This window comes from Clostridium puniceum (assembly GCF_002006345.1).
GTDB classification, from domain to species: Bacteria; Bacillota; Clostridia; order Clostridiales; family Clostridiaceae; genus Clostridium; species Clostridium puniceum.
The window spans coordinates 1-111,742 of sequence record NZ_LZZM01000245.1 but is presented as its reverse complement, the minus strand read 5'-3'; the positions used below and the strand labels follow the sequence as shown (position 1 = coordinate 111,742).

Sequence of the window (111,742 nt, the reverse complement as noted above, 5' to 3'; positions counted from 1 at the left end):
CACAGGCATCTTTTGCACTTCGTCCACGGCGGAATCCAAAGGAAATGGAATCGCCTTTTGTTTCTGCAATTGGCTCAAGTGCTAACGCATATAATGTTTGCATTGCTCTATCATACATTGTTGGTATACCTAATGGACGTTTCTGTTTTTTACCTTTCTTTTCGATGTATACTCGTCTTAAAGGTTTTGCTTTATAGTTTTTGTCAGTGAGCGAAAGCACCGCTTTCATCTTCGAAGCAGAGGTAGACCATAATTTCTTATCTACTCCTGACGTGTTCTTCCCTTTATTGGTTGTTACTTTTCTTACAGCATAAGCTTTAGCTGAAAAAGAGTGAGTTAATAGGTATTGTAATCTTTTGGTTTTATTGCTGTATCCTTTTACTGTTGCCTTAGCGATTCGGGTTTGTAGTCTATTAACATCGTATTCAACTTGTTTCCAGTCAAGAGTTTCCCATTGAAAGGCAAGTGATTTCGTGTCTTTTAGTTTCTCGGTTTTATCCGTCGTTGAATTGCTAAAATTCATAAATATATAATCCTTTCTTGCTAAGAAATACCATAGGATAAGTCTGCACCCTTTCGGGTTGGGGCAAAGTTTGAACCTTTATCTGCTTTCATTACAAAATCAGCTTTCGCTTTTTATCCTTTTCTTCTGCCCTCTATGTTGTTTCGCCCCTTACGGTTAGATACCTCTCGATTGAGGAACATATAGGGTTTACCAAGTTCCACGTAATACATAATTATAAATGCCTTAGGAGTCATCTTTAAACCGGGAGTTCTTTATCCATTCGCATTGGTTTAACAGTTGGCCTTTGCTTGACTCCTTACCATTTTGGTTAAAGCGTTTCAGCCTATTTCGCTTTCTTCAGCGTAACGATTCCTACAATGATTCACTTTACGTTCTCCATAGCATTTTTACTCTAGCAGTTGTTCCAGCCTAGGCTACTCGAACTTCCACATTGTCTCGTGAGCTTTCTAACCCAAACGTTACCATTCACGCTAGTCACGATAGAGTTACCCCGAATGGATGGGGCAGTCTAACGACAATGTATTACGCGACTTCTTGTCGCACTTGAAAACCTCGATCGCTATGAAATAGTAGCTTTGCATTCGGACTAGAAGCGATAGCTTTATCTAACGTAGTGAAAACTAAATTATTATTATTAGAAGAACCTAATACATAAGAAACAATGCTATTATCATACAAATCTAATATTGCACTTAAATAAGCTTTTTTACCATTTGTAAGCTTAAATTCTGTTACATCAGTTAACCATTTTTAATTTGGATTATCAGAATAAAATTCTCTATTTAAAACATTTTCAGCTATAATCTGAGGTGTACTCTTAGTATAGCTTTTTCTTTTCTTACGAATAACAGACTGAAGATTTATAGATTTCATAAGTCTATAAATACGCTTATGATTATATTTAGAATTAAGTCTTTTATTAATATTTAATGTTATCCGACGATATCCATAAATACCTTTAACTTCATTATAAATTTTAGAAATTTCATCTAAAATAGCAAGATTTTCTTTTTCTCTTGGATCTTTACTATAATTAAGCCACTTATAGTAGGACGAACGTGCAATATTTGCACATTTGCACAATTCAGAGATTGAATATCCAAGTTTATTTAATTCTTTTATGGCAAAATATCTATTTTTTTGTATTCTGTTTGATTTATCTACCTCCTTTCTATCTCTTCCAATTTTTTTAGGAAATCATTCTCACATTTTTAAACGTCTGTTTTCAGCTTCTAGAAGTTTTAATTGGGCTATATATCTTTCGGATTCATTTAAATCCTCAAGTGATTTATGTTTTCCTCGTCTATCGACTAGAGCGGAATACCATTTTCTTTGTACCTTTTTACCCATCCATAAATTTGTTGATATGAAACATTATATTTACTTGAAGTTAATTTATAATCGTTAGTGTTAGCAATACAAAATGAAACAATTTCAATTCTTTATTCATAAGTAGTTTTTCTTCCATTATTCATAATAGCAGCTCCTTTAGTATGATAAGATTCCAATATCTTATCACAATTATGTTGCTTTATCCATCGACGAAGAATACTATGTGATGAAATATTATAGCGGATACAAATTTCTCTCAAAGAACCTTGATTATTATGAAAATCAGTTATTGCTTGTCTTTTAATTTCAGAAGAATAACTTGCATTGCTATTTTCAGTTATTAATCCTTTGGATCCCAATAGTTTAAATTTACTTACCCAGTCTTGAACTGTACTATAGTTGATTTGTAATTCATATGCTATCTGAGCCATACTTTTTACGCCTGTTAAGTATTCTTCAACAACTTGTACTTTAACTTCAGATATTACTTTTGATTTTCTAGGCAAAATAAAATACCCCCTTTATAGAAACAGTTTTATTATTTTAACTGTCTACTATAAAGGGAGCATATCACTGTCATGGGTTTTAATTAGTATTTACTATTAGGTGAAATAAATACTATAACTATAAGGTTACTATCTATTCTTCTCTAGATTTTTCTTGATTCTTATATCTTCTGAATAAAACTTGCAAAGTTTAAATTCTCCAATCAATCTAGATGCAATTCTTTCACTATATTGTTTTGTTATACCTGGTAAAGTTAAATTAGTTGATATAAGCATTTTTTTATTAGCAAGAATTCTTTTATTAATTAAATTAAATAATTCAGTTATAGAAAATTCATTAAGATATTCAGCTCCTAAATCATCTATAATCAATAAATCGCAGTCTAATAGTAATGGTTCTAAGGTAGAATCATTGTTAAATCTTATATCTCTTAGATTTTTAATTAATTCATCAGAGGTTTTATATATTACCAAATATCCTTTATCTAATATAGCCTTAGATATGCAATAAGATAAATAAGTCTTTCCACTGCCAGGATTTCCATAAAACAATAAGTTTGTTGATATGTTCTGAAAATTTGGAATATAGTCTTTCAATATATATTCTAAGTTATTTTCCATGTTTTTTCTTGGAGAGAATTTCTCTTCTCCAAGCTTATGACTTGAAAATAAACTTAAGTCAAAATTATTGAAATTATTAGATTTTATTGCATTTTCCAATTCGGAATTTTTATAATATAATTTTATTAATTTTTGTTTATAGCAGATGCATTTAGTATTGCCTATGAAGCCAGTATCTTTACATTTGTTACAATTATAATGTAAGTTTAGATATTCTGGATCATATCCTCTTTCAACTAGCATCTCACATTTTTTAACCCTTAAATCTGTAATTTGATCTTTAAATTGATTTAATGTTTTTTCACTATCGCTAGATTTAATAACTGCTACAGCCATATCTAAAGATAGTTTTTGTATTTTATTATCTAACTCAATAATTTCAGGATATTTTCTAGAAATTTCATTTTTTCTAAGCTTTAAATTTCTAGTTTCATCGTCTCTAAGTTTATCATATATTTTTAAGATTTCAGTTTGGTAGCCTTTAATCATCATTATCCCACCCTAAAAGTTTTTTTTCTAATGAATCATAATCATATTCTCTTCCCTCAAAGTTATTAAACTTAAGAGTTGCTTTTTCATTATTAGTATTATAGTTTTTTGTATATTTAACATTTTTTGTATTTTTAGTATCTTTAAGAGCTATATCCTCTAAGGTTCTAATATCATTTTTATTCCAATTAGTTAATATACCATCAATGTACTTAAAATCTGCTCGATTTAGCCTTTCAAAACATACATCACAGGCTTTTAAGATAACTTCATTTGGAAATTTATATATAAGAAGCCATTTTTCTATTAAATCTTGTTGTGGCTTCATTATATCTGTATTAGTTATTCCAAGATAAGTTAATATTTTTCTTATGTTAACCCATTTGTCTTCAGTCTTTTTTATTAAATTTTGTGCTTGTTCAATAGTAGTTATTTTTAAATCATACCAAGATAAAGCAACTTTTTCGATATACCTTGAATCACTTTTACCTTTTGATATACAGTATTCCATTAAAATTAAAATTAATTCAGAAGAGAAACCAAATTCTTTTTGCCAATTTAAGTAAGTTGACATTTCATTTGGAGATAATGGTCTAGCTAGAAGTATTTCAATATCTTTTAACATGTCTTTAGTATTTGTACTATCTAAAGCTTCCAATAAATCAATTTGCCTTTTAGGTTTAATTGGTTCATCAATTAAATCTAAAAATTCTACATTGAAATTTCCCATCTTATCTATTTGAGTAAATTTTATAACGCCTTGATCATTCCAATAATTAAGAGCATTCATAATATCTGATTCTAATAAATTAAGTGAGGAAGCTAGTATTGATGAGCTAACTCCTAATTCGCCAGAAATATTATGCTTTAGCATCAATAAGTAAATCTTTATAAATTCACCTCTAGCTTGTGGCATGTATTTTTCTATAAATACATTATTAACAGGAGTGAATCCTATGGATTTACTCTTTAGCATAAATGTGCTCATTCTTATTACTACCTACCTTTCAAAATATTTTGTTAGTAATATATAATTTTTGCTAGGAAAATTAATGATGAATTAATTCTTTTATTATCATCAAAATACTTCGCATTATAATATATCTATGAAATAATTATAGCATATTATAAGTGCAATAGAGTTAAATATTAATTAACGTAAATTTTAAAATTAATAAAAAAGACAGAACTATATTATTCTTGAGATAGTTCTGTAGATTTCTTAAAGTAAAAATTAACGATATATAGCTTTACTATATTAAATTGAATCTGTTCTTTATATTGTTAATCTGTTATTTATTGAATAAATCATAATGGAAATCACTAAGACATAAGTTTACTGATATTTACAAATCCTTCACCTTGAATTGCTTTAGAGATATCTGAGACAGGTTCAGAAGCAACTTTTAATAATGAAACCATATCTTTAAATGTTATAGAAGGATTCTTTTCACATAATAAAGCGCATACACCACAAATGTAGGCAGCTGCTATTGACGTACCGGTAAAAGTTTTATAAGGTGTATCGAGCTTATTTGGATAAAGTTTAATGCCGTTTTTTTCAGAGATATAGTTAGTATTAGAATTAAGAGAAACAATATTGACACAGGCTGCAGATAATTCGGGTTTAGATATTTTGCTATAAGGTCCACTAGAAGAATATAAATAAGACCTTATAGGTGGAGTTGTGGTATCTAATCCGGCTACAGTTAAGCAATTGGGAAGAGTAGCAATTCCAATAATTGATGATGTTTTGTTATTCGAACTACTTCCACTAGGTACTATAGGAATTAATCCTTTAGATATGGCATAATCAAATACTGAACTGAAACAAGAAGTAATAAATGTATTATGAGTTAAAAGTTCAAAGGGGAGGCACAATATTTTTATGTTATTTTCTTTGGATATATTGGACAAGCTTTCTACAGCATAGAGTATGTCAGAAGCAAATCCTTTACCTAGTTTGTCAAATGCTTTATAGCAATATAGTTTACTTTTATTGCATATACCCTTGTGTACATAATTTGAAGATAACCCACTACTGCATAAGATTCCAGCAATAGATGTACCGTGACCATTATCATCATAAGGATAATGAAATTCATTAATTAAATCTTCAAATAACTCTATTTTATTACTAGGAGAAACTAAATCTGGATGCGGAAATATTCCACTGTCTATAAGTCCTATCCCAATACCTGCTCCAGATAAATTACTATTCTCAGAAAAATGAACTTTATTAGCAGCCGTAATATTTAAGCCACATAAAAATAAATATTCATCTAAATAGATATTACATATTTCAGGATATTCTGAAATTCTATTTATACCTCTAAAATTAAGTTCTGCACTTATAAGATGAGCAGATTCTATAATATGATAAACGGTTCCTTTATATGAATTTATTTTTTTTACAATTGAAGATTGGAAATCATTATATTGTATAAGCACTCTATAATTTTTGTAAGAATTGTTTGTTATATAGTACTTTAAATTATTATCTAATTTTCTTTTAGATGAAAACATATATATTCTCCTGAATATTATTACTTCAATATATTATATGAAAAACAATTTTATTGTTAATATAAATAAACTAAATTTATGAATGAAAACAGAAAAAAATAGAGATTATTTATTTACAGTTAAATTTAAAACTTTAATAAATAATCTCTAAATAATTATTAAAAAATATAAGTTTCTCCAATATCAATTATTTTTATCGAATCATCATTTAAACTCAATAAGGTTTCTTCAGTTTCTTCAAAATTTTCTAATGAAATTCTGAAGGTTTTATAATGTATAGGGATCATTGTAGGACAATTCATCATTTTAAACATTTCATAGCTTTGCTTTGGAGTACAATGCATGTATGAGAATCTATCTGGTTTATAACATCCAACAGGCATTAAGGCTACATCGCAAGTAATATCTTTAAAATTATTTGTAAGAGCAGTATCACCTGCAAAAAAAACTCTTCTATGATCTCTTTCAATTAAATAAGAAATGCTTTCATTATCATGACCTAAATAAAACCGTCTACCATCATGGTCTGCTTCATAAGCAGTAATTTTGACAAAATCATCTTCGTAAACATCACCAGGGTGTAGTAAAACTACCTTTTTAAACCCTAATAATTTAGCAATACGAAAGTATCCTTTTGGAACAATTATGACACTATCCTTATTCAATTTTCTAAGTGATGAAAAATTTAAATGATCCATATGACCATGAGATAATAATATGTAATCTACTGTTAAATTTTTTATATATGTTGGTTTTTTTACTGTTCTTTTAAAGTATCCTAAAAGACTAGAAAACACAGGGTCAGTTATAATAATTTTATTAGATAAATTAATAACAGTAGTAGCATGACCAAACCAATTAATAGAGTTTTCCGTAATTTCATCAGATTTAACTGGTTTACTCTCTTTAAAATATTCTGTTACATTGTTAAATGTTAAATGGGATAGAAATTTAATATTAGAAAAAAAATTCAAATTATATACGTCCCTTCTTAGGAATACCAGAAAAATAACAGTAAGTTAGTATATTTCGTATAATATCCCTTAATGATTACATTTAAATATTACAATGCCAATAATCATAATAACAATACCTAAAAAGTGATTTAATGAAAAACTAATCTTTTCATTTCCAAACAATCCGAAAGCATCAATTAGTGCAGCTGTAAGTAATTGAGCTATTAATATAATTCCAATACCCAAGGTAGGTCCCATTGAACCGACACTTTTAATAACTGTAAAAGTTATTACGACACCTAAAATTCCACCAAGTAAGTAAAGCTTATTAGCTTCTTTCAAATTTGCATAACTACCATTACCCCAAATTAGAAAGACTATAAGGCTTACAATAAGGGCAATTATTTGAACCAATAATGTAGTTTCCCAAACACCTATTTTTTCACCCAAGCGTGTATTAAAAACTCCTTGCACGCTCATAGCAATTCCTGAAATTATTGCACATATTATTCCAAACATAACAATATCACCTCAAGAGTAGTATTCCCTTAAGTTTACTAAATATTATATAAAATAAGCATGTTAGCGTGACAAACTATTTAATAAAAGCAAACTAGTGATATATATATTTAAACACTAAAGTACTTCTAAATTATCTAATTCTTTATTAAATGAATTTTGTATTTGATCTTCTGAAAAACCTAATGTTAAACCTAAACTTAATAAGTCTTCAAATAAAGTTAAGTAATGATCCATAGATGGGGAAGCAATTAAATCGTTGATATCAATATATAAATTTAAGAATTGATCACTTAGACAATAATCATTAGGATTCATAGATACTGCAATTAAATCAGTATATTTATGATCCATTCCCAATGCTAAAGCTAGAGAAAGGCAATTTATATATTTGTTAAAGACTGAAGTTAAATTAATAGGAGCAGATTTCTTCTTTAAATAATTAAAACAATTAGTTTCATTAGCTAAAGCACCAAGAGTTATTTCAAATTCTAAGTTTTTACGAACCTGCAATTTGTGAGAAGTTAGTTCATCATTTATTGGTAGACTATCATTGTATTTTTTTTGTACTTTAAATAGTGGTTGAATATTCATAACGAATCCTCCTACATTTTAAACTAATATTATTTTACAAAATCTTTAAAATAAATGAAAGTTCAGAAAACGAATACAAAAAAATAAATTTTTTTCTTATACAAAATTTAACTATATATCAAGCCATTATATGGAAAATATGCAAAAAAATAAGATTGTGTTAAATAATTTTTATTTAACACAATCTTAAAAATATAGTTATAAACTTATCAATATTCTACATAATCTAATACACATGTGGAAAGTTTTTATATAAAATTAACTTGCCATTAGAAATCTCTTAATATGTAAGACTTTAGTGGAACATTTTTCTTTACAGTTGGTAATTTCCATATTTCAATGCTTTTGATTCTTAATTTAATATAATTATCTTTAAAATATATTTCAGGAAAGTTTAATTTAACCTCTTGCTTTTTTGAATCTTTTGGAATATAGCTAACGTTAGCAAGAGAAATAAAATTATCTCCAAAGTTGTTAGCAGCAAAGCCACTAAGTTCCAATTGGTCTAAGAGGCAACGAGAAAGCCTTTTTATATAACCTTTGTCTTCTATTTTCAAATTAACACTTTTAGTAGGTTCAAAAAGATATACTGAATCACTAGCATTAATTCTAAAACTTTTATATGAATTTACAATTTTATCAACAACTGGATATAATTTATCCAAATTTGGTTTTTCTACAGTTGTTAATAATACAAAGGGCATTGGTGAATTTCTATTTGCTCTAAATTTTTTAGACATATTTCTTTGTATTGGTGATATTACTTGATAGGTTTCCTCATCAAATAATGCAACTATATAGTAATTCATGACAAACCTCACAATCTCAATTAGCATATTCTCAAAGTTTTAATAGTGAAACTTTTCAGATGAAATTTTACATTTCAAATGAAATACCCTCAAAGGGAACAATGTTCAGGACCGTGCAGCCGTTATTTAACACTTCTAGCTATTGGATAAATTATAACACAATAAATAAAATAAAAGAATAGAAGAATAATTAAATAATTGGTGCAAATAATAAATATGTAATAAAAAACATATTTTTACATATTTACTTATAAAAAATATAATAATATGGGTATTATGTAATTATATTCAATATAAAATTATTTAATTTTATGCTAATTACCATATAGATTGAAAAAAGTAGTGATAGACTGAAAAAATATATTTAAATAAATTTTGTTTATGATATAATAATTAAAGTAGATTTTAAAATAAAATAGGTTAATAATGCAAATTACTATAAATGAATTAATATAGATTTTATATAGATAGGGTGAATTCAATGGAGAGATTAGTTATAAACGGAGGAAACTTGCTAAAAGGCAGTGTTGATATCAACGGAGCTAAAAATGCAGCAGTAGCAATATTACCAGCAGCAATAATGGCAAGTGATGGAAAATGCATAATTGATAATATACCAGATATTGAAGATGTACACTGCTTAGAAAGAATACTTAAAAGCTTAGGATGTAAGATAAATAAGATAGATAATAATACTCTAGAGATAGATAGCACAGATGTAAATAATTTTGACGCATCTATAGATGATGTTAGGAGAATGAGGGCTTCATATTATTTTATAGGAGCTTTATTATCACGATTTAAGAAAGCGAGAGTAGTTCTTCCAGGTGGATGTCCAATAGGCGTAAGACCTATTGATCAACATATAAAAGGATTTGAAGCATTAGGAGCAGAGGTTTCTATAGAACATGGTGCAGTTAATGTGAAGGCAGATAAATTAGTAGGTGCTAATATATTTTTTGATGTAGTTTCAGTAGGTGCAACAATAAATGTAATGATAGCAGCAACTCTCGCAGAAGGGGTTACTTCATTAGAAAATGTTGCGAAGGAACCTCATGTTGTTGATGTAGCAAACTTTTTAAATTCAATGGGTGCTGATATAAGAGGTGCAGGTACAGACGTAATAAGAATTAAAGGTGTAAAAAGCTTAAAGGGCTGTTCATATAGTGTAATACCAGACCAAATTGAGGCTGGTACATTTATGATAGCAGCAGCAGCAACTGGTGGTGATGTTTATATTAGAAATGTTATACCAAAACATCTAGAATCGATTACTGCTAAGCTTACAGAAATGGGAGCTATAATTGAAGAGGGGGATGACTGCATTAGAGTTAGTGTAAATGCATCGCTTAAAGGTGTTAACATTAAAACAACTCCATACCCAGGATTTCCTACAGACATTCAACAACCAATGTCAACATTATTGAGTATTGTTCCAGGGAGAAGTTTAATTACTGAATCTATATGGGAAAATAGACATAAGCATATAGATGAATTAAAGAAAATGGGTGCAAGTATAAAGGTTGAAGGTAGAGTTGCTATTATAGACGGTTCACAAAAGTTAACAGGAGCTATAGTAAAGGCAACAGATTTAAGAGCAGGTGCAGCTATGGTCATAGCTGGATTAGTTGCAGAGGGAGTAACAGAAATAACTAGTATAGAGCATATAGACAGAGGATATCCTCACATAGAAAACAAATTTAAAGCTCTAGGTGCAGATATTAAAAGAATAAAAGTTGAAGAGTAATAAAAATTCAAAGGGGGAGTGGTTACAAGTGATATTTTGTTCTTTATATAGTGGTAGTAGTGGCAATAGCATGTTTATTGCTTCGGATAAAGCTAAGATATTAATTGATGCAGGGCTCCCAGGGAAAAAGATTGATATGGCATTGCAAGAAATTAATCAAGCGCCAAATGACTTAAATGGAATTTTTATAACTCATGAACATAGTGATCATATTAAAGGAATAGGGGTATTATCTAGAAAATATGATATTCCTATATATGCAAATGCTGATACTTGGTCTGCTATGGAAAATTCAATTGGAAAGATCAAAGATCATAATATAAAGGTAATTGATAAGAGATCAGTCACTGAAATAAATGATATGAGTATTAAAGCCTTTAATATTCCTCATGATGCAGCTGCGCCAATGGGATATACAGTATATTCTGGTGGAAAGAGTATAAGTGTAGCAACTGATTTTGGTACTTTTACTAGGGAAATTTTTAATAATATAAAAGATTCAGAGGTTATACTTCTTGAAAGTAACCACGATGTTAATATGCTTAAATTTGGGCCATATCCTTATCCACTAAAAAGGAGAATACTTAGTGAAATAGGGCATTTATCTAATGACGATTGTGGAACTGCGATTGTGGAATTGTCTAAATGTTCACTTAATAAAAAGATTATTTTAGGACATTTAAGTAATACAAATAATCAGCCTGATTTAGCATATCAAACAGTTTTAAATGTATTAAATGAAAATGGAATTAAGCAAAAAGAAGACATAATATTAACTATGGCGAATAGGCATAATCCTAGCAGCTATATAGAAATTTAATTAATTTAAGCTTACAATTTATAAATATTATAAATAAATGAAGATTTAAGGGAGGATTTAAAAAATGAGTTTATATACAGATTGGACAGAAATGGTTGTTGATTATGTAAAGACTAAAGGAGAAAATGCTTTCTGGGCAGAATATAGTAAATTAGAAAAAGCAATATACAAGGAATTATTAGCTAATAACAAAGAAGTTATAAAGACTACTATTAATGAATTAGCTAAAAAGTATAATTCTACAGTAGAATTTACTATGGGATTTATGGATGGAATTAATGATAGTTTAAAGAATCAATATGATCTTGAAACTATAGATGCTGATACTGAAGTAGTATTAGATTTAAATTTAGAAACTTTATACTTTAATATGTTAGATGCTAAAGCTGAATATTTATATACATTACCACAATGGGAAGGAATATTCTCAGAAGAAAAGAGAAATGAAATACAAAAGCAATATAGAGAATCTAAAATTGTAAGAAACTTAGATAAAGTTGGAAGAAATGATGAATGTCCATGTGGAAGTGGAAAGAAATATAAAAAATGTTGTGGAAAAGATAAATAATATTCTAATTATTATGTTGTAAAAGTAATCTTCAGTAAAGTAATTATTGTGATTTGCATTGTTGAAGTATTAAAAGTATAGCATCTATATCTAAGAAAATTAGAAAATGATTTAGTTTTTTACATACAAAAATATACAGATTAAGTTAGAAAGTTCTATTTTTTGATAGAACTTTTTCTTTTTTATCATTTTATGAAAAATAACAATTCACAAATACAGATATAGTTGGTATAATTAGGCTAAATTATACATAGAATGAGTAAAAATAGAATAAAAGAGCTATGGCAGCGCTAATAAAAGATTTTCGAAGAAATCTTTATTAGTGCTTTATTTTTTACAATTTCAAAATAAGAATGTAAGCAATATTTTGGGGGGAGGAATTAAATATGACTTTAAAACTTAAATATTTACTTAATAGAAATTTAAGAGAACATTCGGAAAAGGTTTTTGAAGGAATATCAAATGGAAGAAAAAAGGCATTGGAAAATTGGTTCAATGACAAATGGGCTCAATTAGACAACATTAAAAATTCACTTATGGCATTAGAGGATGATGACAATGTAATATATAATTACCTGATAGAAAATGTGAAAAAGCACGAAGACTTCTGTGAGATATTTGTCTTAGATGAAAATGGTGTAGTATCAGTCTCGTCATGTAAGCAGCATATAGGATTAAATATGAGTGATTTACCTAATTTCAAAGCGGGTTTAGAAGATAGACCACTAATGTATGGACCATACATAGATAAAAGGACCTTGGGCACAGATATAAGTGATAAAAAATTTGCTGATGATGTTACATTAATGTTTTCTAGTAGATGTAAGAATCATAACGAGCAAATTAGAATATTGTGTTGTAGAACATTAAATGATGATATGAGTAATATAATTCAAGATGAAGATACGCATATATATAAAGATTCTGGTGACAACTATTTATTTATGGTAAAGTCAAACAGGGGAATTAAACAAGGGACAGCAATATCTAGAAGTAGATTTGAAGATAATACTTTTACTTTAGGTGAAAATCTTAAAGATGGTATTAAGACTAAAAGCTGGGGGATGGTGCAAATTCAAGATCACACTGAATTTGAAATAATATTTACAGACCCAGCAACTAACCAATTACATCAAGGTGTAGGCAACGCTATTAAAAATGGAGAAAATCTTGATTGCTGGCCTGGTTATCCAGATTATAGACATATTATGGTTGGTGGTAAGGGAACATTGATAACACCTCCCAATTGTGATGAAGTTTGGGGAATGATGTGTGAAGGAGATATAGATGAAATATATAATTTCCAAAGCATAAACTTAAAGATACCAATGGCTGTATCAATCATGTCAGCACTGCTAATAGCAATAAACTTTGTTACAACAAAAGTTGCACCAAATATTAGTATATTTACATCTTTAGGAATGTGGATTATTTTATCTGCTTTTACACTAATAATTTCTAAAAAGATGGTCTCAGCACCTTTAAGCAGAACGATAAATATATTACAAGACATAGCAGAAGGAGAAGGAAATTTAACAAAAAGGGTTGAAAAAATGTCATCAGATGAAATTGGTGAATTATCAAGATGGTTTAATAAATTTATAAATAACCAAATGAGTATGCTATATAGAGTTAAAAAATCAGCAAGAACTACTAAAAAGTCAGTAAATATAGTTTCAAACATAACAAATGAAGTAAGAAAAGGCATGGGAGTAATTGAAAATACAGTAGTAAGTTTATTAGAAAGTTCTAAGGAACAAAATGTAGTCTTTCAAGATACAAAAAATAAGTTTTCAGAAATTACAGCATCAATTCAAGAAATGGATAGTCTTATTTTAGAAGTTTCAGGAATAATTGAAGGCACTAATGAGAATTCGTCAAAAGTACAAAATGCATCTAAGGAAGTTTTAAACAATATGCAGGATTTAGAAAGTACAATTAGCAGAACAGTAAATTCTGTTAGTACACTACAAGGATATTCAAATGAGATTAGTGAAGTTATTAATGTAATAAGTAATATAAGTAAACAAACTCAACTTCTAGCACTTAATGCATCAATTGAAGCTGCAAGAGCTGGTGATAGCGGAAGAGGATTTACTGTTGTTGCAGAGGAAATATCTAAGTTGGCGTTAGAAACAGAACAAGCAACTAAATCAATAAGTAATGTTATTAAACAAGTTCAAGAGCAAACACAAGCTACTTTTGAATATGCAGGAGAAATAAATAATAAGGTAAGCACTTCAACAGGAAGTGTAAAAAATTCTATTGATTCATTTGATCAAATTAATGACGATGTAAATATAATTGCTGAAGCTATGCAGTCAATTTCAAAAATAACTTCTTCTCAAAGTGAAAATGTTGGAAGAGTAATGAATAATGTAAGTACAATGGCTGATAAGGTAGAGCAATCTACTGAACATAGCTCAAATAAGAGTGAGGAATCATTATCAATGGTTAAAAAGATATTATCAGAAATAAGACAATTAAAACAAGCTACTGAAGTTTTAGAATATTCATCAGAGAATCTAAATGAAATGGTTGGATCATTTAAATTAAAATAAAAGATACACACATATAAAAAAAGTGCTTTAGCACAACTAAAAACATTTTCACATATAAAAAAAGTGCTTTAGCACAACTAATAACTTAAAAGAAATCCTGCAAGGATTTCATACATAATTGATGACAGACTACCTATAAGTGTATCTATTGTTACCTGTCAATTGTAAATTCAGAAAAGCGTGGCGAAGCCACCTTTTTTTCTTTACTATATAATGTTTGAAGGTAATTTAATATATATATATAAGTTCTAATTAAGAAAGTTCATAATTTAGTTGGTTGTCTTATCCAATCACTCTAATATAGAAATTAAATCTTAATGAACAAATTTTTTTAGAACATATATATATATTAAAAATTAAAAATGTTAATAAGATAGCTATGTTTAATTTGGAAAATAAACTTATCCATAGAATGAGGGAGTTTTGTGGATAAGTTTTGTTTTAAAAAGTATAGTTGTGGATTATATTTTAATGCTAGATGAATTATCCCATTATTTGTGCAAATAATAGAAATATATTATAATCTAATTTAGTTTACTTAGATGAGTGATTAAAATAAGAGGGGGATGATTATTTGAAAATTTTGATTTATGGAATCTAATCATCAAGTTATTAATTATACATTTGATAAGCATGAATTATTTACGATATACAGAAAGGATAAAACATATGGAGAATATGAACAATGAAATACATAAAAAAAGATGGGTAATATTACTTACTACAGTATTGTTAACATTTATGGCTACTCTTGATGGTAGTATAGTAAATGTTGCATTGCCTGTTATGGCACAGAAACTTTCAGTAAGTATGGCTTCTATAGAATGGGTGGTTACTAGTTACTTAATAGTAATTGTTGGAACAATTCTTATATTTGGGAGATTGGCAGATATTAAAGGGAAGACAACAGTTTTTAAATTGGGAATCACTATTTTTACAATAGGTTCTTTAACTTGTGGAATATCTAATTCATTAATAATGTTAGTTATTTCAAGAGCTCTCCAAGCTATAGGAGCAGCAGGAACTATGTCCACAAGTCATGGAATCATAACTCATGTATTCCCTAGCAATGAAAGAGGAAGAGCACTAGGACTAAATGGTACCTTTGTAGCTTTAGGCGCAATGATAGGGCCACCAATAGGAGGAATAATTGTTTCTGCATTAAGTTGGCAGTATATTTTTTTAATAAATGTGCCTATAGGTATATTAGCCCTCATTCTTGCAATAAAAACCTTACCTAAAAGTAATAATAACAATAATGAAAAACTAGATCTAAAGGGTGCAGTTCTATTTGGAATGACTATGATATTACTATTTGGAGGATTAACTTTTGGAAAAGAAATTGGGTTTAATAATAAAATTATTATTATGTGTTTAATAATCTCAGTTATATTATTTGTGATATTCATAAAGGTTGAAAAGCGAATTAATGAGCCATTATTAAACCTTAAAATATTTAATAATTCATTATTTTCCCTTAGTGTATTTTGTGCATTTATTTCATTTGTAGCAATAAGCTGTTCAAATATAATACTGCCATTTTATTTGCAATATGTAATGAAATTAACACCATCCTTTACAGGAGTATTAATGATGGTATCACCAATAATATTAGCAGTTGCGGCACCAATTAGTGGATATATGTCAGATAAAGTCGGCTCAGAGGCACTAACATTTATAGGTCTTGTAGGAACTAGTTTGGGACTATTTTTATTATCAACTTTAACACAGTACTCCTATCTTGTTTTTTTAATTGTATTTATAGCTATAATGACAATAGGAAATGCAATGTTCCAATCACCTAATAACTCATTAGTAATGTCTACTGTAGATAAAGATAAATTAGGTATTGCAGGAAGTATAAATGCTTTAGTAAGAAACTTAGGAATGGTTTTTGGAATATCATTATCTACAACACTTTTATATAGTTTTATGAGTCAAAAAATAGGCTACCATGTTACAGGATATATAGAAGGTAGAGATGATGTTTTCGTATATGGAATGCATTATGTTTATGTTGCAGCAGGTATTATATGTGGAATTGGAGCAATACTTACAGCCTATAGATTGTATAAAATGAGAAGAAAGAGAGAAGTTAAAAAAGCTTAAAATGAAATTTAATTTATGAAGGGAGTATCTATTAGAAGTATTTTTATAAGAGTAAGTTAATAAAGTAACCATAGTCATGGAAGGGTAATTATTAAAATTTAAAATTATTAAATACTTTTAATAGTAAAATAACAATGACTATTACTATAATTACAGTTGGAAAATTAAAAGAGAAATATTTGAAAGATGCAATAGATGAATACTCTAAAAGGTTAAGTAGATATTGCAAATTAGACATAATAGAATTACCAGATGAAAAGACACCGGATAATGCTTCAGAAAAAGAAGAACTGGCAATCAAGGAAAAAGAAGGGCAAGCGATATTGAACAAAATTAAAGATAATATGTTTGTAATAGCAATGGATTTAGGCGGCAAGCAATTAACTTCTGAAGAATTTGCAGGTTATATAGACAACTTAGGGGTAACAGGCAATTCTAATATAGCATTTATAATAGGAGGAAGCCTTGGTATTTCAAAAAGTGTTTTAGATAGGGCAAATTATAAATTATGTTTTTCAAAGATGACATTTCCTCATCAATTGTTTAGGGTTATGCTGTTGGAGCAGGTTTATCGGGGGTTTAGGATAATGAAGGGTGAACCATATCATAAGTGAGTGATAAATTTACTAAAATTGGATAATATAATAGAGTTATGAGGGAAAACACCCATTATGAAACTCACGATAAGTTATTATCGTGAGTTATTTATATTTATCAAGAAATTATAATATAATTTTATTTAACACAAGTATTTATTTAGTGAAAATAATATTATGCTACTGACTAGTTGTAATAGGGTTAGTGTTGATAAAGAGGATATATCAAAATCATTTAATTATAATAAAGAGAAACATCACTGAATGTTAAAATAGAGTAACCATATTATTTATTCTTAAAACTGCTTGGAGAACTTCCCATGTACTTCTTAAACTGTCGTGAAAAAGTAAAAGGGTCATTATATCCAAGCTCAGCAGCCACTATTTTGATAGGAACTCCTTCATAAAGCAATCTTTGTGCAAAATGAAATTTACTTTGCAGACGGTATTGAATAGGAGAAAGACCTACCTCTTGTTTAAATAGCTTCCGAAACTTTTCATAGCTAATGTGAAAAGAAACTGCAATTTCCGCTAGTGAAATATCTTCATTACATCTATAATACAGCATTTGTCTAGCACCTGTAATTATTGCATCTATATTTGACTCATAGCTCCTAATATCCTCTCTATGAAGATTAATTAATAGTTTTTGAGTAACAAATAGTACTTCTGGTAATTCAGCATTTCCTGTAGTTTTTAGCTGGTTAATAAGTTCTGAAAACCATTGTTCTAAATATGGCTTTAGATTAATCTGAAAAACTGGAGTAGCAATATGTAAAAGGTTAAGTGATGATAAGGCATCAAAAGTTGATTTCCCAATTTTAATATAAAATTCATACCATTTTGAATCAGGATCTATAATTATAGAATATTCTTTGCCAGGAAAGCATTGAAAAACTGAGTTTGGCATAATAGAATAAGTATTCCCATTAGAATCAATAAAGGAACCTTTTCCTTCTATTAATACAGAACAGGTATAATATTCATTTGCAGAGTTTAGCATAGAATCTGAATTTGATGATTTATAAAGATATCCGCAGGATAGTATACCATTAACAGCATCATCATTAAAAAAACGGTAACAATAATAAGATTTTTTTTGTATTTCTTTCATTATTTTATCCTTCCTGAAAAAACACCAATTTTTTATATCCACTTTAAGTATTTAAAAACACATTAAAAGTCAAGCAAAGATTTATTATATGAATAAATTAATGATATCACAAATTTAACAAAAGTTTAATATTTATGAAAACTGGTGCTAAAAGTGACGTTATTATAAGACGAGCTTCCAAAAGTAACATAAAAAATCAGAAATAAAAATAAAATAACTAAGTTAAATGGCAAGTATTAAATGATTAATACCAAAAACAACATGAAATATTGGGAATATGTAATGGAGATTATTGATAATTATTGATAACATAAAAACAAGGAAGTAAATAAAACATAAGGAGATAATTATTAATGAAAAAACAACATTTTTATTTAGACTGGAATTTTTCATATTCTACTGGCAATAGTTATCAAGATAAGAATGGAGGTACATTTAAAGAAAAAGTAAATTTACCGCATGATTTTTCTATTGGATTAGATAGAACTCCTCAAGCAGGAGCCAACGAAGCTGGTGGCTTCTTTCAAGGGGGAATAGGTACATATCAAAAAGAATTTTATGTATCAGAGGAACAAAAGGATAAAGAATTTCTTCTAGTAATAGAAGGCGCATATATGAATACAGAAGTTTATATTAATGGTAATTTAGCTATGCTTCACCCATATGGTTATACAGAATTTCATGTGAAACTTAATCATTGGCTTAAGTATGGGGAAAATAATAAATTGAAAATTGTAGTTAACAACAATGCAATGCCTAATTCTAGATGGTATTCCGGATCAGGATTATATCGCCATGTATGGTTAATGACTTCAGAAGCAGTTTATCTTGCGCCTTGGAGTATTTCTATTGCAACTCCTACAGTAGCAAAAGAGAAAGCATTGGTAAAGGTAGAAACTAATATAACCAATGACTTAGAGGAAGAGAAACAAGTAAGTCTTGTAACAACATTGTTTGATAAGAATGGCGAAGAAGTAACCTCTTATCTTTCTGAGGTTTTACTAGAAGGTAAAAAAGAAACTAAGTTAGTACAGGAGTTGTTTGTAACAAATCCGAAGCTTTGGTCTTTAGATTCTCCAACTTTATATGAAGCAGTGAGTCAGGTAAAGTTGGGAGACGTTCTATTAGATGAAACAAAAACCACATTTGGAATTAGAACAATTTCCTTTAGTGCAAAAGATGGGTTTAAGTTAAACGATGCCACAATAAAATTAAAAGGTGGATGTCTCCATCATGATAATGGACCTATAGGAGCTTGTGCATTTGATGTTGCAGAGGAAAGAAAAGTAAGAATTATGAAAGAAGTAGGCTACAATGCCATAAGAACAGCTCATAATCCACCATCGACAGCTCTTTTGGAGGCATGTGACAGACTTGGAATACTTGTAATGGATGAAGTTTTTGATTGTTGGCGTTTAAAGAAAAATACTTACGATTATCATTTGTATTTTGAGGATTGGTGGAAAAAAGATTTAGAAGCTATGATTTTAAGGGACAGAAATCATCCATCTGTAATCATGTGGTCAATTGGAAATGAAATTGGAGAAAGAGATGGCAGTTCTAATGGAGCGAAAATAGCAAAAGAGCTTGCTGATTATGCAAGAAGTTTAGATGATACAAGAGCTATAACTAATGGAGTATGTGCAATTTTCCTAGATGCAGGAGAATTTGGTGGAATACTTGCTAACATTTTTAATGGAAGTGCAGGAGATTTGAAAGATTTACCTCCAGAAGTACATGAATTATTAAAAGAATGTGACAGAGTTACTGCAGAGTGGGGCGAAATTACAGCAGATTACTGTAGTCCTTTAGATGTTGTAGGTTACAATTATTTAGATAATCGTTATGAGCAAGATGGAAAGGCATTTCCTGACAGGGTGATTTGTGGAACAGAATCTTATCCAAAGAAAATAGCAGCAGTTTGGGAAGAAGTTCTAAAGCATAATCACGTAATTGGTGATTTTTCTTGGACTAGTATGGATTACTTCGGAGAAGCTGGTATAGGACGATCTTTCTATGATGAAACAGGAAGTCTTTTTGCTGATTATTCTTGGCATATATCAAATTGTGGAGATATAGATATCTGCGGAGAAATAAAGCCACAAGGAGAATATCGTAAAGTAGTTTGGGGTGAAAGAAAAACGCCTTATATTGCAGTATTAAAACCAGAACATTATGGCAAGAAAGAGATAGTATCCTCATGGGGATGGTCTGATGTAGAAAGAAGCTGGAGTTTTCCAGAGGCAGAAGGAAAAAAGGTTCGAGTAGATGTTTATTCAAATGCGGAGGAAATTGCATTAATTATTAATGGAAAAGTTGTGGAACGAAAGGCAGTAGGAACAGAGGAAGCCTTTAAGGTAAGTTTTGACGTAGTATATGAAAAAGGAACTATAGAGGCAGTTGCATATACAAATAATGTTGAGACAGAAAGAGATAAGTTAGAGACAGTTGGCAAGCAAACTTCATTAATACTAAAGGCAGATATAAGTCAATTAACATCAGGATATCAAGGTCTTAGCTATGTAACTTGCGAAGTTGTAGATGATAGAGGAAGACTTGTCCCACATGCAAATAATGCAATTTCAATTGAAGTTACAGGAGAAGGAAATCTTCAAGGAATGGGTACAGGAAATCCTATATCAACAGAAGGATATGTCGGCCCAAGTAGAAATGCTTATAATGGTAAAGTTTTAGCAGTAGTTAGAAGTAAGGAAAAAGGTAAGATACTTGTAACTGCAAGAGCAGAAGGATTAGCAGAAACAATTTTAGAATTAGAAAGTATTTAAAATTTAGAGGGAAAATTTATGAAAAAACAAGCGTTAAACCCATATTTACCTAGTTATGAATATGTACCAGATGGTGAACCATATGTATTTGGGGATAGAGTTTATGTATACGGCAGCCATGATAAATTTAATGGCACAGAATATTGTCCAAATGATTATGTATGTTGGTCAGCAGATGTAAATGACTTAGAAAACTGGAAGTATGAAGGAGTTATTTATAAAAAAACACAAGATCCTATGTGTGATAATCCAGAAAAAAGACTATTATTTGCACCAGATGTACAGAAAGGGGCGGATGGAAGATATTATCTTTACTATGTTTTTGATTTTCTTGGAGTAATGGCAGTTGCAGTTTGCGATACGCCTGCTGGTGAATATGAATTTTATGGACATGTTCATTATGAAGATGGAACATTACTTGGATCAAAAGAAGGGGATCCGTTCCAATTTGATCCTGGTGTTTTAGTAGATGGTGATGGAAGTGTATATTTATATTCTGGGTTCTGTCCGGTGAATTTTCCATGGGGAATGTTTGACTTACCAGAAAGGCTGATAAAAGGTGGAATGGTTATCGAACTAGAAAAGGATATGGTAACAGTAAAGGAAGGTCCAAAAGTAATTATTCCAGATAAGGCACATGGAAAAGGGACAGACTTTGAAGGGCATGAATTCTTTGAAGCTCCATCAATAAGAAAGATTTGCGATACGTACTACTTTGTATATTCTTCATTTAATGGACACGAATTATGTTATGCTACATCAAAAAGCGCAGTTGGTGGATTTAAATATTGTGGAACGATAGTATCTAATGCTGATATTTTCTTAAATGGAATAACAGATAAAGATGCATTAAATTATTCAGCAAATAATCATGGAAGTATTGTTGAAATTAATGGACAATGGTATGTATTCTATCATAGACAAACTAATCGTCATCAATTTTCAATACAAGGGTGTGCAGAGCGTATAACTATAGAAAAGGATGGAAGTATCAAGCAGGTAGAAATGACTAGCAGCGGATTAAACAATGGACCACTTAAAGGGGTGGGGGAATACGAAGCTAGAATCGCTTGTAACCTTATGAGTAAAGAGGGCCCAAAGAGATATGAATTTGGTGAGGTAATAGAAAAATATCATCCATATTTCACTCAAGATGGAGAGGATAGAGAAGATAATCCAAATCAGCACATTGCTAATATAAATGAAGGCTCAGTTGCAGGATTTAAATACTTTATTTTTGATAAAGTAGAAGAAATTTCTGTAAAGGTTAGAGGAAATGGTAATGGTGTGTTCCTTATCAGTACTGAATTAGGCGGACAACCAATTTCAGAAGTAAAAGTTTCAGCACAAAGTGATTGGAGCACCTTTACAGCACCTATGAAGATAGAAGAAGGAATAAAGCCATTATATTTCACTTATAAAGGTGAAGGTTCAGTTGATTTTATGTCATTTATTATTAAATAGATAATAAGATATTCAAATCCTATTTTTATAAAATTAGTAAACTTAAGATTGTTTGAAAAAGTTATCAAATAAACCGTTTAGAAAAAGTTATAAGTAACAAATAAAATTTCAAATATATATTATGATTATGAGATTAATAAGAGGAGTACTTAGAGCAACGAGGCTTTAAGTATTCTTTTTTTATTTTGAGGAGGAATTAAATATGAAAAAAATTTACAAACTTGAACAGCTAGAAGCACTAAAAGAGGGATACACAAAAGAAGTAATGGAAAGCATAGAAGAAATAATAATAACAATAAATGAAAACTATGGAGCAGGCAGAGATGTAGATAAAGACCTTGGAGGATATGTTGTAATACTAGAATCAGAAGAAGATGTTGCAGAGATAAAAGTAAATGTACTTAAGGGAACAATTGAAGAATATACAGATAAAATAGATAGCAATAATGGTGAAACCTACTATGCATCATTGTTCATACTGAGTTCAGACTATATTGTGATGGCATACTCAAACAAAGAGCTTCATGAAATTCTAATAGAAAAGGAGTTGTAATAAAAAATGGCAAAGCAGACTGAAACTAAGATAATCAAAGAAACAAGCTATTGCAAAATCTATAATAAGGTAAGCATAGAAGAAGATGATTACTATAGTTGCATAGAGAGAATTGAGGTAAAATCAAAAAAGCGTGATGAGATAAGATTTTCACTTTATAAAGACACTATAAGAGGAGATAACAGATACATTCCAAGGTCACTAGACGTAACAGAAATACAGCTATTAGAGCTTATAAGGCTTGCAATAAAAGAGAAAGTGTTCTCAGATGAATTTATTGATATGCTAAAACAAGAATTGAATAATAACAAAAAATCCTAATTGCTAAATTAATAGTGATTAGGATTTTTCTATGTAGAGTTTATTGATAGGGTAAATTCTACAAAGTATATTTTACTATAAAACAATATTCAGATGTAATAGAAAGTTCATAATAATTTCTAAAAGCCCCATAAGAAAAAAATAACGGGGCGGAATCCCCCATCTGTAAAGCTAGTGATATCAACAATTGCCCTAGAAACCCCTAATCCCCTAATAAAAACAATAGTTTCTATAAGAGCTTTTTTGTAAGTCTAAGATAAGAGTAGCATGAAAATCCAGAGGGAAACAGGGAAAATCGGGGCAAATGAGTGATTGTAAGCATTTCCGAGTGGGGAATGTAAAAATACAAAAGGGGAAATTGGGAAAATCAATAAAATGTAAAGGATAAGAAAAAATGGACAAAAAAGAGCCAGCAAAGAGAATCAATGTAGTCTCAATAAAGATGGTAAAGGAATCAAGCATACTGTATGACATAAGAAGAATAGAAGCTCCTAAAGATGCTGTAGAGTTAGGAAAAAGATTTCTAGAAGAGTCAGACAGAGAGCAACTTCTGGTATGTTGCCTAGATGTAAAAAATCAGCCTACTGCAATAAATGTAGTATCAGTAGGAAACCTAAATACCTCGGTTGTACATCCAAGGGAAGTGTTCAAGCCTGCAATTCTAAGTAATTCAGCTTCAATAATACTATTCCATAACCATCCGTCAGGCGATCCAACTCCGTCAAAGGAAGGTACAAACATTACAGAAAGATTAAAAGAATGTGGAATTATACTAGGTATTAAGCTGATTGACCACATAATTATAGGAAATAATTCATATTACAGCCTAAAGGAAAAAGGGATAATCTAAAAAATATAATAAGTTAAATAAGAAATGGAGATGTATAAAAATGATTATGAATAATAATAATTTTTCATCAGTAATACAAAAATTCATGATGAATGAAATAAATTCGGTAATAAATAGATATAGCAATATAGAACCAAAGAAATTTGAGTATGTAGAAGCTCTAATATCAAAAGTAGATGGTGAATTCAAAGAGGAACTACTACAAGATTTTGATAAGGCATTGAAATTAGCAACAGAAATTGGGGAGAATGATGTGGATAACTTCAAAATAAATGTATTTCTGTGGATAAAAAACAATTCTAACTTGGAACTAAGCATAAGTGAAGTAATAAGATGCATTGAAGAAGTAGAGGAAGAAGGATATGTTTCGGTAGATGAAGGTATAATAATCTATAAGAAAGATAGTGATTTGACATTCCTAGCAAGAGAAAAACTTGAAAACATGCTAGAAGAAGAAAGATTTGTAGATAAGCTTTTAGATAAAGATTCACTAATAGAATACTGGATGAGTGGAACAAGCAAAGATGAGGTTATAACAGAGCTTGTAAATGGTATTGAGGTAGAAGAACTTCTAGACTTTGATTCAAAATTTATAGTAGAAAATGAACATCAAGAAAAATATATGTATGCAGAAATAGACTGTTAATAAGGCTACTTTTCATAGGAGAGATAGCCTTTTCCAATATACAAAAATAAATTAAAAGAGAGTGATAAAAAGTATTTATGTTATGAATTTCCACGTATAACCTTCTTAGCTTTAAGGTAATATAAAAGTTCCTGCTTATCTTCTAAGCTCCAAGAACTAAAATCATTAAGAAGTTCTAATACAGGAATAAATTCAACATCATTATTAGCAGTATTGTATAAGCTGTTTTCAGACTCTTCAAGAAAATATGATACTGGAATATCTAAAACACCTGCAATAAGTTTCAACTTTTCTAAAGATGGATTGCTACGTCCGTTTTCAATATCAGATAAAAAAGATACAGATATTTGATTATTAGTCTTTTCACATAATTGTTTAAGAGAAAGCTTTTTGGATTTTCTACAAGTCTTTAATTTATCACCAATCAAACTCATAATGACCTCCTATAAAATTCCGTAAATAACGTATATATCTATAGTATAAACAAAACTAAAGAGATTGTAAGATCATTATAGTATTGGCCATATATACCGTAAAAATGCTTATATTTTTACTTAAATAAAGTATAACAAAAATACGGAGGTGGAAATATTGGGTAATATAGGCGAAAAAATAAAGAAAAAGAGGAGTGAAAAGAAGTTAAAACAATATGAGCTTGCTAAACTTGCAGATATGTCAAATACGTTCCTATCTGATATTGAAACAGGAAGATCGGCACCTGTAATAAAAACACTAGAAAAGATTGCGAAGGCATTGGAAATAGATATCAAAGAATTTTTCTAAAAGGACAAAAGATGTCCAAGCTATCAAACTACAATAAAGATATCAATCAACTTTCAAAATAGAAAGTGTTTGAAATACAAAAAGATATTATGGAGGGATAATAGTAATGAAAAAATTAAACTTAAAAAAGATAATAGTAGTGGGACTAATAACAACAAGTATTTTAGGAGTAACTTCAATAGGAGCTAATGCTACTTACAAACTTTCTAAAAACTGGAAACATAACAGTACAGGCTGGTGGTATACAGAAGGAAATTCCTATGCTATAGGCTGGAGAAAAATAAATAATATTTGGTATTACTTCGATAACAATGGTTATATGAAAACAGGATGGTTACAAGATGGTGGTAATTGGTATTACTTTAATGCTAATGGAGAAATGGCAAATGGGAAAGCACTTGTAGGATATGATTTATGCGATTTTGATTCAAATGGTAAATGGAAAGGTTATATATTTGGCAACTCACAACAAACAACAAATGATTTCACATTTGAAAAAGCTGTTGAAATACTTAAGACTCTTGATAATGGTCAATTCTATAGTGAGAGTTATAGAACTAATATCGAATATACAAAAGGTGGCTATAATGGGTATCCTGTTGAAGATAAAGTATATACAATTAATAATGGAGAACGAGACCTTAAATATAGAATTGTAGGTGTAATTTATAAGACTACTGGAGAATATTATGGTGTTGTGAGAGTATTTGAAATAGGTTATGCTGAAGAATATCCAAGAGATACGTATGGTGTTTCAAATACTTTATATAATTCAGATGGTGTCACTATTGATGAAAGGACTTTTGATAAGAAAGGTGACTGGTTCATACATCAAAATCAAACACAACAACAAACTCAGTTAACTGACGCAGATCAAGAGGAGATGGATAGAATGAGTAATCCAGAATATAGTAAAAATCACATGGATGAATACAATAGATTGGTAGCTAAATATGCCAATAAATAAAAATACAATGTTATGGTTGGAGAATAGGCATGATTAACATATTAAAAAGTTAAAATTTTTAAAGAGGTGTGAATTTTGTCATGAAGAAATAGCAACTAGAAGAGTAACTAATTTATCAAGAAAAAAAGTATGGATATGTGAGAAATGTTTCAAAGTAATAAAATTCGATAGTGTAAAGTAAGTTATGAAAAAATAGAAGTGAAAAAGTAATCTATACTATTAAGTAAAAATGTTTAATTTTACAATTTATTATTTGATTTTAGGTACGACAAAAGACCTCCGTTGCCGAAGGGGAAAAATGTAAAAAGTATTAACTTTGTATTTATTTTAAGAGCATTGATTTTCTTGCATACGAAGTATAGTTTGTTGACCAAGGCTAATGAGTATTTGCCATTTAGGAGGCATGTTATCAGCTTGTTTTAATTGATCAATCTCATTTAGAGGCCTCCAGTAATTATAAGGATGTGGGCGTAGAAAGTTGTAATACGCAACCCAAAGTGAGACACCGTAAAGGGCACCGTCTTCACTCCCATAGCCACAAGTAACACGGTATGATGATTTAAAAGTACGATTCAAGCGTTCTACTACTTGCTTAACCCAACGGTATTCTTTAGAAACCGCATCATCATTTGTAAGTCCTATTACTTGAGTAAGGTCAAAGATCTTATTTTCTTCTAGTTCAAATTGTTGTCTAGCTAGAGGATAAGCACTATAACCATCAGCAATAAATTTTAGCATTTTACCAGGAAAGCGTTGAAACTTATCAAAAGCCATTCGCATAGCGAGTATGCATGGACCAACAGCTCTTGTGTCAGATACCTGATAGCCAAGAATAGACTTTTTACAAGCATCCATAACAATCCAAACATAATGCCTGATACCTTTTACTCTTATATAAGTTTCATCAGCAGAAAGGATATTAGAAGGCTTGTAATCAAAAGTATCTACAAATGGTTTAATTACAGTAGCTGCAGTTAATGCATAGTTAGCAACCATAGTATGTGATATTTTTATACCATGTATCTCCGCTAAAGCGCGAGCGGTTTCTCTAGTTGAAAGCTTAAAATTAACATGATAAGAGAGACTTAATCCCATAATATGAGGATTAAACTTTTGGAAATTAAAGTTGATAGCACGCTTAGAAAGTGCATGTAAATCCATCTTAAAGAAATCAACAGTAAATTCTCTGTAAATATAGTGGAGTTTATATTTATATTTCTCAGAAGGTTTTACATCACTAGGAAGTCTTTTAAGCCCATCTAAGTAGTATGAACACTTAGGGTTTGTACATTTGTGAATACGAAAATGCTTACGGTCTTTCTTCTGAGTAAGAGTATGACCACAATAAGGGCATACCAGTACTATAGGCTTAGTAATATAATTACTTCCGTTGAAATTTTGCCCACAAACTTTACATTGGAACTGACCTCGATTGCCGTTATTATCGTAGATATAATGGTGAGGTGCACTACACTTTGGGCAGATAGTTTCATTAGGAATAGACTTACCGTTCCGTCGTTGGACGGGTTTTACTACCTTGTTATATTTGTGCTTGTAATAAGCTAAAAGAAATTGATAGTCAACTTTTTCAAAACGAATAATTTTAGGAAGTTTGTCTACTTTAAATTTTGGCTATGTTTTAAATTAGTGTTGAAAATGGATATATATTAGAAAAATAGGTTATAATATAGAGAGAATAGTGTTTAGGAGGTAGAATTATGCCAAATGTGAAGTCTATATTAAATGATATTGAAAAGTTACCGTTACATCAGAAAGAACAAATACTATCAACTTTAGAAGAAATTCTTGTCTTAGGTTCGCAAGTAAGCGAAGTAGAACAAGAAGTTAAAGAATTTAGATTTTCTAAGGGGAAAGTATGCCCAATTTGTGGCTCTGAAACTATATCAAGAAATGGTAAGTATAATGGTAAACAAAGATATATCTGTAAATCTTGTAATAAAACTTTTACTGACTTCACTAATTCTGCAACTTATAAAAGTAAAAAAACATTGGATAAATGGCTTAAATACGCTAAGTGCATGATTAATGGCTACTCTATTAGGAAAAGTGATAAAATTGTAGAAATTAACATAGCAACAAGTTTCTTTTGGAGACATAAAATACTTGATTGTATAAGTACATTTTTAGGTAAGGGATACGTTGATGGTGTTATTGAAGCAGATGAAGTATTCTTTGCTGAAAGTTTTAAAGGGACAAAACCTTCTAACATGCCAAGACACTCTCGTAAAAGAGGTAAACAAGTTAAGAAAAGGGGTATCTCAAAGGAACAAGTCTGCATTGCAACTGCTATTGATAGACAAGGTAATTTAATTATGGAATTAGCATGTAAAGGTAGAATTACATCTAAGGAATTAGAAAAATTATATGATGGACATATAAGCAATGAATCTATACTTTGTACTGATAGTCATAAAAGTTATATACAATTTGCAAATGATTTATCGTTAGAACACAAACGTATAAAAAGAGGCAAACATAAAGAAGGATTGTATCATATTCAACATATTAATGCTCTACATAGCAATTTAAAGAAATGGATGAATAGGTTTAATGGCGTTGCAACAAAATATATCAACAATTATATTAAGTGGTTCAAATGGCTTCAAATATTTGATACAGATAAAGAAATAATAAAGACTAAAAACTTTATAGTTCAAAGTAATGTAGCACATTCATATGTCAAAATAAAAGACTTAAAAAACAGAGAGCCAATGTATGTATGACATGTGTGATATTTTGTAAATTATGTTATAATAAGTGTTATTAAAAACTATAGTTTAATAAACAATAGTAGATTATTGCAAAGGGTGGTGAAAACGATGGATATATTAGAAGATAGACTATAAATTTAAATATAGGAGGAATTTTTGATTGAAAAATAAGTTGTTTATAATAGAAGGATTACCTTGCACTGGTAAAAGTACAACAGGTAGATTTGTATCAGATTTTCTTTTAAAACAAGGACATGCTGTTTCACATTATGATGAGGGTACTTTAGAACATCCTGCTGACTATGAATTTCATTCATTTATGACAAGTAATGATTTGCAAATATTGAGTGATAACGAATTACAGCAAGTCAAGAACATTGGAGTTAAGGAAAATTTAGGTTTAGTTATACCACTTTCCAAGATAAATGGAGATTTATTTGATAAAATAATTCCTTTTAAAATATATGATTGTCTGCCATGGGAAAGAGAAAAAACAGCAATGCTAAATCATTGGGCAGAATTTGCGAAACAGGCATATACAGAAGATAGAATTTATGTTTTTAATTGTTGCTTTTTACAGAATCCATTATGTGAAATGATGATGAGATTTAATTACCCTTATGAGGATGTTCAAGAATATATAGTAAATATTTTTGAATATATCAAGACTTTAAATCCTGTTGTGATTTATTTACAAAATTCTAAAGTCAAAGAAAGAGTTTCTGAAATTGCTATAGAACGTGATGATGAATGGCTGAAAAGTGTTATTGATTATCATACTTTACAAGGTTATGGTAAAGCAAATTGTTTTGAGGGATTTGATGGATATATTTCATGTCTTGAAGAAAGACAAAAAATAGAATTAAAAATTTTAGAGCAACTCCCTATTGATAAAATTATTATTGATACACCTTTTGAAAATTGGAAAAGAACACATAATACAATTACAGATTTAATTAAATGGTTGGAGGTTTTATGATAGAAATTAAAATAAGTGAAGAAATACCATATTGTTTAAAAATGAGAATATGGTATTAATTCTTCACAACATTCTTTTATTGAGGATTATAGGTGGACAATCCCATCTATAATTTTTAAGGCTATATTTCAACATTATATTAAAACATAGCCTAAATTTTTGATATTCTGGGCTGTTAGAATCATCAAAAGCCCATTGATTTAAAGGAATATTCTTTGAAATAAACAAAACAAGTTTATAAATAGTTTTAACTAAATATTGATTATATAAAAGTAAATAAGTTATAATTAAATCCATAACAATGACCTTTCTTTTGATGTTGTTTTGGTGTTGCGGAACTCAATTATAACATGAAATTAGGGGGGCATTGTTTTTTTGTACAAAAAACGCTCGAACCCTTGATATATAAAGAAAAAATTAAGAAGAGTAGTGTAAATACTTTACACTAACATTAGTAAAATGGAGGAATAATAATGGATAAAGATTTAGTAAATGGAATAGCATTTGAAATTGACTAGAAAAAGAGAATTGGAACAATGAGAATAGATTGGAATGGAGCAATGAAAGCATATGCAACCAATGGAATCCAACAAAGCTTCTATTGGAGCTTAAAACAGCCTCGAAAATTGACATAGGAAAACTACAGCAGGAGCTGAACTTCGTTGAATTTGACCTTCTTTCGAGCTTTCAGAGGGTAGAAAAGAGGCTATGACAAAGAACAACTTTTTAGTATTTCATCAGATTATTATAATTACGGAATTAAACTAATACCAGTTAAGGATGCTTATAGCTATATATATGTATATATGTATATCTAAAATGATAAGCCTTTCACATAATATTGATTATAGCCTATTTATTATCTCTAATAGTCTTTTTAGCTTTCAAATAATAAAGCAATTCTTTCTTATCTTCTATGTTCCAATCTTTAAAATCTTTTAGTAATTCAATGATAGGAATAAAGTCTGTATCTTCAATAGCACTACTAAATACATTGCTTTCAGAATCATCAATGAAATATGAAACTGGTGTATTCAAAGTATTAGCAATAATTTTTAGATTGTCTATTGAAGGGTTACTTCTGCCATTTTCAATATCACTTAAAAAGGATACAGATACTTGTTCGTCAGTATCTTTTGATAGTTGCTTTAATGATAGTCCTTTAGCTTTTCTAATAGCTTTTAGCTTATCTCCTAAGTTCATAATAGCCTCCTTAAAATTCCGTAAATAATGTATTAGTATAAACAAAACTGGATAAATTGTAAAACCCTTTGTAATTTTGGTAAAATATTATACTAGTAGCGTGAAAATAATTGTATTATTACGTCAATATCGTATAATAAATTGTGTGTGGGTGTTAATTTTGGATAATATAGGTAAAAAATAAAATATGAAAGGCTTAAGAAGAGCTTAAAGCAATACGACCTAGCAGAAAAAGCAGGTATTTCAAATACCTACCTTTCAGATATAGAAGTAGCAAGGACAAAACCATCACTAAAAGTATTGGAAAAGATAGCGAAAGCATTAGAGGTTGATATAAAGATATTTTTCTAAAAGGACAATAAGTGTCCATGCTATTAAAGCATAATAGAGTTATCAAATCAATATAAATTAGCAGAACATGGTTTTTGGATATACGATTTTAAATACATTTAGAACCAAGTCTAGCGAGAAACTTTGTGAATATCTTAAAGTACGCCCTAAAAAACAGTTTACAATGCTTGACTGTCATGATGGAATACCAGTTAAGCCAGATATGGATACTCTTATAGATACTAAAGAAGCAAGAAAATTAATTGATGTATGCTTAGAAAGAGGTTCAAATCTTAGCCTTATTTTATCAGAAGAACATAAGTCAGAGGATGGATTTGATGTACATCAAATAAGATGTTCTTACTATTCAGTACTTAATTGTGATGATGATGCATACTTGGCAGCTAGAGCAATTCAATTTTTTACACCTGGAATACCACAAGTATATTATGTAGGTGCATTAGCAGGGGAAAATGATGTTGAAAATGTAATAAGAACTGGTGAGGGTAGAGAAATTAATCGTCATAACTTTAGTATTGAGGAAATAGAACAATCTTTAGAGAAAAAAGTAGTTCAAAGATTTTTAAAACTTATTAGATTTAGAAATGAATATGACGCTTTTAATGGAAAATTTAAAGTTTTAGATTGTGCTAAAGATGAAATTAAGCTTACTTGGGAAAAGGATTCTAAATTTTGTGAATTATTTATAGATCTTAAAACTAATGAGAGTGTGATAAGTTATATTGATGAATTAGGTAACTTGGTTAAATATAAGATATAAGATATGTGCTTATATATATTTGATAATGAAATTAGAAAATTTATATAATAATATGAAAAGCAAATAATTAATTGAAATTAAATACATTGATAAATAGTAATAACAGAGAATATAAATATATATTATAATCTTGAAATAATTAATAAGGAATACTTGAAGTAATATAAAGCTTTGAGTATTCCTTTTCTATTTTGAGAAGGAATTCAATATGAAAAAATTGTACAAACTTGAACAGCGAAAAGCACTAAAAACAAAATACTCAAATGAAATGCTAAAATAAGTAGAAGAAATAATAAGGTTGCGAGATGAAAACTATAGAGCTAATAGGGATGTAGAAAAAGAGCTTGGAGGATTCATTCTAATGGCTGAATCAAAAAAGGAGATTTTTGAATTGCAAGAAAATACTATAGAAGTACTACTTCCAGAGTATACAGATATTATAAAGAGTGATGATGGTATTGACTACTATTCATCACTTTTTATATTATCTGATGACTATTCCATTGTAGTGTTTTCAATTAAGGAGTTTCATGAAATTATAGTAGGAAAGGAAAAACGTAAAATAACTTCTGTAAATTGAATATTTGATACTTTATATAACTGGAAATTTCATTTCCAGTTATATTTTAGTGATTCCTTTAACATACTAAAATTGAATAGTATTACATTTTTAGTATGTGCAAAAAAAGACACTATATACGCAATTTAATAAAATGGACAAACTATACTGCTAGCGCAATTTCTTCTGTATCTGCCTTATAAACAAGTTTTAAATCTTTCATAAATTCTTTTCTGTTTTTATAAGAGATATATTTTATTGAATTTCTTATTTGATGTATTATACAATTTGGAATATACCTTTGGAAAAACGGATCTAATCGCGTCTGGTAAACCTCTTAAGTCATCTATACATGCAATTAAAAGTTTGTACCTAGTAAGTATTTGATTATTTTATCATCAAAGCGGAGTTCAATGGTATCTATTTTTTCTCTGTCTTTTATTGTTATTTGCTTGATTATTAGTTGAAGAAAAGATTTTTGTTATTCTGGGCTTATGCTGGTTGATAGATTATGAAAATCTGAAAGTACTGATTGCACAGCTGAAAGAGGATTTTCTTAGAGAATTATTTTTTATTCATTAGAATTAATCCAACTATACTTAAACATATTCCTAAAGCATTCATAGAGGATATTTTAGTTTTATAAATAAAAATACCAACTATAATTAACACTATTGTTGAAATTATACTTACAAAAAGAGGAGCAATGGCTATACTCCATCCACTTCTATAGACATATAAAAATCCTATTTCTAAACCTAATGCAGATAGCCCTAATACATAACTTGCCCAATTTAATTGTTTTAGAGAACTTATAATATTGCGATCTATCGGTAAAATAATTAATGCCAACACAGAAAATATTATAGCAGTAAAATATGTTATTATCATTGATATAAACGGATTTATTGATTGATTAATAGATTTTTGACTGATGTTATATACTACAGTTGCCAAAATTGTGATTATTATAGATATATAGTACATATAATAATATATCCTTTCTTTCTTATATATTTTGAAATAATAACCATTAAAATAAAAGCTTCTAATTCCTTTATTCTAATGATTATATATATTGTAATTACTTCACAATAGTGTTTTTTATTTGTAAGATTACTAATTTTTCATCTCCATTGTTTGTAAATCCATGGCTTTCTTCATGTGGAGATATGATTACATCATTTTCTTTGATTGAAATATTCATGCTATTTATAGTTATTATTCCCTTGCCACTAACTACATAGAATATTTCATCTAAATTTGAATGTTTATGAGGAGTCATTGTTTCACCAGGTTCATAGAATAAAATTCCTGAGTCCATTGTACCCTCTGTAAATAGTGCTTTCCTTTGTTTTTTTATTGTAACATCGTTAATATTTAAAATTTCCATAGTTATATATCTCCTTAATTTATAGTATTTATCCAAGTTAATTACTAAAGTTTTATTTACGGTAAAAACGCATTTAATTTTTTCATAACAATTTTCCTCCTATGTTTTCCTAACTTACAGTATTATAATATAATCGTTATTAATTTTTTACAAGAAGGCACTATTTTGTATTATACTAACTAAATAGTAAGTATCAATTTATATATGATAGGAGTGAATGCTAATGACATGTGGTAAGTTATGTCCAATTGAAGAGACTGTTAAACTTATTGGTCACAAGTGGAAGGTTCTTATTTTAAGAAATTTGCATGATGATGGAACACAAAGATTTAACCAACTTGAGAATGGAATTAATGGAATAAGTCAAAAAATGTTAACTCAGCAGCTTCGACAAATGGAAGCTGATGGATTAATTATTAGAAAGGTATACCCTGAAGTACCACCTAGAGTTGAATACTCACTTTCAGAACTAGGGAAGAGCTTAAAGCCAGTTTTAGATTCTATGAATATTTGGGGGGAAAATTATATAAAAGTAAATAAACACTTTCATAAAGATTAAATTGGAGTATATACATTTTTGTAATATGAGATAGGAGGCAATTCAAAAAACAAATAAAACACTATAAGTAAAAAGTTCGCTTTAAACCTAATATGGTGAACCATATAATAAGTTAATGGGAATTTTACTAAAACTGGATACAAAATCAGAATTGAGTGAATATATTAGTGGTGGAAGTAACTGACTTAGACAGTATATTGATTACTTTTGATTGTTCTGTTATTATTATGATGAAAATTAAATTAGAAATAAGAAGGTTGATTTTAATGAATGCTATTAAAGAACTGTTTTTAATGCAGCAAGCCTATGCAACATTATTTTCACTTACTAATAAAGTACAAATTGTAGGTGATAAATATCTTGAAGGACTAACATCAAGGCAGTACATGACAATGGTTGCACTAGCACATCTAGAAGAGGATGAGAGAACTATAAATAATATTGCTAGAAAGTTAGGAACCACAAAGCAAAGTGTAAAACAGCTCATAAATATAATGGAAGAAAAGGGATATATAAAAACTGTACCTAGTATTAAGGATAGAAGAGCTGTTAATGTTAGGATTACAGAAGAAGGAATTGATGTACTGATAAAGTGTGATGAACTTGGAATTTATTTATTGGCAGATATCTTTAAAAATTTATCATCAAGTGAAATAGAAACATTATGGATTCTACTAAAGAAGATTTATTGTTTTGATGGTGAAGAGCAGGATGGATTTGAAGCAGATGGAGTTTTAAGCTTAGACAAGGATTTAAGTAAATTGAGAGAAAGAGTATTTAAAGAATTTGAAAGAAGAAGAAATTTAAAGGAAGAGTCATAACGATGATTAGGGCTCTTTTTATATACATTCTAATAAATAAACTACATACACTTGGCTAACATTCATCTAAGGTACATGAGAGTTTAATGTATTAAATTAATTAGAACTTATATACTTTTTAAAATAATTTAGACATTATATTGACTATATATAGATAATTTAGTATTATGAATTTAGACATTATAATGTCTAAAATGCAAATTTAAAGAATTTAATAAACTGAAGTATAAAATTGCAAACTATTATAAATTGATAGTATGCAATTAAGTAAATATATTAGTAGACATTATAATGTCTATTTGAAAAATATTAATTAATAATATTATCAAAAAGATTAAAGAACTAAAAGCTATAGGAAGGGAGATTAATAATTGTGTTTGAAATCAGTGATAAAACATTACAATTAATTAAAAAGACTTGTAGAGGAAAAAATCATTTAAGGTTAACTGTTGGTTATTTAATAGATAATGACTCTGAAATAAAAATTTATAATGAAAATGGAGAAATTGATTCAGATAAACAATATTATTACGAGATTGGTTCAATTACAAAGACATTTACAGCATCTCTAATGTCAAAATATGTATTGGAGAATAAGATGTCATTAGACGATTCAATAGAAAAATATATTGAAAAACTTAGAGTAAATCATTATTATCCAACGTTACTCCGTCTTATTACTCACTCATCAGGATACTCAGAGATACTACCGTTAAATAAAATGGAATATTTCAAGATGTTTTTAGGTTTGATAAGTGGCGGTGGTGATATGAAAAAGAATAATCCATTAAATATGGATTTTAATAGAATGAAGATGATTATTGAAAAAGTTAAATTGAAAGATACAGATTATTCTTGGAAATATTCCAATTTTGGTATATCACTTATTGGATATGCATTAGGGATTGTGTCAGGTAAAGGATACTGGGAAGCAATGAATAATTTTATGAAAAATGAATTAGGATTAAAATATACACATTTAGGTACATTAAATAATAATTTACATGGATATGATAATAAAAATAATGATTGTGGAAATTGGCAATGGAATAAAAGTAATATTATATCATCTGCTGGTGCAATAAGTTCAACAGCTGAGGATATGCTTAAATATGCAAAAATGAATATTTACGAAGATAAACCCTATTTACTTCAATGTCAAAAAAAGCAAGGCAATGGAAAAGGTAAGTATGATATGGGTCTTGGATGGTGGATTTTAAAGAAAAATAATAATGTTATTTTGCATGGAGGGGGAACAGGATGCTTTAGTTCATTTTTGGGATTTGATAAAGATAAAAAAGTTGCAGCTGTAGTTTTAGCTAATTATAGGTTAGGTATGACTGATGACCAAAATATAGGATTTTCTTTATTAGAAAGCCTGCAGGAATGAAAAGATGTATAAGAATTTTAAAAAATTCTAATAGAAAAAAAGTTGTAATAAAAATGGAAAATCCTAATTTAAAGGTAAGATACAATGCACCAACTTTAATTGTGTATCTAAAAAAATAATAACTTAATAATGCATCTAAATAATAAAGGAGAACCAAACCCAGTATGGAAGAGTTTCTCCTTTTTTGTTGTTTCAAAAAAGAATAATGATGATAAATCCTGTCAATATAAAAATTTGTATATGTATATAATGAATTAAAAAATATATATTTATTGACAAGTGAATAATGTTAAAATTAACAGTGAAATAATATAAGTAAGCCATAAAAGTTTATATGTGAGGAGAAAAAAAGTGATAAAGAGTTCTACAAAAAATAGAAAATCAAATGAAGAAATAATTAAGATGGTACAAAAAGGGCTAGGAAATATTCTAGTGATAAAAATAGAAGAGTTGACAGAAGGTTTTTTTAATATTGCTTATCTTGTAGAATTGGAAAATGGGGTTAATGTTATTTTAAAAATAGCACCACCATCAAACTCATTAATTATGACACATGAGAATAATATAATGTATAGTGAAGTAACCTCAATGAAGATAGTTAAGGAAATAACAAATTGTCCTGTGGCAAAGATAATATATTATGATAATAGTCATACTGTTTGTGATTCTGATTATTTTATAATGGAGAAACTTGAAGGAAAAAGCTTTAATTCAATAATAGACACTCTATCTGAATCTAAAAAAGATAAAATATATTATGAAATTGGTATGTATAATAAACAATTAAATTCTATATATGGTAAAAAGTTTGGATATTTTGGGCAACCTACTAAACAAGGGGGAAGTTGGTTTGAAGTTTTTAAGAGTATAGTTCAGGATGCTATTGATGATAGTAAACAACTTAATATTGACTTGAAGATTTCAGGAGAATATATTATCAAACTTTTGAATAGAGATAAAGGGTATTTTGAAGATGTAAAGATTTCTAAGCTTGTTCATTGGGATTTATGGAATGGAAATGTTTTTGTTTTGAATGATAAGATTACAGGAATTATAGATTTTGAAAGATGCCTATGGGCAGATGAACTTATGGAAGTCGGTTTCCGAACTTACTCATATAATAGATATTTTTTTCAAGGATATGGTATTGAGGGCTTAGATGATAGGCAGAAAATAAGAGCAAAGTGGTATGATGTTTATTTGTTCTTAATTTGTTGTTTAGAAGGTAAATATAGAAATTATGAAACAATGGACACATATAATTTTGGAACAGATATGTTAAAAAAATGGATTACTGAATTTGAGGAAAGAATACAAACATAATTAAAAAAATATATATAAGTGCTATCATAAGTAAATGTTAACTTTACTAAAAATACATAATATATTATAAAAATAAGATTAAATGTATTAAAATATTTGATGAGAGTAAGGAAATGCTATTAGGAAATGCTGGTGCCAGAGAATATGGAGAAGAAGAATGAACTTATGAAAAAATATACAAAAGATTTATGCGTGATAATATCCTAGAGATAATTAAAAAACAAGGGAATGTACCAGTATAGGCACTCTATAAAGTCGACTAAATCTATTGATAGAATATTAGTTTTAATTTATTTGAATAGGTTTATTTTCTGCACTTAGTATTTTGTTCTTACTATAAGTATGTGTCGCTACTTATATTTTTGAGTTAGTGAAACTTTCATTACAATAAGAATAAAATATTAAACTTTTATTAATCAAGTTACACTAAATAGGACACTTTATATGATATATATTTAAATATAAATAAATTATAGGAAAATTTCAGAAAAAATAGAGAAAGTGTATAAGAAATAAATAATTAAAAGCTTTATAATAGTAATTGGGAACAAAAGATAGTTTCCTCTCATAAATACAATTTTTTAAATATCTAGTTTAATTCATGAGCTAGGTATTTTTTTGTTGTGGAAATTACTATTTAGCCTAACAAAGGAAATTATCGAAATTATCCCAAAAGTAAATGCTTACGGAAGTAAGTAAATTTAATATTAATTATTTAGGAGGAAAATTAAATGGGAACGATTGATTAAACAAGGAAAGAGTTTTGTAAACTATTTAAATGTAGGAAAGGGGGCAGAAGAATATGTATTAATGGATGGCTAGATTCACAGACTTAAATGAGACTTCAGCAGTTCAAGCAACAAGCAAGAAAATGAAAAAAACTTTATAAAATTCCAAAATCCAAAAATGAAAGAGAAAAAATTAATGCTTACAAGAAGCATTAATGAGAAGTTGGGATTCAAGTGTAATATTATAAAAGTCTCCGTGTTTTAGTCTGTGAGGATTAATGACAAGATATTCTTTAAATAAACTATGAAGGAAAAGGAGTGATAAAATGGAAAATTTGCTTGCCTACATTTTAAGCAAAAAATATGCTCAAAGCATATGCAATGGATCAGCTTTTAATTCAACGCCAACTGGAACAAATACTGGAATGACATTATCTTCTTTAATGCCGAATATGTGCACAAATACAAACTTAAGTAATATCGTAGAGCGATTGATTTTAGACGCAATTGGAAATTTATTATTTGATGGCAAAATGGTTATTGATATACCAAACATAAATTATAATAAAGAATTTACGATATACGCATCAGATTGGGTTCAAGATTCTATAGATAAAGAAAAATACACTTGGACAAAAGTGCATAATCTTAGCACAAAAAATATTGAATGTACGGCATATAATAGCTTAGATGAAGAAGTGATTGTTGGAGTAAGAACTCAAAATCTAAACACAATAATATTAACAAATAAAAAACCCTTTAGTGGTAGAATTGTGATTAATTATTCTATTGAAATATCTTCTAATGGAGGATCTACTACTGATTCAAATGGAACTGTAAAAATGACGTCTAACGACACTACTAGCAAATATTTAGCAGAATTAATAGATGGGTTGACAATTAAAAATATAAATGGAAATTTAGTAGCAACAACTTTAGATGGGTTAACTACTACAATAGCAGAACTAAACTCTCTACATGGTATTACTGGCAATATACAAGAGAAATTAAATTCATTAGCTGGAATAATATCATTAAAAGATAATCATAAAGCTACTTATGCAGATTTAAATATAACAACTGGAATGATACAAGGTGATTCATATATAGTTGATGCGGATGAAACACAAGGTGGAGAACAAACATGGTATACGTATAATAACAAAAAATGGGTTTGCTTGGGTGTAATAAGTGCGTCAACTAGAGATTTTTTAGTTAATCCACTTAATGTTATAACAGAATCAACAGGAATATATAAAGAACCTCGTATAGACCCATTAATTGCAAGAAAATCAGATATTCCAATTATACCTAATTTAAGTTTATTAGCTAATTATACTCAGACTGATACAGACTTAGCAGATGCAGTAGTAAAAAAACATGAGCATGCTAATAAAGCATTACTTGATATGTATACTCAAACTGATGTTGATTTGACAGAGGCGGTAAGTAAGAAACATGACCATGCCAATAAGTCTGTAATTGATAATTTCTCTGAGGGTAGTGATGGAAAGCCGCTATATAAAGGGAATCCAATTACAAGTAGCGGAAGTGGCAGCGGAATAAGTGATTTAAGCACTTTTAGTACTGCTGATCTAAAAGATACAACAAATTATAGATATGTAACTGATGCAGAAAAAGCTAACCTTAGAAATTTATCTACTGTAGTAGCGACACAAACTAATATAAACAATACTTTGTCTACTATAACTAATGAGATTTCATCTAGTGCATCAAATTCCAATAAATTAATCACTACTAATGAAGTTGAGACAAAGATAAATAATGTTAAGTTTGTTAATTTAGCTGATGTAGATCATAAAGTAAAACCAAGCTCATTTATAGTTACTAATAGTACAGGAACACAAATAACTTATCTAAACTCTATTGAATCAATGATAAAAATACAAAAGATTACAGATAAAGATGGAGTTGATTACTTTGATATTCCGAGTATAAAATTTAAAAATATGACGGGTGTACAAAATTCAGATGGAGATTTAGAATTAACTTTGCAAAATCTATTCACTACAGACTTGAAGGATATGCCAGCTGTTTATGATAATGGTAAGGTGCTAGTTGCTAATAGTAGTTTACAAGCATATGAATTGAAAGATATTGAAACATTAACTAATAGTAAAGAAAATTTTACCAAATTAATAATGCAAACTGACTGGGATCATGACTCAACTTTGGGAATATACGCATATTCAGTTCCTCATGGTTTAAATTCTAAAAATTTAATAATAGGAATGGTTGATGGATTTGACAATTCTATTAATAATGTCACTTGGCAAATTATAGATGGCAATACAGTTATGTTTAAATCAACTACTGGAGATGCTATAAGGGTAGTTATAAACTGCTCTCAGGGGTCTACTGGTAGTGGTACGGGAGGAACTGGTGGAGCTACAACTGTTAATTCTAGTGATTTTATTGATGATAATAGGGTTAGAACAGATAAAACTTACAGTTCATCTAAGATAATCACTACATTAAATAATTATGCGCCAAAGAGTACAGTTTACACAAAAATTGAATCTAATGCTTTGTATGCTAGTAAATTAAATGAACATATTCATACTAATATGTCCATTTTAAATAAAATAGCTGAAGATTCAAATGGAAATATGTACTTTGGTGATCAAAAGATTTTAACTAATCTTAAACCATACACATATCAAAAACATTGGGATAAAGAAAATTATATAACTTCTACGTTGCTTGTTGATGTTAATACAATCTTTAATACAAATAAATATAATGCAATTTTAAGTACAGAATTTACCATACAAAATAATATAGTTAGTGTAGATGAAAAAACTGATGCATTAGCTGAAAATCAAGTGCATTTAGTTGTAATTGATAATTCAATAGTTGTATTAGATGTATTAATTCCACCGACAAGTGTTCAAAAATACTTATTAGGAATATCACCTAATGTTCAAATAATGGTGCAAGGTCAATTTAGTAGCAACTATTATTTAACAGCTTATTAATTATAAATATAAAAGGAGGAAATAAATAATGGCGAAGATTTTAGATTCATCATCTATAAGTGGTAATATATCTAAAATGATAGAAACCCCAGATTACTTTTTTATAAATGGACAAGTGTATGACAAGAATACACTTTCTCCAGACCCTTTTGATTTTTGTCCAGTAACTTCAAGTGCATTAAATGAAATGTCTTTAGCTCAAACAGCATATGTTAATGGTAACTGGGAAAGACAAAAAACAACAAATGGCTATATGATTGATAGTACAGACCCATCTACTTGTTATGTGGTAACTCAAGGAACATTTGGAAGCTCACCAGCTGCAATTTATAAATTAACTAAAGATGCAAATGGAACTTGGATAAACATACCATATCCAGACTGGAGTACTAGCTATAGTCCATTTATGGACATGATAAGTCAAGATAGTCAAAAAATTTACTATACAATACACAGGATAGCAGGTGGTAGTTATGTTTATATTGGACAATTAAATAAAATTACAATGAAATCTGTTGTAACAAATCTGGGAAATGTCGGAACGGTAAGAATACTCAAAGATACTGATATGTATATTTATTTTACATGTAGTTCAGTAAATAATTCAATTATTAATGTTGGTAAATATGACAAAGTAGCCAATGCAGTAACATGGTTATTAGCTGATAAATTGACAGCTGGTAATAGCTATAATTTTGAAGCTTCAGATATGAACAATAGTGGAGTATTTTATTCTGTTAGAGATGGATTAGGAATGGGGATGAATGACCATTATGTAGGTATTAGAAAATTTGTACTGGATATCTCAAAAGATACGGTTCTTACATCAAATGTTAATTTAGATACATCATTATATCCTTTAGGCAAAATACCATTAGTTACTAGTGCTACTATGGGTGTAACACACACATTATTAAGGCATACTGATGCAAGCACTGGAAAGAACTACATGACACATATAATTTATAATGGTGGAAATGGTGGTAACTACACGAGTGTATCTGACTCAGCTCTATACACTTATGAGATAGTAGATGATAGTAATTGGAAGCTTGTATCTTATACAAGCTTTAATCCGGTTATTTATAGAACATTCTTACCAGTTCTAAATAATCAAACAATCATGCTTGCTTATGAAAGTGGATGTCATATATATACATGGGATTCTGGAACTGCATCTTATAAAAAGGTATCTTCTTTTAATTCTCCAATAGGTGCTGTAGGAATTGATAGTAATAATAATATCTATATTCAATATGCTGATACAAGTATAGAAATGATTTCTAATGTAATGCCAATTACAGTTTTTGCTGATTTTGAGGAAGATGTTTATAGCTACAATGGAACAGATATAACCACAAATATAATTGCATACGTTAAAAATTACCAAGGTAAATATTTGCCAGCAAGTATACAAATTAATCTTTATGGCAATTGTAAATTTGCAGATGATCATAAGAGAATCAAAACTGTTACTACAACTAATCTTGATAAATTAACAATACCAGTAACAATTTATGATACTGGCAATTTAAGGGTTTCAGTAAAAATATTATAGGATAATAAAATATAATTTTTATGATAAAGATAATTATAAAAAATAAAAAATAAATAATAGCCAATTAGAAGAAGTAATTAAATAATACTTCTTTTTATTATGTTAAATTTAAGGAGGAATAAATTATGGCAAAAATATTAGATTCTAATACAATAACAGGAGCAATTCAAAAAGTGGTGGAGACTCCAACAGGATATATTATAAATGGACACTTTTATGATAAGGTGCAGATGATTCCTAAACCATTTAAACTATTTCCAACACTTGGAGATGCTACTGACCTAAGTATGTCACGAAAATTACTATTAGGCAGCACAGTGGCTAATCACTTTAAAACACAAGGAGATACTATTGTTAGCGATAGATATGACTCAACAATATCTTATGTTTGGGTAATAGGTGCAAGAAATTCTACCGCACAAAGATTATTAAAAATAAAAGAAAATAATGGAGATGTTAGTTTAGTTACTTCAAACGTTTATACATCTGTACCAACTTCTAACCCATTAGTTAGAGCTTATTGTGGACAAGACTCTAATTATTTATATTATATAATTTCTTGTTCTCAAGCATACACAGAATTTTTTGTAAAAGTAGATAAAACAACCTTAGCTATGACTGTTATAGAAAATCTTTCAAACTACTCTTGGGGATCAGTAATAAAAGAAAATGCTACTCATATATACTATGGTAGAAAGCAAGGCTATGGTACTAACATTTTAAAGAGATATAATAAAACAACTAGCACAATAGATACATTTAGTATAACTGCAAAAACATCAAATATTTACTTTAGTACGTGTTTCTCACAAATAGTATCAAATAGTGATACTTCTTTCTACACTTATTCATTATCGCATAACTCATCAACTAATAAATTTGGAGTTGTAAGATATGCGTTTGATACCGCACAAACTACTTTAGATAAAGTTTGCACTGAAGCAGATATGAATATAACTTGGGGTTCTATCACACAATTTCCTGTATTTGCTTCAAATCCATCTGTTACTTATGAGCCATTTATAACTACTGCAAGTAATGGAGATAAGTATTTTAACGTTGCTGTATATGAAAATGCATGTGGTTCAACTTCTGTTAATATTCCAAGCTACGGAATATTAACATTTGCATTAGATAATTCATCAAACACATTAACATTTAAGAACTTTGTTCAAGTTACTGCTGATTATTTCAGAGGATTTATTGGAACTAAAAGCAATACATTCTTAGTTTGTGCTTCTTCAACAACTACTATATTTATGAGCTTTAATGAAGCAAATGAAAAATTCGTTATTACTGATACAATAAGCAATCAACCTTCACATATAGGAATAGACCAAGCTGAAAACATTTGGATAGTAAATGCACTTGGAGAAGTAGAATACTTAAATCCATTTGTGCCAACTAATATAAATGTAGCCTATGAAAAGTCAGCATACAAATATGAAGGAACAGATATGACTACTTTCTGTACTGTTAGTTGCCAAAACTATAGCGGAAACTATATTGCAGGTAAATTGCAATTAACATTGAAAGGAAACGCAGTATTTACTTCAAATAGCAGTAAGGTAATTACAGTAGATACATTATCTACTGATGTCTTAAAAGTTTCTATCAAAATTACTGGAGCTGGTAGCTTAACAGTATATCCACAATTAGTAATGTAGTAGCAAAAGGGGGTGAAATTCCCCCATTAATATAATTAGGAGGTGAAAGTAAACATGAGTTTTGGTGATGGTATAGCACAAAGTATTAGTAATGTTGGTTATAGTAAAATAATACCTATTGCTGATGGAATTGCAACAGTTAACAGTGATGTAGATGCGAATATTATTCAATTTCTTAGTCCTTCAAGAGACAAAGATGTACCATTTGAAAGAACTGTAATTGCAGATAATATAACAATAAATAATATAAGAATAAACTCGGATACTCAATTTGTTGTTTCTGGCGTAGATACACCTATTACATGTTATACATGCGATACTGAATGGCACAATGTACTGTCTACAGTAATTGACCAGTATTATCCTAACCCAGCAATACTTAAAGCAACTTGTCAAGTTATAGATAAGAATGATACTAATAAGTATATGATACAATATTTAACTATGGACTATACAAGAGTGTATTCTAAAATAATTCCTGTTATTTGTTATAAAACAAAATACTTAATAAATAAAAACAAGTATGTTTTAAGCAAAAATATGGAGCATGAGAAGCAATTGTATAACATTGATGTAGAAACAAAAGTAACTATTTGTGGTCAAGATGATTATAATATAGTTTGTGATTCAGCTGTTACATTTATAGAAAATAGAATTCCTTATACAAGGAATAGTATTACTTTAATTCAACCAGTTTCAATAAATGTAGAGGATTATAAGCCTCCAATTACATCTTCTACTTCTGGAAAAACTTTAAATAGCTTTAGAATAGTAGTTCAAAAATATTCTTATTTTGAACAATATTTATCATTCAAAATAGGGACAGTAGTAGATGTCAGTGGATTGCCTCAAGGCATGGTTTATGAACTTGGATACTTAAAGGGTTCGCCTTTAATTTCAGGAGAATACCCTATTTTCATTAAAATGGAGGATAAATCTGTTCTTAGTGGCTTGTTGATTGTAACACAAGTGCCACGTGAACTTTAAGAAAGGAGTGATTAATAACATGGTTAGATATCATTTTAATTCCGATACACAAATAGTTTTAACTAATGATTTAGATATAAATGTAGTTCAGTATATAAACCCAGTTACTCAAAAGTATTTTGCTAATAAAGATGAAGCAATAGTATGGGCAACAGAATATGTGAAGGATTTTGGTGAAACTCTAGTTAAATCAGATGAGAGAGTGGAACAACCAAATGAGCTTGAGACTATAAAAGAAGAATTGACTAATCATCAAACAAATGAGTGACACAATAAAAAAGTAAATTTTAAAATGAATTAATTAGGCATTTCAAACAAAATAAATTACAAGATATTAATATTTTAATGTCTTGTAATTTAATAATAACTATGCACAGGAGTAGAGGAATTGGTGGAAACAAAACAATAATACTCAAGCTTAAATCTTATTTTTACCCTTTTCATATCTAAATATAGGTTGACTGCCCCATTGACTACTATTGTATCGCCTAAAGTACCCCCATCATTTGTGACTCATCATAAGAGAGATTTCCATTCTTGTCAAAATAATAATCTTGTATAATTAAAGGAATATCATTCACTTCGTAATCCTTTGGTATATTTAAACTTTTGGATACTTCATCATATACATAAAGTAATTCTGCTAATCGCTTATATACCTGTTGACCAGTTTTATCATCTAGGCGTGAATGAAACCATAGAATTGAAGCTGATTAGGTAATCTTGATTGATGAGGCTTCAATTCCAACAATTATTTCTGAAATGTCCCTTGATGAAAAATTTCAAATGGTTTGTGGAATAGATGTAATTGCAACCTTTAATGAGAACTAGTAAATTATTTCAATTTGTAATAAATTGCAAATATATATATAAATTAGTATATAAAGTTTAAATCTTCATATATGGCACAAATTGAATAATCATTAGAACAATCGGAAATAATTTGACTTCAAATAAAAATACTGAGTTAAATTTTAGTCCTAAATTAGCACAATATTTGAAAACACAAGGGTAAAAAAGAAATAATAAATATGGATATTCAGTATATGAAATAATGCTAATAACTTTAAAATAAGAAAAATTAGAGCACAAGTGATTATAGTTAAAGATATTAGATTATGCTCCAGTTTTAGAAAAGCTTAAAAATTAATTAAGAGATATATGTAAGGTTATGAAAACAAATATTTAAAAATTGATTATTTATTCATACAGAATAACTATTTTGTATATTGTTAATTATAGAATAAATTTTTATAATTTTATAAGAAGTATTAAAAATATATTAAGGTAATTAAATGATAATGTATTTGCTTTTGATTATAACTAGGCTTATATAGATAAAAATCTGTATAGGTTTGGTCGTTGTTTTGATATCGTTATCAAATATATGTTTTCACATTATAATTATATAAAAAGTTAAAAATAAAATGGGGGTAGAGATGATATGGATAAATATAAAGTTATTGAAATAAAGCAAAGTGTTTTTCAAGATAATGATAGACAAGCAGATTTGCTTAGGGAAGAATTAAAAAAAGATAAGACTTTTTTATTGAATTTGATGTCATCACCAGGTTCAGGCAAAACAACTACTGTTTTAAGAACAATTGAAGCTTTGAAAGATGAAATGAGTATAGGAGTTTTAGAAGCTGATATTGATTCTGAGGTAGATGCTAATACTATTTCAAAGACAAGTGCAAAAGTAATTCAATTACATACGGGTGGAATGTGTCATTTAGATGCAGATATGACTAAACAAGGTCTATCTGGACTTGTAACAGAAAGAATTGATTTTGTAATTTTAGAGAATGTTGGGAATTTAGTGTGTCCAGCAGAATTCGATACTGGTGCATCAAAAAGTGCCATGATTTTAAGTGTCCCAGAGGGAGATGACAAGCCTTTAAAATATCCTTTGATGTTTTCAATTGTTGATGTTCTACTAATTAACAAGATAGATACAATAGCTAATTTTGATTTCGATTTTAAGGCTGTTAAAGAGCGTGTAAAGAAATTGAATCCTAATATTAAGGTTATTCAAATCTGTGCTAAAACAGGACAGGGAATTGAGGAATGGGCGGATTGGATACGTAGAGAAGTGAAAAATTGGAATGAAAAATAGAGTTTTATTGAGTTTTTAGACAATGTAAAATATGCTATAAAAATGGAGGGATAGAATATGGTAAAAGAAAGGGTATTAGATCTTGCTAATCATATTAATAGATCAAAACGTGGTTCGAAATCAGGCATCAAAGCAGATGATCCTGAATACATGATTTTAGAACCAGTTGTTTCAGAGAAAATGGCAGAAATAGGACTTTGTCTAGAGTTACGCAATCCTAAGAGTGCAGAAGAGATTGCTTCTTTATGTAGCAAATCTGTGGAAGAAACATCAAAATTATTATGGGATTTGGCTGTTGCTGGTGTTTGTTTTGTTAATGAAATTGATGGTGCTGACAAATACTGGCTTGAGACTTGGATTCCAGGTGTTATGGAAATGATGGTTAACAACAAACAAAATGTCAAAAAGTATCCACAAATTGCTGAAGCTTTTGAAGCATATGGAAGAATAAGAGGACCTAAGACAGTAGGTAATTTTCCTGTAGGAAAAGGCTTAATGCGTGTAATACCTATTGAACATGCAATTAAAGGGGAAACAAGAAGGGCATCTTATGAAGAAGTTTCAAAATACCTTAATGAAAATGAAAAATTCTCTGTATCGGATTGTTCTTGCCGTACAGCAAGAGAAGCTATGGGAGAAGGCTGCGGACACTTAAAGGAAGATATGTGTATTCAAATGGGACACGCTGCTGAATATTATATTCGAACAGGTAGAGGCAGAAAAATTAGCCGTGAAGAAGCTTTTGAAATTATAAAAAAAGCTGAGGCAAATGGATTGGTGCATCAGATACCTAATACAGATGGACCCGGAAAAACTCATGCCATTTGTAATTGTTGTGGATGTTCATGCTTGTCACTGAGAACTGCAGAAATGTTCTTAAATACTGATATGGTACGTTCCAATTATGTTTCTGAGGTGGATAAGGACAAATGCGTTGCTTGCGGGGAATGTGTTGAAAATTGCCAAGTTAATGCATTAAGATTAGGACAAAAAATCTGTACCAAAACACCAATACCTGAGAAAAAACGTTCTCTTCCATATGATACAGAATGGGGTTCCGATAAATGGAATTTTGATTATCGTACTAATAGAAAAGTTGTTGTAGATACTGGAACAAGTCCTTGTAAAGCAGAATGTCCTGCCCATATTGGGATTCAAGGCTATATAAAACTTGCGTCTCAGGGTAAATATACTGAAGCACTTGAGCTCATTAAGCATGAAAATCCATTCCCAGCAGTATGTGGACGCATTTGTCCAAGGAAATGTGAATCAGCTTGTACTAGGGGGGATGTTGATGATCCTATTGCTATTGATGATATAAAGAAATTTATTGCAGAACAAGATTTAAATAAAGATACTCGCTATGTACCTGAAATAAAAAATGAATATGGAAATAAAATTGCAGTTATCGGTGCAGGGCCTTCTGGACTTTCTTGTGCTTTTTATCTAGCTATTGATGGTTATAAGGTAACGGTATTTGAAAAGCAGAAATCACTTGGAGGTATGTTGACCCTTGGAATTCCATCCTTTAGGCTTGAAAAGAGTGTAGTTGATTCAGAAATAGATATTTTGAAGGACTTGGATATTGAGTTTAAGACAGGTATGGAAATCGGCAAAGATATAAGTCTTAATGATTTAAGAGGTCAAGGCTTCGAAGCTTTTTATATTGCAATAGGTGCCCAAACTGGTAGAAAGCTTGGAATTGAAGGGGAAGATGCTGAAGGTGTAACAACTGGTGTAGAATTTTTACGTAGAGTAAATCTAGGTGAAGATTTAAGAATTAAAGGAGAAACTATCGTAATTGGTGGTGGAAATGTTGCAATTGATGTTGCCAGAACTGCTACACGTATTGGTGCATTAAAAGTTAACATGTATTGCTTAGAGAGTAGAGAGCAAATGCCAGCTCTTGATGGGGAAATTGAAGAATCATTAGCAGAAGATATCAGTATCAATAACTCATGGGGTCCTAAAAAAATTCTCATAGAAAATGGTCATATTGCTGCTGTAGAGTTCAAAAAATGCATTTCTGTTTTTGATAAAAATAATATGTTCAATCCTAAATTTGATGAAAATCAAACTAAGATAGTTAAAGCTGAGAATGTCATAATTTCAGCAGGTCAAGGAATAGATTGGGGTGGATTATTAAAAGATTCAAAAATAGAATTGAATCTTAATAATACAATAAAAGCTGATCCAGTTACTCTGCAAACTGGTGAGCCAGATGTATTTGCAGGTGGAGATTCATTAACAGGTCCAAGGTTTGCTATTGATGCTATTGCTTTAGGTAAGGAGGGTGCTATTTCAATTCATCGTTATGTTCATCAGGGGCAAAGTTTAACTATTGGACGCATTAAAAGAGAATATCGTTCCTTTGATAAAGGAAATCTTGAACTTGAAGGATATGATCGTCTTCCAAGGCAAAAAGTAAACCACATTAAAGAAAGTAACTCAAAAGAAACTTTTAAGGATTTGCGAGGTATATTTACAGAAGAGCAAATGAAGAAGGAAACAGAACGTTGTCTTGGATGTGGTGCAACTGTTGTAGATCAATACTTATGTGTAGGTTGTGGGGTCTGTACTACGAAATGTAAATATGACGCAATCAAACTTGTAAAAAGATATGATGGTGTAGGTGTAGAGCTTCGTGAATTAAAGCCTGCAATAATAAAACATGCGTTAAAACGTAAAGTGAGAATTGCTGTTAAGAAACAAGTGAAATTATTGCAATCAATTTTTAATAGTGAAAAATAATGGTTAACAAGGTGCCTTAAAGGAAACCAATTGTACCTTATAAATTGTTAATTGAAAAAAGAGAGGTGAGTTTTGTTGCATGAACTAGGAGTTGTAATTGAAGTCATAAAAACAGTTGAAAATTTTGCAAGAAAAAATCAATTAACAAAAATTGATACATTAGTTCTCCAAATTGGTGAACTTTCATCTATGATTCCAAGATATATTCAAGTGTGTTACCCTGTAGCAGTGGATGGGACGTTACTACAAAATACAAAATTAGAAATTGAGATATTACCGGGAAATGCTATTTGTAAAGACTGTAATAAAGTTTTTAATCTTATTGAAAATAAGAACCAATGTCCAAATTGTGGAAGCAAGGACAGGGAGATATTATGCGGAAAAGAATTTATGATTAAGGAAATTATTGCTTGTGAATAAATAAAGAAATTTATGATTATAAAAATATTATAGAGAGTTGCAGTAAATAGAAAATAAAAGAATGACAATTGCTAACTATATTTTCAATAAGTGTTTATAACATTTATTGAAAATATAGTTAGTAAGTCATTCTTTTATTTTTTTGTAATTATAACATAAGAATAAAATGTCTATTTTAAGGAATAAAAAGAACATTTTTCATATAATTTCAAAAAATAGTATATATTTTACTTTTTATATCGATTTTTATACATTTAGAAGAAATGCTCTTTTATAAATTTAAATTAAAGTGCAAAATATATTCATTAATAATAAAGGAATAAACAATTATCATTTTAGAAAATTCAGATTTGAAACATAAGGAGAATTAATATGAGTAATATTAGAATTGCTGGAATTGGCGCATATTTACCATCCATGGTTGTTACAAACAAAAAAATAAGTGAATTTGTTGAAACAGATGATGAGTGGATAGTTGAAAGAACAGGAATTAAAGAAAGAAGAATTTCACAAGAAGAAGATACATCAGATGTTGCTGTTAAAGCAGCAAAACTTGCACTTGAAAGGAGTAATATTAAAGCAGAGGATATTGAGCTAATAATTGTGGCAACAGTTTCGCCAGACATGTTTATACCATCTGTAGCATGTATAGTACAAAATAAATTAAATGCAGATAAAGCAGCGTGTTTTGATATAAATGTTGCATGTTCTGGATTCTTATACGGTATAGAAATAGCAAAAAGTATGATGAAGTCTATGAATTATAAGAATTCACTAATAATTGGCGCAGAAGTGCTTTCAAAAGTCACAGATTGGACTGACAGGGAAACCTGTATTCTTTTTGGAGATGGTGGAGGTGCAATAGTTCTTACTAATGAAGAATCTGAAGAAAAAGGCATTATAAAATCATATTTAAGGTCTAATGGAAGAAAAGGAGATGCATTAACAATTGGAGCAGCAGATTTTAATAATCCATTTGTTAAAGGAGAAAAAGAAAGAAGACGTTTAATCAAGATGAATGGAAGGGAAGTGTTTAAATTTGCAACATCGGCTATAGTAGAAGCGATTTACGAATTATTAAAAGAAACAGATATTGTATTAGATGAAATTAAATACATAGTTTCGCATCAAGCGAATTATAGAATTATAAAATCAGCAGCCAATAAGTTAGATATAGATGAAAAGAAATTCTATATTAATTTAGATAGGTTTGGAAATACATCATCGGCATCAATACCAATAGTTTTAAATGAAATGCATGAAAAAAATTTAATTAAAAAAGGAGATAAATTCATTTTAGTAGCTTTTGGTGGAGGATTAACCTATGCATCAACATTAGTAGAATGGTAGCTCTTAAATTTGTAACAAAGGTACCATAAAAATTTAAGATAGCTAATTTATAAAATAATATTATTTAATGAGGTGATTATATATGTTATTTAAAGAAATAAGAGAAATAATTTGTGAACAATTAGGGATTGATAAGGATGAAGTAAGATTGGAAAGATCACTTGAAGAATTAGGTGCAGATTCCCTAGATTTGTTTCAAATAATAACTGAATTAGAAGAAAAATATAATATTGAAATTGAAGAAGCAGAGGATATAAAAACTATTCAAGATGCAGTAAATTTTGTAGAAAAAGAAATCAATAATAAAAATTCCCAATAAAGATTAAGTAAATCAATTAATAGAATTTACTAATGGTGTACATATGAAAGTTAAAAATACTAAAGTCATAACAGAATCTTATTAAGGGTTAATTAAGCTGTTTTTTTATTTTTATAATTTATAGGAGGAATTCACTATGGAAACAAATAGGTTATTGAAAATATTGGACATACAATATCCCATATTTCAAGGAGCAATGGCAAGAATTGCAGATGCTTCTTTAGCTTCAGCAGTAAGTGAAGCAGGAGGACTTGGAATAATAACAGGTGCAGCTCCGACAGAGTGGGTAAGGGTACAAATACAGAAAACTAAGAAACTAACAAATAAGCCCTTTGGAGTAAATATAATGTTAATGTCAGAAAATGCGGATGAGATAGCTGAATTGGTGTGTGAAGAAGGAGTCCAAGTTGTTACAACCGGTGCAGGAAGTCCTGGGAAGTATATAAAAAAATGGAAGGAATATGGAATAAAAGTTATACCAGTAGTAGCATCAGTAGCATTAGCTAAGAGGATGGAAAAATCAGGGGCAGATGCAATTATAGCCGAAGGAACTGAATCCGGAGGACATGTAGGTCAATTAACAACAATGGCATTAGTGCCACAAGTAGTTGACGCTGTTAGTATACCTGTAATTGCAGCAGGTGGTATAGGAGATGGTAGAGGATTAGCAGCTTCGTTTATGCTTGGTGCAGAAGCAATACAAGTTGGAACAAGATTTTTAGTAGCTAAAGAATGTATAATACATCAGAATTATAAAGACAAAATACTAAAAGCAAAGGATATAGATACAGAAGTTACAGGAAGATGCACAGGTCATCCAGTTAGAATTCTTAAAAATAAACTTGCAAGAACTTATCTTCAACTTGAAAAAGATGGAGCATCAATTGAAGAAATGGAAAAATTAGGCGCAGGTGCTTTAAGAAAAGCTGTTGAAGGTGATATTGAAAATGGATCATTAATGTCAGGACAAATAGCAGGACTTATTAATAAAGAGCAAACTTGTAAAGAAATAATAGAAGAATTATTTAAAGATGCAGAAGAATTGTTTATAAAATTTTCAGATAAAAATGTTTGCTAATTAAAGAATACTCCTTTTAGGTAAGATTCTAATCATTGAATATAGAAGAGATTAATCACTTAAGAGACTTGGTATAGTAAATGATGTAGCATAAGTTTTTGCTTTCTCTGAAAGAAAAAATTCAACTTATATTACGTCAGTTAATCCAAGCTGGCGATGGAGTGGCAATGTAACGGAGGAAAGTTAATTATGGAGAATAGAGTTGTGATTACTGGAATGGGAGCATTAACTCCAATAGGAAATGATGTTAATACATTTTGGCACAATATAAAAAGTGGCAAGTTAGGTATAGATTTTATTACTTTAGTTGATAAAGAGTCAATAGACATAAAAGTTGCAGCAGAAGTTAAAGATTTCAATCCAGAAACACTGATAGGAAAAAAAGAGTCTAAGAGATTAGATAGATTCTCACAGTTTTCACTAATTTCATCAGAAGAAGCCATAAAATCTTCAAAAATTGATTTAGAAGAAGTGAATCTAGAGAGAGTTGGTGTTATGTTCGGATCTGGAGTTGGTGGATATGAGACAATTGAGCAGGAATCTATGAAACTATATAGAGGTAAAACAAAAAAGATATCAGCTTTTTTTATACCTATGTCAATAATAAATTTAGGGGCAGGAAATATTGCAATTAAATATGGATTGAAAGGACCTTGTACTTCAATAGTAACAGCTTGTGCATCAGGAACTAACAATATAGGAGCTGCTTTTAGGGAAATAAAACATGGATATGCAGATGTAATGATTGCTGGTGGAGCAGAGGCATCAATAACTAGATTAGGGATTACAGGTTTCTCAAGTATGAAAGCCTTAAATACAAGTAATGATCCAAAGAGAGCATCTATTCCATTTGATAAAAATAGAAGTGGATTCGTTATGGGAGAAGGAACAGGGGCATTAATCCTTGAATCATTAGAACATGCTAAGACAAGGGGGGCAAATATTATAGCAGAAATTGTAGGATACGGTTCAACTTGTGATGCATACCACATTACGTCACCAGATTTAAACGGAGCTGGAGCAGCAAGAGCCATGGAAGATGCTATGAAAGAAGCTGGAATTAAAGCGGAAGAAGTTTCGTATATAAATGCACATGGAACTTCAACAGAATTAAATGACAAATTTGAAACTCTAGCTATAAAAAAAGCATTTGGTGATAGTGCTTATAAAGTAGCAATATCCTCAACAAAATCAATGACAGGACACTTACTAGGAGCAGCAGGGGCAATAGAAGCAATAATATGTGCAAAAGCTTTACAAGAAGGCTTTATACCACCGACAATTGGATATGAAGAAAAAGATGAAGAGTTGGATTTAGATTATGTACCAAATGTAGGAAGAAAACAGGAATTAGAGTATGTCATGACAAACTCATTAGGTTTTGGAGGGCATAACGCAACTTTACTTTTAAAGAAATGGAAATAATTCAAAGGAGGATGCTATGGATTTTGAGAAAATAAAAGAACTAATTAAATTAGTCGATTCTTCAACTTTAGCTTTTTTTGAGTTTCAAAATGAAAATGATTATATGAAAATGGATAAATCATTAGAGAGAAGAATAATTAAAAATAGAGTAGATGAAGCTAAAGCTTTAACTCCTATTTCTAATAGTGCAACTGAAAATGTAATAAGTCAAGTATTCAAGTCTTCTTGTGAAGAAAAGTTGGGAAGTATAGTTAATTCAGAAATTGAAAAGGAAATGTCTATAGACAATGAGATTCTAAAGGTTATAACTTCACCAATGGTAGGAACATTCTATTCAAAAGTTTCACCAGATAGTGAGCCCTTTATAAAAGTAGGAGACGAGACTACTATAGGAAAAATAATTTGCATAGTAGAAGCTATGAAGCTTATGAATGAAATAGAAAGTGACTATGCAGGAAAAATAGTTGAAATTTTAGTTAAAGATGGTCAAATGGTAGAGTATGGACAACCACTATTTAAAGTTAAGGGGGAATAGGGAATGTTAGCAATGGAAAAGCATAAAGAAAAAACACTATTATTTGCAGCAGCTAATAAAGTTAAATTAAAAAATGAGCTTTCACCTGGAGATAGGTTGAGCTTATGCTGTGAGATTATTGGAATTAAAGGATATTATATGGGAGTAGGAAAAGAAATAGAATCAGTTGATGGAAATATAGTTTGTGAAACAGAAATACTTTTTGCTATAGGATAGGTGAAAATAATGTTTAAGAAGGTACTAATCGCAAATAGAGGTGAAATCGCAGTTAGAATAATCAGAGCTTGTAGAGAAATGGGAATAAGTACAGTTGCTGTTTATTCAGAAGCGGATAAAGATGCAATTCATACTCAATTAGCAGATGAAGCTGTATGTATTGGTTCTGCGATGCCTAGAGATAGTTATTTAAATATAACAAATATTTTAAGTGCATGTGTTTTAACAGGGGCAGATGCTATTCATCCAGGTTTTGGTTTTTTGTCAGAGAATCCAAAGTTTATTAAAATATGTGAACAGTGTAACATAAAATTTATAGGACCAGATTATCAAACTGTTCAAATGATGGGAAATAAGTCAGAAGCGAGAAAGATAATGAAAATATCAGGAGTGCCTGTAGTTCCAGGGTACGAAGGTGAAATTAAAGATGAAAAACATACGTTAGAAATAGCAAATGAAATAGGTTATCCAATAATGATAAAAGCATCGGCAGGTGGAGGTGGAAAAGGTATAAGAATAGCTCAAAATGATGAAGAGTTATTAAGGGGATATAAAACCGCTAAGTCAGAAGCAAAGGCCTGCTTTGGAGATGACTCTCTATACATAGAAAAGTTTATTCAAGAGCCAAAGCATATTGAATTTCAAATACTAGCTGATGAATATGGAAATGTAATTCACTTAGCAGAAAGAGAATGTTCTATGCAGAGAAAAAATCAAAAAGTTTTAGAAGAAGCACCATCAAACGTACTTACAATAGAATTACGTGAAAAGATGGGTGAAATTGCAAAGAAGGCAGCCCTTGCAGTAGATTATAAAAATGCAGGTACTATAGAATTTTTATTTGATAAAGATAACAATTTCTACTTTATGGAAATGAACACAAGAATACAAGTGGAACATCCAATTACTGAGATAATTACGGGAATAGATTTAGTCAAGCAGCAGCTAAAAATAGCAGCCGGAGAAAAACTAGAATTTACTCAAGAAGACATAAAAATTAAAGGTCATGCAATAGAATGTCGAGTAAATGCAGAAGATCCAGAGCATGACTTTAGACCGTGTCCAGGAACTATAGAGGAGCTGTGTGTTCCAGGAGGAATGGGAGTAAGAATAGATTCAGCAATATATTGCGGATATAAAATACCACATTGCTATGATTCTATGATAGCTAAGTTAATAACCTTTGGAAAAGATAGAAATGAAGCCATTGTAAAGATGAATAGGGCATTATCAGAATTTGCAGTAGGTGGAGTCAAAACGAATATAAACTTTGAATTATCAATACTTGAAACTAAAGAATTTTTAGAAGGTGATTATAATACCTCATTTCTAGAAGAAAAGATGGTGAAGAAAGATGTCTCTTAAAGATTTATTTATAAAGAAGCAAAAATATGCAACTATCAAATCTTCACTAATTAAGAAAACTGAAAAAGAGAAACCCAATATTCCTTCAGGAATGTGGAGGAAATGTGATAAATGTAATACTATGATTTACTCAGAGGATCTAGAAAATTCAAAATACGTCTGCACTACTTGTGGTTATCACTTTAGATTAAATGCAAAGCAAAGAATAAATATATTCTTAGACAAAAATACCTTTAAAGAATTATGGAAGGAATTAAAAACAACCAATCCCCTAAAATTTGAAGGTTATGAGGAAAAATTGAAAAGTGGAAAAACAACTAGTACAGAAGCAGTTGTAACTGGCATAGGACAGTTAAAAGAAATAACTATTGCATGTGCGTTTATGGATAGCTTTTTCATGATGGGAAGTATGGGAACTGTAGTCGGAGAAAAGATTACAAGACTTATAGAATATGCTACAGAAAATAAACTTCCAATTATAATCTTCACTGCATCAGGAGGAGCTAGAATGCAAGAAGGTATTTTCTCACTTATGCAGATGGCTAAAGTAAGTGCAGCACTTGCAAGACATGATGAGGCAGGTCTTTTGTATATTTCAATACTTACAGACCCAACTACAGGCGGAGTTACAGCAAGTTTTGCTATGGAAGGTGACATTATATTAAGTGAACCTAATGCATTGATTGGATTTGCAGGCAGAAGAGTAATTAAAAATACAATTAAAGAAAACCTCCCAGACAATTTTCAAACAGCAGAGTTTTTACTTCCCAAAGGCTTTATAGATGCTATTGTTGAGAGAAAGAATATGAGAGCATGTATATATAGAATTCTTATTTTACATGGAGTGAAGAATAATGGATAAAGAGCTTATTAAAACAAATGTAACACCATGGGAAAGTGTTGAAATTGCAAGACACAAAGACAGATCAACAGGCCAATATTATGTAGAGACGATTTTTAAAGACTTTATAGAATTTCACGGTGACAGAAGCTTTGGAGATGATAAAGCTGTAATTGGAGGAATTGCAGCTCTTGATGATATAAGTGTTACGGTAGTTGCAATAACAAAAGGCTCAAATACCTCTGAAAATATAGAAAGAAATTTTGGAATGCCAAATCCAGAAGGTTATAGAAAAGCCTTAAGACTTATGAAACAGGCAGAGAAGTTTAAAAGACCAGTAATTTGTTTTATAGATACTCCTGGAGCATTTCCAGGGCTTGGAGCTGAGGAGAGAGGTCAAGGTCAGGCAATAGCCAATAACCTTTTTGAATTAAGTAGGCTAAAAACACCTATAATATCTGTATTAACAGGTGAAGGTGGTAGTGGGGGAGCTTTAGCTTTAGCAGTTGCAGATAAAGTTTATATGCTTGAGCATTCAATATACTCAATTCTTTCACCAGAAGGTTTTGCATCAATTTTATGGAAAGATGGGAGTCGAGCAAAAGAAGCAGCAAAGGTTATGAAAATAACGGCTCAAGATTTAAAAGATTTTAATATAATAGACAACATAATAAAAGAACCAAAAGGAGGCGCTCATAAGAATCCAGCTAAAACAGCAGAAGAAATCAAAAAAATACTCCTAGCTACGCTTAAGGAATTGCGAGTTAAAGACTTAAACACTTTAATTGAAGATAGATATAACAAATTTAGAAAAGTAGGAAGTTATAAACTATAAGTTCAGTACAGGGGGATTTAATAGGTTCACATTTATAATAAGCCTAGTGTAGTTATATAAATTGAATATATATTTTTGTGAAAAATTCAATAAAAGATAATTATTAAATAAGCAAATTTTTATTAAGTTAATGTAAATAAAAGGGGGAATATAAATGCATGTTAATCAAATAAATTTAACTGATATTAAAGCAGAGGTGTACGAATTAATATCAAATATAACAGGTCATAAAGTGGTAGATCTTGATTGCGAAATGTTTCTTGAAAGTGATTTAGGAATCGATTCAATAAAAATGGTTACACTAATGAATCAACTAATGAAGCTTATACCACCTGAAGAAATAGATAATTTTATTGCTGTTTACCCTATGACACATTTAATGTCATTACAAACAATAGGGGAAATTGTATCTATGTTTGAGGAATTCTTCTGTACAGAATTACAAACTGATGAACATGAAAAAACAAATGAAATTGATGTTAAAAAACAAGTATATGAAATTATATCAAATATAACAGGTCATAAAGTAGAAGACTTTGATGGTGAAATGTTTTTGGAAAGTGATTTAGGAATTGATTCAATAAAAATGGTTACATTAATGAATCAATTAATGAAAATTATACCACCTGAAAAAATAGATGGTTTCACTAATAATTATCCTATGACATATTTAATGTCATTACAAACTATAGAGGAGATTACTTCTATGTTTGAGGAATTTTTTAATACAAGATCATCTGTCTCAGAGAAATTAAATAAAGGTGAAACAAAAGATTTATCAATTTTAAATTCACAGTATCCATTTTTAGTATCATACTGGTCTGTAGGAACTTTAACTATTTGCTCTGGAATAAAGATTGAAGGAATATTAAATTTAAAGCTTTTACAAGAAAGTTGGCTAGAATTAATTAAAAGACATCCTAGCTTATGTTCTGAATTTGTGTCAAAGGAAGGTGCAAAGAATTTCAAAGACTATAAACTTAAAGTTTATGAACATCCAATAATACCTCAAATTGACTTGAATGACATACGAAATTTATCGGAAGAAAATCAAAATCAAATAATTAAACAAACTATTGAAGATATTATAAATACGACTTTTGATATTTTTAAATTCCCTCTTCATAAATTCATGGTTATCCAAATAAGCAATTCACAATATGAATTAATACTAGCCAATAATCATTTAGTTTCTGATGGATTAGGAAATCAACAAATTCTTAGGGAAATGATTGAAATATATTCATCAAAGATTAATGATAGCACTGATAATTTATTAGAAGCAATGTCAATATCAGATTATAATAACGTTGTTTGCGAAATAAATGATTGGAGTAGTTTTGAAGAAAAAAAGAATTTAGAAAAATATGTACAGGCTTATGGAAAGAAAAAATATAAGTTTAATCCATTTAATGAGAATAATAATAAAAATGATTTTGCCGTGGTTAAAACAAAAAAATATTGGTTAAGTAAAGAGACTACTAATCTTCTATTAGAAAAAGCAAAGTCTTGGAGAGTTTCTTTATTCACTTTATTAGTAAGTTCATATTTAAAAACTATAGAATATATGGATAAAGAAAATAATCAAATAATTATAAATTTACCTACTGGTGGTAAGGTATATCCCAATGTTGATGCTACTGATGTTATAGGGTGTTTCGCACAAAATATGGCATTAAGCTTTGATTTGAAAGATAGTAACGAGAATTGGTTAAAAATAGTTACAGAAGTTGATGAAGAAATAAAGCGAAGAATATTACAAGGAATAGATAGAGCTCAAACATATAGTGCAGCAAAAATGGCAAAGGAACAAGATATGCTTGAAGATGGTAAAATGTCAAAAACAACAGCAGCTATTGTGCGTTCTAGCTTGAAATCAAATTTATATCTTTCATTTGTTGGTGATACTAATATTAAAAAAAGTTATGGTGCACTTAAAGTCGTTGATTATGAAGCATATACATCAACTAATGCAGGAGCTATTGATAACCTTATTGAGATATTTAATAATCGTATTATTATTACATCCAATTATGATAGTTTCTGTTTTAAGGAAGATAATATTAACTTATTACTAAAAGAATTTATAAATAATATTAACTCTCTTGCAAATTATGAAAGAGAAGAAGATAATTCAGTAATTTTTGAAGTGTCTAAAGATAATAATTTAATTTCAGAGCTAATTAAAATAGGCTCTGAAATATGCTGTACAAATATTTCAAGAGATGATATTTATAAGGATTTAAGTTCAGATTTTAGAGTTGATTCACTACAGCTTATTAGAATAATATCTAGAATTGCTAAGCTTTATAAAGGAATTGATAAAGAATATTTATTTAAATGCAGAACTTTAAATGAAATGGCTTTAACGATTGAAAAAAGTATTTATAAAGATGAAAAACATTTAAGGGAATATGAAAACTTAGAAGATAGAGAAGAAATTCCTTATATGAAGATTGTAAAACAATGTAAACTTACACCTGATTCAATAGCTATAATGCATAAAGATGAAATAATAACATACAGTGAATTAGATAAGAGAACAAATCAAATTGCAAATTATTTGAGAAATCAAGGCATTAAAAGAAATTCCCTTGTTGGGATAATGGTATACCCAGGATCTATGATGTTAATAGGAATGATTGGTATACTGAAAGCAGGTGCTGCATATGTTCCAGTTGATCCAGCTTATCCAACTGATCGTATTCAGTACATAATGAATAGTGCAGGGATAGAAATTTTACTTACTGAGCATGAATTAGAAAAAGAGTTAAGTAATTTAATAACCGCAGAATGTCCAATAAAAAATGTTGTATATTTGGATTTTGGAGATAGAACTATACATGAAAACAAATATAGACAGGTGTTAATAGAAGAATTGATGGAAGTGTCTGATAAGGATCCAGAATACATAAATGTATCTGATGACTTAATGACAATACTATATACTTCAGGTTCAACAGGAAATCCTAAGGGAGTTATGCTCGCACATTTAGGATATATGAATAGGTTAAAATGGCATCAGGATACTTTTAAACTTAAATTAGGAGAACGTGTAGCACAGAAAACATCTTGTTGCTTTGATATTTCTGTTTGGGAACTTTTTTGGCCGTTAATGTATGGTGGTATAGTATGCCCAATTAGAAATGAAATAGTCAAAAATCCGTGGGCATTAGCAAGATGGTTAATAGATACAAAGATAAATATAATGCATTTTGTACCATCTTTATTTGGTGAATTTGTAAACTCTTTAGAGGATGATGACTATACATTTAAAGATTTGAGATGGCTAATTTTTAGTGGAGAAGCACTTCCTATGCCAACAATTCAAAAATGGATAGATAAACATGGCTTAAATACAGGACTTGCCAATCTTTATGGACCTACAGAAGCATCTATTGATGTTACATGTCATATTATTGATAAGAGACCAGGTGAAAATGGAGAGAATACAATTCCAATAGGAAAGCCGATTACTAATGTGTTTATTAAAAATTTAGATGAAAACATGAATGAACTTTCAGAGGGGCAAATAGGTGAGCTTTGGATTGGTGGTATTCAACTTGCAAAAGGATATAAAAATAATAAAGAAAAAACTGAAGAAGCATTTAAACGTAATCCATTCAAGGAAATTCCAGGAGAGTATTTATATAGAACAGGAGATTTAACTACAAAGCTGTCAGATGGAAGTTATGAATATTTGGGACGAATAGACAATCAGATAAAGATAAGAGGTTTTAGAGTTGAGCTTGGGGAAATTGAAGCTATACTTGGAGCACACCCAGATGTAAATGAAGTTGCTGTAATTGCAGTTGATTATACGGATGGACAAAAGCAATTAATTGCTTGTATTTCGGGAAATGAAGTAAAGGATAATGAATTAAAAGAATTTATATCAAAAAAACTTGCTTATTATATGATTCCACATCGTTTTGAGTGGATGTCTATATTGCCTAAAACACCTAATGGTAAGCTTGATAGAAAAGCGTTAAATAAAATATATGAAGACAATGTTGGTATAGAAAATACTGATAAATTGGAATCAAGAAATCTTAAGAAAAACAAATTTGAGACAAATGAAATTCCTTTATCACCAGCACAAAGCTTTTTAATAAATTATTTTGATTATCCATATCAATGGACTGGATATACAAGATTTTTATATAAACAGCCTTTAGATTTTGATTTATTTAACAAAGCTTTGACTATTGTAACCAATAGCACTGATGCTCTAAGAAGTGTATTAGAAAAGCAAGAAAATAAGTGGATTCAAAGATTTGTATCTGATGATCAAAAGATTGAAGCAGATTGTTATGATGGTTCTCATATTGATGAAGAAGAAAGAGATGTAGCCGTTAAAGAGGTAATTAATAAAATTATTACAGAGTTACAGGTAGATAGATGGCCTCTTTGGAAGGTTGTGATTATAAAAGTAAATGATTCTGTTTATGATATTTCTGTAATAGGTCATCATCTTATTTCAGATCTTATATCAAATCAGATATTATTTAAGAAAATATGGGAAATTTATGGTCAGCTTATATCAGGAATTAAAGATATTAATATAATAGAAGAGAAATCATATAGGGAATTTGTTTTAAAAATTAATAAAGAAAAAAATAATAATTCTTTAGAGTTTATAAATTATTACAAAAATCAATTTCCTTCAGAAGCTTACTCTTTCAGGATTAATAAGGATTTTGATTTAGGAGCTAATACTGAGGAATCTGCTGAACTAAAAACATTTGTTTTAAGTAAATCAGAAACTTCAAGTTTACAAACTAAGGCAAAAAAACATTTTAGAACAAATTTATATTATATTATACTGGCACCATTATATAGGATGCTAGAAAAGAAATACAAAAAGTCATGGATTGTAATAAGTCATAGAATGAATGGAAGAGAATTTGGTAATGAGGCTTATTTTGAAACAGTTGGAAATTTTGCCGTAAACTATCCATTAGGAATTAATATTAATCATAATGAGGAATGGTTAGAAACTATTGAAAAGATTGTTGGTGGAATGAATGATATTCCATTGAAAGGTATAAGTTATGATTTAGTATCAGATGAATTACCTTCATATATATATCCAGATTTAAATTTAACTTCTATAAGAGCAAATTATCTAGGTAATAGAGATATTGCCCAATATGATGTGTTTGAATTTGCAAAAGACGGACTTGATAGAAGATATTCACATCCTAGACAAAAAAGAATTTCAGAAATTGAATTTTTCTTTTCAATAGTAAACGGTGAATTAGTATTAGAAATAGAACATTCAAGAAATATGTATAAAGATGAAACTATAAAACAGCTTGGAGAAGAATACATGAAAGCTGTTAAGGAGATGATTAGATACATTGAAAATAAAGAAAATGTATCTCAAAGTAAAAGTTTAAAACCTATTTTGTCGATAGTAGAAAATACAAGAAAAGGTAGTCTATCAAATAAAGTTGTAGTTATAACCGGTGGAGGAAGAGGAATTGGAAAATCCATAGCAATTGAAATGGCTAAAGAGGATGCTAATATTGCAATTATATCTAGAACAGGTCAGGAACTAGAAGAAACTAAGAGTGAGATTGAAAAAATAGGCGGAAAAGTTATTTCTATAATAAGTGATATAAGTGATTATAAAGCAGTTGAGGAAGCAGTAAATAAGATCATTTCAATATTTGGAAAAATAGATATCCTTGTAAATAATGCAGGTATAACTAAATTAGAAGGTTTTACTGAGACTGAGGCTGATGAATGGAAAAATATAGTCGAAGTTAATTTGTTCGGTACCTATAATATGTGCAAGCTCGTTGTTCCTCACTTGATTAAACAAAAATCAGGAAAGATTATTAATTTAGGATCTGATTCATCTTTTATAGGTTATCCTTTAATGAGCGCATATTCAGCATCTAAACATGCATTATTAGGTCTTACAAAATCTTTAGCGGAAGAATTAAAATTAAGTAATATTCAGGTGAATGCGATTTGTCCATCTTTTGTTGAAACTAACATGGCTCCTGGTGGTCTAAGAAAAAATGCTATGCCAACTGAAAAAGTGGCTAATTTAGCTATATTTTTAGCATCTGATAAATCAGATTATATAACTGGTGAAGCAATTAAGATATTTGGAAAGCAAGACATGTATTGGTTTGGATCACAACAGATACCAGTTCTTAAAGCTGCTCTTAATAAAAAATAAAGGAGTTTTAATCAATTATGTATATTCAGTACTTAAAACCAAAAATACAGTTAGTATTTTCAAAAAAAAAATGGGTGGTTTATATTATAGGGTTACTTATTGGTATTGCAATGGGGATAATTAATCCCCTTGCATCAACACATTTAAAAGAAAAAAACATCGGAAGTTTATGGATTGGAATAGTATCTTCTTCATTCTTTTTATTTATGTCAATAGGTTCTATTTATATTGATAAGAGTTGCAGGAATAAGAGTATTAAAAAAAACATGTTACTTGGTAGTATTATGGCAGCTATTGCAGTAATTATATTCCCGTTTATTCCCAATTTATTTGTTTTACTTTTCTTAATGATGCTAATAGGTTTTGGGATAAGCTTAAATATGGTTGGAATACAAACTATACTTCAAGGATTAGCACTTGAGGATATAAGGGGAACAATTAATGGTATGTATTCATTATGTTTTGCTATAGGATTTGTATTTAGTTCTGTTATAGGACCTATACTTTATGAATATAAAATGTGGATTCCATTTATGTTTTCAGCTGGTGCACTTACAATATCTCAACTTATAGTAAGTCTAAAGTTTAAGGAAAAATTATTTTTTTCAGATAAGCCGAAAACAAAGGTACTTAAAAAAGTATCTAGCGGGCTTCAGGGAGCATTTTTATATGGATTTACAGAAACTACATTAACGACTCTATACCCAATATTTCTGATACATCAAAAGTATAATTTATCCGATATTGGATATGCTTTGGGAATATTTGTAGTTGGCAGTATTATAGGAACTATACCAATAACTTATTTCGCTGATAAATTAGGTCGTGAGAGAATTTTAAAAATAAGCATTTTTATTTCTATATTTACAGTCTTGGGAATAGTAGTTATTAATAATATTACTTTAAGATTAGTATTCTCATTTTTGTCAGGTCTTATTATTGGACCTATATATCCAATAGCTTTGGCAAGTTCAGTTCAAAACCTTAAGAAAGAAGAACTAGCTTCTGGTACATCTTTATTCACTTCTTTTTATGGAATGGGTTCTACTATTGGGCCTCTTATATCATCTATAACTATGAGCTTGCTTGGTGATGACCATATTTTTAGTGTATGTTTAGTTCTTTTTACTACATTTATTGTTATAGCATATTCTAAGCAGTTCAAAAAAGCATCCAAGATCACATGTTAAGTTTATGCAGTTTTTGAATGTGAATTTAACGATTCAAAGTAATATTTAATTATTGAAGTAGGAGATGAAAAAATGGAAGAAAAAAATAATGAAAAAATATCAATTTCTTGTGGAAAAGCTATATCAGATGAATACTGCAATAAAAAGAATATTGCCAATTTATTAATAGAATCTGCACAGAAATCAAAAGATAAGGGTATAACATTTATTCAAAATGATAATACAGAAATTTTCTTTAGTTATGAAGAAATACTTGAAAAAGCTTTGTATTGTTTAGGAGAACTAGAAAAAAGTGAATTAAAGCAAGATAACTTTGTAATGATATCATTTCAAGATAATATTGATTTTGTTGTAGCTTTCTGGGCATGTGTACTTGGAGGATTTGTACCAGTACCAATTTCGCCGCCATCAGCCTTTAAAGGGAAAAATGCATCTCTAGAAAAACTTATAAATGTCTGGAATACACTCAAAAAACCTGTAATGGTTAGTGATATATCAATGATTACTAATATGAAAAATAATGATTTTTATCCAGAATGTCAACAAATAAAAATGTTAGACATATCAATCCTAAGACAGAGTAAGACAAAAGGTTCAATTAATTTATCTTTAACTGAAAAGCCTGCATTTATACAATTCAGCTCAGGAAGTACTAATTCACCAAAAGGAGTAATTCTAACACATAAAAATTTGTTAACTAATTTAGCAGGAATAATTGAAAGTGCTGAGTTAAAAGCAGAGGATAGAGTTCTTTCTTGGATGCCATATTATCATGACATGGGTTTGATTGGCTTCCATTTAACAATGGTTGCATTAGGTCTATTTCAGATAAATATGAGTCCTATGAAGTTTGTAAAAAGACCTACACTCTGGTTTGATTTAATTTCAAAATATAAGATTACACTAACTTCTAGCCCTAATTTTGGATACAGGTTATTGCTAAAAAAAATTACTGATAAACATCTTGAAAGTTGGGATTTAAGTAGTTTAAGATTAATCTTTAATGGTGCAGAGCCTATTTCAGTACCTTTGGTTAGGGAATTTATGGAGAAGTTATCTGTATGTAATTTATCAGAAACAAGTATGTATATGGTGTATGGAATGGCTGAGGCATGTTTAGCTGTTGCATTTCCTAAAGCAGGTACTAAACCAGAAAGTCATTTTATTAGTAGAAATAGTCTTATAAATAAGTCACTAGCAGAAGAGGTTTCTGAAAATGACATTGATTCATTACAAGTAGCTAATGAAGGATATGCTATTTCTGGAATGCAGGTGCGTATTGTAAATGATGAAGGAAAAATAGTTCCTGAAAAACAATTAGGAGAAATACAAATTAAGGGTGAAAATGTTACAGCTGGTTATATCAATAATCCTGAAGCAACTAATAAATCGTTCCAAGATGGATGGCTCAAAACAGGAGATACTGGTTTTATGATTGATGGAAAACTATGCGTAACAGGACGAATTAAAGATATAATTTTTGTTAATGGGCAAAATTTTTTTTCTTATGATATTGAGTTTAAGATAGAAGAAACGGATGGAGTAGAGCCTGGAAAAGTCGTAATAGGTGGTTGGCATGATGAGAAAGAAGGAAGAGAAAAAACAGCAATATTTTCAGCACTTCGTATAAAGAAGGATGAGATGAAAGAATTTTATGGAAATATGCTTAAAAAGATAAATGAGGCTTTTGGTATATCTGTTGATTATGTTGTTTTAGTTAAAGCTATTCCTAAAACTACCAGTGGTAAAGTAAGACGTTTTATGATGGTACAATCATTGCTAAATAACGAGTATGAAGATACAACTTTTACTTCAGATGAGTTACTATTTAATGAAGAAGAAAATAGAATAGAGAAAAAATCAGAAAGAATAGAGCAAGTAAAGCATTTAGTGTTAGATAAAAATGCTAATAAGATACGAGAAATATGGGCTACAGTATTAGATAAGCCGGCAGAAAGTATAGGATATAATCAGTCATTCTTATCGTTAGGGGGAAGCTCAATAAAAGCAGTTCAAGTTTTAGGATTACTTGAAGATGAATTTAATTTAGAATTAGGTCACGATATACTTATTAATTGTAAAACAATAAATGAAATGGATGAATATCTTATAAAGCTATCAAAAGAGAATATATCAGAAGCTAATATTACAAGAAGAATCTCTAAGGGTATAAATGAAGAGGATGATATAGCGGTAATAGAAATGTCTTGTCGTTTCCCAGAAGCAAAAAATCCAGAAGAATTTTGGAATAATATTGTAAGTGGAAAATGCAGTATTAGTGAAGTGCCAGAAGATAGATGGGACATAAATCAATATTATAGTAAAAATAGTGATCCTACAAAAACAAATTGTCGTACAGGTGCTTTCATAAATGATGCTTTTGATTTCGATGCAAAATTGTTTAATATATCTGATGAGGAAGCAGCAGTTATGGATCCTCAGCAAAGAATTATTTTAGAATTGGTATTTGAAATATTAGAGAGAGCAGGATATTCTAGAAAAACAGTAGGTGGTAAGCGATTAGCATTATATATTGGCGCCGGTACTAATACATATCAAGAATATCATTTAAATACTTTAAATATGTCAAATCTTAGGAATTTTGATAGCTTTAATTCACTTACAAAAGACGTACAAGAGTCAATACTAAAAGAGTGGAAAAATAAACTTGGTGTAACTGAGTTTCATTCCAATTTACTTGTGGACAACATTATAAATATGATTGCTGCAAGAACTTCTCAAGAATTTGATTTAAAAGGTCCTAGTATTACGGTAGATACAGCATGCTCATCTTCATTAGTAACAATTCATTTAGCGTGTGAATCTCTACGCAAAGGTGAATGTGAATTAGCTATAGCAGGTGGGATTAATCTTTTGCTTACTCCTACGCCATATATTTATCTTAGCAATGCGGGAGCACTATCAACAAGTGGAGTATCAAGGGTTTTCGACGCTAAAGCTGATGGTCTTGTTCCAGGGGAAGGTGCGGGGATAGTTTTACTAAAGCCACTTAAAAAAGCTTTAGAAGATGGAGATAAAGTTCTCGCAGTTATCAAAGCAAGCTCAATAAATAATGATGGACATTCTATAGGCGTTATGGCTCCTAATCCTAATGGTCAACGTGAAGTAATTGAATCTTTATATTTAAATAATGGTATTGATCCAAATGAAATACAATACGTTGAAGCTCATGGCACTGGTACAAAAATTGGAGATCCAAGTGAAATAAGAGCTTTAACAAGTGCATTTAAGAGATGGAATCCTAAAAATAATTCAATAGCTATAGGTTCAATTAAGGCAAATATCGGTCATCTTCTTAATGGTGCAGGGATAGCAAGTTTTATTAAAGTAGTGCTAGCTATGAATAATAAAATTATACCTCCTAATATAAACTTAAATGAACTTAATCCATCAATTAAATTTGATAAAACTCCATTTTATACTATGTTGGAAGCAAAGAATTGGGATGCTAATGAAGGATCATTGAGAAGAGCAGCTGTTAATTCATTTGGATTTGGTGGAACTAATTGTCACATGGTTATTGAGGAAGCACCAAAGCTGGTTGAAGAAGAAACTGCAAGACAATATGAAAGAAAGAGGCATATTTTAGCTATTTCAGCTAATGCAGAAAAATCTCTGAAGCTAAAAATTAATAACCTTACAGGATATATTAAAGCAAATAAGGAAAATAGGTTAAGCGATATATGCTATACAGAGAATACATCTAAGACATTTTTCAAATATCGCTACAGCGTTGTGTGCGAATCGGTTGAAGATTTATTAAGTAAGCTTGAAGATATTAAATTGAAGAATACAAGCTATGAAATTCAGCATAAAATAGCGCTAATGTTTACAGGACAAGGTTCCCAATATGTTGGAATGGGAAGAATGCTATATGAGAAACTGCCTATTTTCCAAAAATATATTGATGAGTGTTCAGAAGCATTTTATCCATATCTTAATGAAAAGATAACTAATTTAATTTATAGTGATCAAGCAGATGAAAAAATTCTTGAGCAAACGAATATTACACAACCTGTAGTATTTGCTATGGATTATGCATTTGGAAAACTTTTTCTAGACCTAGGTGTTAAACCGGCTTACATGCTCGGACATAGTGTTGGAGAATGGTCAGCAGCCTGCCTTTCGGGTGTAATAAGTTTACAGGAAGCTGCTAAAATAGTAACTGCTAGAGGAACGCTGATGAATGAATTGCAATCGGAAGGAAGCATGTGTGCGGTATTTACTTCTGGAGATAAACTTGAATTATTACTTAAAAATTTTGATGGAAATGTGTGGATTGCTGCATATAATGGAACTCACCAAGTTATATCAGGAGAAAGAAAGGATATAGATAAATTTTGCATAGTATTGCTAAAAGAAGGAATAGGAATGAAGAAGCTTAAGGTTTCTCAAGCCTTTCATTCACCACTTATGAATCCAATGCTGGATGCATTTAGAGAAGTTCTTAGTAAGGTCACATTTAATACCCCTAAAATACCTATAGTATCAAATGTGACTGGACAAATAATGAAGGAACCGTTTGACACTGAATACTGGGTAGAACATATTTTATCATCTGTAAAGTTTGAACAAAGTATAAAGTATTTAGTAGACAAATCTGTAGATATTTTTATTGAATGTGGTCCGGACAGAGTATTATCGAGGATGGCAAGTGGTATACAAACTAATAATAATACAACGATTTTATTATCATCAGACCGTAGAGAAGATTCTTTGGATATAGTTTTAAAAACAATATCTTCACTTTTTGACCTAGGAATAGATATAAATTTTGAAAAACTTGAAAGTGGAATTTACTATAAAAGAATTAAATTACCTTCATATCCATTTGATAGAAAGGAGTACAAACCAGATTTTGGAATAGGAAACATCAAAGTTCCTGATAACTGGTTCTATAATTGGAAATGGGTGCCTGATAAATTACGAGAACATTTAAATTCTTTACCTTCAGGAAATATAGTAATTTTTGATGATGGAAGCGGTATTCAAGAAGAACTTGTTTCAATGTTTGATGAGGAAAAAAATAAAGTTTATGTTGTTAAAGTAGGTGAAGAATATAGTTATGACGGTAATCGAGAATTTCTAATTAATCCAATATTAGAAAATGACTACGTTGAATTATTTAAAAACATTCAAGGTGATATAGCGGCTGTAATACATCTTTGGAATCTAAAAGAAGAAATTTCTAAATTAGAAGCTGTATTTAATGATAAAGTAATACATGGAGATATTTATAGTATATTATACATTGGAAAAGCTTTATTAAAATTTAATATAGAAAATGTAAAAGTATTGTTAGCAACAAATAGTGCAGTTCCTATAGATGAGGAACATAAAATATCTGCTCCACATCAATCTATTGCCGTAACTCTAGCTATTGCATTAGATCAAGAAAATAGTTTTGTAAATTCACATTGTGTTGATATAGATAAAAATGAGTATAAATCTGATAGAGAAATTGCTCAAACTTTATTTAATGAAATTATAAGTGAAGCTAATAGTGAAGGTATAACCGTTATTAGAAATGGAATAAAATATAGTAGGGATTTAGTTAATATAGTTGAATTAAATAAATCTTCAAAGATTAAATTTAATGATGGTGAAACTTATTTAATTACAGGCGGTTTGAGTGCTGTAGGTGGTGAAATTGCTAAAGAAGTTGCAAAGAAAGCTAAAATTAACTTGATCTTAACAGGGCGTAAAGAATTGCCTTTAAGAGAAAAATGGGATAAGGAAATGCTTAACAATACCAAATCAGCTAAAAAGATTAATTTAATTTTGAAGCTTGAAGAACTTGGAGTAAATGTGTCCTATGAGAGTGTAGATGTAACAAAAATGAATGATATGAAAGCTCTTATAATCAGAATAAATAATAAATATGGATCTATTCATGGGGTAATTCATGCAGCAGGTACACTTGATTCATCTACATTTAAGCTTTTAAATAAAGAAATCAAAGTAGTAAATAGTGTTATAGAACCTAAATTGCAAGGTGGAGTAATAACTGATTTAGTTACAAGAAAAGAGCCATTAAAATTTTTTGTTATGATTTCTTCAGTATCTTGCTCTAAAAAGATTTGGTCAGCAGGACTTGGAGATTATTCAGCAGCAAATTCATTTTTATCTGCCTATAGTTTCTATAGAGAAGCTGATGGTGCTCCAGGAAAAACTATTGCATTAAACTATTCATTATGGGCAAGTATTGGAATGGGATCCGATTTGGGAGAGAGTACTGATTTAGCATTAAAAGCACAAGGTTTAAACCCTCTTGCCCCCAAAAAAGCTGTGGAAGCATTTATGAGAGTTTTATCAGATGGAAATCAAAGAGTAACACATATAATAGATAAAGTTGAAATTTTAAATGAAAAGAAAACTTTCCAAACTAAAGTTACTAAATTAAACTTAAAGAAAATATATAATATTAAAGAAATTGTTTATAATGTTATTTCTAAGCAATTGCATATTAAGCAGGATGAGCTTGATATTGGCCAAAATTTCCTTGAATTAGGGTTGGATTCACTTGGTGCGGTAAAGGTTATGGAAATGTTAGGAACCAATCTTGGGATGGAATTATACCCTACATTAATATTTGAATACCAAACTCCAGAGTCATTAGCAGAATATATTGAGAAGGCTTATGTTCAAGACTTTGATGAGATAGCATTAGATAAGACAGATACTTTAGAAGAAGATAATTTTAAAGTTGAAAAAATAAAAGATATTGCAATAATTAGTGCAAGTCTTAGAATACCAGGAGCAAATTCATTAGATGAATATTGGAAGATCTTAGAGGAAGGGAAATGCGTAATAAAGGAAATTCCTTCAGAAAGATGGGCATCAAAAGGTTGGTTTAGTACAGATTCCAACTCTACCCATACAATATATTCTAAATATGGCGGCTTTATAGATAATCCGTATGGATTCGATCCACTATTTTTTGGTATGTCACCAAGTGAAGCTAATGTTACGGACCCACAACAGAGAATTTTCCTAGAGATTGCATGGGAAGCGCTGCAACAGGCGGGTTACGGTGGCAGATATAACACAAATAATATAGGAGTGTTTGTTGGCTGTGAACAAAATAATTATGCAGAGCATTTTACAAATTATAGAACTTACATGGAATTAAAAGATAATTTATCACAAAGTCAAATATTTAATAATATGAGTACTGGTGAGAAAAATGAAATAATGAATAGCATCATTAATGTATTACAGCCAGCAATGATGGTATCTGATGCAGTTGCAGGAAATAGTATAAATGAAGTTGCAGCAAGAGTAAGTCATTGCCTAAATCTTACTGGGCCAAGTTTAACAGTTAATTCAGCTTGTTCATCCTCACTTTCAGCATTGCATCTAGCATGTGAAAGCATTAGGTCAGGGGAAAGTAAAATGGCTATAGCCGGAGGTGTAAATTTAAATATCACACCTACAACATTTGTCGGATTAAGTAGAGTTCAAGCACTATCTAAAACAGGAGTTTGTTATCCATTTGATAGCAGGTCAGATGGTATGGTACTTTCAGAAGGTGCAAGTGCAGTATTATTAAAACCACTAGAAGACGCTATAAGGGATAAAGATAATATCATGGCTGTAATTAAAGGTTCTAGCATTAATAATGATGGGCATTCTCAAGGTATAACAGCACCTAGACCACAAGGACAAGCAGAAGCAATAAGAAAGGCATATTTAAGAGCAAATATTGATCCAGCAACTGTATCTTATGTTGAAACTCATGGAACGGGAACACCTTTAGGAGATCCGATTGAAGTTGAAGGGATGACTAAAGCCTTTCGATCATTTACAGCAGAAAAACAATTCTGTGCTATTGGATCAGTTAAATCTTCAATAGGTCATATGTTATCAGCGTCAGGAATAACTAGTTTGATTAAGGTTCTTCTTGCATTAAAAAATAAGAAGATACCACATACTGTAAATTATGATGAAGCAACAACTAATTCTAATATAGATTTTGCAAATTCGCCATTCTATGTTGCTAGTAAAGAAGCTAAGGAATGGAGAGGAAACGGTCAAATTCCGCTAAGAGCAGGAGTGAATGGTTTTGGATTTGGAGGAACCAATGTTCACGTAATTTTGGAAGAAGCTCAAAAAGAAAGTAATTGTGAATGTGAAGATGAAAAATCACCATATTTATTACAATTAACTGGCAGAAATCAAAATGTAATTAAAACTATAGCTGCAAATTTAAAGACAAATCTAGAACAACAAGAAGAATTAGCTGTTTCTTCAATTTGCTACACTATAAATAACAGTCAAAAGGAGTTTAGCGCTAAAATTTCAGCAATGGTAAAATCTAAGAAACACTTATTAGAGATACTTACTCAAATAGAAAATGATAACATTACAGAAAAAATTTACGAGGGAAGGTCTAATCCAAATCGTCAGACGGAAGCTTACCTTGTTTTAGATGGTAATATAAAGCATATCAAAGAAGATTTATCAGTACGGTTTGTTGCTTTTAATGATGCATATAAAGAATGTATGGATAGATGTGAAAGATTTAAAAATATTACTAAAGAAGAAATGGCAAGTTTTGAAACTTTTGCATCACAATATGCACTGGGTGTTTTATTTAGTAAATTTGAAGTTAAGCTTTATGGAATAATTGCAGAAAGAATAGGCATCGTGGCAGCATCTGTTTTAACTGGAATAATAAGTTTAGATCAAGCTTTAGAACATATTTTTAGCAGCAGCATCATAATAGATGAGGAGCGCAATAAAATTTATGAAAATAAAATATATGTAAGCTGCCCTATATTAACACCATCAGGAGTTATAGAAAGTGAATTTAATATTTTCTCACATGATGAAAAATGTATCAAGAGCTTAAACGGGTTTGTAAATAAAAATCAAGTAGTTATATATCTAGGTAGCTATGATGAAATTAAAACTAAAGATTTTTACGACGAAAAATTGATTAATTGGGTTGAAATTGATATAAATAATAGCCCTGTGGAATCTATTATTAAAGCATTTGCGAAGCTTTATACTCTTGGCGTAAGGTATAATCCAAATAAATTCTTTAATTACAATATAAAGAAAGTAACATTGTCTACTTATCCTTTTGAAAATGAAAATTATAAGATTTCTGTTCAAAAAGAGCCAGTTTATGCAGAATCAGATCAATTAAAAAAAATAGAGCCAAAAGGATTATTAAAAATAGAAAAGAATCATACACTTTCTGATATTCAAAAACAAGATATTTGTAAGCAGTTAATTAATGATATAAAAATGTAGCAATTAATATAACACTTTAATAATTGTAATTAAAAAATTAATATAAAGAGCATATAAAAGAAGTAATAATCTGAACATTATATAAAAAAGAAAAAGACATTAAGTATTCTTTTATATGCTTAACTTTATTAAAAGTAAAGGTAGGAAAAGATATGCTAAGAATGAAAAGGATAGTATTTATAGTGATTATTATTGCAGTTATAGGTGCAGGAACCTTTGGAATAAAATATTTAATAGATGTACAAAATTACAAAAAGACAATCAGTAATTTAAAAATTGATACTATAGATATATCAAATATTCCTGATGGGAAGTATACAGGCGTTTGTGATACTAAATTTGTTGGTTCAGAAGTATTAGTTACTGTTAAGGATAAAAAGATTACAGATATAAAATTAGTAAATCATAAAAATGAAAGAGGAAAGCCAGCAGAAGTTATTCTGGAAAATGTAATTAAGGCACAAAGCTTAAAAGTAGATACTATTTCAGGAGCAACTAATAGTAGCAAAGTAATTCTTAAATCTATTGAAAATGCATTGGATACTGTAAAATAATAGAATTTAATAATAAATATTAATTACGTATGTATTAAATAATAAGACTTGTTAAATGGGTTGTTATAGTATATAGAATAAAAGATAAACTTATAATATTGAAATAACTTTTAGTATTTCGATTTATAAGTTTATTTTTTAGATTTCATATCTATATTTAGAAATAAATATGTATTAAATTAAAGTTTAGCTGTAATAGTGTTATTTATTATATCTGCAATTTCAGAAGTATATTCCTTTATGAAAAAATGATCGCCAGAAAATTGTATAAAGTTACATTTACCGAATGTATGATATTGCCATTCTTCAATTCTATTAAGTGTCAAAATGTCATCTTGTCCGTGTAGAATTGTAAAATCACAAGAAAAATTCAACATAGGCTTTAAGTAGTGGTATTTTTCTACAGCCTTAAAATCAGCTCTTAATATAGGTATGAAAAGCTTTGTCCAATCATTGTTATCTAAGGTTTCTTTAGTTATTCCACCTAATTTTAGGAGTTGTTTTTTAAACTCAACATTGACTAAATTATGTATAGGGGGAAATTCACTTTCTATGTGAGGTGCTAATTTTCCAGAAAAAAATATATGAACAGGATTATCATAATTTAATTCAGATAATTTATGCATAATTTCATAAGCGACTATACTTCCCATACTATGCCCAAAGAATGAGTAAGAGGTGTTTGTATCGATATGTTTAATCACGTAATTAAAGGCATCATTTACTAAGTCATCGATATTGTCTAAAAGAGGTTCCGTGAAACGAATACCTCTACCAGGATATTCTATGTTGATTAATTCAATGGAAGGTGATAAAAGCTCTTTCCATTTTTCATATATATTTGACGAGCCACCTGCATAAGGAAAGCAAAAAAGTTTGACTTTTTTCATAAATATCATCTCCAAATAATTTTTTAGTTAGATTGTTAAGTTTAAGGAATCTAAAGATTTGAAAATAATTTTTTCTGTAAAATGATTTTGCAATATCAAAATCAATATTTTCTATTTTTTCTATATCTACTTCGTAATTATTTATAACACATACAATTCAGTTTCCAGAATGAGAGATATTAAAATGGATTGATTCATTTTTACGATCTCCAGTATTAGTAAGTACACTTTATTTTATCATAAATTAAGGAAGAAATTCATCAATATAAATTAATAAACTTTTAATTTTTAATAATTAAGGAAGAATTATATATTATGTAAAGAATTTGTTAAATATGTGATATGGTGTAAAGTTTAATGATGATATGTTATAATATATATAAAAAAATTTGTTTAAATTTAAAAGAATGCAGTAAAATATGTTATATTTTGCAAGTGTATGAAACAGAGGTGATATTTATGTATTCAATTATTTTAGTAGAAGATGATTTTATGCAAAGAAAAGTTTTAAAAAAAATGATTTTGACTATGAATAATTTTTGTGAGATCTATGAAGCTGAGAGTGAGCAATTAGCATTGGAGATAATTGGGAAATACGATATAAATATGTTTTTAATAGATATAAATTTAAAAGAATCATCTGGATTAGATTTAGCATTAAAGATTAGGAAAATTCCAAAGTACGAATTTAGGCAAATTATTTTTCTAACAACCCATATGGAATATATAACTCAAGCTTTCAAACAAACTCATTGCTATGATTATATATTAAAGCCATATAACCAAGAAGAAGTACAAACTATTATAAATAAAATTATTCTTAATGAGACTAACAATGAAAATGAAGATAAAGAAATAGTTGTAACATTAAAAAATGGTATATATGTTGGGATAAAAATAAATGATATTTTATTTATAGAAGTTAAAGGGAAAAACTGTGAAGTAAATACTGTTAATGGTATGTACATTGCTAATAATACAACTTTGAAAAAAATGATTGAATTAATTAATTGCTCATACATAATTCAAAGTCATAGAGCTTTTGCAATAAATAAAAAATATATATCTAAAATAGAAAAATTAGATTTTAAATTAAGCGTAGTATATTTCGACAAATCTTTTAAGACAGCACTTTTAGGATATAAATTTAAAGCTAATATTATGTCTGAGTTTAAAAAAGGAAAAATAGTAATATGTTAATTCAATTTATACTAAATGCTATGGAGACATTTAGTATAACATACTTGTGGATAATATTATCTAAAAAAGAGGATAGCATAATTAAAATATTACTTAGTGTATTTATCCTATCTGTTTTTTGTACTATAATTGAGCTATTAGATTTGAGTTTTATATCTATTTATATAGTATATATTATTGGAATTAAAATTATATATAAGAATGATCTAAAGGATGTTATAGTTGGATACTTGTTAACATTGCTTATAATTATAATTTTAGAGTTGCTTCCCATGTTAGTTATTAATAAATTTACTGATAACTATATAATTCAAGGCTTTATTGTAGAATCAATAATAATGATTGGTGTAATCATCTTTTCAAGAGTAAAGTTATTAAATCAGTATATCTCATTGAAATATGCTACCTTTAAAAAGGTAAACAGCAATATTCTAATTCACTTTATTTTAACATATGGTACATATATTATAGTTTTTAAATTTGCTTGGAATTATTATAATGATATAATTCAAACGAATGTATTTATTACTATAGTAATAATAAGTGCACTTATTATATGTCAAATTTTAATATATTCATATATTGTTGAGGTAATAAAAGAAAAAGAAAAATTAAAAATTGATGATCAGTATGCTCCTGTTATTGATGAAATAGTTCAAGAAATAAAACAAAGGCAGCATGATTTTGTTAACTACAAGAATACAATAAAAGGAATAATAAATGTTGTAGAGGAAAAGGATGTAAAGGAAGCAATTAATAAGTACATTAACGATGAAGATATATATGATGATAAAATAAATTCACTTATATATATAGAGAATGTAGTTATAAGATCAATAATATATAGAAATATGAATAAATTTAAAAAATATTATATTAATTTTGAATATGAGATTGAGAATAATGTTTTAGAGAATATTTTAGGCTATAACGAAATATCTAATGTACTTAATAATCTGCTAAACAATGCTTTTGAAGAAGTAATAAAGAAGCAGTGTACTAAAAAAAATATCAAAGTTAAAATTTTTAACGAAAATAAAACATCACATCTAATTATTAAGAACAAAGCTGTGAATCCTCAAGATATTAATTTAAATGAGATTTTTACAAGTGGTTATTCAACTAAAGAAATAGGCACAAGAGGTTATGGTTTACACAATGTACAAACTATAATTAATTCCCATAAAGGGCATATAAAGATAAATATTGAATCAGAAGAAATTATTTTTGATATTTATTTTAATAATTCATAAATAGTTATGTTGATTAAAAAAACAACATAACTTTATTTTAATATTCAAATATATTTACAAAATTATAAAGTTTCTACTTTTCATATTTTATGTACAAGCGTAAGATATAATTTAAAGTAATGTTTTTTTAGTAAATAAAGGTTTGTATTTAAGATAGAAAAAATTAGATTTTAATCTAAAGATATAAAGTTTTGTTTAATATCCTAGATTGGTGTTTCTAAAATTTAAATTCAAATATATATATTAAAAAGGGGATAGTAGTAATATGCTAATTAAGCTTATGATGAATAGTATGCATATATTTAATATAGTCTATCTGTGGATAATTTTAGAAAATAAGAACAGCAGTATATTAAAATTATTATCTACTGTAGTTATTCTCTCCACTTTGATGACAATTATGGAAGCAATAGGGTTAAACTTTATTGTTGCATACATAATAGGTATTATTATTATTATTAAAATTATATATAAGTATGATTTTAAAGAAAGTATATTTGGATTAGTGCTACTAATGTCCATAAATATTCTTTTGCAATTAATTATCAATATAATCATTAATAAATTTGTTAATAACTATATAATTGAAAGATTTATCATAGAATTAATAATTACTATTAGTATAATTATTTTTTCAAAAGTAAAGTCATTAAATAAATATATTACATTAAAATATTCTACAGTTCAAAAGACGCAGAACAATGTTTTAACTTATTTTATTTCAACATTTAGTATATACGTTTTAGTTTTTAAACTTATTTGGAATTATAGTAATGGTATAATCCAAAATAATTTATTTAGTATAATAGCAGTATTTGGAGGATTAATCTTAACTCAATTATTTACATATTCTTATATTGCTAAAGTAATAAAAGAAAAAGAGAAATTAAAAATTTCGAATGAATATAATTCTGTTATTAATGAAATAGTTAAGGAAATAAAACAAAGACAACATGATTTTGCAAATTATAAAAATACAATAAAGGGAATAGTTAATGTTGTAGATAAAAAAGAGGTAAAGGAAGCAATTGATAATTATATTAAAGATGAAGATATATATGATAATAAGATAAATGAGCTAATATATATTGACAATGTAGTTATAAAATCAATAATATATACAAATATGTGTAAATTTAAAAAATATAATATTAATTTTGAATATGAAATTGAGAATAATGTGTTAGATGATATTTTAGGTTATAATGAAATATCTAATGTATTAAATAATCTATTAAATAATGCTTTTGAGGAAGTAATAAAGGATGAATGTGTTGAAAAAAATATTCAAATTAAGATTTTTAACGAAAATAAAACATCTCATTTAATTATTAAGAATCGTGCTGCTAGTCCCAATAATATTAATTTAAATGAGATGTTCATAAGAGGTTATTCAACTAAAAATACTGGGACAAGAGGTTATGGTTTATACAATGTACAAACCATAATTAATTCCCATAAAGGTAATATTAAAATAAATGTAGATTGTGAAGAAATTATTTTTGATATTTACTTTAATAATTCTTTAGGATAATCAGGTTCTCCCCATGTTAAAGGGCAGCTTGTCTTTGATACTAACTTAAATAAGTTAAGTAGCATGACTGAAAAAAAACTTATAGATTTTTGCATTAGAAACAACTCCTTTCATATTAAAAATTATTAATTGTAGGATTTGAAGAAATAAACTTCCAAATATGCAGTTGCATATTTGAAGGTTTGTAAATTTAAAAAATAATATCATCCAAAAAGTAAGAGATAGTAAAGAGAGAGTTTTTAGCCTCTCTTTGTTTTTTATTGGTCGTTTTGTGTTAGGACAAGGAGCATATCTCAAAATTATGATAAATGATATTATAAAGAAAATTACATAAAAATAAAGACTAAATTTAGGAGATAATATACTAAATATCAATACTAGAGTAAAGTATATTATACTGACTATAAAACATTCAGTAAAAGTTTTACAATGAAGGCCTCCACCTAAAGGTCTTGTGGAAATTAAAATAGTAAAAGATAAAAAAAATAGGGGTAATTGCTTCAAGCATAAAAATATTAGAAATATTGTTGTGAGTTTAATTGAATCTCCGAAAATTACTTGTAAAGAGTAATTTATTTTTAGTAAGTCAGTCTCAGTTAAAGAAGAATTATTTTTACCTAAATACTCAGTTATAAAATTTGAAACATCTTTTATCATTGTTAACCTCTTGATTACTTTGATATATATTTTCATTTAATTTACATCAAAGAGAATACAATTACAATATTATTAGAATAAAAAGTATATTTTTGGGAATAAAAAGAAGTTTATGGCAAAATCAAACAAGTGATATATTTGATTTCAATATTGAATTAATCATAAAAGCGTGTATAATCACTACAAGTTTTAATGATATTAAAGATGAATTAACAACAGAACCTATAACTACGGAAATGGGATATTCTTTATAACATTTTTCAAGAAGATTTAATCAAGTTTAACTATACAGAAATAAATATAAAAATATTAATTCAATTAAAGAAGGAGACTGAATCCAAAGGATGAAGGTGCTCTTTTTTTTGTTAACAATTTAACAAAATATTCTTTATGACCATAAAATGTTTTTAAAGTTTAAAATATTTTAAACTTTAAATGTTAATGTTATTATCTACACATAGGAAACGATTACAAAAAACTTATATAAAATATGAAGGGACGGTATTAAAAATGAATTATTTTGAAGAAAGTCTAAAATTACATGAAGAAAGACAAGGAAAAATTTCAATAACATCTAAGGTTAAAGTTGAAACAAGAGATGATTTAAGCCTTGCATATACGCCAGGAGTTGCAGAACCTTGCAGAAAAATTCATGAGGATAATGAAAACGTATATAAGTATACATCAAAAGGAAATTTAGTAGCAGTAGTTACAGATGGGACAGCGGTACTAGGACTTGGAGATATAGGGCCAATGGCAGGAATGCCTGTAATGGAAGGTAAGGCAATCTTATTTAAGGAATTTGCAGATGTTGATGCGTTTCCTATATTAGTGGATTCTAAGGATGTAGATGAAATAGTTAATGCGGTTAGATTAATAGCTCCAACATTTGGAGGAATAAATTTAGAAGACATTGGGGCACCAAGATGCTTTGAAGTTGAAGAAAAACTTAAAAAATTAGTTGATATCCCAGTATTTCATGATGACCAACATGGAACTGCAATAGTAGTTCTTGCAGGAGTTATAAATGCACTTAAGGTAGTTGATAAGAAGCTTGAAGATATAAAAGTAGTAATAAATGGAGCAGGAGCAGCTGGAACTGCAATATCTAAGCTTTTATTAGTAGCAGGAGTAAAAAATTTAATTGCTTGTGATAAAGTAGGAATCTTATATAGAGGAATGGAAAAAATTGATGATGCGAAGGAAGCTTTAGCAGAAATAACAAATCCAGATAATATAAAAGGTAACCTTGCAGATGCATTAGTAGGTGCAGATGTATTTATAGGAGTTTCAGCTCCGGGAATAGTAAGTCAAGATATGGTAAGAAGCATGAATAAGGATTCTATACTATTTGCTATGGCAAATCCAACTCCAGAAATAATGCCAGATGAGGCAAAAGCAGCTGGAGCAAGAGTTATGGGGACTGGACGTTCGGATTTTCCAAATCAAATAAACAATGTTTTAGCATTCCCAGGAATATTTAGAGGAGCTTTAGATGTTAGAGCTAAGGAAATAAATGAAGAAATGAAGCTTGCTGCAGCATATGCAATAGCTGACTATATAAAAGCAGAAGATTTAAATGAAAATAACGTAATTCCAAGTGCTTTAGATAAAAATGTTGCTACAAAGGTAGCAGAAGCAATTGCAAAAGCTGCTAGAGACAGTGGAGTTGCAAGAAAATAAATTAATTAATAATAGAAATATTATCAATAGGATTTAGAGTTTATATATGTTATTAAATAACCAGTATGACGATAACTAGGACATGTATAAACTCAAATAAAATAGAAAGAAAATTCTGCTACAAAATAATAAATTAGATGAGTAAGGGAAATTCCACAAAATTATAGATAAGCGATGAAATTACAAATTTTAAAAATATACATATTTAACACAATTTAAAATGTAATATTTTAGGAGGTATCATTATGCAAATTCCAATTAAGAAAACTCTTGATAAAATTCCAGGCGGTATGATGGTTGTTCCACTTTTTTTAGGAGTATTAGTTAACACATTTTGTCCACAATTTTTGAAGATAGGTGGTTTTACAACAGCATTATTTAGCTCAACGGCATCATCAACAATTTTGGCTTGTTTTATGTTTTTAATTGGTTCACAAATTAATTTCAAATTAGCGCCAAAGGCAATAAAAAAAGGTGCACTATTAATAACAGGTAAATTTATAGTAGGTGCTGGTATTGGTATATTTGTAGGTAAAGTTTTTGGACCTGCTGGAGTATTAGGTTTATCACCACTTGCTATCCTTGCAGCATTAACGAATTGTAATGGTGGATTATATGCTTCTCTTGCTTCGCAATATGGTGATGAAACTGATGTAGGTGCTTATGCTTTATTATCTTTAAAGGATGGTCCATTCTTTACACTAGTTGCACTAGGTGCATCAGGACTTGCTCAAGTTCCATTTATGGCACTTGTAGCGGTAATGGTGCCAATAGTAATAGGTATGATTTTAGGAAATATTGATCCAGATATGAGAAAATTCCTTGGAAGCAGCAAAATGTTATTAATTCCATTCTTCTCGTTCCCATTAGGTGCAGGGATGAACCTTTCAACTATCATAACAGCTGGAGGTCCTGGTATACTATTAGGAGTAATAGCTGCATTTACTGGAATAGGAGCATATATACTTCTTAAAATATTTAAAGAGGAGCCAATTATCGGTTTAGGAACAGGGTCAACAGCAGGAAATGCTGTAGCGACACCAGCAGCTGTTGCAGCTGCAGATCCATCATTAGCTGTCATAGCAACAGTAGCTACAGCACAAGTTGCAGCAGCATGTGTAGTATCTGCTATACTTTGTCCATTTATTGTTTCTTATGCATTCAAATTACTTAATAAGAAAAAGGCAGAAAAATTAAATAACGAAGTCACTGCATAATAGATGGTAATTATTAAAGCTTAAATACAATAAGAATAATTATTGAATATATATTAAATTAAACACGGAAAAATGGAAGACAATAATGAAAGAAGTGCTATATAATAGGATTAAAGTATATATTCCTATATTAAACCTTCTATCTGTAAATATAGTCTTCCATGCTTTCGTGTTTTAAAGATTTTTAATTACAAAGATTAAATTTGCATTAAGGGTAGGTGATGAATATGAGAAAAGTAATGAAGCTGCAAACAAAGATTACCTTATTGATTATAGCGGTAGTTTTTATTTCTATATCGATAATAATTTCATTTGTTGTTTCATGGATGACTGGAAATATAGAAAATAAAGCAAGAACTAATATTATGAATGTAGCTGAGATGATGGCTCATTCTAGAGAGATAGTAGATGAATTGAAATCTAAAGATCCAAATAAAAAAATTGGTCCTTATGTTGATATGCAGCTTAAAAACTTGGAGCAAATTGAATATATAATTGTAGCAGACAGTGAAGGAACTAGATATTCTCATCCAAATCCAGAAATGATAGGTAAAAAGTTTGCAGGAGGAGATGAGTATAAAGTAGTTGAAAATGGAGAAACATATATTTCTGAGGCGACAGGAACTCTTGGAAAAGCCTTGAGAGCTTTCGCACCAATATATGATTCGGAAAGTAAAAAAGAGATAGGATTTGTATCTGTAGGAACACTTACTGAAAGTATTGAAACAGCTAAGCATACAGCTATTTTGTATATAATTTTGATTGGTCTTGGAGGTCTTTCAGTGGGAGTGATAGGAGCATTTCTATTGGCTAATAACATAAAGAATACTTTGCTAGGGCTTGAGCCTGATGAAATAGCAAAGCTTTATAATGAAAAGATGGGTATGCTGGATGCTATTCATGAAGGGTTAGTAGCTGTTGATGATGAAGCTAGAATTACTCTTATAAATGATTCTGCATTAAATATACTGCACTTTGAAAATAGTATTAATAAGGAGCATATTATAGGGCAGAATGTAGAAATGGTTATTCCAAATTCACGCTTGATTAATGTCTTAGAGACAGGAAGATCAGAATTTGAAGAAGAGCAGAGGATAAATAATACTATAATAATGACTAATAGAGTTCCTATAATAAGTAGAGAAAAGATTGTAGGTGCTATTGCTAGTTTTAGAGATAAAACAGAGGTGACTAGAATGGCAGAAGAGCTTACAGGAGTCAAAAAAATGGCATGGTCCTTAAGAGCTCAAAATCATGAATTTATGAATAAACTCCATACTATTTCTGGGCTTATACAATTGGAAGAGTATGGTGAGGCTTTGCAATTTATTTCTGATGTAGCAAAGGTAAGAAGTAATATAAGCAATATTTTAACTGAGAATATAAAAGATGCTTCTATATCGGCTTTATTACTATCAAAGTATAATAAAGCTGAAGAATCTAGAGTCAAATTAAAAATAGATGAATATTCAAGGCTTGTAAAATTACCAGAGTATATGACTTCGGAAGAGATTGTATCAATTATTGGGAATTTGATAGAAAATTCTTTAGATGAAGTTAAAAATGATGGAACTGGATTTGTATATATAAAAATAGTTCAAAATGAAAACTTTTTAAATATAGTAATTAAAGATAATGGTGGTGGAATTCCTGTAGAACACAGAGAAAAAATTTATGAACAAGGTTTCTCAACGAAGGATGGACAGCGCGGATATGGAATGTATATAGTAAAGAAAATAATTGAAGAATCAAATGGTACAATAAATTTTGATATAGATGAAGGAGTTCTTTGGGATATAACTATACCTATGAAAAGGAGTGACGAGCTTGATTCAAGTAATGATAGTTGAAGATGATCCTATGGTTAGAGAAATAAATTCTAAATTTTTAAAAAGAGTAGAAGGATTTATTTTATACAAAGCTGTTTCTAATCTTGATGATGCAAAAAAATTTATATTGATTAAAAAGCCAGATTTAATATTACTTGATGTATATCTTCCTAAAGAAAATGGAATTGATTTTTTAAAGTGGATAAGAGCACAGGAAATAGATATCGACATTATTTTAATTACAGCTGACAAGTCTATTGAAAGAATACAAGAAGCTTTTAGATATGGAGTTGTAGATTATCTTATAAAGCCTTTCAGTTTTGAAAGATTTAAAGAATCACTTAACCAATTTAAAGGAAGGTATTATCAATTTAAAGAAAATGATGTTATTGAACAAAAGGATTTAGACAAGTTAATATCTAGTGCTAATATTTCTCAAAATGAAGATGATTTTGCTAAGGGCCTTAATAAATATACTTATAAAACAATATGGGAAGAGATTGAAAAAAATAATTATGAAGATTTTACAGCAGAGGATTTAGCAGAAAAATTAAGAGTAGCAAGAGTAACGGTTAGAAGATATCTTGAATATATGGAAAAAGAAAGTAAAGTAGATAAATCAGTAGAGTATGGCAAAATAGGAAGACCACAGCATAAATATCATAAGATTTAATATTATAAAAATCTATTTACAATCTTTATTTGCCGAAATTCTTAGTGATTTTTTGTTATTAATTAAACTTAACCATAATTACTTAGAAGTAAAGCTAATTGGCATTATAAAACTTAAATTTTATAATGCCAATTATATTTATAACTTTGCATAAAATATGAATTTTATTTCTAGAGGTTCATTTCACCTCTTCTACTTTCAATGATCATTTCTAATTCATTGGCAGCTTTAATTACATCTTCTTCAACTATAAGTTTGCCACCTGTTAAAATTACCAAATCTTCTTTTAAAACTTTAGTTACAATTTCACTTCCATCTATAAATGGAGATATAGCAACATGTAGAGGTAATCCTAAAGTTAATCCGAAGGCAGCATCAGCTAATGCTTGTTCTTCAAGCCATTGTGGTGCTGACAATACCAGTGGAAGCTGAGGTATATCTAGACCTAAATTTTCAGCGAGTTCAGTTGCTACCATTTCTAACCTTCCAATGGCAAGGCATGGACCAAAGTTTAATACTGGTGGTATGCCTAGTGATTTACACACTTCTTTTAAGCTATCTCCAGCAAGTTCAGCAGCACCTGGTGACATAAGCCCAACATTTTCAAGACCTCCTGAAGAACAGCCAGCTGAAAGCACTAAAATATCTCTTTTTATTAATTCCTTAGTTAACTCTACAGTAAATACATCATGACCTTTAGCTGTTAGATTAGAACAGCCTACAACTCCAGCTATTCCTTTAATTTTACCTTTTGCAATTAAATCAATAAGTCCATCCCAGTTTCCACCTAAAAATTCTTTTAATGAACCTTCACTAACACCTGTGATTACATCATCATGACCATGATCTTTTGGAATATCAATTTTAACAGTACTTCTTCTATTTTTATAGCTTTCTAATGCAGCATTTATAATTTTTTCGCTTATTTCTTCTGCATCACTCATGTCAAAAGGTATGTAATCAGCATTTTTTTTCTTAGCCACATCATCTATACAAATAGTTTTTACATTAAATTTTTCAGCGATAGGCTCAATACCTGGAATTGTACAGTTAAATTCGGATACAATTAAATCTATACCGCCTGTTGCAAGGACTGCTTCACTTGTATAGTTATTTCCAGCATGACCAGAGAAGACTTCTGTGCAATGTTCACCTCTTAACTGAAGATCTTGTCCTACGCATGTACATCCAACTAATCTAAATCCTTTTGCTCCTAATTCAATTGCTTTTTTCTTAACATCTTCTTCAATTAATTTATCTTGAAGATGTGCAATATCAGAATGTTGATGTCCTGTAACCATTATGTTTATATAATTTTCATCAATGACTCTAAAGCCTACTTTGGCTTGTCTTATTTTTGGGGTACCGAGCATAACATCATTCAATAAATTTGTTAATACTAAACCATATATTCCTGTAGCAATTCCAAGACTTAATGCATTAAGCAGCATATCAACAGGGTCACTATTTAAATTTGTTGAAGTTTTTACTATAGCATCAAAAACCTCTGATTTAGCACCACCAGGAAGTATATTTAATTCTTCCCACTTTTTATATCTTGGAACATAAGCTAATTTTTTTACTAATTCCATTTTTTCAAATCTTGGTTTATATAAATCCTTTAAAACTTCATCTGCCACCATAACAGCTTTTTTATTTACGTCTATTTCTGCAATACCAAAAATTTCTGCAAGGTTATCTAAAGTTTCTGGACTTTTTATCTTAAGGTTGCTTTTTCCTTCTCCAATGGTTTTTAAATTTCTTGCTGTGTTTTCAACTACATGAAGATAACAAGCGGAACCAGCACTTATAGCTCTTAAGAAATTTCTTGCAACTATAGTGTCTGCATCTGCACCACAAACTCCTTTTGGAGAATTAGGTGTTATCTTACAAGGTCCATTTGAACAAAGTTTACAGCATACGCCTGTCTTTCCGAATTTACATTTTGATTTTTGTTTTTCAACTCTATTGAAAGACGTTTCAATCTCTTCTTTTGATGATAAAAATTCACACAATTTACAATCTGCTGACTTACACACTGACATAGTTATTCGTCTCCTTATATTTACAATTATATATTAAATCTTTTAACTATACCTAATTGGTATACTTTCGAGCGAATATAAAAGGCTTTCGCCTTCTATAAGTATTTATCAAATTTAAAATTACCAAGGATTATTTTTTAGATCTTCAAATGTTACTTTGGTTAACTCATTTATCATTGTATTTTGAATATTACATAAAGCTTTATGTATGGAACAATGACTGCCTTTATTGGCACTGCAGGCTTTTTTATCATAAGTACATCTGTTTATTATAATTGGACCTTGTATAGCCTCAACTACATCTTTTAAAGTTATATCTTTAGGTTCTCTTGTTATAGCATAACCACCATTAACTCCCCTATAAGATCTAACTATTCCTACTTGAGTTAGCTTTCTAGTTAATTTTAATAAAAATCTAAGCGGAATACTTCCTTTTTCTGATAAAAATTTAGCATCTAATTTATTGTCTACTCCTTCTTTAGATAGCATGAGTACTATTCTAAAGGCGTAATCAGATTCTTGATTTATATTCATACATCTTACTCCTTAAAGTACACCTTGTTGGTATACTTTATATTAGTACAATTTCTTATAATTGTCAATATGTAGTTTATTTTATATATTCATCAAATTATAAGTGCATATATTGAATTAAAAATATCTCTTAAAAAGCAAAATAATATATTTATCATATATTATTTACGTTTTAAAAGATAATTTTTGTTGTAGATTTTATAACAAAGAACGGTAATAAAAGACATAATATATTTGATTTATTTTAAATCTTAAGAACATCGTTAAGTGCTATCAAATTAGAAATTTCATAAGTTGGAGTTATTCCAGTTACGTTTTGAGTTTCACTTGGATTATACCAGCAGGTATCTATACCAAAGTTTATTCCACCTTGTATATCAGATGTTAAACTATCACCTACCATTAATACTTTACTTTTATCAGTATGATTCATATTTTTTAAAGCATATTCGAATATTTTTGGATTTGGTTTTGATATCTTAACTTCTTCTGATATGACTATAGCATCAAAGTATTTTGCTATAATAGATTTTCTTATTCTATTGTCTTGAACATTCTTGAGACCATTAGTAACTATAGCAAGTTTATAGTCTTTATGAAGCTTTTTTACAAGGTTTAAACTATTTTCATATAAAAATGAACCATTGGCCAAATGTTTCATATAAGACTTTGAAAATCTATACTCATCAAAGTCAATCTTTAATTTATCTGATAATCTTTTAAATCTTTCAATCTTTAATTTTTCCTGGGTAATAAACCCTTCCTCGAACTCTTTCCATATAAGAGTATTTATATCCTGATATATTTTTAGATGGTAATTTTCATCATATTCAATATTAAACTCAAGCATAGCATTTTTAAATGCATCTCTTTCAGATTTTTTAAAATCAAATAAAGTTTCATCAGCATCAAATATTATAATTTCATATTTCATAAAATTCCTCCTTGCTTTACAATTCATTATAAATAAAATACTATATTTATAAAAGTATAAAAATGACATATGTCATGTTAAGGAGGAGTTATGAAAAAAATTTTGGATAATAACCTCTTAAATAATTATATAGTTAAGTATAGTATCGAAAATATATTTGATAAAACTTTACTTAATCATATGCAGCTTTATTTTTATAAAAAAGATGAGTCTATATTAAAAGCGGAAACTAATTTAGAATATTATTATCTACTTGTAGATGGAAAAATTAAAATTTCATATCTTTTTGAAAATGGGAAATCAATGCTACTAAAATTTTATAAAGATTTTAACACTATAGGAGATTTGGAGCTTTTGAAAAACTTACCTGTATATTGCGATATTGATGCAATAGAAGATACCTATCTAATAGCAATATCTTCAGATTTACTTAGAAAAGAATATTTAGATAATTCTAAGTTTTTACTTCATCTAGCAGAGTCCTTAAGTGATAAACTTTATACTACTATTAATAATACATCTTACAACTTTGTATATCCTCTTATAAATAGATTATCTAGCTATTTAGTCGAATATTTAACAGATGAAAACTATATAGTTCTAAATTCTTCTTTTCTAGAAATTGCTCAATTTTTAGGAACAACCTATAGGCATTTAAATAGAACATTAAAAGAGCTTGAAGAAGAATCAATTATAAAGTGTAGAAATAAAACAATATATATATTAGATAAGGAGAGACTTCGAGAATTATCAAAAAACTCTTATTTAAAATCGTTATGATTTGTAGAATTAATTATCAGCTTATTTTAAAAATTTATTTGTTAGTATCTAATAGTTTAGAGATTAATTTTTCAGTAGTTTTGGCAGATATATAGTCATCATCTTTTTTTATTAATACTTTAGAACGGCATTTTGAGCAGTTTTTTATACAATCTTTTGTCTTAAATTCAATATTGTTTTTCTTTAAAGCTTTAACTAATTTATCACAATCACATGTGTGTTTACACACTTTATATTTAGACATATACATTCCCCCTCCAGTTTTGTTTTATAATACTTGTATATAAATTATAAGCCTAAACCTGTAATCAATCTATGAAAATATTTGTTCATAATAAAATTATAGTTAATACTAAAAAACATATTTATCCCAGTCAAAAGCTTAGCTATTATCAAATAAAGTTTTTTAACATAATGATTAGATAAGGAATATTATATAAACAAACAATTTATTTGAGGTGAGGATTTATGACTGGAGCTTTAATAACTATGCTTGCTGGAATCGGAATAATAAAGGGAATAGGTAATGAGGTAGTTAATAAATTAAAGGGTAATCCTATAGAGAAAGGAATAGAAATTGCTGGGTATGGTTATGATTCAGAACAGGATATATTTTATAGTAATATGAATGCATGGCAAAGAAATATGGGATATAGTCGTCTGTATGATGAAGGATCAGCACCTTTTGGAATGATTTTAGATTGTGAACCAATTTATTTTAAATATGAGAAAAAGATTTGGCTTATTGAATTGTGGAAGGGGCAGTATGATTTAAATACTGGATGTGAAGTTGGAGTATATACAAGAGAAGAGCCTATGTTAAGCATTCCTAAAATGTATAAATATATGTTTTATAACTGTGTAAGTAATGAAGACAGATTAACAATATCTTTTTCTTTATACAAGAATGGCGTATTGCTTTTTTCAAGAGATGATAAGCACTGGTGGTTAGCAGGTTTTAAACTTGGAGAGTATTCAGAACCTTCAGAGTTAACTATGGAAATAAATATCACTTTAAAAAGCTCAGTTATGTGTGCTGCGTTTGTAGAGGGGTTAAAAGAGACAGGATATACTGATGAGGAAATTACCGTAAATGGTAATAACGTTGGTATAACTTTTGATATTCCCCACACACCACAGCCAATTACGCGAACACCAGAAACTGATAGAATTATACAACTAAAAAACAAGTTATTATGTGAGAAATATAATGATATTGTTAAAGTCTACGATAATTTTTCAGATAAGATAAATGCAATTCAAAAGTATGCACCTGAAATATATGAAGAAATAATTGATAAAGCAAAGCTTAGAAATTATTTAAGAAGTGTGAAAAACCCAGAATCTATTTAAGTATTTTGATAGGATAATTTCCTGCCTTTATTAACTTCACTTAATTTAAAAAAATGTTAAGAGTGTCTGGAAATATTCCATAAAAAATATAGAAAGATATTCAAAATACTTCAAGGATATTTAATAATATTTTAGAAATAGTATATGTTATTACCAGGGAAATACAAGAGATTTCAAACTTTAAAAGATGCAATAGAAAATATTCAAATTTATTAGTACAAGCTAAAATTGACACGAAAATTAATTTGTGATAATGTTATCTTAATAAATAAAACATTAAATTTTGGATTGTTACTGGTTAAGCAGGCTATACCTAAGTTACTATAAATGAAAATTCATTTGCAGTGACTTGGGTTTTTTTATTAATAAACGATTAGATATGTTTTAGGAAATAGGAAATAATTTAAAATATTGTTTTTTGAACGTATCTGATATAACAGATTAAAATATGAAGGGAGAAATGACAATGGCAAAGAATTTTCCAGATGGATTTTTATGGGGAGGAGCAGTAGCTGCAAACCAATGTGAAGGAGCTTATAATGAGGATGGTAAAGGTTTATCAACACAGGATATTGCACCAAGAGGAATTATGGGACCAATTACAGAAGAACCAACAGAAGATAATATGAAATTAATAGGTATTGATTTTTATCACAGATATAAAGAAGATGTTAAGTTATTTGCAGAAATGGGATTTAAGACTTTTAGAACATCTATTGCATGGTCTAGAATATTCCCAAATGGTGATGATAAGGAACCAAATGAAAAAGGCCTACAATTTTATGATGATTTATTTGATGAATGTTTAAAATATGGAATAGAACCGTTAGTTACAATTTCACATTATGAAACACCACTAGCTCTAGCAAAGAATTATGATGGTTGGGTAAATCGTAAGCTTATAGGATTCTTTGAGAATTATGTAACAATAATCTTTAACAGATATAAAGATAAGGTAAAGTATTGGCTTACATTTAATGAAATAAATTCAGTATTACATGCACCTTATATGAGTGGTGGTATTTTTACTGATAAAGAAAAATTATCAAAACAAGATTTATATCAAGCAATTCATCATGAATTAGTAGCAAGTGCTAAGGCGGTTAAAATTGCACATGAGATAAATCCAGAATTTAAAGTTGGTTGTATGATTCTTGGAGTACCAAACTATCCACTTACTTCTCATCCAAGTGATGTACTTGAAGCAGTTAAGCAAGATAGAGAAAATTTATATTTTGCAGATGTTCATGTAAGAGGAGCATATCCTAAATATATGGATAGATATTTTAAAGCGAATAACATAAAAATTCAAATGGAACCTGGTGATGAAGAAATTCTTAAAAATACAGTAGATTTCATTTCATTTAGTTATTACATGAGTTCTTGTGCAACAGCAGATGAAGAAAAGAAAAAGACTGGTGCAGGTAACATTATTTCAGGTGTTCCAAATCCATATCTTGAAGCTTCTGAATGGGGTTGGCAAATAGATCCTCAAGGATTACGTTATATGCTTAATCTTTTATATGATCGTTATCAAAAACCTTTATTTATTGTTGAAAATGGATTAGGTGCAAAAGATGAGTTAATAGTAGATGAAAAAGGTAATAAAACTGTAATTGATGATTACCGAATTAAGTATTTAAATGACCATTTAGTTCAAGTTGGTGAAGCAATAGAAGATGGAGTAGAGGTAATGGGTTATACTACTTGGGGATGTATTGATCTTGTAAGTGCTTCAACTGCTGAACTTAGAAAGCGTTATGGATTTATTTATGTAGATCGTAATGATGATGGAACTGGAACTTTAGAAAGATATAAGAAAAAGAGCTTTGATTGGTACAAAGAAGTAATTGCGACTAATGGAAAAAGCTTAGTTGAGTAAAAAATTAGATATATATGTTGAAACTAGAAAGTTACATAAATATACAGGCGTGAATTTTATAAAAGAATCATTTTGCAGCATGTATAGTATAAAAATAATATATTAAAAATACCCTATAGAGTAAACAAAAAATTTACTCTATAGGGTATTTCAATATTTTGAAGGGACAGTAGATAGTTTTGTGTAAAAGCAAAACTATCTACTGTCCCATTTTGAAGAATAATTTTTAACTAAATAGTGCTACAAAAACTAAAGTTAATGTACTTACAAGCTTTATAAGCACATGGAGTGATGGTCCAGCAGTATCCTTAAATGGATCACCAACTGTATCACCAACTACACTAGCCTTGTGAGCTTCAGAATTTTTACCACCATGTTCTCCTAGTTCTATAAGTTTTTTAGAATTATCCCATGCACCTCCACCATTATTTAGGAATAGAGCCATAATAACACCAGTAATAGTGGTTATCATTAGAAAACCAGCAGCAGCTTCTTTTCCAAGAACTACTCCAACTATTATAGGAGCAGAGATTACCAATATTCCAGGAAGTATCATTTCTTTTAAAGCTCCCTTAGTAACAATATCAACACAACTAGCATAATCTGGCTTTGCTCTTTCTTCCATTATTCCAGGAATTTCTTTAAATTGTCTTCTAACTTCTAATATTACATATTGAGCAGCCCTACCAACAGCTTTTATTGCAGTAGAACTAAATAAGAATACAATCATAGCACCTATAAAACCACCAATAAATACTTCAGGTTTTCCTATATCAACTGCAAACCAAGAGTCTAAAGGTATACCAAGTATCCTTTTAACTTCATCTAAGTAAGCAGAAAATAATAAGAAGGTTGCAAGAGCTGCTGAGCCTACTGCATAACCTTTTGTTAATGCTTTTGTAGTATTGCCACAAGCATCTAATCTGTCAGTTATTGTTCTGATTTCTTCAGGGGCACCAGACATTTCTGTAATTCCACCAGCATTATCAGTTATTGGACCAAAGGTATCCATAGCAAGGATATATGTGCAAGTTGAAAGCATTCCCATAGTAGCAATTGCAGTACCATATAAACCTGCATTTGACACTCCAGGTAAAGCTAGAGCGGCTAATTTATAAGAAACAAATATGCACAAGGATATAAATATTACTGGTAAAGCAGTAGATTCCATACCTACAGATAGGCCAGTTATTATGTTAGTTCCAGCGCCAGTTTCACAAGAATCAGCTATATCTTTAACAGGTTTATGAGTTATTGAAGTATAATAATCAGTAATAATTACAAATATATAACTTAGGAATATTCCAGCAATGGCACAGCCATATAAATAGAGATAATTCACTTTTGTTCCATTCTCAAGAGTGCCACTTAACATATTTTGAACTACAAAGAATAGGAGTACTACATTTATTAAAGAGGTTACAACAAATCCACCTTTCAATGCTTTCATAGGATCATCATTGTTATTTTTGACTTTAACAAGAAATATTCCTACTATTGAAGCTAAAATACCAAAGGCACGTGATACAAGTGGAAATAATATTCCCTTCCATCCAAAGACAGGATAAAGGGCAACGCCTAGAATCATAGCTCCAACATTTTCAGCGGCTGTGGATTCGAAAAGATCTGCACCTCTACCGGCACAGTCACCAACATTGTCACCAACAAGGTCTGCAATAACAGCAGGATTTCTAGGATCATCTTCTGGAATACCAGCTTCAACCTTACCAACAAGATCTGCACCAACATCAGCAGCCTTAGTATATATACCACCTCCAAGTTGTGCAAAAAGTGCGACAAAGGAGGCACCAAAGCCAAAGCCAACTATGAGAGAAGGGGCTTCCTTTATAAGTGCATCATTACCTGAAATACCTCCATATATAAGGAAAAGTGAAGCAACTCCTAAAAGGGAGAGAGAAGTAACAGCTAGTCCAGTAACAGCACCACCTTTAAGTGCTATTTGAAGAGCATTATTCAACCCTTTTTTTGCACCAGCAGCAGCTCTTACATTTGAATTAACTGCCATATACATTCCGATATAACCAGATAAAGCAGAACAAAATGCACCTGCTATGAATGCTATACCTGTTCTAAAAGATATCAATATAGCAATCCCAGAGCCTTTAGAAGAATTACCGATATAATTACATAATGTAATTAAGAATAAAGTTAGAATAGATAAAATAAAGATTGTCTTGTACTGCCTTTTGATAAAAGCCATAGCACCTTCTTTAATGTAATTTGATATTTCTTGCATTTTATCAGTTCCGGTGTCTTGAGAAAAGGTATACTTAACTAGATAAACGATTACGAAGAGTGAAACAATTATAACCCCATAAATAAGAATAAAATAGGACATCATTTAGACCATCTCCTTTAGTTTAAAAATATAAGTATTGTATACTTATATTATACATCAATATGTTGAGAAAATTACAAAATATTATATTTATTTCCACAATACAGAATAATTATTTTTGAAAATTGATAAACGGAGATTGTTTTAAAAATTTTAAATAGTCTAGGTTTATTTAAAAGGAGTAGAGTAAAAAATAGTATAATGATAAGAATTAAAATTCGTATCAATAAAAATATATTGTTTATCAATAAAAAGATATTGAAATACATAAAGAAAGTTACTATAATAAGAAAGAGGTGAAAAATTATGAAATTAAAGACAGATTCGTTAAGTAAAATTTTATATGTAATTATTGTATTTGGACTTGTTGCATTAACAGGCGTTATTATTGGACTACCTTGGATAATGCCGATTGTATTTAAAGAGAGTGCTTTCTATTCTATAGTAAACCACAATACAATACTTGCATTACTTTATGTAACAGGTATACCAACTTGGATAATTTTATGGATGACTAAAAGGTTGGCTAAAAATATTATAAAACGTGAACCATTTTCAGAAAGTAGTATTTTTAGTTTAAAAGGAATAAGTATTTGTGCAATTATTGTTTTTGTGTGCTATTTATATGCATGTTTATTTTTAATTGCAACTCTTGGAACTATAGTTATTACAATTGGAGCATTTATGGTTTCACTTATTTCAACTATTATTTATAAGCTTGTTCAAGTAGCAATAGAAATACAAACAGAAAATGAGCTAACTATATAGATATTAAAAAGAAATAGTGTCCTCAAATTAAATGAATAGAATAATAAAGCTTGGGATTAAAATTTATTTACGGAGATTAGAAGAGGTGATATAGATGTCTATAATAGTTAACTTGGATGTTATGTTGGCAAAAAGAAAAATGAGTATGAATGAACTCTCAGAAAAAGTTGGAATTACACTTGCAAATTTATCTATATTAAAAAATAACAAAGGAAAAGCTATTAGATTTTCAACATTAGATGCAATATGTGAGGTATTAGAGTGTCAGCCAGGTGATTTATTTGAATATGTGAAGGAAGACTAAAAAATTTTTATTAAAGCAGATTTCTGTAGTATAAGTTAACAGAACAATCAATATAAGTAGAATGAAGGAGTAATTGGATGAAAGAACAAGATGTGAAATCAATTATTGGAATAGCCATTGGAGCTATTCTATTTATGGAACTTTTAATCTTTGGAGGATGGGGGATTGCTGTACCTATTGCGGTAATTATTTATTATATTTTAATGTTATGGCAAAGTAAAATATTGGGTATTAAGCAAAACATTAAAAATAATATACTTTTAGTACCCATAGGCTTGACAGCTTTGTGTTTTGCATTCTTTGATAATATGTTACTGAAATTTCTCAATGTATTGTTTTTGTATGGGTTAATTATTCTAAATACAAGTCAACAATTTGGAGTTAATCCTTATGAAAATTTATCGTTTAAAGGGTTTTTAGAGATAGTTCCTTTAGGAATATTAAATCCAATAAAGAACATGGGAAAACCTATTAATATAATTAAAGAACGAATAAATAATGGAACTAAGGATTCTAATAGTGTAGTTTTAAAAGTTTTCATAGGATTTTTAATTGGACTACCTATAATATTTATAACTACAATACTTTTAATGAATACTGATGTAGCATTTAATAGCATAATATTATTGATAATAGAAAAATTTAATTTTGATTTAGGATGGATATTAAGAAGAGTAGTCGTCTTTATAATTATATTTTTTCCATTGTATAGCTTTTTTTATGGAATTAGAAATAAAAAGGAGAAGATAGATGAGCAAAAAGAAAAAAATAGAACACAAATATTTGATTTTACTATAGTTATTACAGTCACTAGCTCTCTTTGCATTGTGTATATTATTTATTGCTTATCGCAAATTACTTATTTTATATCAGCATTTAAAGGAATCTTACCAGCAGATTATACTTTTGCAGGATATGCTAGAAAAGGATTTTTTGAATGTATTCCTTTAGGAATTATAAATTTGCTTTTAATTATAATATTAACGTTATTTACTAAAGTTGAAGGGAATAAGAAGAAGGGCAATGCTATTAAAGGGGGCACTTATTACCTTGTAGCATTTACTTTATTTTTAGTGATTTCAGCACTTTCAAAAATGTGGCTTTACATTAGTGCATATGGAATTACGATTATGCGTGTTTATGTATCTTGGTTTTTAATTGTTAGGTGTATAATTTTATTGCTCATTGGGATAAAAACATATTATAGTAAGTTTAAACTTACTAAGAATATATTTATTGGTTTTACAATTATGTTTTTAGGGTTAAATTATGCAAATATTGATTATAAAATAGCAGAATATGATGCAGAACTTTATATAGTAGACCAGGTGGATACACTAAGTGCATTTTATCAATTAAGTGATTCAGCTTTGGGATCTCTTATAAAGATAGAGACTGATGCCATTAAACCAATATTAAAGAAATATGAAACTAGAATATATAGAAAAACAAAGTGGCAAGAGTGGAATCTGCCAAATTATAATGGAAAGAAGATACTTGAGAATAAGGAATGAATCAAAAAAATACCTATAGAAGGACTTTTAATTGTCTATTCTATAGGATATTTTTGTTGTAGTATATTTTTTTAGATACAGATGTGTTTGTGAAATTAATATTTATTGGAGTCTAGAATTTTGGATTTATTTCTTCACTTTGAATTCTTTTTAAATCCTTTAATCTTAAATGAGTTTTTTCCATAATAACATCAAAAGACTCACCATCAATTATCATCTTTTTAGCTATATCATGTACTGAATTATTTTCTTTATTTTCCATAAATTTAGACCTCCTTAATATTTTTAGAGATACTTATTTTGTCCTATATAAAAAAATGTATACCTATTGTAAGTATATCTATGGATTTTACATCAATTTTACATCAATTTTACATGAATAGAACAATAGTTTAACTTCATAAGTCTACTATTATAAATAGTAAAAAAGATAATATATTTCAATTTTATCTAGAGAGTGTGGAAGAATGGCTTTGAATGTATCTATTAGATAACTTTAGGTAATTATTTAGAAAGGATGTGTAGTATAGGACGTGGAACTTTTAAAAGATAATTTATATACGGAAAATTATAAGGATTATGAATTTGAAGAGTTTTATAACATAATTAAGACTACTAATATAAAGTCGCTTTTTCAACCTATTATTTCGCTTACAGATGGTACTGTAATGGGATATGAGGCGTTAAGCAGAGGTCCACAAAATTCCTATATGCAAAATCCAGAGGTGCTTTTAAAGATTGCAAAGAAATGCAATAAGTTATGGGAATTGGAGGAGTTATTTAGATCAAAAGCATTAGAAAACATTTGTAAGAAAAAATTAGATATTAAAATATTTCTAAATATTAATCCACAAATAATTAATAGTTTAAAATTTAAAGATTCCTTTACGAGAGAATATTTAAAAAAATATAATCTAGATTGTGAAAATATAATTTTTGAAATAACAGAAAGAGATGAAGTTACAACCATAAGTAGCTTTATAGAAACTATTGAATATTGCAAGAATCAAAATTATCAGATAGCTATTGATGATGTAGGTTCAGGACATTCAGGGCTTAATAGAATATGTCATGTTAAGCCACACTATATAAAGTTAGATATGGAACTTGTTCGTGATGTAGACAAAGATTCAACTAAACAGGCTATAATTAAGAGCATGTATGAGTTTTCAAAACTAACAGAGGCTAATTTGATTGCAGAAGGAATAGAAACAGAAGCAGAACTTGAGACACTTATAGATATTGGAGTTCAATATGGACAAGGATATTTTATTCAAAGACCTCAAGAAACTATAATTCCAATTAAAGATGAGATTATCCATACAATAAAGACAATGAATATAAAGGAAAATGATCAATATGGATATAATATAGCCAATGTTTATATTAGTAGTATATCAAAGAAGACAGAATCACTAAAGTCAGAAGTATTAGTATCTAATGTTGATTCTAAATTTAAAAAAAATCAAGAGTTATTAGGAATTTGCATAGTAGATGATGGTGAAGTAAAAGGTGTTGTTACAAGAAATTCATTTTACAGCAAATTAGGGTCACAATATGGATATAGTTTATATTCATCTAAAGCTATATCTAATATAATGAATACAAGCTTTTTAAGCGTTGATTATAAGGTTCCAATTGATATGGTTATAAAACTTGCAATGGCAAGAACAAAAGATACCTTATATGATTTTGTGACAGTAACTAAAGACTCTAAATATTATGGAATAGTAACAATAAAAGATTTGATTGAAAAGACAATTGAAATAGAGGTAGATAATGCTAGGCATTCAAATCCATTAACAGGGCTTCCTGGCAATGTAATAATTGAACAAACACTTGAAACGTGTATTTCTTCAAATGAAAAATATTGTGTATTATATTTTGACATTGATAATTTTAAACCTTATAACGACGTATATGGGTTTGAAAATGGAGATAAAATAATAAAATTTTTAGCAAAAGCAATAAATTCTAATATTTCGTCAAGTGATTTTATTGGGCATATCGGTGGTGATGATTTTATTGCAGTAGTTTGCTCCTGGGACGTAGAAAAAGTATGTGAAAGAATAATAAGGGATTTTAAGTTACTTGCATTAGAATGTTATGAGGAAAGAGATTTAAATAATGGATATATAACAGCTCAAAATAGGCACGGTATAGTTGAAAAATTTCCCTTAGTTTCAGTATCTATTGCTGGTATAACCAATAAGAGAAGAGAATTTGCAAGCATTTATGCCTTAGCCAAAGAATCAAGTAAGTTAAAGAAGAAATGTAAACAAAATAGTGGAAGCTGCTATATAATATTGTAGCTGATTTAAAATATAGTAACTAATATCTAAAGCATAAAGAAATAAGTTGCAAATCTAATTTTTTAGCAAAATCAAGTTATTCTAACTTGACCTTGAAATATATTATTTTTGAATATAGATTATGTAAATAAGACTTATTAGAGAAATGATGAATTTAAATTTCACAAATAAAAACCATGAATACAATAAAGAATTTTGTATTCATGGTTCTATTTTTAATATAATTTTTCTATGTGCTTGGCATAACATATTTACTTACAATAAAATAGTATAAATATTTAATTGAAAAATAAACTAAATATTATTCACCAAGATAAGCACTCTTAATACTTTCATCATTAAGAAGAACTTGTGCATCACCAGATTTAACTATATTACCAGTTTCAAGGACATAAGCTCTATGTGCAATAGCAAGTGCCATATTAGCATTTTGTTCAACTAGTAGTATAGTTGTGCCTGACTTATTGATTTCAACGATTGTATCAAAGATATCTTTAACAACAAGAGGTGCAAGTCCCATTGAAGGTTCATCTAGTATAAGCATTTCTGGTCTGTTCATTAATGCTCTTCCTATTGCAAGCATTTGCTGTTCACCACCAGAAAGTGTACCTGCATGCTGTTTTATTCTTTCTTTTAATCTTGGAAATTTAGAAAATACCATTTCCATATCTTCCTTAATTCCAGCTTTATCTTTTCTTAAATAAGCACCTAATTCTAGATTTTCTAAAACTGATAATTGAGGAAAAACTCTTCTTCCTTCTGGAACATGTGAAAGACCTAGGGAAACTATTTTATTAGCAGGAATTTTATTTAATTCTGAATTCTTGAAAGTAACTGTACCTGATTTTAATGGTTGTAATCCTGATATAGCTCTAAGTGTTGAAGTTTTACCAGCTCCATTAGCACCTATTAAAGTTACTATTTCACCTTGATTTACTTCAAGGGAAATATCTTTTAATGCATGAATTACGCCATAATATAGATTAATGTTATCTACTTTTAGCATTTTTTAAGCCCCCTCTCCAAGATAAGCTTCGATTACCTTAGGGTTATTTTTAATTTCTTCTGGAGTACCTTCAGCAATTTTCTTTCCATAGTCAAGAACAGCTATTTTATCGCAAATTCCCATAACTAGCTTCATATCATGCTCTATTAAAAGAATTGATATATGAAATTTATCTTTAATCCAATTTATAAGCTCCATAAGCTCTACTGTTTCCTGAGGATTCATACCAGCAGCAGGCTCATCTAATAATAATAAAGATGGTTCCGCTGCAAGAGCTCTTACGATTTCGAGCTTTCTTTGTTCTCCATAAGGAAGATTACTAGCTAATTCATCTTTTTTTGTATCAAGAGAAAAGACTTTTAAGAGTTCAACACTTTTCTCTATAATCTCAGCTTCTGTTTTTGTAAACTTAGGAGTTCTAAATATAGAATCAAAAAGAGAATAATTTATTCTATAGTTAAAACTAACTTTAACATTATCGAGAACAGTAAGGTTAGAAAATAGACGAATATTTTGGAAAGTTCTAGCTATCTTCTTTTTTGTAATATTATAAGGCTTAAGTCCTTGAATTTTCTCACCAAGATAAGATATAGTACCTTCAGTTGGAGTATAAACACCAGTTAGCATGTTAAATACTGTAGTTTTACCAGCCCCATTAGGTCCTATAAGTCCAACAATTTCTTTTTCGTTTATTGTAAGATTAAAATCTGAAACTGCTTTTAATCCACCAAAGACAATTGATAAGTTTTGAACATCTAACATTAAATTAAGCCTCCTTTCTGTCCTTTGATTTTTTATTAGGGAATATATTTTTTATTATATTAAGAGATACTTCCTTATCTCCAAATAATCCTTCAGGTCTAAATATCATAAGTAATATTAATGCCAATGGATATATAATCATTCTAAAATCGCCCATGCTTCTTAAAAGTTCTGGTAAGAAAGTTAATACTGTAGCAGCAATAACTGAACCAGATAATGATCCCATACCACCAAATACAACAAAAGTTAAATAATCTATTGATTTGTTAAAATCGAAAGAATCAGGTTTTATATATCCAGCATAGTGAGCATAAAGTCCGCCAGCAAGTCCAGCGAAAAATGCAGCTATAATAAATGCCATCATTTTATATTTAAATGCATTGATGCCCATAGATTCAGCAGCTATTTCATTTTCACGAACAGAAAGCATTGCTCTACCCTGAGATGAATTAATAATATTTTTTATTACAATAATGCTAAGTACCATGAATATAAAAGCAACTGTAAAGGTAGTTTTTATTGGTATTCCTGTAAATCCACGAGCACCTCCAACCACATTGATATTCATAATGATTATTCTAATGATTTCGCCAAAAGCTAAGGTAGTTATTGCAAAATAGTCTCCTGTAAGCTTTAATGTAGGATATCCTATTAAAGCCGCAAATATACAAGCAATCATTGCACCAATAAATATTGAAGCAACAAATGGCATACCCGCTTTTTGACTCATTAATGCTGAGATATAAGCTCCTATAGACATAAATCCAGCATGACCTAAACACAATTGACCTGTAAATCCAACTATTAAGTTTAATGATACAGCCAATATAATATTAATTAAGGAAAAAGTAATAATTCCTTTATAATATGAGTTAATAACATTTGCACTAATTAAGCCAAATAGAACTGCGTATGTAATCAGAACTCCTAAGATGATAGTAATGGTCTTCTTATTAAAAAAATTCTTCATAATTAACACCTACACTTTCACACTGATCTTTTTACCTAATAGACCAGCAGGCTTAATTAAAAGTATTACAATTAAAATTGCAAAAACAATTGCATCTGAAAAGTTTGTTGATATATAAGCTTTAGAAAAAGTTTCAAGTAATCCAATAGCAATTCCACCAACAAGAGCTCCAGGTATACTTCCAATTCCACCAAGTACTGCGGCAACAAATGCTTTAAGTCCAGGCATAGCTCCCATATAAGGAGTAATGCTAGGGTAAGATATTGCAACTAAAACTCCAGCTATACCAGCTAAAGCAGAGCCTATAGCAAATGTAAGAGAGATAGTGTTATTAACATTTATACCCATGAGAGAAGCGGCTTCCATATCTTGAGAAGATGCTCTCATAGCCTTTCCCACTTTTGTTTTGTAAACAATAAATTGAAGCAAAATAACAAGAAGTGCAGAAACTCCAAACATTAATATTGTTTTAACTTCAATTTGAATAGATCCTATATTAATACTCCCAGCATTAATTAAATCAGGAAATGGCTTTGGATTAGATCCAACTAATAATCTCATAGCGTTTTGCAAGAATAAAGAAACTCCAATTGCTGTAATAAGTAAAGCAATTCTTGGAGAATTTCGTAAAGGTTTATAAGCAACCTTTTCTATAATTATTCCTGATAAGGCTGAAACTGCCATTGCAACCAATAATGTCGGTATTAATGGTAATTTTAGTGTTGAAGCAGAATAGAAGCCTGCGAAGGCTCCTATCATATATATTTCACCATGAGCAAAATTTATTAATTGTATTATTCCATATACCATTGTATATCCTAATGCTAAGAGGGCATATACACTGCCTAAAGCTAAACCGTTAATAAGTTGTTGTAAAAATTCCATAGTATATCCTCCTCCATGTTAAAATATTAAGAGTTAACTTTATCAGCTAAAGCTTTTTTATTTCCATCAACTTTTATAATAGCAGCACTTTTTATAGCACTTCTATCACTACCAAATTTGATGTTACCAGTAACGCTGTTCATTTCCATTCCGGCTAAAGCATCTTTAATAGCAGCACCATCTGTTTTGCCAGCTTTTTCGATTGCTTTAACTAAAATTTTAGAAGTATCATATGAAAGAGCAGCAAAAGCATCTGGTTCTTTATTGTATTCTTTCTTGTAAGAATCAACAAATGTTTTTACAGCGGCATCTTGGTCACCAGAGTAATAGTGATTGATGTATAGTGCTCCATTTACAGAATCGCCACCAATCTTTGTTAATTCTTCTGATTCCCAACCATCTCCGCCAAGAAACTGTGATGTTATTCCCATGTCTCTAGCTTGCTTAGCAATAAGACCAACAACATTGTAGTAATCAGGTAACACTATCACATCTGGATTTAAAGTCTTAATTTTAGTTAATTGAGCTTTAAAATCAGTATCTTTATCATTGTAAGTAAGGAATTCACCAACTGTTCCACCAGCACCTTCAAATTTTACTTTAAAGCTATCAGCTATTCCTTTTGAGTAATCTGAACCAGAATTGTATAATACAGCAGCTGTTTTATACTTCAATGTTTCACTAGCATATTTACCAAGAACGTCACCTTGGAAAGAATCAACAAAACAACCTCTGAACATATAATCACCACCAACTTTTGTTATTGTTGGTTCTGTAGCAGTTGGAGTAATCATTGGTATTTGTTTTGATGTTGCATTTGGAGCAACTGCAAGTGTTGCACCTGATGTAACAGGTCCTAATATTGCAGATACCTTTTCAGAATCAACTAATTTATTAAAAGCTTGCATTGATGAATTTGGATCAGCTTGATCATCTTCAAAAATAAATTCAATTTTTTTACCGTTAATGCCCCCTGCGCTGTTAACTTCTTTTTCTAATAATTGAGCCCCTTCTTTTACGGAAATACCATAAGTAGATGCTGCACCAGATAATGGTCCTATAGCTCCTATTTTAATTGTATCCCCTGTGGAACTGCTTGCCCCTGATCCAGAATTTCCACTGCAACCAGCAAGTAATGTAATAGCCATTACAGAAGCTAAAACTCCTGAAAGTAAAGTCTTTTTCATAATTATCCTCCTCTTTTAAAACAAATCAAAATGTTAATATGATAATTTGATTAAGAAAATAAGAATATATTAATAAATTATCATATTATGAATGCTTATATTATTGATATAATATCATATCGAATAAGGAACTACAAGAATGATATTTAATATTTTATATTAAATATAATAAAAAAGTGTCTGAAAACAGTATCACCATGTTAAATAACTTACATAATAAAGTTCTAGTTGAAAAATATGTAGTAAATACTAAATTAGGAGGGAAATAAAAATATTTATATTATGAAACTTCATTTATGTTTTTAGTTTTCATCATATGTAAGATGATTAGTAATAATATATAATCTACTATAAGGATACTTAAATTGATATATTAGCTGAATTTTACCTTATATAAATGTGTTATAATACTATAATTGTTTATATTCAAGGAAACAAAATATAATAGTATTAAAAAATTGGCAACTGCAATAATATGAATTATCATGTTAGATATAAAATATTTTTATATTGTAAATTACAAAAAGGACAAAGAATTAATATAATAATAAAATTAAATATATTAGAAAGTGAAGAGGTTGAAATAAATTGAATAAAAATTTAAATATAAAAAATGTAAATATTAATAGAAAGTACTTTTACTCTATTAATTATCCCACATTTGAAGAAGAATTATGTAAGATGGAAATGAGCTGTCTTTTCAACGAAATTCCTGCTGAAAAATATATATTTTCAGATTATTCTATTAATCCATCAAGAAGTCCATTTATAAAAGATAAAATTTCAATAATATATGAAGAGGATTCACTGGAGAAAATATTACAAAGGATTGCACAGGATCGATTATCATATGATGACTTTAAGGTTTGCTATATAAAAGTTGAAAATGCGAATATAACTTATGAAGAAAGACTTACAAGTATTAGTAAGATAGGTTTTGTTATAATAGGAGAACCTAGAATGCATAACCCAAAAGTTATGATTGGAGTAGCTAAGGTAAATGGCATATGGATATTAGGGGAATATGAAAGAAATGATTATCAATGGCATATTCATGATAAGAAACCTTATTCATATTCAAATTCATTGAGTTTAAGAGTTGCTAGAGCACTAGTTAATATAGCAGTTGAAAATGATTTAGATTGTAGATTAATAGATCCATGTTGTGGAGTTGGAACAGTTGTTATTGAGGCTCTTTCGATGGGAGTTAATGTAAGAGGATACGAAATTAATAGACATATAGCAGAAAATGCCCAAAAAAATGTGGAGTTTTTTGGATATAAAAATGTAATAGTAAGCGGTGATATGCATACTATAGAAGAAAACTATGATGCGGCTATAATAGATTTACCATATGGTTTATTTACTGCAACAACTCTTGAAGAACAAATAGCTCTTATGAAAACAGCTCGTAGAATTACAAAGAAATTAGTTATAGTTACTTTTGAAGACATGGATAAGCATATTATTAATTCAGGGTTTAAAATCACTCAAAAATCCTATGTTTGTAAAGGCAAATTTAAGAGATATATAAATATTTGTGAATAGAAAAATTAAATAAGAGCAACAGGATATGTATGGATACATTTGCAATGTATCCATACATATTTTATTATATAAACAGTTTGAAAAGGGGGATTATAAATGGAAAGAAAATCAGTAAACAAAAATCTTGCTCAAATGTTGAAGGGCGGAGTAATCATGGATGTAACTAATAAGGAGGAAGCAATTATTGCAGAAAAAGCTGGAGCATGTGCAGTAATGGCACTTGAAAGAGTTCCTTCTGATATAAGAAAAGAAGGTGGAGTAGCTAGGATGTCAGATCCTAAAATGATAAAAGAAATTCAAGCAGCTATTTCAATACCAGTTATGGCAAAGGTTAGAATAGGACATTTTGTAGAGGCGCAAATTTTAGAAGCACTAAATGTTGACTTTATAGATGAAAGTGAAGTACTTACGCCAGCAGATGATAAATATCATATAAATAAAGAAGATTTTAAGATTCCATTTGTTTGTGGAGCAACTAATATTGGGGAAGCATTAAGAAGAATTGGTGAAGGTGCATCAATGATAAGGACTAAGGGGGAAGCAGGAACTGGAGATGTAGTTAATGCTGTTACCCACATGAGAACAATGAATGATCAAATTAAAGAGATACAAAAAGCATCAAAAGAGGAACTTATGACTATAGCTAAAAATTATGGTGCACCATATGATTTGGTTAAATATGTATGGGAAAATGGCAAGCTTCCAGTAGTCAATTTTGCAGCAGGTGGAATTGCAACTCCAGCAGATGCAGCACTTATGATGCAATTAGGAAGTGAAGGAGTATTTGTAGGATCAGGTATCTTTAAATCGGATAACCCAGAAAAAAGAGCTAGAGCAATAGTTCTTGCAACAACATACTATAATGATCCTAAAAAATTAGCAGAGGTTTCAGAAAATTTAGGTGGCGCTATGAGTGGCATAAATTCAACAGAAGCAGCTACAAAGTATGCTGAAAGAGGATGGTAAAATGAAAGTCGGAGTTTTATCATTCCAAGGTGGTGTAATTGAACACTTAAATCACATAAAGTTATTAGGGCATATTGGTATTGAAGTAAAAAAAGAAGAAGACTTAAATGATATTGAAGCCATAATACTTCCAGGAGGAGAAAGTACTACTATTGGTAAGCTTCTTAAGGTGACCGGATTAATAACACCATTAAAGAAAAAAATAAAAAGTGGATTGCCTACTTGGGGAACATGTGCAGGAATGATATTATTAGCAAATGAAATAGAGGCACAAGAAGAAAAATATCTTGAGGCCATGGATATTAAAGTAGAAAGAAATGGATTTGGAACTCAAATAGATAGTTTTAAAATTCGTAAGGGAATTAAAGAAGTGTCAGATAAAAATGTTGAACTTGTTTTTATTAGAGCACCATATATTACAGAAGTTAAAGAAACTGTAGAAATTTTATGTGAGGTAGATAATAAGATTGTAGCAGCTAAACAAAAAAATATTATAGTTACAGCTTTTCATCCGGAATTAACAGACGATTTAAGTTTTCTAAGCTATTTCTTAAAAAGCACTCCAGGAGAAATTTAAATAATTAAGATTTATATATTATGATTTAGCTAAGCATTCGAATTTTAATATAATGAGTGAATGCTAGTGTAAGGATTGTAATTATAAAATTAATTACAATATATATATGAAAAGAGTTGGAGGTTATAATTTGATATGATACGAAAATTTGTATCCTAATTTTATAGTAAGCAACTCTTTTTAAAAGAATTATTTGCAGATATTTAATTTTGCTATTGCTAACATTTACATGAGAAAAATAACTTAAATACAAATAGCTTTATAGTTTCATTTTGCTATACAGTTAAAATTAACTATAATTATATATAGTAAAAATTATAGTTTTATGTAGTATAAATTAATAATGTTGAACAATATTAATTATAAAAATGTAGAATCAATTAAGGTGAAATAGTTGATTTGTACGGTTTGCAACCCAATAACTATACCTGGTGTATCAATAATAGAAAAAAGTAGAAATATAAAGAATACTAGCGCATTATAAATTTAAAATCGACAAAAGGTGAATTTTCTAATGATCAGCATAAGTTTATATGTTAAGATAAAACACGTCGCTAAGACATGTAAACAACTTAAGAGAATCTGAGAAAAACCTTTTGAAAAAAGAGTTTGAAAGATTAAAAAAAGTTGTTGACAATATCAAAATCAAGTGATAAACTAAGTAAGTCGCTTGAGGGTGACAGCAAAAAACAAAAAGTTACAACGAAAGTTGTGAAAGTAAATGGTCTTTGAAAATTGAACAGAATATATAAGTACATTTAAGTAAACCAGCAATTTTTATTTGAGTAAGCTAAGATTAAACTTTTAATTGAGAGTTTGATCCTGGCTCAGGACGAACGCTGGCGGCGTGCTTAACACATGCAAGTCGAGCGATG

At 29.2% G+C, this 111,742-nt stretch carries 93 protein-coding genes, 1 rRNA gene and 4 pseudogenes; 63 read left to right on the top strand and 35 right to left on the bottom strand.

Translation table 11 applies throughout. The annotated features are described in order from the left end of the window. From CLPUN_RS26835 to CLPUN_RS26785, 13 genes and pseudogenes are all read right to left on the bottom strand, one after another. A partial coding sequence (locus CLPUN_RS26835) for a reverse transcriptase N-terminal domain-containing protein (RefSeq protein ID WP_198944420.1) occupies positions 1–523 on the bottom strand: 523 nt, incomplete at its 3' end. A 525-nt stretch (positions 524–1,048) separates the two neighbouring features. Beyond that, positions 1,049–1,264, bottom strand: a pseudogene (locus CLPUN_RS29795) (DDE-type integrase/transposase/recombinase); the annotation flags it as partial. 12 nt (positions 1,265–1,276) lie between these two features. After that, entirely contained in the window at positions 1,277–1,609 is a 333-nt protein-coding gene (locus CLPUN_RS26825; RefSeq protein ID WP_158078850.1) for an IS3 family transposase, read from the bottom strand. A gap of 120 nt (positions 1,610–1,729) precedes the next feature. Beyond that, positions 1,730–1,876, bottom strand: coding sequence for a hypothetical protein (locus CLPUN_RS27900; RefSeq protein WP_158078849.1), 147 nt, complete (start codon positions 1,874–1,876; stop codon positions 1,730–1,732). Then, entirely contained in the window at positions 1,837–1,944 is a 108-nt protein-coding gene (locus CLPUN_RS29790) for a helix-turn-helix domain-containing protein (protein ID WP_423237326.1), read from the bottom strand. Before CLPUN_RS29790 ends, CLPUN_RS27900 begins: the two co-directional genes overlap by 40 nt. Positions 1,945–1,968: 24 nt before the next feature. Then, the gene (locus CLPUN_RS27345; protein ID WP_143329138.1) at positions 1,969–2,364 is read right to left on the bottom strand and encodes a helix-turn-helix domain-containing protein; all 396 of its coding nucleotides are present in this window, start codon (positions 2,362–2,364) and stop codon (positions 1,969–1,971) included. A gap of 129 nt (positions 2,365–2,493) precedes the next feature. After that, positions 2,494–3,474 (bottom strand): ATP-binding protein, encoded by a 981-nt coding sequence (locus tag CLPUN_RS26815; RefSeq protein ID WP_077850238.1) that lies wholly within the window; start codon positions 3,472–3,474, stop codon positions 2,494–2,496. Further along, a complete protein-coding gene (locus CLPUN_RS26810; RefSeq protein ID WP_198944419.1) occupies positions 3,467–4,462 on the bottom strand; it encodes a DnaD domain protein in 996 nt (331 codons plus the stop codon). The genes CLPUN_RS26815 and CLPUN_RS26810 overlap by 8 nt, the downstream gene beginning before the upstream one ends. Positions 4,463–4,797: 335 nt before the next feature. Further along, entirely contained in the window at positions 4,798–6,000 is a 1,203-nt protein-coding gene (locus CLPUN_RS26805) for a S8 family serine peptidase (RefSeq protein ID WP_077850237.1), read from the bottom strand. Positions 6,001–6,158: 158 nt separating this feature from the next. Further along, the gene (locus tag CLPUN_RS26800; RefSeq protein ID WP_077850236.1) at positions 6,159–6,974 is read right to left on the bottom strand and encodes an MBL fold metallo-hydrolase; all 816 of its coding nucleotides are present in this window, start codon (positions 6,972–6,974) and stop codon (positions 6,159–6,161) included. 69 nt (positions 6,975–7,043) lie between these two features. Continuing rightward, positions 7,044–7,475 carry a DMT family transporter gene (locus CLPUN_RS26795; protein WP_077850235.1) on the bottom strand — a complete coding sequence of 144 codons (432 nt, stop codon included), beginning with the start codon at positions 7,473–7,475 and terminating at the stop codon, positions 7,044–7,046. Between the two features lie 117 nt (positions 7,476–7,592). After that, a complete protein-coding gene (locus tag CLPUN_RS26790) occupies positions 7,593–8,069 on the bottom strand; it encodes a dUTP diphosphatase (RefSeq protein ID WP_077850234.1) in 477 nt (158 codons plus the stop codon). Between the two features lie 269 nt (positions 8,070–8,338). Beyond that, on the bottom strand, positions 8,339–8,878 hold the full coding sequence (locus CLPUN_RS26785; RefSeq protein WP_077850233.1) for a hypothetical protein: 540 nt from the start codon (positions 8,876–8,878) through the stop codon (positions 8,339–8,341). Positions 8,879–9,359: 481 nt separating this feature from the next. Between CLPUN_RS26785 and CLPUN_RS26780 the strand changes: the two genes are divergently transcribed. The 6 genes from CLPUN_RS26780 to rlmH all read left to right on the top strand — a co-directional run bounded on the left by CLPUN_RS26780 (position 9,360) and on the right by rlmH (position 17,297). After that, positions 9,360–10,625, top strand: a complete 1,266-nt coding sequence (locus tag CLPUN_RS26780) for a UDP-N-acetylglucosamine 1-carboxyvinyltransferase (protein ID WP_077850232.1) — start codon at positions 9,360–9,362, stop codon at positions 10,623–10,625. A 28-nt stretch (positions 10,626–10,653) separates the two neighbouring features. After that, a complete protein-coding gene (locus CLPUN_RS26775; RefSeq protein WP_077850231.1) occupies positions 10,654–11,445 on the top strand; it encodes an MBL fold metallo-hydrolase in 792 nt (263 codons plus the stop codon). A 64-nt stretch (positions 11,446–11,509) separates the two neighbouring features. Next, the gene (locus CLPUN_RS26770) at positions 11,510–12,013 is read left to right on the top strand and encodes an SEC-C metal-binding domain-containing protein (protein ID WP_077850230.1); all 504 of its coding nucleotides are present in this window, start codon (positions 11,510–11,512) and stop codon (positions 12,011–12,013) included. A gap of 386 nt (positions 12,014–12,399) precedes the next feature. Next, positions 12,400–14,574, top strand: a complete 2,175-nt coding sequence (locus CLPUN_RS26765) for a methyl-accepting chemotaxis protein (protein ID WP_077850229.1) — start codon at positions 12,400–12,402, stop codon at positions 14,572–14,574. 669 nt (positions 14,575–15,243) lie between these two features. Next, positions 15,244–16,683 carry an MFS transporter gene (locus tag CLPUN_RS26760; RefSeq protein WP_077850228.1) on the top strand — a complete coding sequence of 480 codons (1,440 nt, stop codon included), beginning with the start codon at positions 15,244–15,246 and terminating at the stop codon, positions 16,681–16,683. Between the two features lie 134 nt (positions 16,684–16,817). Then, positions 16,818–17,297, top strand: a complete 480-nt coding sequence (gene rlmH / locus CLPUN_RS26755; protein ID WP_077850227.1) for a 23S rRNA (pseudouridine(1915)-N(3))-methyltransferase RlmH — start codon at positions 16,818–16,820, stop codon at positions 17,295–17,297. Positions 17,298–17,565: 268 nt separating this feature from the next. Here the strand turns inward: rlmH and CLPUN_RS26750 are convergent, their stop codons facing one another. Continuing rightward, the gene (locus CLPUN_RS26750) at positions 17,566–18,393 is read right to left on the bottom strand and encodes a helix-turn-helix domain-containing protein (RefSeq protein ID WP_077850226.1); all 828 of its coding nucleotides are present in this window, start codon (positions 18,391–18,393) and stop codon (positions 17,566–17,568) included. A gap of 353 nt (positions 18,394–18,746) precedes the next feature. Between CLPUN_RS26750 and CLPUN_RS26745 the strand changes: the two genes are divergently transcribed. The 6 genes from CLPUN_RS26745 to CLPUN_RS26720 all read left to right on the top strand — a co-directional run bounded on the left by CLPUN_RS26745 (position 18,747) and on the right by CLPUN_RS26720 (position 25,013). Next, the gene (locus CLPUN_RS26745; RefSeq protein WP_077850225.1) at positions 18,747–21,179 is read left to right on the top strand and encodes a glycoside hydrolase family 2 TIM barrel-domain containing protein; all 2,433 of its coding nucleotides are present in this window, start codon (positions 18,747–18,749) and stop codon (positions 21,177–21,179) included. An 18-nt stretch (positions 21,180–21,197) separates the two neighbouring features. Further along, entirely contained in the window at positions 21,198–22,643 is a 1,446-nt protein-coding gene (locus CLPUN_RS26740) for a family 43 glycosylhydrolase (RefSeq protein ID WP_077850224.1), read from the top strand. 202 nt (positions 22,644–22,845) lie between these two features. Further along, positions 22,846–23,196 (top strand): hypothetical protein, encoded by a 351-nt coding sequence (locus CLPUN_RS26735; protein ID WP_077850223.1) that lies wholly within the window; start codon positions 22,846–22,848, stop codon positions 23,194–23,196. A 6-nt stretch (positions 23,197–23,202) separates the two neighbouring features. Continuing rightward, entirely contained in the window at positions 23,203–23,517 is a 315-nt protein-coding gene (locus CLPUN_RS26730) for a hypothetical protein (protein ID WP_077850222.1), read from the top strand. A 394-nt stretch (positions 23,518–23,911) separates the two neighbouring features. After that, entirely contained in the window at positions 23,912–24,367 is a 456-nt protein-coding gene (locus CLPUN_RS26725; RefSeq protein WP_077850221.1) for a JAB domain-containing protein, read from the top strand. Positions 24,368–24,407: 40 nt separating this feature from the next. Then, on the top strand, positions 24,408–25,013 hold the full coding sequence (locus CLPUN_RS26720) for a hypothetical protein (protein WP_077850220.1): 606 nt from the start codon (positions 24,408–24,410) through the stop codon (positions 25,011–25,013). 80 nt (positions 25,014–25,093) lie between these two features. Here CLPUN_RS26720 and CLPUN_RS26715 read toward each other — a convergent pair whose 3' ends face one another. Further along, on the bottom strand, positions 25,094–25,447 hold the full coding sequence (locus CLPUN_RS26715; RefSeq protein WP_077850219.1) for a helix-turn-helix domain-containing protein: 354 nt from the start codon (positions 25,445–25,447) through the stop codon (positions 25,094–25,096). A 157-nt stretch (positions 25,448–25,604) separates the two neighbouring features. On the opposite strand from CLPUN_RS26715, the gene CLPUN_RS26710 reads away from it, so the two are divergent. Both CLPUN_RS26710 and CLPUN_RS29300 read left to right on the top strand, forming a co-directional pair. Then, positions 25,605–25,796 (top strand): helix-turn-helix domain-containing protein, encoded by a 192-nt coding sequence (locus tag CLPUN_RS26710; RefSeq protein ID WP_077850218.1) that lies wholly within the window; start codon positions 25,605–25,607, stop codon positions 25,794–25,796. Between the two features lie 106 nt (positions 25,797–25,902). Further along, complete coding sequence (locus CLPUN_RS29300) at positions 25,903–26,763, top strand: cell wall-binding protein (RefSeq protein WP_077850217.1); 861 nt, start codon at positions 25,903–25,905, stop codon at positions 26,761–26,763. A gap of 327 nt (positions 26,764–27,090) precedes the next feature. On the opposite strand, the pseudogene CLPUN_RS29785 reads toward CLPUN_RS29300, so the two are convergent. After that, positions 27,091–28,392 (bottom strand): annotated as a pseudogene (locus CLPUN_RS29785) (DDE-type integrase/transposase/recombinase); the annotation flags it as partial. 89 nt (positions 28,393–28,481) lie between these two features. Between CLPUN_RS29785 and CLPUN_RS26695 the strand changes: the two are divergent. Next, positions 28,482–29,507: an IS1595 family transposase gene (locus CLPUN_RS26695; protein ID WP_077850216.1), complete on the top strand. Its 1,026-nt coding sequence runs from the start codon at positions 28,482–28,484 to the stop codon at positions 29,505–29,507. 148 nt (positions 29,508–29,655) lie between these two features. Continuing rightward, positions 29,656–30,474, top strand: coding sequence for a P-loop NTPase family protein (locus CLPUN_RS26690; protein ID WP_077850215.1), 819 nt, complete (start codon positions 29,656–29,658; stop codon positions 30,472–30,474). A gap of 147 nt (positions 30,475–30,621) precedes the next feature. On the opposite strand, the pseudogene CLPUN_RS29780 reads toward CLPUN_RS26690, so the two are convergent. Both CLPUN_RS29780 and CLPUN_RS26680 read right to left on the bottom strand, forming a co-directional pair. After that, positions 30,622–30,771 (bottom strand): annotated as a pseudogene (locus CLPUN_RS29780) (transposase); the annotation flags it as partial. Positions 30,772–31,326: 555 nt separating this feature from the next. Next, positions 31,327–31,677, bottom strand: a complete 351-nt coding sequence (locus tag CLPUN_RS26680; RefSeq protein ID WP_077850213.1) for a helix-turn-helix domain-containing protein — start codon at positions 31,675–31,677, stop codon at positions 31,327–31,329. 180 nt (positions 31,678–31,857) lie between these two features. Between CLPUN_RS26680 and CLPUN_RS29490 the strand changes: the two genes are divergently transcribed. The 3 genes from CLPUN_RS29490 (at position 31,858) to CLPUN_RS29055 (ending at position 33,368) form a co-directional block, all read left to right on the top strand. Continuing rightward, entirely contained in the window at positions 31,858–32,028 is a 171-nt protein-coding gene (locus CLPUN_RS29490) for a helix-turn-helix domain-containing protein (protein ID WP_341426936.1), read from the top strand. 67 nt (positions 32,029–32,095) lie between these two features. After that, on the top strand, positions 32,096–32,788 hold the full coding sequence (locus tag CLPUN_RS26670) for an alpha-amylase family protein (protein WP_242954263.1): 693 nt from the start codon (positions 32,096–32,098) through the stop codon (positions 32,786–32,788). A 361-nt stretch (positions 32,789–33,149) separates the two neighbouring features. Next, on the top strand, positions 33,150–33,368 hold the full coding sequence (locus tag CLPUN_RS29055; RefSeq protein WP_242954262.1) for a hypothetical protein: 219 nt from the start codon (positions 33,150–33,152) through the stop codon (positions 33,366–33,368). A 148-nt stretch (positions 33,369–33,516) separates the two neighbouring features. Here CLPUN_RS29055 and CLPUN_RS27335 read toward each other — a convergent pair. The 3 genes and pseudogenes from CLPUN_RS27335 to CLPUN_RS26650 all read right to left on the bottom strand — a co-directional run. After that, positions 33,517–33,712 (bottom strand): annotated as a pseudogene (locus CLPUN_RS27335) (transposase); the annotation flags it as partial. Positions 33,713–33,911: 199 nt separating this feature from the next. Further along, entirely contained in the window at positions 33,912–34,334 is a 423-nt protein-coding gene (locus CLPUN_RS26655) for a hypothetical protein (RefSeq protein WP_077850212.1), read from the bottom strand. A gap of 97 nt (positions 34,335–34,431) precedes the next feature. Continuing rightward, on the bottom strand, positions 34,432–34,740 hold the full coding sequence (locus CLPUN_RS26650; protein ID WP_077850211.1) for a cupin domain-containing protein: 309 nt from the start codon (positions 34,738–34,740) through the stop codon (positions 34,432–34,434). 223 nt (positions 34,741–34,963) lie between these two features. On the opposite strand from CLPUN_RS26650, the gene CLPUN_RS26645 reads away from it, so the two are divergent. From CLPUN_RS26645 to CLPUN_RS26520, 25 genes are all read left to right on the top strand, one after another. Further along, on the top strand, positions 34,964–35,299 hold the full coding sequence (locus CLPUN_RS26645) for a winged helix-turn-helix transcriptional regulator (RefSeq protein WP_077850210.1): 336 nt from the start codon (positions 34,964–34,966) through the stop codon (positions 35,297–35,299). Between the two features lie 155 nt (positions 35,300–35,454). Then, a complete protein-coding gene (locus CLPUN_RS26640; protein WP_341426912.1) occupies positions 35,455–36,120 on the top strand; it encodes a MarR family winged helix-turn-helix transcriptional regulator in 666 nt (221 codons plus the stop codon). Positions 36,121–36,493: 373 nt separating this feature from the next. Continuing rightward, positions 36,494–37,510, top strand: coding sequence for a serine hydrolase domain-containing protein (locus tag CLPUN_RS26635; RefSeq protein ID WP_077850208.1), 1,017 nt, complete (start codon positions 36,494–36,496; stop codon positions 37,508–37,510). Positions 37,511–37,861: 351 nt separating this feature from the next. Then, the gene (locus CLPUN_RS26630; RefSeq protein ID WP_242954261.1) at positions 37,862–38,833 is read left to right on the top strand and encodes a phosphotransferase family protein; all 972 of its coding nucleotides are present in this window, start codon (positions 37,862–37,864) and stop codon (positions 38,831–38,833) included. A 1,054-nt stretch (positions 38,834–39,887) separates the two neighbouring features. Further along, a complete protein-coding gene (locus CLPUN_RS26625) occupies positions 39,888–42,560 on the top strand; it encodes a hypothetical protein (protein ID WP_077850207.1) in 2,673 nt (890 codons plus the stop codon). Positions 42,561–42,588: 28 nt separating this feature from the next. Continuing rightward, positions 42,589–44,118 carry a hypothetical protein gene (locus CLPUN_RS26620; RefSeq protein WP_077850206.1) on the top strand — a complete coding sequence of 510 codons (1,530 nt, stop codon included), beginning with the start codon at positions 42,589–42,591 and terminating at the stop codon, positions 44,116–44,118. Positions 44,119–44,243: 125 nt separating this feature from the next. Continuing rightward, positions 44,244–45,785, top strand: coding sequence for a hypothetical protein (locus CLPUN_RS26615; RefSeq protein WP_077850205.1), 1,542 nt, complete (start codon positions 44,244–44,246; stop codon positions 45,783–45,785). Positions 45,786–45,839: 54 nt separating this feature from the next. Then, on the top strand, positions 45,840–46,772 hold the full coding sequence (locus CLPUN_RS26610; RefSeq protein ID WP_077850204.1) for a hypothetical protein: 933 nt from the start codon (positions 45,840–45,842) through the stop codon (positions 46,770–46,772). A 19-nt stretch (positions 46,773–46,791) separates the two neighbouring features. Continuing rightward, positions 46,792–47,040 (top strand): hypothetical protein, encoded by a 249-nt coding sequence (locus CLPUN_RS26605; RefSeq protein ID WP_077850203.1) that lies wholly within the window; start codon positions 46,792–46,794, stop codon positions 47,038–47,040. Between the two features lie 1,176 nt (positions 47,041–48,216). Continuing rightward, positions 48,217–48,888, top strand: coding sequence for a hydrogenase nickel incorporation protein HypB (gene hypB, locus CLPUN_RS26595; RefSeq protein WP_077850202.1), 672 nt, complete (start codon positions 48,217–48,219; stop codon positions 48,886–48,888). Between the two features lie 57 nt (positions 48,889–48,945). Then, entirely contained in the window at positions 48,946–51,639 is a 2,694-nt protein-coding gene (locus tag CLPUN_RS26590) for an FAD-dependent oxidoreductase (RefSeq protein WP_077850201.1), read from the top strand. Between the two features lie 75 nt (positions 51,640–51,714). After that, on the top strand, positions 51,715–52,059 hold the full coding sequence (locus CLPUN_RS26585) for a hydrogenase maturation nickel metallochaperone HypA/HybF (RefSeq protein ID WP_077850200.1): 345 nt from the start codon (positions 51,715–51,717) through the stop codon (positions 52,057–52,059). A 372-nt stretch (positions 52,060–52,431) separates the two neighbouring features. After that, on the top strand, positions 52,432–53,409 hold the full coding sequence (locus CLPUN_RS26580) for a beta-ketoacyl-ACP synthase III (RefSeq protein ID WP_077850199.1): 978 nt from the start codon (positions 52,432–52,434) through the stop codon (positions 53,407–53,409). An 82-nt stretch (positions 53,410–53,491) separates the two neighbouring features. Beyond that, entirely contained in the window at positions 53,492–53,728 is a 237-nt protein-coding gene (locus tag CLPUN_RS26575; protein WP_077850198.1) for an acyl carrier protein, read from the top strand. Positions 53,729–53,864: 136 nt separating this feature from the next. After that, positions 53,865–54,806 (top strand): enoyl-[acyl-carrier-protein] reductase FabK, encoded by a 942-nt coding sequence (fabK, locus tag CLPUN_RS26570; RefSeq protein ID WP_077850197.1) that lies wholly within the window; start codon positions 53,865–53,867, stop codon positions 54,804–54,806. A 189-nt stretch (positions 54,807–54,995) separates the two neighbouring features. Beyond that, the gene (gene fabF / locus CLPUN_RS26565) at positions 54,996–56,231 is read left to right on the top strand and encodes a beta-ketoacyl-ACP synthase II (protein WP_077850196.1); all 1,236 of its coding nucleotides are present in this window, start codon (positions 54,996–54,998) and stop codon (positions 56,229–56,231) included. A 16-nt stretch (positions 56,232–56,247) separates the two neighbouring features. Beyond that, entirely contained in the window at positions 56,248–56,766 is a 519-nt protein-coding gene (gene accB / locus CLPUN_RS26560) for an acetyl-CoA carboxylase biotin carboxyl carrier protein (protein WP_077850195.1), read from the top strand. Positions 56,767–56,769: 3 nt separating this feature from the next. Next, positions 56,770–56,982 (top strand): hotdog family protein, encoded by a 213-nt coding sequence (locus CLPUN_RS26555; protein ID WP_077850194.1) that lies wholly within the window; start codon positions 56,770–56,772, stop codon positions 56,980–56,982. A gap of 9 nt (positions 56,983–56,991) precedes the next feature. Continuing rightward, positions 56,992–58,347, top strand: coding sequence for an acetyl-CoA carboxylase biotin carboxylase subunit (locus CLPUN_RS26550; protein ID WP_077850193.1), 1,356 nt, complete (start codon positions 56,992–56,994; stop codon positions 58,345–58,347). Next, a complete protein-coding gene (accD, locus tag CLPUN_RS26545) occupies positions 58,337–59,209 on the top strand; it encodes an acetyl-CoA carboxylase, carboxyltransferase subunit beta (RefSeq protein WP_077850192.1) in 873 nt (290 codons plus the stop codon). Before CLPUN_RS26550 ends, accD begins: the two co-directional genes overlap by 11 nt. Then, positions 59,202–60,023, top strand: a complete 822-nt coding sequence (locus tag CLPUN_RS26540; RefSeq protein ID WP_077850191.1) for an acetyl-CoA carboxylase carboxyltransferase subunit alpha — start codon at positions 59,202–59,204, stop codon at positions 60,021–60,023. The genes accD and CLPUN_RS26540 overlap by 8 nt, the downstream gene beginning before the upstream one ends. 154 nt (positions 60,024–60,177) lie before the next feature. Further along, on the top strand, positions 60,178–66,219 hold the full coding sequence (locus tag CLPUN_RS26535; protein ID WP_077850190.1) for an amino acid adenylation domain-containing protein: 6,042 nt from the start codon (positions 60,178–60,180) through the stop codon (positions 66,217–66,219). Between the two features lie 17 nt (positions 66,220–66,236). Continuing rightward, positions 66,237–67,409, top strand: coding sequence for an MFS transporter (locus tag CLPUN_RS26530; protein ID WP_077850189.1), 1,173 nt, complete (start codon positions 66,237–66,239; stop codon positions 67,407–67,409). Positions 67,410–67,481: 72 nt separating this feature from the next. Beyond that, positions 67,482–76,691, top strand: coding sequence for a type I polyketide synthase (locus tag CLPUN_RS26525; RefSeq protein WP_077850188.1), 9,210 nt, complete (start codon positions 67,482–67,484; stop codon positions 76,689–76,691). A 152-nt stretch (positions 76,692–76,843) separates the two neighbouring features. Then, positions 76,844–77,245 (top strand): FMN-binding protein, encoded by a 402-nt coding sequence (locus CLPUN_RS26520; RefSeq protein WP_077850187.1) that lies wholly within the window; start codon positions 76,844–76,846, stop codon positions 77,243–77,245. A 179-nt stretch (positions 77,246–77,424) separates the two neighbouring features. Here the strand turns inward: CLPUN_RS26520 and CLPUN_RS26515 are convergent, their stop codons facing one another. Next, entirely contained in the window at positions 77,425–78,135 is a 711-nt protein-coding gene (locus CLPUN_RS26515) for a thioesterase II family protein (protein WP_077850186.1), read from the bottom strand. Positions 78,136–78,594: 459 nt separating this feature from the next. On the opposite strand from CLPUN_RS26515, the gene CLPUN_RS26510 reads away from it, so the two are divergent. The 3 genes from CLPUN_RS26510 to CLPUN_RS26500 all read left to right on the top strand — a co-directional run bounded on the left by CLPUN_RS26510 (position 78,595) and on the right by CLPUN_RS26500 (position 82,122). Further along, positions 78,595–79,335 carry a LytR/AlgR family response regulator transcription factor gene (locus tag CLPUN_RS26510; protein ID WP_077850241.1) on the top strand — a complete coding sequence of 247 codons (741 nt, stop codon included), beginning with the start codon at positions 78,595–78,597 and terminating at the stop codon, positions 79,333–79,335. After that, positions 79,329–80,588: a GHKL domain-containing protein gene (locus tag CLPUN_RS26505; RefSeq protein WP_077850185.1), complete on the top strand. Its 1,260-nt coding sequence runs from the start codon at positions 79,329–79,331 to the stop codon at positions 80,586–80,588. Before CLPUN_RS26510 ends, CLPUN_RS26505 begins: the two co-directional genes overlap by 7 nt. A 265-nt stretch (positions 80,589–80,853) precedes the next feature. Next, positions 80,854–82,122 carry a GHKL domain-containing protein gene (locus CLPUN_RS26500; RefSeq protein ID WP_077850184.1) on the top strand — a complete coding sequence of 423 codons (1,269 nt, stop codon included), beginning with the start codon at positions 80,854–80,856 and terminating at the stop codon, positions 82,120–82,122. On the opposite strand, the gene CLPUN_RS27330 is transcribed toward CLPUN_RS26500, so the two are convergent. Then, positions 82,098–82,217, bottom strand: a complete 120-nt coding sequence (locus CLPUN_RS27330) for a cyclic lactone autoinducer peptide (RefSeq protein ID WP_143329137.1) — start codon at positions 82,215–82,217, stop codon at positions 82,098–82,100. The genes CLPUN_RS26500 and CLPUN_RS27330 overlap by 25 nt on opposite strands. Further along, complete coding sequence (locus CLPUN_RS26495) at positions 82,177–82,779, bottom strand: accessory gene regulator B family protein (RefSeq protein WP_077850183.1); 603 nt, start codon at positions 82,777–82,779, stop codon at positions 82,177–82,179. The genes CLPUN_RS27330 and CLPUN_RS26495 overlap by 41 nt, the downstream gene beginning before the upstream one ends. Before the next feature lie 92 nt (positions 82,780–82,871). Here CLPUN_RS26495 and CLPUN_RS27895 point away from each other — a divergent pair, with 92 nt between their 5' ends. From CLPUN_RS27895 to CLPUN_RS26475, 5 genes are all read left to right on the top strand, one after another. Next, positions 82,872–83,033 carry a hypothetical protein gene (locus CLPUN_RS27895; RefSeq protein ID WP_158078848.1) on the top strand — a complete coding sequence of 54 codons (162 nt, stop codon included), beginning with the start codon at positions 82,872–82,874 and terminating at the stop codon, positions 83,031–83,033. 256 nt (positions 83,034–83,289) lie between these two features. Then, on the top strand, positions 83,290–84,462 hold the full coding sequence (locus CLPUN_RS26490) for an NAD(P)-dependent malic enzyme (protein WP_077850182.1): 1,173 nt from the start codon (positions 83,290–83,292) through the stop codon (positions 84,460–84,462). Positions 84,463–84,707: 245 nt separating this feature from the next. Next, positions 84,708–85,679, top strand: coding sequence for a 2-keto-3-deoxygluconate permease (locus CLPUN_RS26485; protein WP_077850181.1), 972 nt, complete (start codon positions 84,708–84,710; stop codon positions 85,677–85,679). Between the two features lie 227 nt (positions 85,680–85,906). Further along, positions 85,907–87,529, top strand: a complete 1,623-nt coding sequence (locus CLPUN_RS26480; protein ID WP_077850180.1) for an ATP-binding protein — start codon at positions 85,907–85,909, stop codon at positions 87,527–87,529. Then, positions 87,507–88,181, top strand: coding sequence for a response regulator (locus tag CLPUN_RS26475; protein WP_077850179.1), 675 nt, complete (start codon positions 87,507–87,509; stop codon positions 88,179–88,181). Before CLPUN_RS26480 ends, CLPUN_RS26475 begins: the two co-directional genes overlap by 23 nt. A gap of 170 nt (positions 88,182–88,351) precedes the next feature. Here CLPUN_RS26475 and cooS read toward each other — a convergent pair whose 3' ends face one another. From cooS to CLPUN_RS26460, 3 genes are all read right to left on the bottom strand, one after another. Next, the gene (gene cooS, locus CLPUN_RS26470) at positions 88,352–90,226 is read right to left on the bottom strand and encodes an anaerobic carbon-monoxide dehydrogenase catalytic subunit (protein WP_077850178.1); all 1,875 of its coding nucleotides are present in this window, start codon (positions 90,224–90,226) and stop codon (positions 88,352–88,354) included. A gap of 120 nt (positions 90,227–90,346) precedes the next feature. Beyond that, positions 90,347–90,760 carry an RrF2 family transcriptional regulator gene (locus CLPUN_RS26465; RefSeq protein WP_077850177.1) on the bottom strand — a complete coding sequence of 138 codons (414 nt, stop codon included), beginning with the start codon at positions 90,758–90,760 and terminating at the stop codon, positions 90,347–90,349. Positions 90,761–91,004: 244 nt separating this feature from the next. Then, entirely contained in the window at positions 91,005–91,694 is a 690-nt protein-coding gene (locus tag CLPUN_RS26460) for a YjjG family noncanonical pyrimidine nucleotidase (protein WP_077850176.1), read from the bottom strand. 90 nt (positions 91,695–91,784) lie between these two features. On the opposite strand from CLPUN_RS26460, the gene CLPUN_RS26455 reads away from it, so the two are divergent. Then, positions 91,785–92,474 (top strand): Crp/Fnr family transcriptional regulator, encoded by a 690-nt coding sequence (locus CLPUN_RS26455; RefSeq protein WP_077850175.1) that lies wholly within the window; start codon positions 91,785–91,787, stop codon positions 92,472–92,474. Between the two features lie 34 nt (positions 92,475–92,508). Here CLPUN_RS26455 and CLPUN_RS26450 read toward each other — a convergent pair whose 3' ends face one another. Beyond that, a complete protein-coding gene (locus CLPUN_RS26450; RefSeq protein WP_077850174.1) occupies positions 92,509–92,718 on the bottom strand; it encodes a hypothetical protein in 210 nt (69 codons plus the stop codon). A gap of 224 nt (positions 92,719–92,942) precedes the next feature. Between CLPUN_RS26450 and CLPUN_RS26445 the strand changes: the two genes are divergently transcribed. Together CLPUN_RS26445 and CLPUN_RS26440 are read left to right on the top strand one after the other, a co-directional pair. Next, positions 92,943–93,827 carry a DUF4474 domain-containing protein gene (locus CLPUN_RS26445; protein ID WP_077850173.1) on the top strand — a complete coding sequence of 295 codons (885 nt, stop codon included), beginning with the start codon at positions 92,943–92,945 and terminating at the stop codon, positions 93,825–93,827. A gap of 466 nt (positions 93,828–94,293) precedes the next feature. After that, the gene (locus CLPUN_RS26440; RefSeq protein ID WP_077850172.1) at positions 94,294–95,709 is read left to right on the top strand and encodes a glycoside hydrolase family 1 protein; all 1,416 of its coding nucleotides are present in this window, start codon (positions 94,294–94,296) and stop codon (positions 95,707–95,709) included. 226 nt (positions 95,710–95,935) lie between these two features. Here the strand turns inward: CLPUN_RS26440 and CLPUN_RS26435 are convergent, their stop codons facing one another. After that, complete coding sequence (locus tag CLPUN_RS26435; RefSeq protein WP_077850171.1) at positions 95,936–98,071, bottom strand: sodium-translocating pyrophosphatase; 2,136 nt, start codon at positions 98,069–98,071, stop codon at positions 95,936–95,938. Between the two features lie 303 nt (positions 98,072–98,374). Between CLPUN_RS26435 and CLPUN_RS26430 the strand changes: the two genes are divergently transcribed. The 3 genes from CLPUN_RS26430 (at position 98,375) to CLPUN_RS26420 (ending at position 100,654) form a co-directional block, all read left to right on the top strand. Then, on the top strand, positions 98,375–98,836 hold the full coding sequence (locus CLPUN_RS26430) for a DUF2975 domain-containing protein (RefSeq protein WP_077850170.1): 462 nt from the start codon (positions 98,375–98,377) through the stop codon (positions 98,834–98,836). 94 nt (positions 98,837–98,930) lie between these two features. Further along, a complete protein-coding gene (locus tag CLPUN_RS26425) occupies positions 98,931–99,140 on the top strand; it encodes a helix-turn-helix domain-containing protein (RefSeq protein ID WP_077850169.1) in 210 nt (69 codons plus the stop codon). Positions 99,141–99,217: 77 nt separating this feature from the next. Next, positions 99,218–100,654 carry a DUF4153 domain-containing protein gene (locus CLPUN_RS26420; RefSeq protein ID WP_077850168.1) on the top strand — a complete coding sequence of 479 codons (1,437 nt, stop codon included), beginning with the start codon at positions 99,218–99,220 and terminating at the stop codon, positions 100,652–100,654. Between the two features lie 112 nt (positions 100,655–100,766). Here CLPUN_RS26420 and CLPUN_RS28320 read toward each other — a convergent pair whose 3' ends face one another. After that, on the bottom strand, positions 100,767–100,916 hold the full coding sequence (locus CLPUN_RS28320; RefSeq protein WP_198944418.1) for a hypothetical protein: 150 nt from the start codon (positions 100,914–100,916) through the stop codon (positions 100,767–100,769). A 271-nt stretch (positions 100,917–101,187) separates the two neighbouring features. On the opposite strand from CLPUN_RS28320, the gene CLPUN_RS26415 reads away from it, so the two are divergent. Beyond that, positions 101,188–102,966 carry a GGDEF domain-containing protein gene (locus CLPUN_RS26415; protein ID WP_077850167.1) on the top strand — a complete coding sequence of 593 codons (1,779 nt, stop codon included), beginning with the start codon at positions 101,188–101,190 and terminating at the stop codon, positions 102,964–102,966. Positions 102,967–103,267: 301 nt separating this feature from the next. Here the strand turns inward: CLPUN_RS26415 and CLPUN_RS26410 are convergent, their stop codons facing one another. Genes CLPUN_RS26410 through CLPUN_RS26390 form a run of 5 tightly spaced genes read right to left on the bottom strand, consistent with a single transcriptional unit; the run spans position 103,268 to position 107,776 of the window. Continuing rightward, a complete protein-coding gene (locus CLPUN_RS26410; RefSeq protein ID WP_077850166.1) occupies positions 103,268–103,972 on the bottom strand; it encodes an ABC transporter ATP-binding protein in 705 nt (234 codons plus the stop codon). 3 nt (positions 103,973–103,975) lie between these two features. Then, positions 103,976–104,734 (bottom strand): ABC transporter ATP-binding protein, encoded by a 759-nt coding sequence (locus CLPUN_RS26405; protein ID WP_077850165.1) that lies wholly within the window; start codon positions 104,732–104,734, stop codon positions 103,976–103,978. Between the two features lie 4 nt (positions 104,735–104,738). After that, entirely contained in the window at positions 104,739–105,704 is a 966-nt protein-coding gene (locus tag CLPUN_RS26400; protein WP_077850164.1) for a branched-chain amino acid ABC transporter permease, read from the bottom strand. Between the two features lie 9 nt (positions 105,705–105,713). Next, positions 105,714–106,589 carry a branched-chain amino acid ABC transporter permease gene (locus CLPUN_RS26395; RefSeq protein WP_077850163.1) on the bottom strand — a complete coding sequence of 292 codons (876 nt, stop codon included), beginning with the start codon at positions 106,587–106,589 and terminating at the stop codon, positions 105,714–105,716. A gap of 26 nt (positions 106,590–106,615) precedes the next feature. Then, a complete protein-coding gene (locus tag CLPUN_RS26390) occupies positions 106,616–107,776 on the bottom strand; it encodes an ABC transporter substrate-binding protein (protein ID WP_077850162.1) in 1,161 nt (386 codons plus the stop codon). A 588-nt stretch (positions 107,777–108,364) separates the two neighbouring features. Between CLPUN_RS26390 and CLPUN_RS26385 the strand changes: the two genes are divergently transcribed. From CLPUN_RS26385 to CLPUN_RS26370, 4 genes are all read left to right on the top strand, one after another. Next, complete coding sequence (locus CLPUN_RS26385) at positions 108,365–109,324, top strand: TRM11 family SAM-dependent methyltransferase (RefSeq protein ID WP_077850161.1); 960 nt, start codon at positions 108,365–108,367, stop codon at positions 109,322–109,324. A 96-nt stretch (positions 109,325–109,420) separates the two neighbouring features. Continuing rightward, positions 109,421–110,290 (top strand): pyridoxal 5'-phosphate synthase lyase subunit PdxS, encoded by an 870-nt coding sequence (gene pdxS, locus CLPUN_RS26380; RefSeq protein ID WP_077850160.1) that lies wholly within the window; start codon positions 109,421–109,423, stop codon positions 110,288–110,290. A gap of 1 nt (position 110,291) precedes the next feature. Beyond that, the gene (gene pdxT / locus CLPUN_RS26375) at positions 110,292–110,867 is read left to right on the top strand and encodes a pyridoxal 5'-phosphate synthase glutaminase subunit PdxT (protein ID WP_077850159.1); all 576 of its coding nucleotides are present in this window, start codon (positions 110,292–110,294) and stop codon (positions 110,865–110,867) included. Positions 110,868–111,671: 804 nt separating this feature from the next. Then, positions 111,672–111,742 (top strand): 16S ribosomal RNA (locus tag CLPUN_RS26370); the annotation flags it as partial.

What these genes read in the sequence shown, in the direction of transcription:
- CLPUN_RS27900 (WP_158078849.1), bottom strand. Translation starts at nt 1,876, where the DNA reads ATGGGTAAAAAGGTACAAAGAAAATGGTATTCCGCTCTAGTCGATAGA.
- CLPUN_RS26815 (WP_077850238.1), bottom strand. Translation starts at nt 3,474, where the DNA reads ATGATTAAAGGCTACCAAACTGAAATCTTAAAAATATATGATAAACTT.
- CLPUN_RS26810 (WP_198944419.1), bottom strand. Translation starts at nt 4,462, where the DNA reads ATGAGCACATTTATGCTAAAGAGTAAATCCATAGGATTCACTCCTGTT.
- CLPUN_RS26805 (WP_077850237.1), bottom strand. Translation starts at nt 6,000, where the DNA reads ATGTTTTCATCTAAAAGAAAATTAGATAATAATTTAAAGTACTATATA.
- CLPUN_RS26795 (WP_077850235.1), bottom strand. Translation starts at nt 7,475, where the DNA reads ATGTTTGGAATAATATGTGCAATAATTTCAGGAATTGCTATGAGCGTG.
- CLPUN_RS26790 (WP_077850234.1), bottom strand. Translation starts at nt 8,069, where the DNA reads ATGAATATTCAACCACTATTTAAAGTACAAAAAAAATACAATGATAGT.
- CLPUN_RS26785 (WP_077850233.1), bottom strand. Translation starts at nt 8,878, where the DNA reads ATGAATTACTATATAGTTGCATTATTTGATGAGGAAACCTATCAAGTA.
- CLPUN_RS26780 (WP_077850232.1), top strand. Translation starts at nt 9,360, where the DNA reads ATGGAGAGATTAGTTATAAACGGAGGAAACTTGCTAAAAGGCAGTGTT.
- CLPUN_RS26770 (WP_077850230.1), top strand. Translation starts at nt 11,510, where the DNA reads ATGAGTTTATATACAGATTGGACAGAAATGGTTGTTGATTATGTAAAG.
- CLPUN_RS26765 (WP_077850229.1), top strand. Translation starts at nt 12,400, where the DNA reads ATGACTTTAAAACTTAAATATTTACTTAATAGAAATTTAAGAGAACAT.
- CLPUN_RS26760 (WP_077850228.1), top strand. Translation starts at nt 15,244, where the DNA reads ATGGAGAATATGAACAATGAAATACATAAAAAAAGATGGGTAATATTA.
- rlmH (WP_077850227.1), top strand. Translation starts at nt 16,818, where the DNA reads ATGACTATTACTATAATTACAGTTGGAAAATTAAAAGAGAAATATTTG.
- CLPUN_RS26750 (WP_077850226.1), bottom strand. Translation starts at nt 18,393, where the DNA reads ATGAAAGAAATACAAAAAAAATCTTATTATTGTTACCGTTTTTTTAAT.
- CLPUN_RS26745 (WP_077850225.1), top strand. Translation starts at nt 18,747, where the DNA reads ATGAAAAAACAACATTTTTATTTAGACTGGAATTTTTCATATTCTACT.
- CLPUN_RS26740 (WP_077850224.1), top strand. Translation starts at nt 21,198, where the DNA reads ATGAAAAAACAAGCGTTAAACCCATATTTACCTAGTTATGAATATGTA.
- CLPUN_RS26735 (WP_077850223.1), top strand. Translation starts at nt 22,846, where the DNA reads ATGAAAAAAATTTACAAACTTGAACAGCTAGAAGCACTAAAAGAGGGA.
- CLPUN_RS26730 (WP_077850222.1), top strand. Translation starts at nt 23,203, where the DNA reads ATGGCAAAGCAGACTGAAACTAAGATAATCAAAGAAACAAGCTATTGC.
- CLPUN_RS26725 (WP_077850221.1), top strand. Translation starts at nt 23,912, where the DNA reads ATGGACAAAAAAGAGCCAGCAAAGAGAATCAATGTAGTCTCAATAAAG.
- CLPUN_RS26720 (WP_077850220.1), top strand. Translation starts at nt 24,408, where the DNA reads ATGATTATGAATAATAATAATTTTTCATCAGTAATACAAAAATTCATG.
- CLPUN_RS26715 (WP_077850219.1), bottom strand. Translation starts at nt 25,447, where the DNA reads ATGAGTTTGATTGGTGATAAATTAAAGACTTGTAGAAAATCCAAAAAG.
- CLPUN_RS29300 (WP_077850217.1), top strand. Translation starts at nt 25,903, where the DNA reads ATGAAAAAATTAAACTTAAAAAAGATAATAGTAGTGGGACTAATAACA.
- CLPUN_RS26695 (WP_077850216.1), top strand. Translation starts at nt 28,482, where the DNA reads ATGCCAAATGTGAAGTCTATATTAAATGATATTGAAAAGTTACCGTTA.
- CLPUN_RS26680 (WP_077850213.1), bottom strand. Translation starts at nt 31,677, where the DNA reads ATGAACTTAGGAGATAAGCTAAAAGCTATTAGAAAAGCTAAAGGACTA.
- CLPUN_RS26670 (WP_242954263.1), top strand. Translation starts at nt 32,096, where the DNA reads ATGGTTTTTGGATATACGATTTTAAATACATTTAGAACCAAGTCTAGC.
- CLPUN_RS29055 (WP_242954262.1), top strand. Translation starts at nt 33,150, where the DNA reads ATGGCTGAATCAAAAAAGGAGATTTTTGAATTGCAAGAAAATACTATA.
- CLPUN_RS26655 (WP_077850212.1), bottom strand. Translation starts at nt 34,334, where the DNA reads ATGTACTATATATCTATAATAATCACAATTTTGGCAACTGTAGTATAT.
- CLPUN_RS26650 (WP_077850211.1), bottom strand. Translation starts at nt 34,740, where the DNA reads ATGGAAATTTTAAATATTAACGATGTTACAATAAAAAAACAAAGGAAA.
- CLPUN_RS26645 (WP_077850210.1), top strand. Translation starts at nt 34,964, where the DNA reads ATGACATGTGGTAAGTTATGTCCAATTGAAGAGACTGTTAAACTTATT.
- CLPUN_RS26625 (WP_077850207.1), top strand. Translation starts at nt 39,888, where the DNA reads ATGGAAAATTTGCTTGCCTACATTTTAAGCAAAAAATATGCTCAAAGC.
- CLPUN_RS26620 (WP_077850206.1), top strand. Translation starts at nt 42,589, where the DNA reads ATGGCGAAGATTTTAGATTCATCATCTATAAGTGGTAATATATCTAAA.
- CLPUN_RS26615 (WP_077850205.1), top strand. Translation starts at nt 44,244, where the DNA reads ATGGCAAAAATATTAGATTCTAATACAATAACAGGAGCAATTCAAAAA.
- CLPUN_RS26610 (WP_077850204.1), top strand. Translation starts at nt 45,840, where the DNA reads ATGAGTTTTGGTGATGGTATAGCACAAAGTATTAGTAATGTTGGTTAT.
- CLPUN_RS26605 (WP_077850203.1), top strand. Translation starts at nt 46,792, where the DNA reads ATGGTTAGATATCATTTTAATTCCGATACACAAATAGTTTTAACTAAT.
- hypB (WP_077850202.1), top strand. Translation starts at nt 48,217, where the DNA reads ATGGATAAATATAAAGTTATTGAAATAAAGCAAAGTGTTTTTCAAGAT.
- CLPUN_RS26590 (WP_077850201.1), top strand. Translation starts at nt 48,946, where the DNA reads ATGGTAAAAGAAAGGGTATTAGATCTTGCTAATCATATTAATAGATCA.
- CLPUN_RS26580 (WP_077850199.1), top strand. Translation starts at nt 52,432, where the DNA reads ATGAGTAATATTAGAATTGCTGGAATTGGCGCATATTTACCATCCATG.
- CLPUN_RS26575 (WP_077850198.1), top strand. Translation starts at nt 53,492, where the DNA reads ATGTTATTTAAAGAAATAAGAGAAATAATTTGTGAACAATTAGGGATT.
- fabK (WP_077850197.1), top strand. Translation starts at nt 53,865, where the DNA reads ATGGAAACAAATAGGTTATTGAAAATATTGGACATACAATATCCCATA.
- fabF (WP_077850196.1), top strand. Translation starts at nt 54,996, where the DNA reads ATGGAGAATAGAGTTGTGATTACTGGAATGGGAGCATTAACTCCAATA.
- accB (WP_077850195.1), top strand. Translation starts at nt 56,248, where the DNA reads ATGGATTTTGAGAAAATAAAAGAACTAATTAAATTAGTCGATTCTTCA.
- CLPUN_RS26555 (WP_077850194.1), top strand. Translation starts at nt 56,770, where the DNA reads ATGTTAGCAATGGAAAAGCATAAAGAAAAAACACTATTATTTGCAGCA.
- CLPUN_RS26550 (WP_077850193.1), top strand. Translation starts at nt 56,992, where the DNA reads ATGTTTAAGAAGGTACTAATCGCAAATAGAGGTGAAATCGCAGTTAGA.
- accD (WP_077850192.1), top strand. Translation starts at nt 58,337, where the DNA reads ATGTCTCTTAAAGATTTATTTATAAAGAAGCAAAAATATGCAACTATC.
- CLPUN_RS26540 (WP_077850191.1), top strand. Translation starts at nt 59,202, where the DNA reads ATGGATAAAGAGCTTATTAAAACAAATGTAACACCATGGGAAAGTGTT.
- CLPUN_RS26535 (WP_077850190.1), top strand. Translation starts at nt 60,178, where the DNA reads ATGCATGTTAATCAAATAAATTTAACTGATATTAAAGCAGAGGTGTAC.
- CLPUN_RS26530 (WP_077850189.1), top strand. Translation starts at nt 66,237, where the DNA reads ATGTATATTCAGTACTTAAAACCAAAAATACAGTTAGTATTTTCAAAA.
- CLPUN_RS26525 (WP_077850188.1), top strand. Translation starts at nt 67,482, where the DNA reads ATGGAAGAAAAAAATAATGAAAAAATATCAATTTCTTGTGGAAAAGCT.
- CLPUN_RS26520 (WP_077850187.1), top strand. Translation starts at nt 76,844, where the DNA reads ATGCTAAGAATGAAAAGGATAGTATTTATAGTGATTATTATTGCAGTT.
- CLPUN_RS26515 (WP_077850186.1), bottom strand. Translation starts at nt 78,135, where the DNA reads ATGAAAAAAGTCAAACTTTTTTGCTTTCCTTATGCAGGTGGCTCGTCA.
- CLPUN_RS26510 (WP_077850241.1), top strand. Translation starts at nt 78,595, where the DNA reads ATGTATTCAATTATTTTAGTAGAAGATGATTTTATGCAAAGAAAAGTT.
- CLPUN_RS26505 (WP_077850185.1), top strand. Translation starts at nt 79,329, where the DNA reads ATGTTAATTCAATTTATACTAAATGCTATGGAGACATTTAGTATAACA.
- CLPUN_RS26500 (WP_077850184.1), top strand. Translation starts at nt 80,854, where the DNA reads ATGCTAATTAAGCTTATGATGAATAGTATGCATATATTTAATATAGTC.
- CLPUN_RS27330 (WP_143329137.1), bottom strand. Translation starts at nt 82,217, where the DNA reads ATGCAAAAATCTATAAGTTTTTTTTCAGTCATGCTACTTAACTTATTT.
- CLPUN_RS26495 (WP_077850183.1), bottom strand. Translation starts at nt 82,779, where the DNA reads ATGATAAAAGATGTTTCAAATTTTATAACTGAGTATTTAGGTAAAAAT.
- CLPUN_RS26490 (WP_077850182.1), top strand. Translation starts at nt 83,290, where the DNA reads ATGAATTATTTTGAAGAAAGTCTAAAATTACATGAAGAAAGACAAGGA.
- CLPUN_RS26485 (WP_077850181.1), top strand. Translation starts at nt 84,708, where the DNA reads ATGCAAATTCCAATTAAGAAAACTCTTGATAAAATTCCAGGCGGTATG.
- CLPUN_RS26480 (WP_077850180.1), top strand. Translation starts at nt 85,907, where the DNA reads ATGAGAAAAGTAATGAAGCTGCAAACAAAGATTACCTTATTGATTATA.
- cooS (WP_077850178.1), bottom strand. Translation starts at nt 90,226, where the DNA reads ATGTCAGTGTGTAAGTCAGCAGATTGTAAATTGTGTGAATTTTTATCA.
- CLPUN_RS26465 (WP_077850177.1), bottom strand. Translation starts at nt 90,760, where the DNA reads ATGAATATAAATCAAGAATCTGATTACGCCTTTAGAATAGTACTCATG.
- CLPUN_RS26460 (WP_077850176.1), bottom strand. Translation starts at nt 91,694, where the DNA reads ATGAAATATGAAATTATAATATTTGATGCTGATGAAACTTTATTTGAT.
- CLPUN_RS26455 (WP_077850175.1), top strand. Translation starts at nt 91,785, where the DNA reads ATGAAAAAAATTTTGGATAATAACCTCTTAAATAATTATATAGTTAAG.
- CLPUN_RS26450 (WP_077850174.1), bottom strand. Translation starts at nt 92,718, where the DNA reads ATGTCTAAATATAAAGTGTGTAAACACACATGTGATTGTGATAAATTA.
- CLPUN_RS26445 (WP_077850173.1), top strand. Translation starts at nt 92,943, where the DNA reads ATGACTGGAGCTTTAATAACTATGCTTGCTGGAATCGGAATAATAAAG.
- CLPUN_RS26440 (WP_077850172.1), top strand. Translation starts at nt 94,294, where the DNA reads ATGGCAAAGAATTTTCCAGATGGATTTTTATGGGGAGGAGCAGTAGCT.
- CLPUN_RS26435 (WP_077850171.1), bottom strand. Translation starts at nt 98,071, where the DNA reads ATGATGTCCTATTTTATTCTTATTTATGGGGTTATAATTGTTTCACTC.
- CLPUN_RS26430 (WP_077850170.1), top strand. Translation starts at nt 98,375, where the DNA reads ATGAAATTAAAGACAGATTCGTTAAGTAAAATTTTATATGTAATTATT.
- CLPUN_RS26425 (WP_077850169.1), top strand. Translation starts at nt 98,931, where the DNA reads ATGTCTATAATAGTTAACTTGGATGTTATGTTGGCAAAAAGAAAAATG.
- CLPUN_RS26420 (WP_077850168.1), top strand. Translation starts at nt 99,218, where the DNA reads ATGAAAGAACAAGATGTGAAATCAATTATTGGAATAGCCATTGGAGCT.
- CLPUN_RS28320 (WP_198944418.1), bottom strand. Translation starts at nt 100,916, where the DNA reads ATGGAAAATAAAGAAAATAATTCAGTACATGATATAGCTAAAAAGATG.
- CLPUN_RS26410 (WP_077850166.1), bottom strand. Translation starts at nt 103,972, where the DNA reads ATGCTAAAAGTAGATAACATTAATCTATATTATGGCGTAATTCATGCA.
- CLPUN_RS26405 (WP_077850165.1), bottom strand. Translation starts at nt 104,734, where the DNA reads ATGTTAGATGTTCAAAACTTATCAATTGTCTTTGGTGGATTAAAAGCA.
- CLPUN_RS26400 (WP_077850164.1), bottom strand. Translation starts at nt 105,704, where the DNA reads ATGAAGAATTTTTTTAATAAGAAGACCATTACTATCATCTTAGGAGTT.
- CLPUN_RS26395 (WP_077850163.1), bottom strand. Translation starts at nt 106,589, where the DNA reads ATGGAATTTTTACAACAACTTATTAACGGTTTAGCTTTAGGCAGTGTA.
- CLPUN_RS26390 (WP_077850162.1), bottom strand. Translation starts at nt 107,776, where the DNA reads ATGAAAAAGACTTTACTTTCAGGAGTTTTAGCTTCTGTAATGGCTATT.
- pdxS (WP_077850160.1), top strand. Translation starts at nt 109,421, where the DNA reads ATGGAAAGAAAATCAGTAAACAAAAATCTTGCTCAAATGTTGAAGGGC.
- pdxT (WP_077850159.1), top strand. Translation starts at nt 110,292, where the DNA reads ATGAAAGTCGGAGTTTTATCATTCCAAGGTGGTGTAATTGAACACTTA.